This window comes from Amycolatopsis albispora (genome assembly GCF_003312875.1).
GTDB lineage: Bacteria > Actinomycetota > Actinomycetes > Mycobacteriales > Pseudonocardiaceae > Amycolatopsis > Amycolatopsis albispora.
This window is the reverse complement of record NZ_CP015163.1, coordinates 5080783-5194359: the sequence shown is the minus strand read 5'-3', so window position 1 is coordinate 5194359 and position 113577 is coordinate 5080783. Positions and strand designations below refer to the sequence as shown.

Annotated in this window: 105 protein-coding genes, 2 tRNA genes and 1 riboswitch (2 of these 108 cut by a window edge); of the genes, 65 read left to right on the top strand and 42 right to left on the bottom strand. The window is 70.5% G+C overall.

Features of this window, described 5'->3' with window-relative positions; genetic code table 11:
• Together A4R43_RS24420 and A4R43_RS24415 are read left to right on the top strand one after the other, a co-directional pair.
• Nucleotides 1-298: the end of an MOSC domain-containing protein gene (locus tag A4R43_RS24420; protein WP_205215072.1), read on the top strand. It extends 398 nt beyond the left edge of the window; only the last 298 of its 696 coding nucleotides appear in the window; the start codon falls outside the window, past its left edge; its stop codon occupies nucleotides 296-298.
• Nucleotides 288-863, top strand: a complete 576-nt coding sequence (locus A4R43_RS24415; protein ID WP_113694470.1) for a TetR/AcrR family transcriptional regulator — start codon at nucleotides 288-290, stop codon at nucleotides 861-863. The genes A4R43_RS24420 and A4R43_RS24415 overlap by 11 nt, the downstream gene beginning before the upstream one ends.
• Before the next feature lies 1 nt (nucleotide 864).
• Here the strand turns inward: A4R43_RS24415 and A4R43_RS24410 are convergent, their stop codons facing one another.
• Nucleotides 865-2481 carry a beta-N-acetylhexosaminidase gene (locus tag A4R43_RS24410; protein WP_113694469.1) on the bottom strand — a complete coding sequence of 539 codons (1617 nt, stop codon included), beginning with the start codon at nucleotides 2479-2481 and terminating at the stop codon, nucleotides 865-867.
• A 131-nt stretch (nucleotides 2482-2612) separates the two neighbouring features.
• Nucleotides 2613-4487: a propionyl-CoA synthetase gene (locus A4R43_RS24405; protein WP_113694468.1), complete on the bottom strand. Its 1875-nt coding sequence runs from the start codon at nucleotides 4485-4487 to the stop codon at nucleotides 2613-2615.
• Between the two features lie 239 nt (nucleotides 4488-4726).
• On the opposite strand from A4R43_RS24405, the gene A4R43_RS24400 reads away from it, so the two are divergent.
• Nucleotides 4727-6469, top strand: a complete 1743-nt coding sequence (locus A4R43_RS24400) for a serine/threonine-protein kinase (RefSeq protein ID WP_113694467.1) — start codon at nucleotides 4727-4729, stop codon at nucleotides 6467-6469.
• A 69-nt stretch (nucleotides 6470-6538) separates the two neighbouring features.
• Here the strand turns inward: A4R43_RS24400 and A4R43_RS24395 are convergent, their stop codons facing one another.
• Nucleotides 6539-7516, bottom strand: a complete 978-nt coding sequence (locus tag A4R43_RS24395; RefSeq protein ID WP_113694466.1) for a chitinase — start codon at nucleotides 7514-7516, stop codon at nucleotides 6539-6541.
• 134 nt (nucleotides 7517-7650) lie between these two features.
• Here A4R43_RS24395 and A4R43_RS24390 point away from each other — a divergent pair, with 134 nt between their 5' ends.
• Nucleotides 7651-8469, top strand: coding sequence for an NmrA family NAD(P)-binding protein (locus A4R43_RS24390; protein WP_113694465.1), 819 nt, complete (start codon nucleotides 7651-7653; stop codon nucleotides 8467-8469).
• A gap of 7 nt (nucleotides 8470-8476) precedes the next feature.
• On the opposite strand, the gene A4R43_RS24385 is transcribed toward A4R43_RS24390, so the two are convergent.
• Nucleotides 8477-10054, bottom strand: a complete 1578-nt coding sequence (locus tag A4R43_RS24385; RefSeq protein WP_113694464.1) for a dolichyl-phosphate-mannose--protein mannosyltransferase — start codon at nucleotides 10052-10054, stop codon at nucleotides 8477-8479.
• Nucleotides 10055-10248: 194 nt separating this feature from the next.
• Between A4R43_RS24385 and rsmI the strand changes: the two genes are divergently transcribed.
• Nucleotides 10249-11094 (top strand): 16S rRNA (cytidine(1402)-2'-O)-methyltransferase, encoded by an 846-nt coding sequence (gene rsmI, locus A4R43_RS24380; RefSeq protein WP_113694463.1) that lies wholly within the window; start codon nucleotides 10249-10251, stop codon nucleotides 11092-11094.
• Here the strand turns inward: rsmI and A4R43_RS24375 are convergent.
• Entirely contained in the window at nucleotides 11083-11637 is a 555-nt protein-coding gene (locus tag A4R43_RS24375) for a QsdR family transcriptional regulator (RefSeq protein ID WP_236808225.1), read from the bottom strand. The genes rsmI and A4R43_RS24375 overlap by 12 nt on opposite strands.
• An 81-nt stretch (nucleotides 11638-11718) precedes the next feature.
• On the opposite strand from A4R43_RS24375, the gene A4R43_RS24370 reads away from it, so the two are divergent.
• The gene (locus A4R43_RS24370; protein WP_113694461.1) at nucleotides 11719-12678 is read left to right on the top strand and encodes a quinone oxidoreductase family protein; all 960 of its coding nucleotides are present in this window, start codon (nucleotides 11719-11721) and stop codon (nucleotides 12676-12678) included.
• Here A4R43_RS24370 and A4R43_RS24365 read toward each other — a convergent pair.
• The gene (locus tag A4R43_RS24365; RefSeq protein WP_113697852.1) at nucleotides 12662-13930 is read right to left on the bottom strand and encodes an aminodeoxychorismate synthase component I; all 1269 of its coding nucleotides are present in this window, start codon (nucleotides 13928-13930) and stop codon (nucleotides 12662-12664) included. The two genes, A4R43_RS24370 and A4R43_RS24365, sit on opposite strands and share 17 nt — an antisense overlap.
• Nucleotides 13931-13958: 28 nt before the next feature.
• On the opposite strand from A4R43_RS24365, the gene A4R43_RS24360 reads away from it, so the two are divergent.
• Nucleotides 13959-14942: a DUF4185 domain-containing protein gene (locus tag A4R43_RS24360; RefSeq protein WP_113694460.1), complete on the top strand. Its 984-nt coding sequence runs from the start codon at nucleotides 13959-13961 to the stop codon at nucleotides 14940-14942.
• Here A4R43_RS24360 and A4R43_RS24355 read toward each other — a convergent pair.
• The 4 genes from A4R43_RS24355 to A4R43_RS24340 form a co-directional block, all read right to left on the bottom strand.
• On the bottom strand, nucleotides 14931-15545 hold the full coding sequence (locus tag A4R43_RS24355) for a GH25 family lysozyme (protein WP_113694459.1): 615 nt from the start codon (nucleotides 15543-15545) through the stop codon (nucleotides 14931-14933). The genes A4R43_RS24360 and A4R43_RS24355 overlap by 12 nt on opposite strands.
• 97 nt (nucleotides 15546-15642) lie before the next feature.
• Nucleotides 15643-16410 (bottom strand): ABC transporter permease, encoded by a 768-nt coding sequence (locus A4R43_RS24350; RefSeq protein WP_113694458.1) that lies wholly within the window; start codon nucleotides 16408-16410, stop codon nucleotides 15643-15645.
• The gene (locus tag A4R43_RS24345) at nucleotides 16400-17386 is read right to left on the bottom strand and encodes an ATP-binding cassette domain-containing protein (RefSeq protein WP_113694457.1); all 987 of its coding nucleotides are present in this window, start codon (nucleotides 17384-17386) and stop codon (nucleotides 16400-16402) included. Before A4R43_RS24345 ends, A4R43_RS24350 begins: the two co-directional genes overlap by 11 nt.
• Before the next feature lie 80 nt (nucleotides 17387-17466).
• Complete coding sequence (locus tag A4R43_RS24340; protein WP_113694456.1) at nucleotides 17467-18048, bottom strand: PadR family transcriptional regulator; 582 nt, start codon at nucleotides 18046-18048, stop codon at nucleotides 17467-17469.
• A 51-nt stretch (nucleotides 18049-18099) separates the two neighbouring features.
• Here A4R43_RS24340 and metG point away from each other — a divergent pair, with 51 nt between their 5' ends.
• The 8 genes from metG to A4R43_RS24300 all read left to right on the top strand — a co-directional run bounded on the left by metG (nucleotide 18100) and on the right by A4R43_RS24300 (nucleotide 29440).
• Nucleotides 18100-19893, top strand: coding sequence for a methionine--tRNA ligase (gene metG / locus A4R43_RS24335; RefSeq protein WP_162788579.1), 1794 nt, complete (start codon nucleotides 18100-18102; stop codon nucleotides 19891-19893).
• Complete coding sequence (locus A4R43_RS24330) at nucleotides 19890-20714, top strand: TatD family hydrolase (protein ID WP_113694454.1); 825 nt, start codon at nucleotides 19890-19892, stop codon at nucleotides 20712-20714. The genes metG and A4R43_RS24330 overlap by 4 nt, the downstream gene beginning before the upstream one ends.
• A 360-nt stretch (nucleotides 20715-21074) precedes the next feature.
• Nucleotides 21075-22493 (top strand): resuscitation-promoting factor, encoded by a 1419-nt coding sequence (locus A4R43_RS24325; RefSeq protein WP_113697851.1) that lies wholly within the window; start codon nucleotides 21075-21077, stop codon nucleotides 22491-22493.
• Nucleotides 22494-22670: 177 nt separating this feature from the next.
• On the top strand, nucleotides 22671-23528 hold the full coding sequence (rsmA, locus tag A4R43_RS24320; RefSeq protein WP_113694453.1) for a 16S rRNA (adenine(1518)-N(6)/adenine(1519)-N(6))-dimethyltransferase RsmA: 858 nt from the start codon (nucleotides 22671-22673) through the stop codon (nucleotides 23526-23528).
• A 69-nt stretch (nucleotides 23529-23597) separates the two neighbouring features.
• Nucleotides 23598-23686, top strand: a riboswitch (SAM riboswitch).
• Between the two features lie 198 nt (nucleotides 23687-23884).
• Nucleotides 23885-24895 carry a methionine ABC transporter ATP-binding protein gene (locus A4R43_RS24315; RefSeq protein WP_113694452.1) on the top strand — a complete coding sequence of 337 codons (1011 nt, stop codon included), beginning with the start codon at nucleotides 23885-23887 and terminating at the stop codon, nucleotides 24893-24895.
• Between the two features lie 82 nt (nucleotides 24896-24977).
• The gene (locus A4R43_RS24310) at nucleotides 24978-25946 is read left to right on the top strand and encodes a 4-(cytidine 5'-diphospho)-2-C-methyl-D-erythritol kinase (protein ID WP_113697850.1); all 969 of its coding nucleotides are present in this window, start codon (nucleotides 24978-24980) and stop codon (nucleotides 25944-25946) included.
• Nucleotides 25946-27715 (top strand): ABC-F family ATP-binding cassette domain-containing protein, encoded by a 1770-nt coding sequence (locus A4R43_RS24305; protein WP_113694451.1) that lies wholly within the window; start codon nucleotides 25946-25948, stop codon nucleotides 27713-27715. The genes A4R43_RS24310 and A4R43_RS24305 overlap by 1 nt, the downstream gene beginning before the upstream one ends.
• A gap of 45 nt (nucleotides 27716-27760) precedes the next feature.
• Nucleotides 27761-29440 (top strand): fatty acyl-AMP ligase, encoded by a 1680-nt coding sequence (locus A4R43_RS24300; RefSeq protein ID WP_113694450.1) that lies wholly within the window; start codon nucleotides 27761-27763, stop codon nucleotides 29438-29440.
• A gap of 343 nt (nucleotides 29441-29783) precedes the next feature.
• On the opposite strand, the gene A4R43_RS24295 is transcribed toward A4R43_RS24300, so the two are convergent.
• The 4 genes from A4R43_RS24295 to A4R43_RS24280 form a co-directional block, all read right to left on the bottom strand.
• Complete coding sequence (locus tag A4R43_RS24295) at nucleotides 29784-30131, bottom strand: DivIVA domain-containing protein (protein WP_113694449.1); 348 nt, start codon at nucleotides 30129-30131, stop codon at nucleotides 29784-29786.
• Nucleotides 30131-30490, bottom strand: a complete 360-nt coding sequence (locus A4R43_RS24290; protein ID WP_113694448.1) for a DivIVA domain-containing protein — start codon at nucleotides 30488-30490, stop codon at nucleotides 30131-30133. The genes A4R43_RS24295 and A4R43_RS24290 overlap by 1 nt, the downstream gene beginning before the upstream one ends.
• Before the next feature lie 173 nt (nucleotides 30491-30663).
• Entirely contained in the window at nucleotides 30664-31257 is a 594-nt protein-coding gene (gene pth, locus A4R43_RS24285; protein ID WP_113694447.1) for an aminoacyl-tRNA hydrolase, read from the bottom strand.
• A 7-nt stretch (nucleotides 31258-31264) separates the two neighbouring features.
• Complete coding sequence (locus A4R43_RS24280; RefSeq protein WP_113694446.1) at nucleotides 31265-31885, bottom strand: 50S ribosomal protein L25/general stress protein Ctc; 621 nt, start codon at nucleotides 31883-31885, stop codon at nucleotides 31265-31267.
• A 301-nt stretch (nucleotides 31886-32186) separates the two neighbouring features.
• Between A4R43_RS24280 and A4R43_RS24275 the strand changes: the two genes are divergently transcribed.
• Nucleotides 32187-33323 carry a hypothetical protein gene (locus A4R43_RS24275; protein ID WP_162788578.1) on the top strand — a complete coding sequence of 379 codons (1137 nt, stop codon included), beginning with the start codon at nucleotides 32187-32189 and terminating at the stop codon, nucleotides 33321-33323.
• Here A4R43_RS24275 and A4R43_RS24270 read toward each other — a convergent pair.
• From A4R43_RS24270 to A4R43_RS24250, 5 genes are all read right to left on the bottom strand, one after another.
• Nucleotides 33320-34168 (bottom strand): TIGR03621 family F420-dependent LLM class oxidoreductase, encoded by an 849-nt coding sequence (locus A4R43_RS24270; protein ID WP_113694444.1) that lies wholly within the window; start codon nucleotides 34166-34168, stop codon nucleotides 33320-33322. The two genes, A4R43_RS24275 and A4R43_RS24270, sit on opposite strands and share 4 nt — an antisense overlap.
• Before the next feature lie 279 nt (nucleotides 34169-34447).
• Nucleotides 34448-35428 carry a ribose-phosphate diphosphokinase gene (locus A4R43_RS24265; protein ID WP_113694443.1) on the bottom strand — a complete coding sequence of 327 codons (981 nt, stop codon included), beginning with the start codon at nucleotides 35426-35428 and terminating at the stop codon, nucleotides 34448-34450.
• A complete protein-coding gene (gene glmU / locus A4R43_RS24260) occupies nucleotides 35425-36894 on the bottom strand; it encodes a bifunctional UDP-N-acetylglucosamine diphosphorylase/glucosamine-1-phosphate N-acetyltransferase GlmU (RefSeq protein WP_113694442.1) in 1470 nt (489 codons plus the stop codon). The genes A4R43_RS24265 and glmU overlap by 4 nt, the downstream gene beginning before the upstream one ends.
• 45 nt (nucleotides 36895-36939) lie before the next feature.
• On the bottom strand, nucleotides 36940-38658 hold the full coding sequence (locus A4R43_RS24255; RefSeq protein WP_113697849.1) for a GGDEF domain-containing protein: 1719 nt from the start codon (nucleotides 38656-38658) through the stop codon (nucleotides 36940-36942).
• 98 nt (nucleotides 38659-38756) lie between these two features.
• Nucleotides 38757-38828, bottom strand: a tRNA-Gln gene (locus A4R43_RS24250).
• Nucleotides 38829-39027: 199 nt separating this feature from the next.
• Between A4R43_RS24250 and A4R43_RS24245 the strand changes: the two genes are divergently transcribed.
• Both A4R43_RS24245 and A4R43_RS24240 read left to right on the top strand, forming a co-directional pair.
• Nucleotides 39028-39990, top strand: coding sequence for an acyl-CoA desaturase (locus tag A4R43_RS24245; protein WP_113694441.1), 963 nt, complete (start codon nucleotides 39028-39030; stop codon nucleotides 39988-39990).
• A 104-nt stretch (nucleotides 39991-40094) separates the two neighbouring features.
• A complete protein-coding gene (locus tag A4R43_RS24240; protein ID WP_113694440.1) occupies nucleotides 40095-40691 on the top strand; it encodes a TetR/AcrR family transcriptional regulator in 597 nt (198 codons plus the stop codon).
• Here the strand turns inward: A4R43_RS24240 and A4R43_RS24235 are convergent.
• Nucleotides 40674-41177 carry an isochorismatase family protein gene (locus A4R43_RS24235; protein WP_113694439.1) on the bottom strand — a complete coding sequence of 168 codons (504 nt, stop codon included), beginning with the start codon at nucleotides 41175-41177 and terminating at the stop codon, nucleotides 40674-40676. The genes A4R43_RS24240 and A4R43_RS24235 overlap by 18 nt on opposite strands.
• A gap of 88 nt (nucleotides 41178-41265) precedes the next feature.
• On the opposite strand from A4R43_RS24235, the gene A4R43_RS24230 reads away from it, so the two are divergent.
• A complete protein-coding gene (locus tag A4R43_RS24230; RefSeq protein ID WP_113694438.1) occupies nucleotides 41266-41991 on the top strand; it encodes an SDR family NAD(P)-dependent oxidoreductase in 726 nt (241 codons plus the stop codon).
• Nucleotides 41992-42142: 151 nt separating this feature from the next.
• Nucleotides 42143-43516: an IS1380 family transposase gene (locus tag A4R43_RS24225; protein WP_113694437.1), complete on the top strand. Its 1374-nt coding sequence runs from the start codon at nucleotides 42143-42145 to the stop codon at nucleotides 43514-43516.
• A gap of 170 nt (nucleotides 43517-43686) precedes the next feature.
• Here A4R43_RS24225 and A4R43_RS24220 read toward each other — a convergent pair whose 3' ends face one another.
• Nucleotides 43687-44910 carry a PQQ-dependent sugar dehydrogenase gene (locus A4R43_RS24220; RefSeq protein WP_113697848.1) on the bottom strand — a complete coding sequence of 408 codons (1224 nt, stop codon included), beginning with the start codon at nucleotides 44908-44910 and terminating at the stop codon, nucleotides 43687-43689.
• Nucleotides 44911-45001: 91 nt separating this feature from the next.
• Here A4R43_RS24220 and mfd point away from each other — a divergent pair, with 91 nt between their 5' ends.
• The 5 genes from mfd (at nucleotide 45002) to A4R43_RS24195 (ending at nucleotide 52305) form a co-directional block, all read left to right on the top strand.
• Nucleotides 45002-48574 (top strand): transcription-repair coupling factor, encoded by a 3573-nt coding sequence (mfd, locus tag A4R43_RS24215; protein ID WP_418190748.1) that lies wholly within the window; start codon nucleotides 45002-45004, stop codon nucleotides 48572-48574.
• A 53-nt stretch (nucleotides 48575-48627) separates the two neighbouring features.
• Nucleotides 48628-49590 (top strand): hypothetical protein, encoded by a 963-nt coding sequence (locus A4R43_RS24210; RefSeq protein WP_113694436.1) that lies wholly within the window; start codon nucleotides 48628-48630, stop codon nucleotides 49588-49590.
• Entirely contained in the window at nucleotides 49587-50546 is a 960-nt protein-coding gene (locus tag A4R43_RS24205) for a nucleoside triphosphate pyrophosphohydrolase (protein WP_113694435.1), read from the top strand. Before A4R43_RS24210 ends, A4R43_RS24205 begins: the two co-directional genes overlap by 4 nt.
• Before the next feature lie 314 nt (nucleotides 50547-50860).
• Complete coding sequence (locus A4R43_RS24200) at nucleotides 50861-51697, top strand: lysozyme family protein (RefSeq protein ID WP_472240943.1); 837 nt, start codon at nucleotides 50861-50863, stop codon at nucleotides 51695-51697.
• Nucleotides 51698-51708: 11 nt separating this feature from the next.
• A complete protein-coding gene (locus A4R43_RS24195) occupies nucleotides 51709-52305 on the top strand; it encodes a class I SAM-dependent methyltransferase (protein WP_113694434.1) in 597 nt (198 codons plus the stop codon).
• Here the strand turns inward: A4R43_RS24195 and A4R43_RS24190 are convergent.
• Both A4R43_RS24190 and A4R43_RS24185 read right to left on the bottom strand, forming a co-directional pair.
• Nucleotides 52287-52889, bottom strand: a complete 603-nt coding sequence (locus tag A4R43_RS24190; RefSeq protein WP_113694433.1) for a class I SAM-dependent methyltransferase — start codon at nucleotides 52887-52889, stop codon at nucleotides 52287-52289. The genes A4R43_RS24195 and A4R43_RS24190 overlap by 19 nt on opposite strands.
• Nucleotides 52886-53770: an NAD(P)/FAD-dependent oxidoreductase gene (locus tag A4R43_RS24185; protein ID WP_113694432.1), complete on the bottom strand. Its 885-nt coding sequence runs from the start codon at nucleotides 53768-53770 to the stop codon at nucleotides 52886-52888. The genes A4R43_RS24190 and A4R43_RS24185 overlap by 4 nt, the downstream gene beginning before the upstream one ends.
• A 65-nt stretch (nucleotides 53771-53835) precedes the next feature.
• Here A4R43_RS24185 and A4R43_RS24180 point away from each other — a divergent pair, with 65 nt between their 5' ends.
• A complete protein-coding gene (locus tag A4R43_RS24180) occupies nucleotides 53836-54408 on the top strand; it encodes a helix-turn-helix domain-containing protein (RefSeq protein WP_113694431.1) in 573 nt (190 codons plus the stop codon).
• Here the strand turns inward: A4R43_RS24180 and A4R43_RS24175 are convergent.
• On the bottom strand, nucleotides 54405-54806 hold the full coding sequence (locus tag A4R43_RS24175; RefSeq protein WP_113694430.1) for a tetratricopeptide repeat protein: 402 nt from the start codon (nucleotides 54804-54806) through the stop codon (nucleotides 54405-54407). The genes A4R43_RS24180 and A4R43_RS24175 overlap by 4 nt on opposite strands.
• Nucleotides 54807-54924: 118 nt before the next feature.
• On the opposite strand from A4R43_RS24175, the gene A4R43_RS24170 reads away from it, so the two are divergent.
• The 14 genes from A4R43_RS24170 to A4R43_RS24100 all read left to right on the top strand — a co-directional run bounded on the left by A4R43_RS24170 (nucleotide 54925) and on the right by A4R43_RS24100 (nucleotide 70493).
• The gene (locus A4R43_RS24170; protein WP_113697845.1) at nucleotides 54925-55386 is read left to right on the top strand and encodes a VOC family protein; all 462 of its coding nucleotides are present in this window, start codon (nucleotides 54925-54927) and stop codon (nucleotides 55384-55386) included.
• Between the two features lie 81 nt (nucleotides 55387-55467).
• A complete protein-coding gene (eno, locus tag A4R43_RS24165; protein WP_113694429.1) occupies nucleotides 55468-56754 on the top strand; it encodes a phosphopyruvate hydratase in 1287 nt (428 codons plus the stop codon).
• Between the two features lie 6 nt (nucleotides 56755-56760).
• Nucleotides 56761-57282, top strand: a complete 522-nt coding sequence (locus A4R43_RS24160) for an FtsB family cell division protein (protein WP_113694428.1) — start codon at nucleotides 56761-56763, stop codon at nucleotides 57280-57282.
• Nucleotides 57283-57296: 14 nt separating this feature from the next.
• Complete coding sequence (locus A4R43_RS24155; RefSeq protein ID WP_113694427.1) at nucleotides 57297-57824, top strand: DUF501 domain-containing protein; 528 nt, start codon at nucleotides 57297-57299, stop codon at nucleotides 57822-57824.
• Between the two features lie 64 nt (nucleotides 57825-57888).
• Nucleotides 57889-58995: a lytic transglycosylase domain-containing protein gene (locus tag A4R43_RS24150; RefSeq protein WP_236808223.1), complete on the top strand. Its 1107-nt coding sequence runs from the start codon at nucleotides 57889-57891 to the stop codon at nucleotides 58993-58995.
• 258 nt (nucleotides 58996-59253) lie between these two features.
• Complete coding sequence (locus A4R43_RS24145) at nucleotides 59254-60414, top strand: lytic transglycosylase domain-containing protein (protein WP_113694426.1); 1161 nt, start codon at nucleotides 59254-59256, stop codon at nucleotides 60412-60414.
• A 68-nt stretch (nucleotides 60415-60482) separates the two neighbouring features.
• Nucleotides 60483-61439, top strand: coding sequence for a Ppx/GppA phosphatase family protein (locus A4R43_RS24140; RefSeq protein WP_113694425.1), 957 nt, complete (start codon nucleotides 60483-60485; stop codon nucleotides 61437-61439).
• 172 nt (nucleotides 61440-61611) lie between these two features.
• Entirely contained in the window at nucleotides 61612-63237 is a 1626-nt protein-coding gene (locus A4R43_RS24135; protein WP_113694424.1) for a peptide ABC transporter substrate-binding protein, read from the top strand.
• A 1-nt stretch (nucleotide 63238) separates the two neighbouring features.
• Entirely contained in the window at nucleotides 63239-64165 is a 927-nt protein-coding gene (locus A4R43_RS24130; RefSeq protein WP_113694423.1) for an ABC transporter permease, read from the top strand.
• Nucleotides 64158-65063, top strand: a complete 906-nt coding sequence (locus A4R43_RS24125) for an ABC transporter permease (protein ID WP_113694422.1) — start codon at nucleotides 64158-64160, stop codon at nucleotides 65061-65063. Before A4R43_RS24130 ends, A4R43_RS24125 begins: the two co-directional genes overlap by 8 nt.
• A gap of 6 nt (nucleotides 65064-65069) precedes the next feature.
• Nucleotides 65070-66053, top strand: coding sequence for an ABC transporter ATP-binding protein (locus A4R43_RS24120; protein WP_113694421.1), 984 nt, complete (start codon nucleotides 65070-65072; stop codon nucleotides 66051-66053).
• A 700-nt stretch (nucleotides 66054-66753) separates the two neighbouring features.
• Complete coding sequence (locus A4R43_RS24110) at nucleotides 66754-67752, top strand: ABC transporter ATP-binding protein (RefSeq protein WP_113694419.1); 999 nt, start codon at nucleotides 66754-66756, stop codon at nucleotides 67750-67752.
• Nucleotides 67753-67822: 70 nt separating this feature from the next.
• Complete coding sequence (locus A4R43_RS24105; protein WP_236808222.1) at nucleotides 67823-69550, top strand: S8 family serine peptidase; 1728 nt, start codon at nucleotides 67823-67825, stop codon at nucleotides 69548-69550.
• A 103-nt stretch (nucleotides 69551-69653) separates the two neighbouring features.
• Nucleotides 69654-70493 (top strand): SAM-dependent methyltransferase, encoded by an 840-nt coding sequence (locus tag A4R43_RS24100; protein WP_113694417.1) that lies wholly within the window; start codon nucleotides 69654-69656, stop codon nucleotides 70491-70493.
• Nucleotides 70494-70528: 35 nt separating this feature from the next.
• On the opposite strand, the gene A4R43_RS24095 is transcribed toward A4R43_RS24100, so the two are convergent.
• The gene (locus tag A4R43_RS24095; RefSeq protein ID WP_113694416.1) at nucleotides 70529-71998 is read right to left on the bottom strand and encodes a S10 family peptidase; all 1470 of its coding nucleotides are present in this window, start codon (nucleotides 71996-71998) and stop codon (nucleotides 70529-70531) included.
• Nucleotides 71999-72025: 27 nt separating this feature from the next.
• Here A4R43_RS24095 and A4R43_RS24090 point away from each other — a divergent pair, with 27 nt between their 5' ends.
• The 5 genes from A4R43_RS24090 to A4R43_RS24070 all read left to right on the top strand — a co-directional run bounded on the left by A4R43_RS24090 (nucleotide 72026) and on the right by A4R43_RS24070 (nucleotide 75399).
• Nucleotides 72026-72718 carry a uracil-DNA glycosylase gene (locus tag A4R43_RS24090; protein WP_113694415.1) on the top strand — a complete coding sequence of 231 codons (693 nt, stop codon included), beginning with the start codon at nucleotides 72026-72028 and terminating at the stop codon, nucleotides 72716-72718.
• Nucleotides 72715-73239, top strand: coding sequence for a GNAT family N-acetyltransferase (locus A4R43_RS24085; protein WP_113694414.1), 525 nt, complete (start codon nucleotides 72715-72717; stop codon nucleotides 73237-73239). The genes A4R43_RS24090 and A4R43_RS24085 overlap by 4 nt, the downstream gene beginning before the upstream one ends.
• 205 nt (nucleotides 73240-73444) lie before the next feature.
• Nucleotides 73445-74767: an NAD(P)/FAD-dependent oxidoreductase gene (locus A4R43_RS24080; protein WP_113694413.1), complete on the top strand. Its 1323-nt coding sequence runs from the start codon at nucleotides 73445-73447 to the stop codon at nucleotides 74765-74767.
• 43 nt (nucleotides 74768-74810) lie between these two features.
• A tRNA-Leu gene (locus A4R43_RS24075) sits at nucleotides 74811-74884 on the top strand.
• A gap of 293 nt (nucleotides 74885-75177) precedes the next feature.
• Nucleotides 75178-75399 carry a hypothetical protein gene (locus A4R43_RS24070; protein ID WP_162788577.1) on the top strand — a complete coding sequence of 74 codons (222 nt, stop codon included), beginning with the start codon at nucleotides 75178-75180 and terminating at the stop codon, nucleotides 75397-75399.
• On the opposite strand, the gene A4R43_RS24065 is transcribed toward A4R43_RS24070, so the two are convergent.
• Both A4R43_RS24065 and A4R43_RS24060 read right to left on the bottom strand, forming a co-directional pair.
• Nucleotides 75396-76043: a response regulator transcription factor gene (locus tag A4R43_RS24065; protein ID WP_113694411.1), complete on the bottom strand. Its 648-nt coding sequence runs from the start codon at nucleotides 76041-76043 to the stop codon at nucleotides 75396-75398. The two genes, A4R43_RS24070 and A4R43_RS24065, sit on opposite strands and share 4 nt — an antisense overlap.
• Before the next feature lie 30 nt (nucleotides 76044-76073).
• Nucleotides 76074-77273, bottom strand: a complete 1200-nt coding sequence (locus A4R43_RS24060) for a sensor histidine kinase (protein WP_113694410.1) — start codon at nucleotides 77271-77273, stop codon at nucleotides 76074-76076.
• Nucleotides 77274-77444: 171 nt separating this feature from the next.
• Here A4R43_RS24060 and A4R43_RS24055 point away from each other — a divergent pair, with 171 nt between their 5' ends.
• The gene (locus A4R43_RS24055) at nucleotides 77445-78053 is read left to right on the top strand and encodes an MmpS family transport accessory protein (protein WP_236808221.1); all 609 of its coding nucleotides are present in this window, start codon (nucleotides 77445-77447) and stop codon (nucleotides 78051-78053) included.
• A gap of 89 nt (nucleotides 78054-78142) precedes the next feature.
• On the opposite strand, the gene A4R43_RS24050 is transcribed toward A4R43_RS24055, so the two are convergent.
• Nucleotides 78143-78574, bottom strand: a complete 432-nt coding sequence (locus A4R43_RS24050) for a winged helix-turn-helix transcriptional regulator (RefSeq protein WP_113694409.1) — start codon at nucleotides 78572-78574, stop codon at nucleotides 78143-78145.
• 96 nt (nucleotides 78575-78670) lie between these two features.
• Between A4R43_RS24050 and A4R43_RS24045 the strand changes: the two genes are divergently transcribed.
• Together A4R43_RS24045 and A4R43_RS24040 are read left to right on the top strand one after the other, a co-directional pair.
• Complete coding sequence (locus tag A4R43_RS24045; RefSeq protein ID WP_236808219.1) at nucleotides 78671-80092, top strand: MFS transporter; 1422 nt, start codon at nucleotides 78671-78673, stop codon at nucleotides 80090-80092.
• The gene (locus tag A4R43_RS24040; protein ID WP_236808217.1) at nucleotides 80089-80568 is read left to right on the top strand and encodes a pyridoxamine 5'-phosphate oxidase family protein; all 480 of its coding nucleotides are present in this window, start codon (nucleotides 80089-80091) and stop codon (nucleotides 80566-80568) included. Before A4R43_RS24045 ends, A4R43_RS24040 begins: the two co-directional genes overlap by 4 nt.
• Here the strand turns inward: A4R43_RS24040 and A4R43_RS24035 are convergent.
• Nucleotides 80565-81275, bottom strand: a complete 711-nt coding sequence (locus A4R43_RS24035) for an aspartate/glutamate racemase family protein (RefSeq protein ID WP_113694408.1) — start codon at nucleotides 81273-81275, stop codon at nucleotides 80565-80567. The two genes, A4R43_RS24040 and A4R43_RS24035, sit on opposite strands and share 4 nt — an antisense overlap.
• Nucleotides 81272-82684 carry an NCS1 family nucleobase:cation symporter-1 gene (locus A4R43_RS24030; RefSeq protein WP_113694407.1) on the bottom strand — a complete coding sequence of 471 codons (1413 nt, stop codon included), beginning with the start codon at nucleotides 82682-82684 and terminating at the stop codon, nucleotides 81272-81274. The genes A4R43_RS24035 and A4R43_RS24030 overlap by 4 nt, the downstream gene beginning before the upstream one ends.
• A gap of 149 nt (nucleotides 82685-82833) precedes the next feature.
• Here A4R43_RS24030 and A4R43_RS24025 point away from each other — a divergent pair, with 149 nt between their 5' ends.
• A complete protein-coding gene (locus tag A4R43_RS24025) occupies nucleotides 82834-83490 on the top strand; it encodes a GntR family transcriptional regulator (protein ID WP_113694406.1) in 657 nt (218 codons plus the stop codon).
• On the opposite strand, the gene soxR is transcribed toward A4R43_RS24025, so the two are convergent.
• Complete coding sequence (gene soxR / locus A4R43_RS24020) at nucleotides 83487-83921, bottom strand: redox-sensitive transcriptional activator SoxR (protein ID WP_113694405.1); 435 nt, start codon at nucleotides 83919-83921, stop codon at nucleotides 83487-83489. The genes A4R43_RS24025 and soxR overlap by 4 nt on opposite strands.
• 14 nt (nucleotides 83922-83935) lie before the next feature.
• Nucleotides 83936-84349: a MerR family transcriptional regulator gene (locus A4R43_RS24015; RefSeq protein ID WP_113694404.1), complete on the bottom strand. Its 414-nt coding sequence runs from the start codon at nucleotides 84347-84349 to the stop codon at nucleotides 83936-83938.
• 52 nt (nucleotides 84350-84401) lie between these two features.
• Here A4R43_RS24015 and A4R43_RS24010 point away from each other — a divergent pair, with 52 nt between their 5' ends.
• Nucleotides 84402-85487, top strand: coding sequence for an alkene reductase (locus A4R43_RS24010; protein WP_113694403.1), 1086 nt, complete (start codon nucleotides 84402-84404; stop codon nucleotides 85485-85487).
• Here the strand turns inward: A4R43_RS24010 and A4R43_RS24005 are convergent.
• Together A4R43_RS24005 and A4R43_RS24000 are read right to left on the bottom strand one after the other, a co-directional pair.
• Nucleotides 85450-86529, bottom strand: a complete 1080-nt coding sequence (locus tag A4R43_RS24005; RefSeq protein WP_162788576.1) for a coiled-coil domain-containing protein — start codon at nucleotides 86527-86529, stop codon at nucleotides 85450-85452. The two genes, A4R43_RS24010 and A4R43_RS24005, sit on opposite strands and share 38 nt — an antisense overlap.
• A 48-nt stretch (nucleotides 86530-86577) precedes the next feature.
• Nucleotides 86578-88572, bottom strand: a complete 1995-nt coding sequence (locus tag A4R43_RS24000) for an SDR family oxidoreductase (RefSeq protein ID WP_113694401.1) — start codon at nucleotides 88570-88572, stop codon at nucleotides 86578-86580.
• Nucleotides 88573-88763: 191 nt separating this feature from the next.
• Between A4R43_RS24000 and A4R43_RS23995 the strand changes: the two genes are divergently transcribed.
• Nucleotides 88764-89582, top strand: coding sequence for a Bax inhibitor-1/YccA family protein (locus A4R43_RS23995; protein WP_113694400.1), 819 nt, complete (start codon nucleotides 88764-88766; stop codon nucleotides 89580-89582).
• Between the two features lie 660 nt (nucleotides 89583-90242).
• Nucleotides 90243-91520 (top strand): YeeE/YedE family protein, encoded by a 1278-nt coding sequence (locus A4R43_RS23990; protein ID WP_113694399.1) that lies wholly within the window; start codon nucleotides 90243-90245, stop codon nucleotides 91518-91520.
• A 40-nt stretch (nucleotides 91521-91560) separates the two neighbouring features.
• Here the strand turns inward: A4R43_RS23990 and A4R43_RS23985 are convergent, their stop codons facing one another.
• Nucleotides 91561-92781: an acetyl-CoA C-acetyltransferase gene (locus A4R43_RS23985; protein WP_113694398.1), complete on the bottom strand. Its 1221-nt coding sequence runs from the start codon at nucleotides 92779-92781 to the stop codon at nucleotides 91561-91563.
• Between the two features lie 136 nt (nucleotides 92782-92917).
• Between A4R43_RS23985 and A4R43_RS23980 the strand changes: the two genes are divergently transcribed.
• The 6 genes from A4R43_RS23980 to A4R43_RS23950 all read left to right on the top strand — a co-directional run bounded on the left by A4R43_RS23980 (nucleotide 92918) and on the right by A4R43_RS23950 (nucleotide 98729).
• Nucleotides 92918-94288, top strand: coding sequence for a cystathionine beta-synthase (locus A4R43_RS23980; protein ID WP_113694397.1), 1371 nt, complete (start codon nucleotides 92918-92920; stop codon nucleotides 94286-94288).
• 118 nt (nucleotides 94289-94406) lie between these two features.
• Nucleotides 94407-95732: a hypothetical protein gene (locus A4R43_RS42870; RefSeq protein ID WP_162788575.1), complete on the top strand. Its 1326-nt coding sequence runs from the start codon at nucleotides 94407-94409 to the stop codon at nucleotides 95730-95732.
• Between the two features lie 114 nt (nucleotides 95733-95846).
• On the top strand, nucleotides 95847-96416 hold the full coding sequence (locus A4R43_RS23965) for a hypothetical protein (RefSeq protein WP_113694394.1): 570 nt from the start codon (nucleotides 95847-95849) through the stop codon (nucleotides 96414-96416).
• Between the two features lies 1 nt (nucleotide 96417).
• Nucleotides 96418-96891, top strand: a complete 474-nt coding sequence (locus A4R43_RS23960; protein WP_113694393.1) for a hypothetical protein — start codon at nucleotides 96418-96420, stop codon at nucleotides 96889-96891.
• Nucleotides 96892-96907: 16 nt separating this feature from the next.
• Nucleotides 96908-97468 carry a hypothetical protein gene (locus tag A4R43_RS23955; protein ID WP_113694392.1) on the top strand — a complete coding sequence of 187 codons (561 nt, stop codon included), beginning with the start codon at nucleotides 96908-96910 and terminating at the stop codon, nucleotides 97466-97468.
• Nucleotides 97469-97571: 103 nt separating this feature from the next.
• On the top strand, nucleotides 97572-98729 hold the full coding sequence (locus A4R43_RS23950; protein ID WP_113694391.1) for a cystathionine gamma-synthase: 1158 nt from the start codon (nucleotides 97572-97574) through the stop codon (nucleotides 98727-98729).
• On the opposite strand, the gene A4R43_RS23945 is transcribed toward A4R43_RS23950, so the two are convergent.
• The gene (locus A4R43_RS23945; protein ID WP_113694390.1) at nucleotides 98726-98974 is read right to left on the bottom strand and encodes a hypothetical protein; all 249 of its coding nucleotides are present in this window, start codon (nucleotides 98972-98974) and stop codon (nucleotides 98726-98728) included. The genes A4R43_RS23950 and A4R43_RS23945 overlap by 4 nt on opposite strands.
• 97 nt (nucleotides 98975-99071) lie before the next feature.
• Here A4R43_RS23945 and ilvA point away from each other — a divergent pair, with 97 nt between their 5' ends.
• Nucleotides 99072-100274: a threonine ammonia-lyase gene (gene ilvA, locus A4R43_RS23940; RefSeq protein WP_113694389.1), complete on the top strand. Its 1203-nt coding sequence runs from the start codon at nucleotides 99072-99074 to the stop codon at nucleotides 100272-100274.
• A gap of 54 nt (nucleotides 100275-100328) precedes the next feature.
• Here ilvA and hppD read toward each other — a convergent pair whose 3' ends face one another.
• On the bottom strand, nucleotides 100329-101528 hold the full coding sequence (gene hppD / locus A4R43_RS23935; protein ID WP_113694388.1) for a 4-hydroxyphenylpyruvate dioxygenase: 1200 nt from the start codon (nucleotides 101526-101528) through the stop codon (nucleotides 100329-100331).
• A gap of 119 nt (nucleotides 101529-101647) precedes the next feature.
• Here hppD and A4R43_RS23930 point away from each other — a divergent pair, with 119 nt between their 5' ends.
• The gene (locus A4R43_RS23930) at nucleotides 101648-102127 is read left to right on the top strand and encodes an Lrp/AsnC family transcriptional regulator (RefSeq protein WP_113694387.1); all 480 of its coding nucleotides are present in this window, start codon (nucleotides 101648-101650) and stop codon (nucleotides 102125-102127) included.
• 94 nt (nucleotides 102128-102221) lie between these two features.
• On the opposite strand, the gene A4R43_RS23925 is transcribed toward A4R43_RS23930, so the two are convergent.
• From A4R43_RS23925 to A4R43_RS23915, 3 genes are all read right to left on the bottom strand, one after another.
• Nucleotides 102222-103028, bottom strand: a complete 807-nt coding sequence (locus A4R43_RS23925; RefSeq protein WP_113694386.1) for an MBL fold metallo-hydrolase — start codon at nucleotides 103026-103028, stop codon at nucleotides 102222-102224.
• 124 nt (nucleotides 103029-103152) lie between these two features.
• Nucleotides 103153-103650 (bottom strand): transcription elongation factor GreA, encoded by a 498-nt coding sequence (greA, locus tag A4R43_RS23920; protein WP_113694385.1) that lies wholly within the window; start codon nucleotides 103648-103650, stop codon nucleotides 103153-103155.
• Between the two features lie 200 nt (nucleotides 103651-103850).
• Entirely contained in the window at nucleotides 103851-104282 is a 432-nt protein-coding gene (locus tag A4R43_RS23915) for a DUF4307 domain-containing protein (protein ID WP_113694384.1), read from the bottom strand.
• 117 nt (nucleotides 104283-104399) lie between these two features.
• On the opposite strand from A4R43_RS23915, the gene mca reads away from it, so the two are divergent.
• Both mca and A4R43_RS23905 read left to right on the top strand, forming a co-directional pair.
• On the top strand, nucleotides 104400-105299 hold the full coding sequence (mca, locus tag A4R43_RS23910) for a mycothiol conjugate amidase Mca (RefSeq protein ID WP_113694383.1): 900 nt from the start codon (nucleotides 104400-104402) through the stop codon (nucleotides 105297-105299).
• A gap of 12 nt (nucleotides 105300-105311) precedes the next feature.
• Nucleotides 105312-105641, top strand: coding sequence for a hypothetical protein (locus A4R43_RS23905; protein WP_113694382.1), 330 nt, complete (start codon nucleotides 105312-105314; stop codon nucleotides 105639-105641).
• On the opposite strand, the gene A4R43_RS23900 is transcribed toward A4R43_RS23905, so the two are convergent.
• Entirely contained in the window at nucleotides 105638-108127 is a 2490-nt protein-coding gene (locus tag A4R43_RS23900) for a polynucleotide kinase-phosphatase (RefSeq protein WP_113694381.1), read from the bottom strand. The genes A4R43_RS23905 and A4R43_RS23900 overlap by 4 nt on opposite strands.
• The gene (locus A4R43_RS23895) at nucleotides 108124-109494 is read right to left on the bottom strand and encodes a 3' terminal RNA ribose 2'-O-methyltransferase Hen1 (protein WP_113697840.1); all 1371 of its coding nucleotides are present in this window, start codon (nucleotides 109492-109494) and stop codon (nucleotides 108124-108126) included. Before A4R43_RS23895 ends, A4R43_RS23900 begins: the two co-directional genes overlap by 4 nt.
• Before the next feature lie 117 nt (nucleotides 109495-109611).
• Between A4R43_RS23895 and A4R43_RS23890 the strand changes: the two genes are divergently transcribed.
• From A4R43_RS23890 to A4R43_RS23880, 3 genes are all read left to right on the top strand, one after another.
• Complete coding sequence (locus A4R43_RS23890; protein WP_113694380.1) at nucleotides 109612-111618, top strand: thioredoxin domain-containing protein; 2007 nt, start codon at nucleotides 109612-109614, stop codon at nucleotides 111616-111618.
• Nucleotides 111619-111711: 93 nt separating this feature from the next.
• Nucleotides 111712-112269: a hypothetical protein gene (locus tag A4R43_RS23885; RefSeq protein WP_113694379.1), complete on the top strand. Its 558-nt coding sequence runs from the start codon at nucleotides 111712-111714 to the stop codon at nucleotides 112267-112269.
• Nucleotides 112270-112353: 84 nt separating this feature from the next.
• On the top strand, nucleotides 112354-113577 hold the 5' portion of the coding sequence (locus tag A4R43_RS23880) for an acyl-CoA dehydrogenase family protein (RefSeq protein ID WP_113694378.1). The gene runs 657 nt beyond the window's last position; 1224 of the gene's 1881 nt are visible here — the first part of the coding sequence; it begins with the start codon at nucleotides 112354-112356; the stop codon falls past the right edge of the window.

Sequence of the window (113577 nt, the reverse complement as noted above, 5' to 3'; positions counted from 1 at the left end):
CGACCTCATCCCGGCGATGATCGACTCCGGCCGCAGCGGCTGGTACCTGCGGGTCCGGCAGCCGGGCACGGTGCCCACCAACGGCTCGCTCACCCTGGTCGAGCGCGACGAAGCGAGTCCGACGATCACCGAGCTGTACCTGATCTCGTTCGCCAATCCGTCGAATCTCGACGCCGGGCAGCGGGCCGCGTACCTGGACCTGGCGCGCCGAGCGGTGAAGGCACCCGCGCTGGCCGAGCAGTTCCGGCACGGCCTGCTCGGCAAGCTGCAGCGGGTGGAGGCGCGCGATGCCGGTTGACGGCAGGCTGGCGCGGGGTGACGCGACCCGGCGCGAGGTGCTGCGGCGGGCGGTCGACCTCGCTTCGGTGGAGGGGCTCGACGGGCTGTCCATCGGCAGGCTCGCCGGTGAACTGGGCCTGAGCAAGAGCGGGGTCTTCGCGGTTTTCGGCTCGAAGGAGGAGTTGCAGCTCGCCGCGATCGAAGCCGCGAACGCGATCTTCACCGAGCACGTGGTGGACCCGGTGCCCGCCTCGCTGACCGGTCCGGACCGGTGCCGGGAGCTGTGCGAACGCTGGCTCGACTACTCGGAGGCCCGGATCTTTCCCGGCGGCTGCTTCTTCTTCCACACGTGCGCCGAATTCGACGCACGGGACGGCCGGGTGCACGACGCACTGGTCGCGCGGAGCCGGAACTGGACCCGGCTGCTGGTGGAATCGCTCGACGGGGTGGCCGACGCCGAGCAGGTGGTCTTCGAAATCGAGGCGCTCGCCCGCGCGGCGAACGCGTTTTCCGTGCTGTACGGGGATGCTGACGCGTACCGGCGGGCGCGGACCGGAATCCGCGCCCGCCTGGCTCAGCTGTGACCTACTTCCACTCGATCTGCGGCGACCGGTAGAAGTCGATGCCCTGCAGCGTCCACCGCGGACCCTGCTTGGCGACCCGGTCGCGGTAGTTCTCCCAGTTGTGCTTGGCCCGCGGCGACCAGCCGAGCTCGGCGATCGCGGTCAGCCGCGGGAACGCCATGAACTCGATGTCGTTGATGTTCCGCAGGGTTTCCGACCACAGCGGGGCTTCCACGCCGAGCACCGACGACTCCGGCACACCCGGGACGAACGTGCCCGGGTCCCAGTCGTAGGCGGTCTTGGCCTCGATGTAGCCGGCCCACTTGAGGCCCAGCTTGGTGTTCTCGTCGTACTTCATGTCCAGGTACGCCTTGTTGGCCGGCGAAACCAGGACCTTGCTGCCGCGCTTGACCGCCTCGGCGACCGCGGCGTCCCCGTCCGGCGTGCTCCACCAGTACTGCGGGGTGGTGGTGGCCGGCGAGTTCGCCTTGGCGATTTCGTGCCAGCCGAACGGCTTCTTGCCGTACTTCGCCGCCATCGGGATGACGCGCTCCATGAACTTCTTGAAGTCCTCGTCGGTGGTCGCGTGCGCCTCGTCGCCACCGATGTGGATGTACGGGCCGGGCGTCATGGCCGCCACTTCGCGGATGACGTCCTCGACGAACTTGTAGGTCAGCTCGCTGTCGATGCACAGCGAGGAGTAGCCGACCTCGATGTCCGTGCGCGGCGGCGGGGCGATCCCGTCGCAGTTCAGCTCCGCGTAGGTGGACTGCGCGGCGTTGGTGTGCCCCGGCATGTCGATCTCGGGCACGATGGTGATCTGCCGCTCGGCCGCGTACTTGTTCAGCGCGGCGTAGTCGGCCTTGGTCAGGTAACCGGCGCCGACGCCGTCCACGCCGGTGCCCGGGCCGCCGCCGACCGTGGTCAGCTTGGGCCAGCTGTCGATCTGGATGCGCCAGCCCTGGTCGTCGGTCAGGTGCAGGTGCAGGTAGTTGATCTTGTACTGGGCCACGTGGTCGATGTAGGCGCGGATCTCGTCCGGCGTGTGGAAGTGCCGGGCCAGGTCCAGGAACGCACCGCGGTAGCCGAAGCGCGGGTAGTCCACGATCCGCCCGCCGGGCACCGACCAGGCGGTGCGCTGCGGGGTGTCGGCCTCGATCTTGGTGCCGAACAGCTGGCGCAGCGACTGGGCGCCGTTGAACAGCCCGGCGGCCGAGTTGGCCCGGATGGTCACGCCGGCGAGGTTCGAGTCGAGCTGGTAGCCCTGGTCACCGATGCGCGGGTCGGCACCGCCGAGCAGCAGCGAGATGCCGGGCGCCCACGACGGCGCCGAGCTGACCTTGAGCGGGTACCCGGTGGCCGGGCGCAGCAGGCCGGCCAGGTAGTCGCCGACCTGCTTGGCCTCCTTCGAGCCCGGCTGGGTGCGGATGCGGCTGAGCGGGGTGAGCCAGAACCGGGACCGCTCGTCCGGCTTGACTTCGACCGGTGCGGGCAGCACGTCGGTCAGCTGGGTTCCGCCGTGGTTCGACGGGGCCGCCGCTTCCTCGGGTGCCGCGGCGGCGGCCCCGGTGGAAGCCACCGTCGACACGGCCAGCACGGCCGCACCGAGCAAGGCGGACAAGGACAAACGCTTCCTCACGGAGCACCTCCGGCAGGGAGACTTAAGAGTGCATAAAGGTATAGACCAATAAACCGGGCAGCACAACGGCCGTTGGTGGGGTTGAGGAATTTCGCGGGCGTCGCCCGGACAGGGAATCCGTAACCGCGCGATCACTCGCCGCGCAGGACGGACCGCAGCGCGTCGAGCACCTGCGGGTCCTCGATGGTCGACGGCACCGGCTCGTCGCGGCCGTCGGCGATCCCGCGCATGGTCTTGCGCAGAATCTTGCCGGACCGGGTTTTCGGCAGAGCGTCCACCACGGACACGTCGCGGAATGCCGCCACCGGGCCGATATCGCGGCGCACCGCGGCCACCAGCTCCTCGCGCAGCCGCGCTTCGTCAATGTCCACACCGGACTTGAGCACGACGAATCCCCTGGGCAGCTGCCCTTTCAGGGGGTCGCGCACGCCGATCACCGCGCATTCGGCGACCGCCGGGTGCGCGGCCAGCACGGCCTCCATCGAACCGGTGGACAGCCGGTGCCCGGCCACGTTGATGACGTCGTCGGTACGGCCCATCACGAACAGATAACCGTCTTCGTCGAGAAAACCGGAATCGCCGGTGAGGTAATGGCCTTCGTACCGCGAAAGGTACGCCTCGACGTAACGGTCGTCGTCACCCCAGAGCGTGGGCAGGGTGCCCGGCGGCAACGGCAGCCTGATGGCGATGGCGCCCTCCTTCCCGGCGGGCAGGTCGTTGCCTTCCTGGTCCAGGATGCGCACGTCGTACCCGGGCACCGGCACGGTCGCCGAACCGGGTTTCACCGGCATCGGCTCGATGCCGCGGAGGTTCGCCGAAATCGGCCAGCCCGTTTCGGTCTGCCACCAGTGGTCGATCACCGGGGTGCCGAGCTTTTCCCGCGCCCAGTGGTAGGTCTCCGGATCGAGGCGTTCCCCCGCGAGGAACAGCGTGCCGAACTTCGACAGGTCGTACTTGGCCAGCTCGGTGGCGTCCGGATCGACCTTCTTGATCGCGCGCAACGCGGTCGGCGCGGTGAACAACGCCTTCACCCCGTGCTCGGCGATCACCCGCCAGAACGCGCCCGCGTCCGGCGTGCCGACCGGTTTTCCTTCGTACAGCACGGAAGTGGCCCCGATCAGCAGGGGCGCGTAGACGATGTAGGAGTGCCCGACCACCCAGCCGACGTCGGAGGCGGTCCACCAGACGTCCCCGGGGTGGATGTCGTAGATCGCGCCCATCGACCACGCCAGCGCGACCGCGTGCCCGCCGGTGTCCCGCACCACGCCCTTGGGCTTCCCGGTGGTGCCCGAGGTGTAGAGGATGTACAGCGGATCGGTCGCGGCGACCGGCACCGCGTCCGCCGGTTGCGCGTCCTCGACCAGCTCGGTCCAGTCGATGTCGCGCTCGCCGAGTTCGGCACGGGCCGCGTCGCGCTGCAGCACGACCACGCTGTCCGGCTGGTGCTCGGTGCCGCGCAGCGCCTCCTCGATGATCGGCTTGTACTCGACCACCCTGGTCGGCTCGATGCCGCAGGACGCGGCCACGATCACCTTCGGCTTGGCGTCCTCGACGCGGGCCGCCAGCTCCTTCGGCGCGAAGCCGCCGAACACCACCGAGTGCACCGCGCCCAGCCGCGCGCACCCGAGCATGGCGATCACCGCCTCGGGCACCATCGGCATGTAGATGATCACCCGGTCGCCGCGGTCCACGCCGAGCGAGCGCAGCGCGCCGGCGAAGCGGGCGACGGCCTCGTGCAGCTCGCGGTAGGTGTAGCGGCTGGTGGTGCCGGTGACGGGGGAGTCGTGGATGAGCGCGACCTGCGCACCGCGGTCGGCGAGGTGCCGGTCGAGCGCGTTGTACGACGTGTTCAGCTCGCCGTCCGGGAACCAGCGGTACAGCGGCGCGGCCGAGTCGTCGAGCGCACGGGACGGCTTCCGGGTCCAGTCGATCCCCTCGGCGGCGGCCAGCCAGAAACCCTCGGGATCCGACATGCTCCGCTGATAGGTTTCGGCGTACTGGGCCATGGGGACCTCCTCGTCGACGAGCCGGCACGCCCATCTTGTACCGGCTGCCCGGCGTGAGCGAAACGAACCCGCTTGACCAGGGGAAACACCCCTGGTGGCAGGTAGCATTGCCGGTTCGGCGGTGACGCGACCGACGCGGTCGAGTCCGCACCGTGATGAACCTGCCGGGCGACGCCCGCGTCCAACGACAGACCCGACATACTGGAGCCGGGTAGCAAGGCAACGACAAGGAGCGGGGAGTGGATTCATTCGCGAGCTCGTTGCTGTCGTTCGCATACGAGGTGTTCGGGCCTGGTTTCTGCCCGGGTGGCGCGGTGTGGGCGACCAGCATGGCGGGCGCGCTGATCGCGTTGTTCCCGGTGGCGGGCGCGGTGATCGTGGCGCTGATCCGGAAGTTCACCGGGAACCGGTACGACCCGACGATGATGGCCGTGATCGGCCTGGTCGCCGGCTTCTTCACGCTGATCATGCCGTGGCTGCTGTTCATCGGGGTGTCGAGCAACTTCAGCGCGGTGCGCGCGGGGGAGAGCGCCGACCTGTCCGCCGGGCTGATGGAGGAGCTGGGCAACAACCGCTGCGACTTCATCGGCAAGCAGAGCGACTACCTCGGCGGTGGGCAGAACGTCTACGAGGCGCTGTTCTACCCGTCGGGCGGGCTGGCCTACGGCTACTACCTCGGTGCGCTGATCGGTCTTCCCGCGCTCACCCTGCTGTTTGTCATGCTGCTGGCCCGCACCGCGCTGCGCCGCGGTCCGAAGTGGCCTGCCCGGTTCTTCTGGATCCCGTTCGTGCTGATGTTCTTCTTCAGCATCGGGGTCTCCGCGAACACCGCGGTGCACCTGTGGCTGGGCTTCCTGCCGGTGATCGTGCTGGGCATCATGCCGGTGGCGCTGGTCGGCCCGCCTGCCTGGTCGACGCTGCAACGCTCGGAACGGCCGCCGGAGCGGCGGCCGGTGGAGCCGCCGCGGCAACCGCCGCCATACGTGCCGCCGCCTTCGCAGCAGCGTCAGCTGCCGCCGCCCGCGCCGCCGAAGGAGTACCCGAAGACCGCGCTGGCGCAGGCACCCGAACCGCAGCCGGCGGAGAGCCCCGGGCTGGCGAACACGCCGGGGCCGATGCCCGTTCCGCCCGGTTCGAGCGGTTCCGCGGGCAGCAGCCGGTACCGCCGGGTCCGGCGGCTCGGGCACGGCGGGTTCGGCACCGTCTGGGAGGCCGTGGACAACCAGCTCGGCCGCACCATCGCGCTGAAGATCGCGCACGCGCCGGACCGGGACACCGTCGAGCGCATGCAGCGTGAGGCGCGGGCGCTGGCCGTGGTCAACCACCCGAACTGCGTGAAGGTGTACGACCTGGTCGAGGAGCCGGACGGGCTCGCGCTGGTGATGGAGTACCTGGAGGGGCAGCCGCTGGGCGCCGCGGTGGACACCGGCGGCCCGCTGGACGACGTGGCCGCGGGCCGGTTGTGGGCGACGATGGCGGGCGCGCTGTCGGCGGCGCACGAGAAGGGTGTGCTGCACCGGGACGTGAAGCCGTCGAACGTGATCCTGGACCCGGCGGGCATCGCGCACCTGATCGACTTCGGCATCGCCCGCAGCAAGGGCGACTCGCAGCTGACCGCGACCGGCATGATGATCGGCACGCCGGACTTCACCGCGCCGGAGACCGCGGCGGGCGCGCCCGCGTCGCCGGCGTCGGACGCCTGGCAACTGGCCGCGACGGTGAGCTACGCCCTGTCCGGCCAGCCGCCGCGGGGCACACGGGAGACGCCGATGGCCGCGCTGATGGCGGCGGCGCGGGCGGAACCGGCGAACAAGCTGCCGCAGCGGAGTGTGCACTCGCGCCTGCTGATCGCCTCGCTGGACCCGGAACCACGCCGTCGTCCGACGCTGGCTTCGGTGCGGAAGGAAGTCGAGGGGTGGCTGTCGCGGGCGGGCAAGTCCCCGGATGGCCCAGTCACCCGAGTGGTACCGCGCGCCCACTGACCCGCTCGCATGTCACGAATGTGGCTTTCGAGACGTTCCGCGTCTCGAAAGCCACATTCGTGACGTCGGTCAGCGCAGCGAGTTCAGGTGCGCCCGGACCGGCGTGGAGAAGGCGCCGCCGCTGGTGGCGTCCCAGTTGGTCGACCAGGTCATCACGCCCCCGATCGCCGGGAACGCTGTCGCGGGCACGTACGAACCGCAGTTCGTGCGCTTGGCCAGGCAGCTCAGCGCGTTGTTCACCACGGTCGGGTTGACGTACCCGCTACCCGCCGCCGACGGCGAAGCGGGCAGGCCGAGCGAGACCTGGTCCGGCCGCAGCGTGCGCAGCAGGAAGCAGGCCTGCGCGGTGATGAAGTCGACGTTGCCCTGGTGCACCACCTGGTCGTTGCAGCCGAGCATGCTGCCCGAGTTGTAGTACTGCGTGTGCACCGCGGTGATCAGGTCCTTCGTCTGCTCGATCAGCTGCAGGTACCGGCCGCCGGGCTGCACGTCGATCGTCTGCGGCGCCATGGTCAGCAGGAACCCGTCGCCGAGCCGCGAGCGCAGCTGCTTGATCGCGCTGGCCGTGTTCGCGACGTTGAGCCCGTGTTCGAGGTCCACGTCGAGGCCCTGGATGCCGAAGTTCTGCGCGATCGCGGCGAAGCTGTCGACGAACCTGGTCACGTTCGCCGGTGAGCTGAGGTCGACGTTGCCCTTCTCCCCGCCGATGGACAGCAGGATCGACTTGCCAGCCGCCTTCTTCGCGGCGATGTCGGCCTTGAGGTCGGCATCGGTGTACCCGCCGACCGCACTGGCCAGTCCGGGGTCCACGCCGAAGGTCACCGCGCCGGGGCGGGCCGGGTCGGAGTTGGCGAAGGCCAGCACGATCACGTCGTAGGCGGCCGGGACGTCGGCGAGCTTCTGCGGCTTCGCGCCGTTGACGAAGTTCTGCCAGTAACCGGTGAGGTGCTTGTTCGGCACCGCCGCGCCCGCGGTGGCGGGCAACCCGGCGAGCAGCAGGAACACCGTCGCGACCAGTGCGGCGAGCGGGGACTTGCGCGGGGACATGTCGGCTCCTTCGGCGACTTGTGGTCTAAACCAATACGGCCATGGTCTGGTCCAATGCGCCGAAAAGCAACAGCTTGACCTCGAGTCAACTGGAGCCTCTAGCGTCGCGACCAGCCAACGAGGAGGGAATTCCGATGACGATTCTGGTGACCGGCGCGACCGGCAACGTGGGTGGCCACGTGCTCCGCCAGCTGCGGGAACGCGGGGTGCCGGTGCGGGCGCTGACCAGGAACCCGGCGGCGGCGAAGCTGCCGGACGACGTCGAGGTGGTGGCCGGTGACCTGGCCGCGCCCGAGACGCTCGACGCCGCGTTCGAGGGGGTGAGCGCCGCCTACCTGATCACCTTCGACGGTTCCGACGGCTCGGCGCTGACCACCGGACCCGAGATCGCCAAGCGCGCCCTCGCGGCGGGCGTCCGGCACGTGACCATGCTCTGGAGCGGGCAACCCGGCCCGCTGGAGGCGGACATCGCGGCCAGCGGGCTGTCCTGGACCACGCTGCAGCCGGTCGAGTTCATGTCCAACACGCTGCTGTGGGCGGACTCCATCCGCACCGAGGGCGTCGCCAGGGATCCGTTCGCCGGGTTGCGCAGCGCGATGGTGCACGAAGCCGACATCGCCGCCGTCGCGGTGGAGACGCTGCTGAACCCCGGGCACAACGGCCGCGAATACGTGCTCAGCGGGCTGGAGGTGCTGACCGTGCCGGACAAGATAGCGCAGCTCAGCGCGGCCACCGGGCGTGACATCCGGTTCGTCGAGCTGACCGAGGAGCAGGCCAGGGCCCGCCTGCGGGACATGGGTGCCTCACCGGAGGCCGTCGACCACGTCATCGGCTGGTACGCCGATCCGCCGGTCGAGGGCTACACCGTGGTGGACACCGTCGAGCGGGTCACCGGCCGCCCGGCACGCACCTTCGCGCAGTGGGCGCGCGAGAACGCCGACGCCTTCCGCTGAGCGCGGGTCACCGCCACGACGGCAGCCACAACTCGGCCTGCCAGTGCGTGTTGGTGATCGAATCGCCGTTCAGGATCGGCCACAGCCAGGCGAAGTTGGCCACCACCAGCCCGACGTACAACGACACCACGAGCAGTCCGGTGCCCCGCCGTTCGAACCCCTGCTGCACCGCGCCGAGCACCTGGCCGAGCACCAGGGTCAGGCCGAGCACCAGGAACGGCGCCATCGGCGTGGCGTAGAAGAAGTACATCTGGCGGTCGAGGTTGACGAACCACGGCAGCAGGCCGGCCAGGTAGGCGACCAGCACGGAGGCGTAGCGCCAGTCCGCGCGGAACAGCCAGCGCCACAGGCCCCACGCGAGCACCGGCACGGCCAGCCACCACATCGCCGGGGTGCCGATCAGCATGGTGGCGCGCACGCAGTCGGCTTCACCGCAGCCGGCCGCGGCGGGCCCGGACTCGTAGGCGTAGAGCATCGGGCGCAGCCCCATCGGCCACGTCCACGGCTTGGATTCCCACGGGTGCGGGTCGTTCTCCGGGGTTTTCAGCCCGGAGTGGAAGTCGAGCACGTGCAGCGAGTAGTGCACGAGCGAGGCGAGCGCGTCGGGCACCCAGCCGAAGATCCACCACGGCTGGATGTTGTCCAGTTCGACCAGGTGCCGGTCGGTGGCTGTTTCGCTGGCGAACCAGAAGGTCCAGGTGCCCAGGTAGACCAGCACCGGGATGGCGACCAGGCCCCACAGCGCCGGGGCGACGTCGCGCCGCAGCGTGCCCACCCACGGCCGGGGCACGCCGGCGGCGCGGCGGGCCGCCACGTCGAAGGCCACGCAGAGCAGGCCGAACGCGATGATGTAGTACAGCCCGGACCACTTGACGCCGAGCGAAAGCCCGATCATCACCCCGCCGGTGAACCGCCACCAGCGGAACCCGAGCCGCGGCCCGTACGGTGATTCGTCGGCCCAGCCTTCGCGCACGGCCAGCGCCATGCGTTCACGCACCTGGTCGCGGTCGATCAGCAGACAGCCGAACGCGGCGACGACGAAGAGCGCGGTGAAGATGTCCAGCATGCCCATGCGCGACTGCAGGTGGAGCACGCCGTCGCAGATGACCAGCACCCCGGCGACACCGCCGAGAAAGGTGGACCTGGTCAGCCGGCGGGCGATGCGGATGACCAGCAGGATGAGCACGGTCCCGGCGAGCGCGGCGGAGAAGCGCCAGCCCCAGCCGTTGTACCCGAAGAGCCACTCGCCGATGGCGATCAGCTGCTTGGCGACCGGCGGGTGCACGATCAGCTCGTAGCCGTAGTTGTCCTCGTAGCCGCCGTTGCGCAGCATCTGCCACGCCTGCGGGACGTAGTGCTTCTCGTCGAAGACCGGCGTGCCCTTGTCGGTCGGGACGCCGAGGTTCTGGAAGCGGATCACGCCGCCGATGACCACCAGTACCAGCGTGACCAGCCAGCCGCGGAGCCGGTCGACCGGCATCGGACGGCCGAGCAGGACGGCTTCGCGGTCGGTGGGCGGGGCGTGCTCGTCAACCGGATCCGGGCGCGGGCCGTCACCGAACGGGCGCGTCAGGAGTGCGGTCACGGGACCCGATCCTAGGCGCCGAGGTGTGAGGACGCCGCGAGCGCCCAGCCCGGGCCGCTCCGCCAGTCCGCCGATCCGGCTGTGCCCGGCCGTGTCCCGGCTGCCCAGCCCGGCTGGTCCGACTGGTCCCGCCCGCCCCAACCCCCGGGGTGGCGACCGCCGGCTTCAAGCAACCGCTCATCTAGGCTCTCGCCATGGCCGAAACCGGGCGGCTGGTGCTCGCCGCGACACCGCTGGGGGACGTGGGTGACGCGTCCCGGCGGTTGGTGGAGGCGCTGGCCGCGGCTGACGTGATTGCCGCCGAGGACACGCGCCGCCTGCGCAATCTCGCCGCCGCGCTGGAGGTCGCGCCTGCCGGCCGGGTGATCAGCTTCTACGAGGACGTCGAAACCGCGCGCCTGCCGAAGCTGCTCGAGTCGATCCGTTCGGGCGAGACCGTGCTGCTGGTCACCGACGCGGGCATGCCCAGCGTGTCCGATCCCGGCTACCGCCTGGTCGCGGTCTGCGTCGAGGAGGAGCTGCCGGTCACCTGCCTGCCCGGCCCGTCCGCCGTGACCACCGCGCTGGCGTTGTCCGGCCTGCCGTCGGACCGGTTCTGCTTCGACGGCTTCGCCCCGCGCAAAAGTGGCGAAAAGGCTAGGTGGCTGAGTGGCCTGGCCACTGAGCCACGCACCACCGTGTTCTTCGAATCACCGCACCGGCTGGCCAGCACCCTGCGTGACGCGGTCGAGGTGCTCGGCCCCGATCGGCGGGCCGCCGTGTGCCGCGAGCTGACCAAAACGTACGAAGAGGTCAAGCGCGGTTCCCTCGGCGAGCTGGCCGACTGGGCCGACCAGGGCGTGCGCGGGGAGATCACCGTGGTGGTCGAGCCCGCGCCCCCGCGCTCGGCCAGCGTCGAGGACCTGGTCGGCGAGGTCGCGGACCGCGTGGCCGCCGGGGAGCGCCTCAAGACGGCAGCCGCCGAGGTGGCCGAAGCGACCGGCGTGTCGAAGAAGGAGCTGTACGACGCGGTACTGGCCGCGCGCAAGTCAGCGAAGTAACGCGGCGACGGCCTCTCGCGCCTTGTCGGCGTCGGGTTCCTCGCCGGAGATGATGTCGGTGTAGATGAACGACTCGGCGATCCGCACGATCAGGTAGGCCAGGTCGTGCACCGGCAGCGGCGGTTCCAGCGCGCCCCGGTCGATCTCCTCGGTCAGCATCGACTCGACCGCCGCGATGGTGCGGCGCTGCACCAGGCTGGCCTTCGTGGTGAGCAGCCGCAGCGCGCGTTCCGGCTCGCGGCGCAGGAACGCGCGGAACGGCCCGTCGTTGTTGACCGTGCGCACGTAGGTGCCGACGACCTCGGCGATCCGCGCCCCGCCCGAGCCGCCGACCGCGCGGTTGTGCCGGTCGAAGGTGCGCTCGGTGATCGACCAGATGACCTCGCCGAGCAGCTGCTCCCGGTTGCCGACCCACCGGAACAGCGTGGCCCGCCCGACCTTCAGCTCGGCGGCCAGCTCCTGCATGTCGATCCGCCGCCCGGCCAGGAACCACTGCCGCGCCAGCTGGAACGCGTCCGTCACGTCCGGTTTGGTGGAGACCACGTATGGAACATAACACGACATTGTCTCACCATGAGACGATCGGTAGGATCGTCTCATTCGACGAGGGAAAGGCTGGCTGGAATGCGTGCTGTGCAGGTGACCGAGTTCGGCGGACCCGAGGTCCTGAAGCTGGTGGAGCTGCCCGATCCGGAGCCCGGCCCCGGTGAGGTGCTGATCGAGGTCGACCACGCCGGCGTCAACTACGCCGACACGCACCAGGCCGAGAACAGCTATCTCGCGCCGACCGAGCTGCCGCTGGTGCCCGGTGGTGAGGTGGTCGGCCGCACGCCGGACGGCAGGCGCGTGGTGGCGTTGCTCCACAAGGCGGGCGGTTACGCGGAGAAGGCCATCGCGCCGGAAGCGACCACCTACGAGGTGCCGGACGGCGTCGACGACACCGCGGCGCTCGCGTTCATCGCGCAGGGCATGACCGCGTGGCTGCTGCTCCGCAAGAACGCGCACCTGGAGGCCGGTGAGTCGGTGGTCGTGCACGCGGCCGCCGGTGGCGTCGGCTCGCTCGCCGTGCAGCTGGCGAAGGCGTGGGGCGCGGGCCGCGTGATCGCGACCGCCAGTTCCGAGGACAAGCGCGAGCTGGCCGTCGACCTCGGCGCCGACGTGGCGGTGGACTCGCGGGCCGAGAACATGACCGACGTGCTGCGCGAGGCCAACGGTGGCAAGCGGGTGGACATCGTGCTCGACATGACCGGCGGTCGCATCACCGACGAGAGCATCGCCGCGCTCGCGCCGTTCGGCCGCCTCGCCTTCTACGGCATGGCCAGCCGCGAGCAGCCGAAGCCGGTCGAGCTGCGCAACCTGCTCGGCCATTCGACCACCATCTCCGGCATCTGGCTGCCGCACGCGCTGCGCCTGCCGGGCGGCGTGTTCGAGCGCGGCCTCGCCGAGCTGTTCGACCTGGCGAAGAGCGGTCAGGTCAAGGCGATCAACGGCGGCGAGTACGCGCTGGCCGACGCCCGCCGGGCGCACGAGGACATCCGATCCCGCGCGACCACCGGCAAGCTGCTGCTCAACCCCAGGGCGTAGCCAGCAGCCGGTCCAGCGGTGCCGCCTTGTGCAGGCACTCCTGCCATTCGCGGGCCGGGTCGGAGTCGGCGGTGATGCCGCCGCCGACCCCCAGCCACAGCCGGCCCGCGTGCAGTTCGAAGGTGCGGATCGCGACGTTCAGCTCGAGCCCGGCGACCGGGGAGACCAGCCCCATCGCGCCGGTGTACACCCCGCGCGGCACGGGCTCGAGTTCCGCGATCAGGTCGAGCGCGCGGATCTTCGGCGCGCCGGTCACCGAGCCGGGCGGGAAGGTGGCTTCGAGCAGCGCGGCGTCCCCGGTGACCACCCGACCCTCCACAGTGGACTCCAGATGCCAGACGCCGGGCGCCGGGCGCACGGCGAGCAGCTCGGGCACCCGGACACTGCCGACCGCGCAGACCCGGCCGAGGTCGTTGCGCACCAGGTCGGTGATCATCACATTCTCCGCGACGTCCTTTTCGGACTGCCGCAGCAGCCCGGCCAGGTGGTCGTCGTCCGGGCCGCGGCGGGGGAGCGTGCCCTTGATCGGCGTGGAGCGGACCAGATCGCCGTGCCGGGCGAGGAACAGCTCCGGCGACAGGGAAACCACCGAACCCCAGTCGCCGGTGAGGAACGCGGCTCGCCGCGGCCGCAGCCGCCGGGTGCCTTCGCCGAACAGCTCGGCGGCGTTGCCGTCGAAGGCGGCCGAGAAGCGCGTGCAGATGTTCGCCTGGAACAGTTCGCCCGCTTCGATCGCGTGCACGCAAGCCTTCACCGCGTCGTGGTGCTCGGCGGGCAGTGGCCGGTGCAGTTCGGTGGGCGTCCAGCCGTGCCGGGGCGGCACCCCGCGCAACACGGCTTCGAGTTCCTGCCGGAGTTCGTGCGGCTCGTCGCCGTCGACCAGCGCTTCGAACCACCACGTGCCGTCACTGTCCAATCGCAACACGTGATCCGCCCAGCCCCAGGCGGCTCGGGGAAGTGGCGTGCGCCGCCCGCTGGGATCGGTCAGGTCGTAGGACAGGTAACCGAACCAGCCGCCGCCGATCGCGCCGGGCACCACGCCGTCCACCGGGAGCATCGGCAGCGAATACGCCGAATCGGGCGCCACCTCGCCGATCGCCACGCTGGGCGCGAGCACCGCGCGCGAGCCGAACCACTCGCCCGACAACGCGGCCGGTGGCGGCAGGCCGCGGGCGCGGGCGCGCGCGTCGAGCAGCGACAGCGCCACCTCGGGCGCCACCGTCGAGTGCATCGCCGCGCGCACCAACCGCATGGCGGCCATTGTGACCTACCGTCGGGGCATGGTCCGAGTACTGGAAACCACGCGAGTGGCACAGGTCACCGGGGCCGGCACGGGCACCGACGAGCGGTTCGGCATCCACGCCACCGATCTCGGCGTGCTCTGGGACGCCGGGGACGGCCGGGTGCTGGTGCTGTTCGGCGACACCTACGGCGCGGGCTGGGGTGGTGACGGGGCCGGGCCGCCGGAGGCGGACTGGCGGTGCAACGTGCTCGCCCATTCGTCCCAGCGAGACCTGTCGCACGGGCTGGTGCTGGACGGCGTGGTCACCAGGGAGGACGGGCTGGCCGCGCAGGTGCTCGCCTCGGCCGACCCGCGTGACGAGTGGACGATCATTCCCAACGCCGGTATCGCGATCGACGGCAGGCAGTACGTGCACTACATGTCGGTCCGCAGTTGGGGACCGCCCGGCCAGTGGCACACCAACTACGGCGGCATCGCGGTGTCCGACGACGGCGGCGAGACCTGGGCGCAGCCGGCCCGCGCCCGCTGGATCAACCGCGCCGAGCGCGACCACCCGTTCCAGATCGGCTCGTTCGCGCGCGACGACCACCACGTCTACCTGTTCGGCACCACCAACGGCCGTTTCGGACCGGCCTACCTGGCCCGCGTCGACCCGGCGTCCGTGCTCGAACCGGCGGCCTACCGGTACTGGACCGGCGACGGCTGGGGCCGCGACGAGTTCGCCGCCGCGCCGGTGCTGCCGGGCCCGGTCGGCGAGCTGTCCGTGGAGTACAGCGTCCACTTCGGATGCTGGCTGGCGATGCACCTCGACGAGCACCGCGCGGCGATCGTGCTGCGCACCGCGGACCGGCTCGAAGGGCCGTGGTCCGACGGCGAGGTGGTGGTGTCCGGACAGGACTGGCCCGCGCTCTACGGCGGTTACCTGCACCCGTGGGCGCTCGACGGCGACGAGATCTACTACCTGATCTCGCAGTGGGGGCCGTACAACGTGTTCCTGATGAGGAGCAAGTTAGAGAAGTAGGTCCGCCAGTACGAACGGGTACACCACGGCGTCGTAACCGATCTCGCCGTGGAAGCCGGGTGCGTCGTCGCCGCTGCCGTGCTGGTGCACGCCGAGTCGCGAGTGGAACCAGCCGGGACGGCCGGGGATCCCGTTGTGCCGGGCAAGCCACAGCACCACTTCGGAATCGGCCCACTTGTCCGGGTGCAACTCGTGCAGCCACTGCTCGTAGCCCGCGTACACCAGTACCCGCTTGATGTTCGCCGCGTGCCGCAGCCCGCGGATCCAGGACTTGATGAAGCGGTCGCTGATGCCGGGCGCGCGCACGTCCAGCGACGGGGCCAGCGAACCCGGCGCGAACACCCCGAGCGGGCTCGCCGTGCGCAGGAAGTGCGTGACCTGCTCGTGCACCGAACCGGGCCGGGCGAAGTGGCGTGCGCCGGTGTGCAGCCCGGCCGACTGCGCGGCCCGGACGTTGCGGATCGCCGCTGTATCGCTCCAGTTCGTGCTCTCGGTGATCGTCACGCTGGAGAACAGCACCCCGTTGGCACGCACGGTTTTCCAGTCGTCCACCGTTTCGTGGTGGGACAGGTTGATCCCGCGCTCGGGCTCGGGTTCGCGCATTCGCCTCCTCCCCCCGAGGTAAGTGAAAGGCCACCATACGTGCGATCAGCACATATGGTGGCCTCACCGGTCCAGCGTGTCCGAAAATGTCAGCCGCTCACGCGTTTTCCTTCTGGAACGTCCGCACGCCCCAGAACAGGGAGAGCACCGCCATCACCAGCAGCGCCACGCAACCGGTGAACAACGCGTCCATCGTGATGTCCCCGCGGAACGCCGCGCGCTCGGCGTCGACCACGTGCGAGAACGGGTTGATCCGCGACAGGTTGTACAACCACGCCGGGGCCAGCCCGGTGGTGATCGGCACCAGGATCCCGGACAGCAGCAGCAACGGCATCAGCACCGCGTTCAGCAGCGCCGGGAAAGCGGTCTCGCTCTTGATCAGCAGCGCCACCGAATAGGACGCCGAGCCGAGCGTGATCGCCAGCAGCGCCACGATCACCAGGCTCATCAGCACCCCGGTCACCGGCGCGTCCAGCGGGAACACCAGGAACGCCACCACGATGATCAGCAGCGCCTGCACGATCGCCTGGAAGCTGGCCGCGAGCAGCTTGCCGAGCAGCAGGGCCGCCCGGCTGATCGGCGTCACGCGGAACCGCTCGGTGACGCCCGCGCGGTATTCGGCGAGCAGGCCGAACCCGGCGAACGAGGTGCCGAACAACGCGGTCTGCACCATGATCGCCGGGGTGAGCACCGCCCACGAGTTGCCCGGCGGGAAGCCCGGTGTGTTCTCCACGACCTTCTCCATCAGCGGCCCGAAGAAGAACAGGTAGAGCAGCGGCTGCATGATGCCGATCAGCACCCAGGCCGGGTTGCGCAGGGACAGCGTCATGTCCCGCTTGAAGATCAGCCAGATGTCACGGAACATTCGCGGCCTCCGGAGCGGGCGTGGCGGCCTCGGCGTCGCGCAGGGAACGACCGGTCAGGGTGAGGAAAACGTCATCCAGCGTCGGCCGGTGCACCTGCATGGACTCCATCGTGATGCCCGCGGTGTCCAGCGCGCGCAGCAGTTCGGGCATCGCCACGTCACCGCGCGGCACCCGGAAGCGCACCGTGTCCTCCACAATGGACACCTCGTGCGCGCCGGTCAGCCGCCCGGCGATCTCGGCCGCGGCGGCGGCCGACTCGGCGGGCACGCCGACGGTCACGCCGTCACCGGAGACGCGCGCCTTGAGCGAGTCGGGCGTGCCCTCGGCGACGATCTCGCCGTTGTCGATGACCAGCACACGGTCGCACAGCGAGTCGGCCTCGTCCAGGTAGTGCGTGGTCAGGAAGACCGTGACGCCGTGCTGCGTGCGCAGCGCGCGGATGTGCTCCCACAGGTTGGCGCGGCTCTGCGGGTCCAGCGCGGTGGTCGGCTCGTCCAGGAAAACCAGGCCGGGCCGGTGGATCAGGCCGAGCACGATGTCGAGGCGGCGGCGCTGGCCGCCGGAGAGCGTTTTGGTCTGGCGCTGGTCCAGGCTGGCCAGGTCCAGCTGCTCGGCCAGTTCGGCGCCGCGGGCCAGCGAGTCGGCCTTGGACAGTCCGTACAGCCTGCCCTGGATCTCGATCTCCTCGATCACCTTGCAGTCCTGCCAGGTGCCGCCGGCCTGCGCGACGTACCCGATGCGGCGGCGCACCCCGACCGGGTCGGCCAGCAGATCGCAACCGCCGACGGTGGCCTGCCCCGAAGTCGGCTTGAGCAGCGTGGTGAGCATCCGGAGCGTGGTGGTCTTGCCTGCCCCGTTGGGCCCCAGGAAGCCGACCAGTTCCCCCTCGGCCACATCGATGTCGACGCCCTTGACGGCGTCGACCGTGCGGCCACGGGCGGTGAACCGCCTGGCGAGGCCGCGTGCGGTGATCATGCCTTCCCCTCTCGGTAATCAAATTTGACTAGTGAAGCGACCGGTATGTTCCCTGGCTATCGCGATCGGGTCAACCGGGATTACCGGTGCACGGGAAAGGTGGGCGGCTCGTCGTCGGCCATCTGGTACTCGCCCGCCTCCAGCGCGGTGACCAGGTCGTGCACCCAGGAGCGCACGGTTTCGGTGAGCCCGCCCCAGAGCCCGTACATCCGCACCACGTGCGGCGGGTGCCCCCACTCGCGTGCGTGCTCGGCGGTGTGCGCGGTCTCCGCGGTCGCGCCGTCGAGCCGGACCTCCAGCAGTTTCAGCAGCTCGATGGCGCGCGAGCGCTCCAGCATCGGCATCAGCACGATGCCGGCGGACAGCTCGTGCCCGGTGATGTCGGCGTCGGTGAGCGCGCCGGTCAGCAGCCGGAAGAACTCGCGCTCACCGGCTTCGGTGAGCTGGTAGGCCACGCGGTCCGGGCCGCGCCCCGACTCGGTCTCGACCTCTTCCAGGAGTTCTTCGCGCGCCATCTTCTTCAGCGCGTGGTAGATCGAGCCGGGCTGCACGCTGGCCCAGCTGTCCGCACGCCAGTTGAGCAGCTCCCGCCGCACCTGGTAGCCGTGGGCGCGGCCGCTGATCCGCACCACGCCGAGCACCAGCAAGCGGGTCGCGGACAACGGGCCTCCCAGGACAGAACGCGAGTGACGGCTTCCGTAGGCTAATCCGGTATGAGCACCCCTGTGTTGACCGCGGTGGCCTGGCCCTACGCCAACGGCCCCCGCCACATCGGCCACGTGTCCGGCTTCGGCGTTCCGTCCGACGTCTTCTCCCGCTACCAGCGAATGGCCGGCCACCGGGTGCTCATGGTCTCCGGCACCGACGAGCACGGCACGCCGATCACCGTGCAGGCCGACAAGGAGGGCCTGACCGCGCAGCAGACGGCGGACAAGTACACCCGCCAGATCGGTGAGGACCTGCGTGGCCTCGGCCTGACCTACGACCTGTTCACCCGCACCAGCACCGGCAACCACGCCGCGGTCACCCAGCAGATCTTCCTGGCGCTGCACCGCAACGGGTACGTGGTGCCGAAGACCACGCGGGGGGCGATCAGCCCGTCCACCGGGCGCACCCTGCCCGACCGCTACGTCGAGGGCACCTGCCCGATCTGCGGGTACGACGGCGCCCGCGGCGACCAGTGCGACAACTGCGGCAACCAGCTCGACGCCGCCGAGCTGATCAACCCGAAGTCCCGGATCAACGGCGAGACCCCGAAGTTCGTCGAGACCGAGCACTACTTCCTCGACCTGCCCGCGTTCACCCAGACCCTGGGCAAGTGGCTGTCCACCAAGACCGACTGGCGGCCGAACGTCCTCAACTTCACCAAGAACCTGGTCGACGACATGCGGCCGAGGGCGATCACCCGCGACCTCGACTGGGGCGTGAAGATCCCGCTCGACGGCTGGCGCGATCAGGGCATGAAGCGGTTCTACGTGTGGTTCGACGCGGTCATCGGCTACTTCTCGGCCAGCGTGGAGTGGGCGCGCCGCTCCGGCGACCCCGACGCCTGGCAGCAGTGGTGGAACAACCCGGACGCCCGGTCGTACTACTTCATGGGCAAGGACAACATCACCTTCCACGCGCAGATCTGGCCCGCGCTGCTGATGGGGCACAACGGCCAGGGCGACCGCGGTGGTGAGCCGGGCCCGTACGGCGAGCTGAACCTGCCCAGCGAGATCGTCTCCAGCGAGTTCCTCACCATGAGCGGCTCGAAGTTCTCCACCTCGCGCGGCACGGTCATCTACGTCAACGACTTCCTGCGCGAGTACGGCCCGGACACGCTGCGGTACTTCATCGCCGCGGCCGGGCCGGAAACCCAGGACACCGCGTTCACCTGGGACGAGTTCGTCCGGCGCACCAACTTCGAGCTGGCCAACGAGTGGGGCAACCTGGTCAACCGGTCGATCTCGATGGCGCACAAGAACAACGGCGGCGTGCCCGCGCCGTCCGCGCCCGCGCCGGCCGACGAGGAGCTGAAGGCGCTGTCGCGGCAGGCGTTCGACACCGTCGGCGGGCACCTCGCGCGCTCGCGGTTCAAGCTGGCGCTCGGCGAGGCGATGAAGGTGGTCTCGGCGGCGAACAAGTACCTGTCCGACCAGGAGCCGTGGAAGCTCAAGGAGAACCCCGAGCGGCGCGACAGCGTGCTGCACACCGCGCTGCAGGTGGTTTCCGACGCGAACACCATGCTGACGCCGTTCCTGCCGCACTCGGCGCAGAAGGTGCACGAGGCGCTCGGCGGCACGGGTGTCTGGGCGGCGCAGCCGGAGCTGCAGGACGTCGAGGACCTCGACATCGACGGTCGCGTGAACCCGATCCTCACCGGGGACTACGCGGCCGAGCAGGCTTCGTGGGCGTCCACCCCGATCGAGGTGGGGCGTCCGCTGGCCAAGCCGTCGCCGCTGTTCGCCAAGCTCGACGCGAAGCTGGGCGAGACCGGGCCGGACTGGGCGCCGATCGAGCCGTGAGCAAGAAAGAACTCCCACCGGTGCCGGACAGGCTGCCGGCACCGGTGGTCGACGCGCACACGCACATGGACGCCTGCGGCGCGGTTACCGCGGCCGACGTGACCGCCATGGCCGACCGCGCCGAGGCGGCCGGCGTGGCCCGCGTGGTCACCGTCGCGGACGACCTCGCCGCCGCCCGCTGGGCCGCCGAAGCGTCCACTTGGGACAGCCGAGTGTTCGCCGCGGTGGCAGTGCATCCCACGCGCACCAAGGATTTCGGCGAGGCGGAACGGTCCGAAGTGGAGCGACTGGCCCGCGGTGAGCGGGTGGTGGCGGTCGGCGAGACCGGGCTGGACTACTACTGGGACTACGCCCCGCACGACGCCCAGCAGGAGGCCTTCCGCTGGCACATCGACCTGGCCAAGCGGCTCGGCAAGACGCTGATGATCCACGACCGCGACGCGCACGACGACGTGTTCCGCATCCTGGCCGAGGAGGGCGCCCCCGACACGGTGGTCTTCCACTGCTTCTCCGGTGACGGAGAGTTCGCCCGGAAGTGTCTCGACGCCGGTTACGTGCTTTCGTTCGCGGGCACGGTGACCTTCAAGAACGCACGCGGACTGCACGAAGCGGCGCGGATTTCGCCCCTCGGTCAATTCGTGGTCGAGACCGACGCGCCCTTCCTCACCCCGCACCCGTACCGGGGACGGCCCAACGAGCCCTACTGCACGGCCTACACCGTGCGTAACCTCGCTGAGCTGCGGGAAGAGCCGGTCGAAACGATCGCGGACGCGGTGCGCGAGACCGCCGAACGGGTTTTCCGACTCCCCACCGTTACTTAGGGTTTGACGCATTGCGACAAAAGATCCGGCCCACTGGTCCATCTGAGGAGTGACGCACATCACGACACTGCGAGGGGTGTTTGCGTTGCCCCCGAGTCTTCGTTACTGTCCCGTGATCGTGCCGGTCGGTTGCCCGCAGAGGGGCGGCGGCCGGGACACCCACAGTCACGTCAGTGCACGTCGGGGAAGTGAGGCCGGGACCCCGAATCCCGGGAGCACTTGGATGGCGCTGGCTGCGGGAGCCGGATAACCGGCGCATGGCGCCGAAATGAAGGCAACGGCCTTTTGCTGAAAGGGATCGACCCAGTGACTGGTGGTTACGGGCGCGGCGGTTACGCGCGCCAGGACAACCCGACGAGCATGTTCGCCTCCTCCGGTGGGGGCGTCGGCACGCTCGACTGGCCCAACCCCGAGGGCGAACTCGACTTCGCGGACTTCTCCGACGACCTGAACGTCACCCAGCACGACGTGCTGACCGTGCTCGGCCCCGACGCCGACGCGCTGATGGCCGAGGCCAACGTCGACGTCGACGAGCTGATCCGGCTGATCAACGCCGAGACCACGATGCTCCCGCCGATCGTCATCCCCGACGAGATCAGCGAGGACCGGGTCGCGCAGGGCCAGCCGCTGCCGGTCGAGGACGGCGTGGTCAAGGCCGCCAAGACCTGGAAGAAGCGCTTCCTCAAGGGCGCCGTGCTGGCCGTGCTGATCACCCTGACCGGTGGTGGCGCCGCCGCGATGGCGATGAACAAGAGCGTCACGGTCGACGTCGACGGCGCGCAGCAGACGGTGAACACCTTCGGCGGCACGGTCGGCGAGGTGCTCAAGGACGCCGGGTACGAGATCGGCGCGCACGACGCGATCTCCCCGTCGCCGGACGCCAAGGTCGCCGACGACACGGTCATCACCCTGGAGCGCGGCCGCCAGCTGAACCTGATCGTCGACGGCAGCCCGCGTGAGGCGTGGGTGCGCGCGACCACGGTTTCCGAGGCGCTGACCCAGCTCGGCCTTGCCGAAGCGGCCAAGCCCGGCACCTGGATGTCGGTCGGCGGCGACGGGCAGATCCCGCTCGAGGGGATGACCCTCGAGGTCAAGACCCTGAAGAACATCACGCTGTACGACGGTGGCAACGAGCCCCGCCAGGTGCAGACGAACGCGGTGACCGCCAAGGAATTCTTCGGCGAGCTGCAGCTGACGATCGGTCCGGAGGACAAGGTCGACGGCGGCATGGACTACAAGCTGACCGACGGCGCCGAGGTGCACATCAGCCGCACCGGCGTGTCCGTGGTGAACGAGGACGAAGAGATCCCGCCGCCGGTCGAGGAGATCAAGGACGACACGCTCGACAAGGGCAAGACCGTTGTCGAGGAAGAGGGCGAAGCCGGTTCGAAGAACGTCACCTACCGGGTGACGAAGGAGAACGACAAGGAAGTCGCCCGCGAGAAGATCTCCGAGGAGATCACCAAGGAAGCCAAGCCGAAGAAGGTCCGGGTCGGCACCAAGAAGGCGCCCACGCCCGCGATCTCGGACGGTTCGGTGTGGGACCGGCTCGCGCAGTGCGAGTCCACCGGCAACTGGGCCGCCAACACCGGCAACGGCTACTACGGCGGCCTGCAGTTCAACGCCAGCACCTGGAAGGCCTACGGCGGTGCGCAGTACGCGGCGCTGCCGCACCAGGCCAGCCGGGAGCAGCAGATCGCCGTCGCCACCAAGCTGCGCGACTCCCGCGGCGGCTACGGTGCCTGGCCGCACTGCTCGAAGAAGCTCGGCCTCTCTTGACGCACTGACTCTCTCGAACGTGGCCTCCCGCGCCCAGTCGCGCGGGAGGCCACTTTTCGTTTCCGCTCCGCTCCCATGTCACGAATGTGGCTTTCGAGACGTTTGGCGTCTCGAAAGCCACATTCGTGACGTCGGGCAGCGGGGTGGGCCCGAACCCGGGCGCCTAAACTCCCGGACGTGACCAAACCCGCCGGGCTGCTCGGCCCCGCCGAGATCCGCGGCCTGGCCGCCGAGCTGGACGTGCGGCCGACCAAGAAGCTCGGCCAGAACTTCGTCCACGACCCCAACACCGTGCGCCGGATCGCCGAGCTCGGCCGGGTCACCGCGGACGACGTCGTGCTCGAGGTGGGTCCCGGGCTCGGCTCGCTGACGCTGGGTCTGCTCGCCACCGGCGCCCGCGTGGTCGCCGTCGAGATCGACCCCGTCCTCGCCCAGCGCCTCCCCGCGACCGTCGCCGAGCACGCGCCCGGCGCGGCCGGGAACCTGACCGTCGTCCCCGCCGACGCGCTCAAGGTCCGCCAAGCCGACGTCGGCGAACCCACCGCGCTCGTCGCGAACCTGCCCTACAACGTCGCCGTGCCGGTCGTGCTGCACCTGCTCGCCGAGCTGCCGTCCCTCAGCCGCGGCCTGGTGATGGTCCAGACCGAGGTGGCCGACCGCATGGCCGCGGGCCCCGGCAGCCGGACCTACGGCGTGCCCAGCGTCAAGCTCGCCTGGTACGGCCGCGCCAAGAAGGTGGCCGCGGTGCCGCGCGCGGTGTTCTGGCCGGTGCCCAACGTCGATTCCGCGCTGGTCGCCTTCGAGCGCGTCGAGGCCACTTATCCAGCTGAGCGGAAGACCGTGTTCGCCGTGGTCGACGCGGCCTTCGCGCAGCGGCGCAAGACCCTGCGCGCGGCACTGGCGGGCTGGGCGGGGTCCGCCGAGCGCGCCGGCGAGCTGCTGACCTCGGCCGGTATCGATCCACGGACCCGGGGTGAGCAGCTCACGGTCGAGCAGTTCGCCCGCATCGCGGCGGCGGCGGAAAACGAGGGATAACGCCGCTGTTCGTGTGATCTGCGACCACGGGCTTGCGTTCGGAGAACCGGATCGGGTGTACTCCTTGTGCATCCATCCCGAGCGACTGAGAGGCCTGGCTCGCCGAAGTCGCAGCAACCACCCGAGAGGGCAGGTGCTAACGCCAGGACCGATGGAGGAATCCTGTGTACCGGTCGCGAATGCTGACTCGACGCCGAGTAGTGGATGAAGGTCGCCGCACGGTAAGTGCGTGTCGTCGCTCCAACGACTGACCCCAGTACCCACTCTCGCCGCTTTCCGGTTTACGCCTCACCGTCGTCTCGGCGGTGCTTCCTTGTGGTCGGCGCGCGCCCGCGCCCAGCTGTTGGAGCATTCACGTGATCACGCTCGAAAACCTGACCAAGTCCTTCCCCGGCGACTCCGCGCCCGTGCTGGCGCTGCGGGACGTCAACTTCGACATCAACGCAGGCTCGCTCTACGGCGTGGTCGGCGCGGCGGGCTCCGGCAAGTCCACCCTGGCGCGGTGCGTCGCGCTGCAGGAACGTCCCGACCGCGGCGTGGTCCGCCTCGACGGGCTCAACACCGGCACGCTCGACGGCCGCCGCCTCCGCGAGATCCGCCGCCAGGTCGGCATCGTCGACTCCCGCGTCGCGTTGCAGCCCGAGCGCACCGTCGCCGGGAACGTGGCCTCGCCGCTGGAACAGCTCGGCGTCGAGGGCCCGCGCCGCCGCACCCGCGTCGGCAACCTGCTCGACCTGGTCGGCCTGACCCAGCGCGGCGGCCAGCACCCGGCCGAGCTGAACCCGGGGCAGCGCCGCCGGGTGGCCGTGGCCAAGGCGCTCGCCACCTCGCCCGCCGTGCTGCTCGCCGACGACCCGACCGCCGGGCTCCAGAACGAGGAGGCCGCCGGTGTGCTCACCGCGCTCGACCGGGCCCGCGCCGAGCTGGGCCTGACCGTGCTGGTCACCACCCCGGACGCCGGCGTGGTCCGCCGCATCTGCGACGACGTCGCGGTGCTCGAAGACGGCCGCGTGGTGGAGAACGGCAACGTGCTCTCGCTGCTGGTCGACCCGTCGAGCCGCACCGCGCAGGCGCTGCTGCCCGCGATCGAGACCACCCGCGCGCAGTCGGCCCGCTACGACCGCGCGGTCGACGTGGTGCTGATCGGCTTCGCCTCGGTCGGCGCGCTGCTGCCGGAGGCCGCCACCCGCTTCGGCATCGACATCGCCACCATCGGCGGTGGCCTGACCCGGATCGGGGACACCCCGGTCGGCCGGTTCCGCATCGGCCTGCGTGGTGAGCAGGCCGACGGCGCGCTGGCCTGGATCGCTGAGCGCGGTGCGCACGTGACGCACCCGGTCAGCGGCCCGCAGGGCGTCGCCGCCTGATCGTCCACCCGCCGTGGGTGCCGGGGCCGTCAGAACGGCCCTGAGCACCCACGGCCTTTTTTCGGCCACGTAGGCTGTGCTCGTGCTCGCTGTCGTTCCGCCACCAGTCACCGTCCGGGTGCCCTCGAAGATCAACCTGCACCTGGCCGTCGGTGACCTGCGCGAGGACGGTTACCACGAGCTGGTGACCGTGTTCCAGGCGTTGTCGCTGGCCGACGAGGTGACCGTGGCGGTGACCGACGACCCGGGCGTCGAGGTCTACGGCGAGGGCGAGAAGTCCGTGCCGACCGGGGCGAACAACCTGGCCTGGCGGGCGGTGCAGGCGCTGGCCGCGCACGTCGGGCGCGCGGAGAGCGAGCCGAAGATCCGGGTGGTGCTGCGCAAGGGCATCCCGGTGGCCGGCGGCATGGCCGGTGGCAGCGCCGACGCGGCGGCCACCCTGGTCGGGCTGGCCTCGTTGTGGAAGCTGGAGATCTCCCGCGACGAACTCGCCGAGGTCGCCGCGAAGCTCGGCAGCGACGTGCCGTTCGCGCTCTACGGCGGCACCGCGCTCGGCACCGGCCGCGGTGAGCGACTGGTGCCGGTGCTTTCGCGGCACACCTTCCACTGGGTGCTGGCCTTCGACCAGAAGGGCCTGTCCACGCCGCGGGTGTTCGCCGAACTCGACCGGCTGCGCGAGGAGGGCGATCCACCGCGGATCGGCTCGCACGCGCCGGTGGTCGAAGCGCTCGCGTCCGGCGACCCGAGACAGCTGGCCCTGTTGCTGGGCAACGATCTTCAAGCCGCCGCCGTCTCGCTGCGCCCCGGCCTGCGCCGCACGCTGCGCGCCGGGGTGAACGCCGGTGCGCTGGCCGGCACGGTCTCCGGCTCCGGCCCGACCTGCGCTTTCCTCTGCGAGGACGCCGAATCCGCGCTCGAAGTGGCGGCCGAGCTGTCCGGCGCCGGGGTGTGCCGCACGGTCCGGGTCGCGCACGGGCCGGTGCCCGGCGCCCGGATGGTCGGCGGCGGCGACAACGACCCCCGTCCGGCTCCCCCGCAGGTGCACGCGTAATGGTCAACCTGGTCAACCTCGAATCCGTGTCCAAGTCCTACGGCGTCCGGCCGTTGCTGGACAACGTCTCGCTCGGTGTCGGCGAGGGCGAGCGCATCGGCGTCGTCGGCCTCAACGGCGGTGGCAAGACCACCCTGCTCGAGGTGCTCACCGGCATCGCGGAACCGGACAGCGGCCGGGTCAGCCAGGTGCGCGGGCTGCGCATGGCCGTGGTCACCCAGCGCACCGAGCTGATCGGCGAGACCGTGCGCGACGCCGCGCTGGCCGCCTACGACGCCGAGCACGAATGGGCCGCCGACGCCCGCGTCCGGTCCATTGTGGAGGGTCTGGGGATCACCGCGCTGGGCCTGGACAACCCGACCGCCACGCTGTCCGGTGGCGAACGGCGCCGGGTGGCACTGGCCGCCGCGCTGGTCGGCGAACTGGACCTGGTGGTGCTCGACGAGCCGACCAACCACCTCGACGTGGAGGGGGTGCGCTGGCTGGCCGACCACCTGCTGGCGCGCAAGGTCGCGCTGGTGGTGGTCACGCACGACCGCTGGTTCCTCGACACCGTGTGCGGGCGGACCTGGGAGGTCGTCGGCGGGCGCGTGGAGCAGTACGAAGGTGGTTACGCCGACTGGGTTTTCGCGCGGGCCGAACGCGCGCGGCTGGCCGCGACGCTGGAGGAGAAGCGGCAGAACCTGGCGCGCAAGGAACTCGCCTGGTTGCAACGAGGCGCGAAGGCACGCACGTCGAAGCCGCGGTACCGGATCGAAGCCGCCGAAGCGCTGATCGCCGACGTGCCGCCGCCGCGCGATTCCGTCGAGCTGATGAGCTTCGCCAGGCGGCGGCTGGGGAAAACGGTCGTCGAGCTGGAGGACGTGACCCTGGTCGCCGGAGAGAAACCCTTGCTGGACAAGGTGACCTGGCGCATCGGCCCGGGTGACCGGATCGGCCTGGTCGGGGTGAACGGCTCCGGCAAGACCACGTTGCTCAAGGCGCTGGCGGGGGAGACCGAGCTGGCCGGTGGCCGCCGGATCCAGGGCAAGACCGTTCGCCTGGCGCACCTGACCCAGGAACTCGAGGACCTGCCGGGGCACCTGCGGGTGCTGGAGGCGGTCGAAGAGGTCGCCGGCCGGGTGGTGCTCGGCAAGCAGGAGCTGTCCGCGTCGCAGTTGGCCGAGAAGCTGGGCTTCCCGCCGGCGCGGCAGTGGACGCCGGTCGAGGATCTGTCCGGTGGTGAGCGGCGGCGGTTGCAGCTGGTGCGCCTGCTGATGGCCGAGCCGAACGTGCTGCTGCTCGACGAGCCGACGAACGACCTGGACATCGACACCCTGCAGCAGCTGGAGGACCTGCTCGATTCGTGGCCGGGCACGATGGTGGTGGTCTCGCACGACCGGTACCTGACCGAACGGGTCTGCGACGCGGTCTACGCGTTGTTCGGCGACGGGCGCATCACGCACCTGCCCGGCGGCATCGAGGAGTACCTGCGGCGTCGCCTGACCGCGACGCAGGACCGGCCCGCGGCGAAGAAGGCCCCGGAACCCGCCGACGCCGGGCCGAAGCTGTCCTCGGCCGAGGTGCGCGCGCTCGGCAAGGAGCTGTCGCGGCTGGAGCGCAAGCTGGACCAGTTGCACGACAAGGAGCAGAAGCTGCACGCGCAACTGCTCGAAGCGGCCACCGATCCGGCGAAGCTGATGGAGCTGAACGCTCAGCTGAAGACCGTGCAGGCGGAGAAGGACGAGGTCGAGCAGCGCTGGCTGGAGACCTCCGAAGCCATCGAGTGACCCAGCCCGCACAGGGCTTCCGGCGGCGCCCTCTAAAGTGAGCCCATGAGTCGGTTCGTGGACACCCTGGTCGCCACCGCGGCCGCGGGCGGTCAGCAGCGGGGCATGGTCACTGGGGAGCCGAAGGAACCGGTTCGCCGCACCTGGGCGGAGGTCCACGAGCAAGCCAGGCGGTTCGCCGGCGAGCTGATCCACCGCGGGCTGGAGCGCGGCAGCGCGGTCGCCGTGCTGGCCGCCGCGCCGTCGCTGATCGCGCCCACCGTGCAGGCCGTGTGGCTGGCCGGTGGAAGCGTGACCATGCTGCACCAGCCGACCCCGCGCACCGACCTGGCCGAGTGGGCCGAGGACACGCTGCGCGTGCTGCGGATGATCGGCTCGGAGCTGGTGCTGCTCGGCGAGCCGTTCGACCAGCTGGCGCCGGTGCTCACCGAGCACGGCATCGCCTTCCACTCGATCATCGACCTGGACGCGGGCGAGCCGATCGCCGAGCCGGTGCCGGTCGGTGAGGACGACCTCGCGCTCCTGCAGCTGACCAGTGGTTCCACCGCCGAGCCGAAGGCCGTGCGGATCACCCACGGCAACCTGTACACCAACGTCAAGGCGATGGTCGAGCGCGCCGAGTTCGACTTCGAGACCGACGTGATGGTGTCGTGGCTGCCCACCTTCCACGACATGGGCATGGTCGGCTTCCTCACCGTGCCGATGACCTTCGGCGTCGAGCTGATCAAGATCACCCCGGTCGAGTTCCTCACCGGGCCGCTGATCTGGCCGCGGCTGATCACCAAGTACGGCGGCACCACCACCGCCGCGCCGAACTTCGCCTACGCGGTGGTCGGCAAGCGGATGGCGCGGGCCGACGAGGACTTCGACCTGTCGAAGCTGCGGATCGCGCTGAACGGCGCCGAGCCGATCGACGAGACCGCCGTGCAGACCTTTGTGGACGCCGGGGCGCGGTTCAAGATGCCGCCGGAGTGCGTTTTCCCGGCCTACGGCATGGCGGAGGCGACGCTGGCGGTGTCGTTCGCGCCGCTGTTCACCGGGCTGACCCTGGACGTGGTGGAGGCCGAGGCGCTGGAGGCGCACAACCGCGCGGTGCCGGTGCCCGAAGGCGATCCGCGCCGGGGGACCGAGGAGGTCCGTTCGTTCGCGGTGCTCGGCCGTCCGCTCGACGGTCTCGAAGCGCAGATCGCCGACGACTCCGGCAAGGTGCTCGGCGAGCGCGAGGTCGGCGAAATCCGGCTGCGCGGGCCGGCCGTCACCCCCGGATACTTCACTGTGGACGGTCCACTGGAGACACAGGACGCCGACGGCTGGATCGACACCGGCGATCTCGGCTACCTGGTGGACGGGCAGATCGTGATCTGCGGCCGCCGCAAGGACGTGATCATCATGGGCGGCCGGAACATCTACCCGACCGACATCGAGCGCGCCGCCACCTCGGTGGAGGGGGTGCGGCTGGGCAACGCGGTCGCGGTCCGGATCGACGCGGGCAGCAGGCGCGAGCGGTTCGCCGTGGTGCTGGAGTCCAAACTGGCCGGTGACGAGGCCGAGGAACGACGGCTGGCCAAGGAGGTCGCCGCCCGCGTGCGCGACGCGGTGGACGTGCGGCCGTTCGCCGTGGTGGTGCTGCCGGCGGGCAGCCTGCCCAAGACGCCGTCGGGCAAAGTCAAACGCGCCGCCACCGCGACGCGGTACGCCGAGCAGATCGAGCAAGCAGCGCGGTAAGCACGGGCTACCCGAACACGAATGTGGCTTTCGGGGCGGATTTCGCCCCGAAAGCCACATTCGTGTCCAACTTGGTGGCCAGTGGACGCGGCGGCGGCCGCAGCGCAAAGTCCTCAGCAGTCGACGAGTACCTGCCCCCCACGCGTTGCCCGGTGTCACGAATGTGGCTTTCGGGACGCCGAACGTCTCGAAAGCCACATTCGTGACACCCCGGCCACCCCCGCACCCTCGAGCGCAGCGCCCCCACCGGAGCAGGGGGCAAGCCGTGCAATGAATGTGGCTTTCATTGCGCCAGACGCTATGAAAGCCACATTCATTGCACGTGAGGGCAGGTGAACGGCCCCTAGCTGCGCACCCGCCGCCACAGGGACTTGCGTGAGTGGGTGTGTTCCAGCGCCGGCGCGATGTAGGCGTTCGTCGAGTGCGGGGTCCAGCCTTCGCGCTCGGCGAGCGTGCTTTCCACCTGGCGCAGGAACGCGTCGACCTCCTGCTGGTCGTATCCCCGCTTCCCGAGCGCGGGCCTGCCGAACGACACCTCGTGCACCTGGGCGGCGGTCAGGTGCTCCTCGCCGTCGAGGGTTTTGGCGATCCGGTCGAGGAACTTGTCCACGTCCGCCTCGTTGTACCCGCGCGTGCCGATCGGCGCGCGGTGGAACTGGATGGTCAGCACATCGGCGGCGGAGACGGCCATCACCGCTCCAGGTACTCGTCGGCCGGGGCCGAGCGGGCCCTGGCGTCGGTGGCCTGCGACGCCGCCCTGGCCGCGGGCACCTGGTGTGCCCGCCAGTCGGCGCCGAGATGGGACAGCAGCGCCTCCTCGGCGGCGTCGAGGAACTCGTCGACCTCGCGCTCGTCGTACCCCCGCTTGCCGATCAGCGGCTTGCCGAACAGCACGTGGTGCACCTCGGCCGCGGTCAGGTCGTCCTGCCCGTCGAGGGTCGCGGCGATCCGCTGAACGAAGTCGTCCACCTCGTTCTTGGCGTAACCGCGCCTGCCGATCGGGGCGTTCCCGAAGGCGGTGCTCCGGGCGTCATCGGCGGTCATGGACATGAGGGGTCTCCCTAGGGTTTCGGTTACGTCCCCTGTCCGTCCTAGTGCGCGCGAGGCGGCGCGCGGAAGACCCGCTACTCGAACAGGGGCGGGACCGCACGCCTTCGGGTGAGCATCCGGGCACTCAGGGTGTCGATCGTCACCCTTGTCGCCGAGGCACAGGTCACCGCCGATCAGCCGGCGTGGAAGGCGTTCTGGGCCGCCAGCAGCCCCTTCTCGACGAGCGCTTCGACGGCGTCGGCGCAGCGGTCGAGGTTGAGCGCGAGCTCCTTGCGCTCCACGGTGGAGAAGTCCTTGAGCACGTAGTCGGCCGGATCCATCCGGCCGGGCGGGCGGCCGACGCCGAACCGCACCCGGAAGTAGTCCTTGGTGCCGAGCGACTTGGTGATCGAGCGCAGCCCGTTGTGCCCGTTGTCGCCGCCGCCGAACTTGAGCTTCAGCGCGCCGTAGGGCAGGTCCAGCTCGTCGTGCACGACGACTACACCATCCGGCCCGACCTTGAAGAAGCGCGCGGCCCCGGCGACCGGGCCGCCGGAGAGGTTCATGAACGACCGGGGCTTGACCAGCGCCACCTTGCGCCCGGCGAGGCGCCCTTCGAGCACCTCACCGCCGCTCTTGTGCGACTTGAACTTGCCGCCCATGCGGGCGGCCAGCTCGTCCAGCACGAGGAAACCGGCGTTGTGCCGGTTGCCCGCGTACCGGGGCCCCGGATTGCCGAGGCCGGCGAGCACGATCTGCTCGCCGGCCCCAGGCAGGTCGGTTTCCACGGGGGAATTACTCCTCGGTGGACTCGGGCTGGTCCTCGACCACACCGGCGCCCTCGGCGTCGACCTGGCCCTCCATGGCCGCCTCGTTCGGGGCCTCGTTCACCGCGACGACCAGGTACTCGCCGTCGGTCACCAGCTCGGCGCCCTTGGGCAGCTGGACCTGCGACGCGTTGATCTGCGTGCCGGCCTCGAGGCCCTCGACGGAGACCTCGACCTGCTCCGGGATTTGCAGCGCCTCGACCTCGACCTGCAGCGCGTCCAGGTCCTGCGAGACCAGGGTGCCCGGGGCGGCGTCGCCGGTGATGACCACCGGCACGTCCACGGTGACCTTCTCGCCGCGCTTGACGACCAGCAGGTCGACGTGCTCGATGTAGTTCTTCAGCGGGTGGACCACGATGGTCTTGGTCAGCGCCAGCTCGCTGGAGTTCTCCACGTCCAGCGTGATGACGGCGTTGCTGCCGTTCTCACGGACGACGCGGGCGAACTCGATGGCCGGCAGCGACAGGTGCCGCGGGTCCGAGCCGTGACCATAGAGAACCGCGGGGATCTTGCCGGCGCGCCGCGTGCGACGCGCGGCGCCCTTGCCGAACTCGGTGCGCGGTTCGACGGACAGACGTACCTCGGACACGGTGAAGCACTCCTTACAAATCTTCTTCGGCAAACTCAGGTGGTGAGGTCTGGGGGAGACCCATCTCGGCTGCGCCGGCGGCGAATTCCACGACGTGACCTGGACGCGTGGCGACTCAAGCCGCCGCGTCGATCACGTCGGACACCACCTGGTGCGTGCGTGGAGTCCGCCTCGCCGAGACAACCCGCACAGTGTAGAGCAAGGCGGTCCAGCGGCTTTGCGGCGGGGCGGCGGGAACCGTTATCCAACGGTGGCGTCGGATGAGTACATTTCGTCAGGCGAAACGAAAGCGAGGGCCGTCATGGGGAGGAGCCGGGTGCGGGGGTTCGCCGCGCTCGCCGCCGGGGCAGCGCTGGTGCTGGCCGGCTGCGAGGTGTCCACCATCGGCGCGGCCGGGCCCGCGGCGGCCGACCAGGCGAAGGCCGACGCACGCGCCGCGCAGCGCGACGCGGTCAAGGCCGCCGTCGACGACCTCGCCGGGCAGGAGGCCATCGCCTACCGCAGCCAGCTGCGCAACGACGCCGGTGAGCTGGTCGACCTCGCGCTGAACGTGACCAAGAACGGCACCACCTACGGCGCGGTCGGCGTCGGCGGGCAGGTGGTGAACGTGGTCGAGGCGGATGGCAAGCCGTACCTGTCCGCGCCGCCCGCCTACTGGAAGACCCAAGGCGTGAACGACGGCCAGGCCGAGGAGTACGGCAAGCGCTGGATGTTCGTCGAGCAGTCCGACCTGCCGCTGCGGGCCAGCCAGGTGCTCACCCCGCGCGAGATCCGCAACGCGCTCTACGACGCGTCGCTCGGCATCGACCAGCTCGCCGACCCGGTGAAGACGCGGCTCGCGGACGGCTCCGAGGCCTACGAGCTGACGCTGCCGAAGGGCAAGCTGGTGATCAGCGCGGCCCAGCCGCACCGGGTGGTCTCGTTCGACGCCGGGCTCGTCGAGGGCGTCGGCAAGGCGTTCGGCGCGGGCACCACGGTCACCCCCGGCGGGCTCACCGGGGACGCGCTGGCCCAGTTCAAGAACGGTCTCGGCGGCGCGGTGGACGCGTTCGCGCAGGCCTTCGACTACGCCGCCGAGCTGGTGGTGCTGGTCGACGGCAACGACCTGCAGTGCCAGACCAGCGGGTCGTGCACCTCGACCATCAAGGTGCGCAACTCGGTCACCGGCGACGCGGCGCGCGTCTCGTCGGTGCGCGTGGTGGCGAAGGCGGACGTGAGCGCGCCGGAGCTGGGCAGCCAGACCTGCACCGCGGAGGCCACCGCGGCGCCCAACTCGGTGGTGGACGTGCCGTGCACGGTCCGGTTCAACGTGCCCAACCGGACCGCGTCCTACCAGGTGACCTCGATGCCGTCGGCCACCGGCGAGGCGATCGCCGCGGTGGACGTCGGCGCGATCAAGCAGAAGATCGAGGCGGAGTTCGCGACGCTCGGCGGTTAAGCCCTGAGCGCGCGGATGATCGGCGCGAACGTCTCCATCGCGGGTTCGAAGACGGTGAAGTAGGTGAAGCCGTAGCGCTCGCGGAGTTCGTGGACGCGGGCGACGATCTCGGCCTCGGTGCCGATCAGCAGCTGCGGCGCGGCGAGTATTTCGTCCACTGTGGACTCGGCTTGCTCGGCCCAGGTTTTCGCGGCGGCTTGCTTTTCGCCGGTGACCACGACGTCCTGGAGGAGCATGTTGCGCTCGGCCTGGTCGTCGAGGCTCGCGTAGAAGGTGACGCTTTCGGTGAGTTCGGGCTCGGTGGCGAGGCGCCAGATGCCCGGCTCGGCGCCGGGTTTTGGCTTGAGCCCGGCAAAGCCGACGATCTGGGCGTGTTCGGCGGCGATCCACAGCACGCCCTTGCTGCCGCCCGCGACGAGCAGCGGCGGTACTTCCACGTCTTCGGCTTCGAGGCGGCGGCGGAGTTCGGTGATGGTGGTGGTGAGGTGGTCGAGGCGGGTGCGGAGGTCCTGCCACGGCAGGCCGGCGTCGTCGAACTCGGCCTTCATGTGGCCCGCGCCGAGGCCCAGCTCGAAGCGGCCGCCGGAGAGCCGGACGGTGGCGGCCACGTCGCGGGCGAGCAGGGCCGGGTTGTAGAACGGCACGTTGAGCACGAGGGTGCCGACCTTGATGCGCCGCGTCACCGCGGCGGCGGCCGCCATGGCGGGAAACGGCGCGAGGGCGCCGATGTGGTCGGGAATGGTGATTACGTCGTAGCCCAGCTCCTCGGCGGACTGGCATTTCGCCGCCCACTGCTGGGGATCGCCGATGGACCGGAGGGAGACGCCGAACCTGAATTCGCGCATACCGCGGACGTTAGCGGCGGCGAGCTGGGCATGGTGAAGATTTCGCGGTGGGCTGAGCGGGAGCCGGCGCGCGAGCCGAATGCTATGAATGTGGCTTTCATAGCGTCTGGCGCAATGAAAGCCACATTCATAGCGTGGCGACGGGTGACCGGGAGGCTGGGCGCTCCCTCGGAAAAGCGCCTGGCTCGCCTCGGGGAGGTGCTCCGCTGGGGTGTCACGAATGTGGCTTTCGGGACGTTATTTGCCCCGAAAGCCACATTCGTGACATCGGAGGAACGGTCAGGCTTGGCCGTCGAAGAGGCTGGTGACCGAGCCGTCTTCGAAGACCTGCTGGATGGCGCGCGCCAGCAGCGGGGCGATCGACAGCACGGTCAGCCCCGGGAAGCGCTTCTCCTCGGGAATGGGCAGCGTGTTGGTCAGGATGACCTCGCGCGCCTTGCAGTTCGACAGCCGCTCGGTGGCCGGGTCCGAGAGGATGCCGTGCGTCGAGGCGATGACCACGTCCGAAGCGCCCTCGTTGAGCAGCGCCTCGGTGGCCTTCACGATCGTGCCACCGGTGTCGATCATGTCGTCGATCAGCACGCACAGCCTGCCCTCGACCTTGCCGACCACGCGGTTGGCCACCGCCTGGTTGGGCTTGTCCGGGTCCCGGGTCTTGTGGATGAACGCGATCGGCTTGTTGCCGAGCTGCTCGGCCCACTTCTCCGCCAGCCGCACGCGACCGGAGTCCGGGGACACCACGGTGATCTCGTGCTCGGCGTAGGTGTTGTTGATGTGGTCGGCCAGCACGTTCTGCGCCAGCAGGTGGTCCACCGGCCCGTCGAAGAAGCCCTGGATCTGCGCGGTGTGCAGGTCGACCGTCATGATCCGGTCGGCGCCGGCGGTCTTGAACAGGTCCGCGATCAGCCGCGCCGAGATCGGCTCGCGGCCCTTGTGCTTCTTGTCCTGCCTGGCGTACGGGTAGAACGGCATGATCACGGTGATCCGCTTGGCGCTGGCGCGCTTGAGCGCGTCCACCATGATCAGCTGCTCCATCACCCACTCGTTGATCGGCTGCGGGTGGCTCTGCAGCACGAAGGCGTCACACCCGCGCACCGACTCCTGGAACCGGACGAAGATCTCGCCGTTGGCGAAGTTGTGCGCGGTCTGGGGAGTGATGGTGATGTTGAGGTGCTTGGCCACCTCTTCGGCCAGTTCTGGGTGGGCGCGGCCGGAGAAGAGCATCAGGTTCTTCTTCGGCGTACCGGACTTCGGGCTCATTTCTGCGACTCCCCGTCGTTTTCCACTTCGTTTCGGGCGAGTGCCGCCTCGGCCGCCTCCGCCGCGGGAGTGCCCGGTCGCTTCCGGGCCACCCAGCCTTCGATGTTGCGCTGCGGTCCCCCGGAAACCGCCAGCGCGCCCGGCGGCACGTCCCGCCGGATCACCGCACCGGCGCCGCTGGCGGCACCGTCGCCGACGGTCACCGGAGCGACGTACATGTTGTCCGAGCCCATCCGGACGTGGGAGCCGATGGTGGTGTGGTGCTTGTTGACGCCGTCGTAGTTGACAAAAACGCTGGCCGCGCCGATGTTGCTGTGCTCGCCGATGGTGGCGTCGCCGACGTAGCTCAGGTGCGGCACCTTGGTGCCCCGCCCGATGTCGGCGTTCTTGGTCTCGACGAAGGTGCCGATCTTGCCCTTGTCCCCGAGCCGGGTGCCCGGCCGCAGGTAGGCGAACGGCCCGACGGTGACGTTCTCGCCGAGGACCGCGCCCGAACCGTGCGTGCGGACGACCGTCGCGCCCGCGCCGACCTCGACGTCGGTGAGCGTGGTGTCCGGCCCGACGGTGGCGCCCTCGCCGACCGTGGTGGCGCCCTTGAGCTGCACGCCCGGCTCGATGCGCACGTCACGCGCGAGCGTCACGCCCGCGTCCAGCCAGGTGGTGGCCGGGTCGACCACGGTCACCCCGGCCTGCTGCCAGCGGCGCACGATCCGGCGGTTCAGCTCGGCGCCCAGCACGGACAGCTGCACCCGGTCGTTCACGCCCTCGGTCAGCCACGGGTCACCGGCCACCAGCGCGCCGACCGGCTTGCCGTCACCGCGCGCGATGCCCAGCACGTCGGTCAGGTACAGCTCGCCCTGCGCGTTGTCGGTGGACAGCCGGGACAGGCCGTCGGCCAGCACCTCGGCGTCGAAGGCGTACACGCCCGAGTTGATCTCGGTGATCGCCAGCTGCGTCTCGTCGGCGTCCTTCTGCTCGACGATCGCGGTCACCGCGCCGCCGGCGTCCCGCACGATCCGGCCGTAACCGGTCGGGTCGGTGACCACCGCGGTCAGCACGGTCACCGCGTTGCCGGTGCCGTGGTGCTCGGCGAGCAGCGCGGCCAGCGTTTCGGTGTCCAGCAGCGGCACGTCGCCGTAGCTGACCACCACGGTGCCGGTGAGCCGCGGCGGCAGCGTGGCCAGCGCGCACGACACCGCGTGCCCGGTGCCGTTCTGCGCCTCCTGCACGGCGGTGCCGACCGGGCGGCCGAGCAGCTTGGCGACCTCGTCCAGGTGCCCGGTGACCGCGTCCCGGCCGTGTCCGACCACCACCACCAGGTGCTCCGGGTCCAGCCCGGCCGCCGCGCGCACCGCGTGCTCGACGAGCGGCCGCCCGGCGATCGGGTGCAGCACCTTCGGGGTGGACGACCGCATGCGGGTGCCCTCGCCCGCGGCGAGGATCAGGGTTGTCAAAGGCCCGGTCACAACGCTCCTAGCGCTCCTCGTGTGCGTTTCCGCCGGGAGCCGATCCTACGTGTGCTCTCGCAGACCCCACGCCGGGTCGGTGTCGGCGGGCTCGCCCGGCCAGTCCGCCGCGGACTCGCCGGCTTCCAGATAGGCCGAGGCGACCTGGTTCCCGCCCCGGCGTTTTGCCTGGTACATGGCGGCATCCGCGCGCGAGAGCACCTGCTCGGCGCGTTCCTGCGCGCGGATCGAAACAAGACCGACCGAAAGGGTCACCCCGTGCGAGAGGTGGTGCGGCAGCGACGCGACGGCCGTCACAGCGCGGCTGAGCGCCTGCGTGGCCGCCGACACCGGCGCGCCGGGCAGCAGCACGATGAACTCGTCACCGCCGTAGCGGGCGACGATGTCGTCCCCGCGCAGCGCGTCCCGCAGCGTGCTGGCCACGACGCGCAGCACGTCGTCACCCTCCGCGTGCGAATGCCGGTCGTTGACGCCCTTGAACCCGTCCAGGTCGACCAGCGCGACCGCGAGCGGGTGTGACGTCGCCGACGAAGCCAGCGCCCGCAGCCGCTCGTCGAGCGCGCGGCGGTTGGGCAGGCCGGTCAGCGGGTCCTGGAGCGCCTGCTGGGTCATCTCGCCGTGCTCGGCGGTCAGCCGCTCGTGCTCGCGGCGCGCGGTGAGCGTGGCGATCTGCGACTCGCGCAGCGTCCACAGCTCGGCTTCCAGCGCGCCGGCGTAGTTCAGCAGCAGCGTGGGCGCCGCGGCCGGGCCGTCCGACTCCTTGGCCAGGTCCTCGTTCTGGTGCGTCTCCAGCTTCGCCAGCTCACGCACCAGGTTGAGCCGCATCGACGGCTGCGAGGTGTCCTCGGCGGCGTTCGCGCGGGCCGCGTTGAGCACCTCGAGCGCCTCGTCGCGGCGGCCGATGTGGTCGAGGCACCTGGCCAGCGCGATGGTCACGATGACCTGCTCGTGCGGGTAACCCGGCTCGGTGAGCAGGCCGCGCAGGCGGTCCAGGTGGGCGGCGTCGGGCGCGGCCAGCGCGAGCGCGGCGGCCAGCACGCCGACCTGGTCAATCGCCGGGACCCCGGTCTTGCGCGGGAACAGCGACTCGGCGAACGGCGCCTCGGCGGCCACCGCCATCGAGGCCGCGGTCCGGAACTTCTCCACCGCCTCGTCGTAGCGGCCGACGCGTTCGAGCCGCAGGCCCCAGCCGAGCATCATCTTGACCCGGTTGATCAGCTGCAGGGTGATCTCGTGCGGCCCGGCGCTGTCGCGGATGGCCTGGTGCGCGCGGGAGATCACCTCTTCGGCGGCTTCGTAGACACCGAGCTGGTTGAGCACCAGCCAGCAGTCGATCAGCGCGCTGGCCAGCAGCTTGTCCCAGGCGCGGCGGCCGAGCTGCACGTCGGGGGTGGCGGAGTCGTCGAGAATGGCCAGCGCCCTGGCGATCTCGGTGAGCGCCGCGTCCTCCTGCTCGGCCAGCACCAGGCGCCGCCCGCGCAGCGCGTGCGCGTCGGCCCGCAGCAGGGCCAAGCCGTGGCGCCGGGTGTGCGCCAGCATCTCGTCGAGCGTGGGCTCGGCGTCGGCGGCCATGCCCTTGGTGACCAGCCTGGCCAGGCACACCGACCGGAGCAGCTGGGCGACCAGGATCGGCTCGCCGCGGCGCTGGGTCTCCTCCAGCAGCTCGTCGAGGGTCTCGATGATGCCGATCTGCTCGGCGTACTCGCTGCGCTGCACGACGGCGATGAGTTCGCGGGCACGGCCGACCAGCCAGGCGTCCGACATTTCGATCAGCGCCGGGCGCCGGGCCTGCTGCTTGGGCTCACTCACGTCGTCGTGCAGTGGATTCAACCCCCTCGGCCGTCTCCGATCGGGCGCGCGTGCTCCGCCGCCAGGATTCGAACCTGAACTGTCAGAACCAAAATCTGAAGTGCTGCCAATTACACTACGGCGGATCGTGCCTGGTCAGGATAGCCAGCCCGGTGCGAGCCGGGCCACACGGGTTGGCCTCGCGCGCGATCATGCCTGGTGGCGTATGCCCCCGCGAGGTTTGACTCTCCCCATGCCGGGGAACTTCCGGTACCGTAACTTACGGCATCGTAGGTAAGGACACCCTTGGTGATGAGGGGTCCACCGTAGGAAGAAGTGACGTGTATGACGGCCACCCTTGACCGTTCCGCCTCCGGAGATTCCCCAGCAGCCAAAGGCCCCAAACCGGTCCTCAGCGGTCAGCGGTCCTTTCCCATCCAGTTCTCGGTCTACCTGGGGGTCATCGCACCCCTGCTGGCGCTGCTGGTCGCGGTTCCCTTCGCCTGGGGGTGGGGCCTGAGCTGGGTGGACGTCGGGCTCTTCGTGTTCTTCTACTGCGTGAGCGGGCTGGGCATCACGGTCGCCTTCCACCGCTACTTCACGCACGGCTCGTTCAAGGCCAAGCCGTGGCTGCGGGTGGTGCTGGCCATCTCCGGCAGCCTGGCGCTGCAGGGCCCGGTGATCACCTGGGTCGCCGACCACCGCCGCCACCACGCGTTCTCCGACCGCGACGGCGACCCGCACTCGCCGTGGGCCTTCGGCACCACCCCGGTGGCGGTGGCCAAGGGCTTCTGGCACGCGCACATGGGCTGGCTGTTCGAGCGCGACCAGACCAACGCCGAGCGGTTCGCCCCCGACCTGGTCAAGGACCCGGCGATCGCCAGGGTGAACAGCCTGTTCGGGCTGTGGGCCGCGGTCAGCCTGTTCGCCCCCGCCCTGCTCGGCGGGCTGATCACCTGGTCGTGGTGGGGCGCGGTGACCGCGTTCTTCTGGGCCGGGCTGGTCCGGATCTGCGTGCTGCACCACGTGACCTGGTCGGTCAACTCGATCTGCCACATGATCGGCGAGCGCCCGTTCACCGCGCGCGACCGGTCGGCGAACTTCTGGCCGCTGGCCATCTTCAGCTTCGGCGAGTCGTGGCACAACCTGCACCACGCGGACCCGACCTCGGCGCGGCACGGCGTGCAGCGCGGGCAGATCGACATCTCCGCGCGGCTGATCTGGATCTTCGAAAAGCTCGGCTGGGTGCACAGCGTGCGGTGGCCGACGCCGCAGCGGCTGGCCCGGCTTTCGACGGAGAGCCACTAGGGCTCGCGCCCGGGCGCTAGGCTGCCCCGGTGGCGGCCAAACGTCGGGGGAAACGTGAGGGGATCACCGGGGTGCGTCCCAGCACCCCGGTGACCCGTGTCCGGATGACCGGGGCCGAACGCCGCCAGCAGCTGCTGGACGTGGCGCGGGCCCTGTTCGCCGAAAAGGGGTTCGAGGGCGCGTCGATCGAGGAGATCGCGCATCGCGCCAACGTCTCGAAACCCGTGGTGTACGAGCACTTCGGCGGCAAAGAGGGCATCTACGCGGTGGTGGTGGACCGCGAGACCCAGCTGCTGCTGGACCGCATGGTGTCCACTTTGCACGGTGGGCACCCGAGGGTGATGCTGGAGCAGGCGGCGATCGCGCTGCTGTCCTACGTCGAGGACTCCCACGACGGCTTCCGCATCCTGGTCCGCGATTCGCCGGTGGCCAGTTCCACGGGCACCTTTTCCACCCTGCTCAACGACATCGCCAGCCAGGTCGAGCACATCCTGGCCCAGCAGTTCGCCGCGCGCGGGTACGACGAGAAGCTCGCCGCGCTGTACGCGCAGTCGCTGGTGGGCATGGTGGCGCTGACCGGGCAGTGGTGGCTCGACGCCCGCAAGCCGAAGCGGGACGAAGTGGCCGCGCACCTGGTCAACCTGGCCTGGAACGGCCTGTCCCACCTGGAGCACAAGCCGAAGCTACGGCTCAGCCCGTAGCAGTTCCGCGGCGGTGACCACGCGGCCGAGCCGCGGGAAGATCTTCGACACGGCCAGGTGGTGGCTTTCGGCGTCGATCGAGGTCATCGCGTCGGACACGGCGACCACTTCGTAACCGAGGTCGAGCGCGGCACGCAGGCTCGATTCCACCCCGAAATTCGTGGCTATTCCGGCAAATACGACAGTTTCCACGTTCGCCGCGCGCAGTCCCTGGTCGAGGCCGGTGCCCTGGAAGGCGCCGACCGTCCGCTTGGTGACCAGCGTTTCGCGGTCGTCGAGGCTGAAGACCAGCTCGGCGCCTTCGCCGTCCGGGTAGTGGTGCCGCACCACAAAAACCGGCGCGTTCGCGGCGTGGAAGGCGGCTCGCAGCTCGAGCGCGACCGACGCCACGCGCTCCCCGGTGTACGGCTCCCACGGCAGCATGCCCAGGGTGCGCGGCTGCAGGTCGACGAGTACCAGTGCGGTGGTGGCCGGGGAAAAGATCATGGGCGCAGGGTAGGGGGCGATCGGGTATGGTCGGTTTCCCGCCGCCGTCGACAACGCTGAAAGCGCTTACCGTAGCAAGGGGAACACGATGGGGCAGAGCAGGGAAGTCGTCGTCACCGGTGGGGGCACCGGGATCGGCTACGCCGTGGCCGCGAAGTTCGCGGCGGCGGGGGAGAGCGTCACCATCACCGGGCGCCGCGAGGGCGTGCTGGCCGAGTCGGCCGCGTTGCTCGGCGCGAAGTACGTGGCCTTCGACGCGGCGGACCCGGCCGCGGTCGAGCGGGCGCTCGCGGAGTTGCCGGAACGCGTCGACGTGCTGGTGAACAACGCGGGCGGCAACACCGACCGCGTCCGCGAGAAGGCCACCGACCTGGCCGGGGTGGCCGACGCGTGGCGCGCGAACTACGAGGCGAACGTGCTGACCACGGTCCTGATCACCACCGCGCTGCAGCCGCGGCTGGCCGAGCGGGCGCGGGTGGTGACCATCGGCTCGATCGCGGCGAAGGCCGGTTCCGGTTCGTACGGCGCGGCCAAGGCGGCGCTGGAGTCGTGGAACGTCAACCTGGCCAAGCAACTGGGCACCTCGGGCGCCACGGCGAACGTCGTCGCGCCGGGCGTGGTGCTGGAAACCGAGTTCTTCCAGGGCACACTGGACGAGAAGTGGCTGGAGAGCAGGCTGTCCGCGGCGATCAACAAGCGCGCGGGGCAGCCGGACGAGATCGCCGACGCGGTGGTCTTCCTGGCCGGTGAGGGCGCCGGGCACATCACCGGCCAGGTCCTCCACGTCAACGGCGGCGCCCACCTGGGCTCCTGAGTGTCACGAATGTGGCTTTCGGGACGAAAAACCTGGATCCACCGGTGTTTGTGGTGGTGGAGTGGTGTCGTTGAGGGGCAGATGCCCTCTGACTTGGGATGATTGTTCTTGCGAGGGAACAAAGTCCACTGAGTGAGAGGGCATCTGCTGGATGCGATCGTCTCATAGCGCCGGGTCGGTGTCGGTGAGGTTCGACGAGGAGAGTCTCGTGTCGTGCGCGGGGCTGGTGCCGATGCTGCGGCTGGCCGAGGGCATCGGCCTGGGTGTGTTGATCGATGAGCGGGTCGATCTGGGGATGGCGGTCGGGGCGAACACGGACGCGAAAGCCCTCTCGGTCGTGGCCGGGATGGTGGCTGGTGCTGATTCGATCGATGACCTGGATGTGATCCGGCACGGCGGGATGGGGCGGTTGTTCGATCGGGTGCGGGCGCCTTCGACCTGCGGTTCGTGGCTGCGCGGGTTCACCCACGGCCACGCCCGCCAGCTCGCCTCCGCTGCCGGGGAGGCCCTGGTCCGGCTGGCCGGGCGGGTGCCGTCACTGCTGGCCGGGGTCGACCGGCTGGCGTTTGTCGATATCGACGCCAAAATCAAGCGAACCTATGGTCACCGCAAACAGGGCAGCGGATTCGGCTACACCGGGGTCCGGGGCCTGAACCACCTGATCGCCACGCTGTCGAGCCCGGTCTGCGCGCCGGTGATCCTGACCGCCCGGCTGCGCGGCGGGACCTGCGATTCCCGCCGCGGGGCGGCCTCGATGATCACCGAAGCGATCGGGCTGGCCCGCCGGGCCGGGGCGACCGGCATGATCGTGGTCCGCGCCGACTCGGCGTTCTTCACCGGCCCGATCATCGCCGCGATCCGCGCAGCGGGCGCGTCCTTCTCGGTCACCGCCCAGAAAAACGTGGCCACCCAGGCTGTGATCGACCGGATCGGCGAGGACGACTGGACCGAGATCGCCTACCGTCACCCGATCCCCGACCCCGACACCGGCGAGTTGATCACGCACGCGCAGATCGCCGAAACCACCCTGACCGCGTTCGTCAACACCACCCAGAACCCCGGCCGCCAGGTCACCGCACGGCTGCTGGTCCGCCGCACCCCGAGAAACAAGCGCAACGACCAGGGCGAGTTGTTCCGCGCCTGGAACTACCACGCGATCTTCACCGACACCGGCTTCGACCTGCCCACCGCCGACCAGCACCACCGCGAGCACGCGATCATCGAGCAGGTCTTCGCCGACCTCAACGATTCCGCCCTGGCACATTTCCCCTCAGGCCGCTTCCCGGCCAACCACGCCTGGCTGATCCTGGCCTGCCTCACCCACAACCTGCTCCGCGCCGCCGGCTGCCTGGCCAGCGTCTTTCACGCCAAAGCCCGCACCGGCACCCTCCGCCGGCACCTGATCACCATCCCAGCCCGCATCATCCGCACCGCCCGCCGCATCACCCTGCGACTGCCCACCAACTGGCCCTGGCAAGCCAGCTACCAGGGCCTATTCACCGCCACCCACACCCGGACACCCTGACCCCCAACCCCACAACCAAGCCACAGTGGACACACCGGATGCGAGACCGGTCAATCCCACACGCCCAACCACCACCACAAGATCAACAACCACCACCTGGATCCACCGACAAAACACATCGGTGGATCCAGGAAAAACGTCTCGAAAGCCACATTCGTGACGTTGCCCGCTCAGGCCAGGGTGACCCGCAGCAGCTTGTCGTCGGTGCCGGTCGAGGTGGTGACGTAGAGAGCGCCATCCGGGCCGGTGCGCACCCCGCGCAGCCTGCCGAACTCGGCGTTGAACTCCGGCGGCAGGTACACGTCGGTCACCGCGCCCGGACCGTCCATGGTGAACACCAGCAGCTTCTGCCCGCGCAGCGCCGCCAGCACCATCCGCCCGTCGAGGTCGCCCCACTGCGGGCCGGTCAGGAAGGTCGCGCCGGACGGGGCTTCGGTGGTCTTGCCCGAGGTCCACGCCTGCGGCACGGCGTCGGGGAACCGCTCCAGGTCGGTCATCGGCACGCTCTCGTCGTACTCGTCGACCGTGCCGCCCTGCGACGGGTCCCACCCGTAGTTGCCGCCCGCCTTGACCAGGCTCAGCTCGTCGAAGTTCGTCGGCCCGTGCTCGGAGACAAAAACCTGCCCGGTTCCGGTGCGCACGGCCACGCCCTGCACGTTCCGGTGGCCGTAGGTGTAGACGCGCCGTTCGTTCGCGTTCGCCGAGGACGCGAACGGGTTGTCCGGCAGGCCTTCCCCGGTGTTCAGGTCGATCCGCAGCACCTTGCCGCCGAGATTGGTGCGGTCCTGCGGCACGTCCGGGTTGTCGGCCGCGTCCCCGGTGCCGACCAGCAGCGCGCCGTCCTCGGCCAGCGTCGGCCGGCAGCCGCTGTGCCTGCCGTTCGGGTTCACCGGCATGCCGGTCAGCAGCGTCTGCACGCGCTGCGCGGAGGTGCCGTCGGCGGACAGCGTCCAGGTGATCAGCCGGACGTCGGTCGGCGTCTCGCCCTGTTTGTAGTTCTGACAGGTGGTGAACCTGCGCGATTGGGCGAAATCGGGGTGCACGACCAGGCCGAGCAGCCCGCTTTCGTGCTCCACGAACAGGTCGGAGAAGTCGGCCTTCACCTCGGTCGCGGTTGCCCCCGGCTGCAGCCCGGAGACCAGCGCGATCTTGCCGGGCCGCTGCGTGACGAGCGCCTTGCCGTCGGGCAGGAAGCCGATGTCCCAGCCGTGCGTGAGCCCGCCGGTGACCTCCTCGACCTGGAGCGCGAGGCTGCCCGGTTTCCCGGCGGGCGCGGCGTTCGACGGGGCAGGCGCCGGCGTGGCGGCGTCCGGCGCGGGGGGCGTGTCGCTGCAGGCCGAGGTGAGCGCGACCAGCGCGGCGATCATCGCGAATCCGGCTTTTCGTGCGGGCATGGAGCACAGCATGCACCGTGGTGACCGGCCGCGAAAGTGTCGTCCGCTCCACGTAGGCTTGGCGGGACGCACCAGGTGAGGGGAAGTTTCGGTGACTGACGCCGTCCTGTCCGGTCTCGTGGGCTCAGCCCTGTCCGGCGCCACGCTGCGCCCCGTGCTCGACCGCGCGGGTGCCCCGCTGCTCGAACTCCAGGGGCCGACCGCCGCCCGGCAGCTGGTCGCGGCCGCGCTCGCCGCGCCGGACGGCGCCGATCGCCCGGTGCTCGCGGTCACCGCCACCGGCCGCGAGGCTGACGAGCTGACGTCGGCGTTGTCCGCGCTGCTCGGCCCGGACGCGGTCGCCGACTTCCCGTCGTGGGAAACGCTGCCGCACGAGCGCCTCTCGCCGCGCGCGGACACCGTCGGCCGCCGCCTCGACGTGCTGCACCGGCTCAACGGCCCGGATCGCGGCGGCCTGCGGGTGGTGGTGGCCACCGTCCGCAGCCTGATCCAGCCGATGGCGCCGGGCCTGGGCACGCTGGCGCCGGTCGAGCTGCGGGTCGGCGCCGAGCAGGAGTTCGAGGGCGTGCTCTCGCGCCTGGTCGAGCTGGCCTACACGCGCGTCGACATGGTGGAGAAGCGCGGTGAGTTCGCCGTGCGCGGCGGCATCCTGGACGTCTTCCCGCCGACCGCCGAGCACCCGCACCGCGTCGAGTTCTGGGGCGACGAGGTCAGCGAGATCCGCGCGTTCGCGGTGTCGGACCAGCGGTCGCTGCCGGGCGAGATCGACGCCGTGGTCGCGCCGCCGTGCCGCGAGCTGCTGCTCACGCCGGAGGTCAAGGCCCGCGCCGCCGAACTCGCGCAGACCCACGCCGCGGACGCCCAGCTGGCCGAGATGCTGACCAAGCTCGCGGACGGAATCCCTTGCGAGGGCATGGAAGCGCTCATCCCGGTGCTGTGCGAGGGCGAGCTGGAGCTGCTCACCGACGCGATGCCGGCGGGTGCGCACGTGCTGCTCGCCGACCCGGAGAAGATCCGCGCGCGGGCACACGACCTGGTCCGCACCGGGCAGGAGTTCCTTGAAGCCTCGTGGACCACGGCCGCGGGCGGGGGTTCGGCGCCGATCGACCTCGGCGCGTCGGCCTACCGCGACCTGAGCGAGGTGGCCGCGCACGCGCAGGACACCAAGCGCGCGTGGTGGACGCTGTCGCAGCTGACCACCGAGGGCGAGGACGTGGTGCACGTCGCGGTCGAGGCCGCGCCCGCCTACCGCGGCGAGTTCGAGCGCGCGATCACCGACCTGCGTGCGCACACCGCGTCCGGTGGCGCGGCGGTGATCGTGGTCGCCGGGCACGGCACGGCCAGCCGGGTCGCCGAGCAGCTCGGCGCGGCCGAAGTGCCCGCGCGCCAGGTGGACCGGCTGGACAAGGCACCGGAAACCGGCGTCGTGACGATCACCTGCGGTGGCCTCGTCGACGGTTTCGCGCTGCCGGACCAGGCGCTGGTGGTGCTCAGCGAAGCGGACCTCACCGGCCGCGGCGCGGGCGCCGGAACGTCCACAAGGGACCTGAACACCAAGATGCCGTCGCGGCGCCGGAACGCGGTCGATCCGATCGCGCTCAAGGCGGGCGACTACGTGGTGCACGACCAGCACGGCATCGGCCGGTTCGTGGAGATGGTGCAGCGCACGGTCGCCGGGGCCACCCGCGAGTACCTGCTGCTGGAGTACGCCTCGTCCAAGCGCGGCCAGCCGGGCGACCGGCTGTTCGTGCCGACCGACCAGCTCGACGAGGTCTCCCGCTACGTCGGTGGCGAGCTGCCCACGCTGAACAAGCTTGGCGGCTCCGACTGGAAGAACACCAAGGCCAAGGCGCGCAAGGCGGTCAAGGAGATCGCCGCCGAGCTGGTGCAGCTCTACGCCGCCCGCCAGGCCGCGCCCGGCCACGCCTTCGGCCCGGACACGCCGTGGCAGAGCGAGCTGGAGGACGCCTTCCCGTTCACCGAGACCGGCGACCAGCTCGCCGCCATCGACGAGGTCAAGACCGACATGGAACGCGGGGTCCCGATGGACCGCGTGATCTGCGGTGATGTCGGTTACGGCAAAACGGAGATCGCCGTGCGCGCGGCGTTCAAGGCGGTGCAGGACGGCAAGCAGGTGGCCGTGCTGGTGCCGACCACGCTGCTCGCGCAACAGCACCTGAGCACCTTCACCGAGCGCATGCAGTCGTTCCCGGTGACCATCAAGGGCCTGTCGCGGTTCACCTCGAAGACCGAGTCGGACCTGGTGCTCGAGGGGCTGGCCGCCGGTGAGGTGGACATCGTCATCGGCACGCACCGCCTGCTGCAGACCGGGATCCGCTACCAGGACCTCGGCCTGGTGATCGTGGACGAGGAGCAGCGGTTCGGCGTCGAGCACAAGGAGCACATCAAGGCGCTGCGCACGCACGTGGACGTGCTGACCATGTCGGCGACGCCGATCCCGCGCACGCTGGAGATGTCGCTGGCGGGCATTCGCGAGATGTCCACCATTCTCACCCCGCCCGAGGACAGGCACCCGATCCTGACCTACGTCGGCGCCTACGACGACAAGCAGGTCGGCGCCGCCATCCGCCGCGAACTGCTGCGCGACGGCCAGGTTTTCTACGTGCACAACCGGGTTTCGTCGATCGAGAAGGCGGCGAAGCGCATCCGCGAGCTGGTGCCGGACGCACGGGTGGTCACCGCGCACGGCCAGATGAACGAGGACAAGCTCGAGAAGATCATCGAGGGGTTCTGGGCGCGCGAGTTCGACGTGCTGGTGTGCACGACGATCGTGGAGACCGGGCTCGACATCTCCAACGCGAACACGCTCATCGTCGAGCGCGGTGACCTGCTCGGCCTGGCCCAGCTGCACCAGCTGCGCGGGCGCGTCGGCCGCGGCCGCGAGCGCGGGTACGCGTACTTCCTGTACCCGGCGGAGGCGCCGCTCACCGAGACCGCGCACGACCGGCTGGCCACCATCGCGCAGAACACCGAGCTGGGCGCGGGCATGGCGGTCGCGATGAAGGACCTGGAGATCCGCGGCGCGGGCAACATCCTGGGCGCGGAGCAGTCCGGGCACATCGCCGGCGTCGGCTTCGACCTGTACGTGCGGCTGGTCGGCGAGGCGGTGGACGTGTTCCGCCGCAGCGCGGGCGCCGAGCCGCTGGAGGACGAGGCACCCGCCGAGGTCAGGGTGGACCTGCCGGTGGACGCGCACATCCCGCACGACTACGTGCCCGGGGAGAGGCTGCGCCTGGAGGCGTACCGCAAGATCGCCGCGGCCACCGACGGCGCCGCGCTGGACGCGGTGCGCGAGGAACTGGTCGACCGGTACGGCCAGCCGCCGGCTTCGGTGGGCAGGCTGCTGGCGGTGGCGCGGTTCCGGCAGGCGTGCCGGGCGGCTGGCGTGACCGAGGTGTCCACCCAGGGCAACAGCATCCGGTTCGCGCCGCTGCCGCTGGCGGATTCGCAGCTGGTGCGCCTGAAGCGCTTGTACCCCAAGGCCGTCTACAAGGCGGTGACGCACACGGTGTCGGTGCCGAAGCCGACCGAGGGCCCGGCCGGTGGCCGGATGGGCGCGCCGCAGCTGCGTGACGAGCCGCTGCTCGACTGGTGCACCAAGCTGCTGGAGTCGCTGTCGAAGGCGCCGGCCGCGGTCGGCTGAGTCAACCCGGTCGTTCCCCCGCGGGGAACTGATGTGAGAGGGTAGGCGCTGTGATGCGGATCATGGGTCGCCCGCGGGCGCTGGTTGCCGTTCTGACCACCGGTCTTCTGCTCGCCGGCTGCGGGGCCGGGCCGAGCCAGGTGGACTCCGCCGTGATCATCGGCGACCGGTCCGTGCCGCTGGAGTCGGTGCAGCAGGAAGTCAGCTGGCTGCTGAAGAACTCGCCCGACGCCCAGCAGGCGCAGCAGCAGCGCAAGCTCGACCTGAACGCGCGGGTGGTGGTCGACGGCCGCATCATGCACGAGCTGATCTCGATCGCGGCGCAGCGCGAAGGCCTGCGCGCGGATCCGATGCAGGTCAACGAACTCATCGAGCGCAGCGGTGGCGCCGCGGCCATCGCGCCGCGCGTGAACACCTCGGTGGAGCGCGTGCCCGAGTTCGTCTCCGACTTCCTGCTGACCCAGGAGCTGGGCGCCAAGTACGCGTCTTCGCTGTCGGTGGACGTGGTCGGCACGGTGATCACCGAGGAGGCGCCGGGATCGACCGCGAAGGACCAGGCGCTCGCACTGGCCAAGAAGATCGCCGACCAGCCCGCGCGGGCTGGTGAGGTGATCAGCGAGTCGAGCTACCGGGTGCTGGAGCAGCCGCTGAACGTGGCCGCGACGCAGGGTGAGCAGAGCGGTGCGGAAGCGCTGCCGGGCAGCGCGTTGTTCGGCGCGAAGCCGGGCACGGTGGTGGTCGTGCAGCCGAGCCAGCAGCAGGCGGGCTGGTTCGTCGCGCTGGTGAAGAACCGGACGACGGCGTCCTCGGCGCCGCAGACGCCGATCGCACCGGATTCGGAGGCGGTCTACCAGCTCGGCAAGCGCCTGCTGCAGCCGATCGCGGAGGAACTCGGGATCAAGGTCAACCCGCGGTACGGGGTGTGGGACGTGGCGAGCATGGCGGTGCTGCCGAACGCCGACGAGGCGACGGGCTACCAGTTCCCGGCCAAGGCCGTGCAACCATTGCGTCCATGAGCCTTTCGCGCGCGACGGTCGTCCTGGCACCCGCGGCGCTGCCCGCTGTCCTGCCCGCCGCCGCGTGGCCCGCGCTGCGGGCGGCCGACGTGGTCTACGCGGCCGGTGACCTGCCCGAGGTGACCAGGGTGGCGCTGGACGCGAAACCAGCGCCCGAGCCCGAGGAACTGCTGCGCGCCACCGGTTCCGTGGTGCTGGTCGCGGCGGACCGCGGCGAGCCGGGCGCGGCGGCGCTGCTCCGGGCCGGGGCGGCGCTGGTCTCGGTGCCGGTGCCCGCGGTGGTGGACGCGGTGGCCGTGATGGACAGGCTGCGCTCGCCGGGTGGTTGCCCGTGGGACGCCGCGCAGACGCACGACTCGCTGCGGCAGTACCTGGTCGAGGAGACCTACGAGCTGCTGGAGGCCATCGAAGACGGGGACAGGGCGGCGTTGCGCGAGGAACTGGGCGACGTGCTGCTCCAGGTGCTGTTCCACGCGCGCGTGGCGGCGGAGTCTTCGGAGGACCCGTTCGACATCGAGGACGTCGCGGGGGAGCTGGTGGCGAAGCTCGTCGGGCGGCACCCGCACGTGTTCGCCGGTGACGAGGTGGTCCACACGGCCGAGCACCAGCAGGTGCGCTGGGAAGAGCTGAAGCAGACCGAAAAGCAGCGGGAGTCCATTGTGGACGGCGTGGCGCTCGGGCAGCCGGCGGTGGCGCTGGCGGGCAAGCTGGGGCAGCGCACGGGCCGGGCCGGGCTGCCGTACGACCTGTTCCCGTCGGGCGATTCCGAAGCTGAGCGGCTCTTCCGCCTGGCCGCGGGCGCGCGTCGTGGCGGGCTGGACCCGGAAGGCGAACTGAGGGCCGTCGCGAAGCGCTTCGCCGCCGACGTGCGAGCCGCCGAAGCCGCCGCGAGGGCTGCCGGGATCAACCCGCAAACCCTGGAAGCTGAGGCCTGGCGCCGCTTCTGGCCGCGTTGAGGTGGGTTGACCTGGTGCATTCCGGGGTCCCACCCCGGCTTTTCATTGTTTTTGGCTGTGGGCCGGGATGGGGAAGGGGGAGTCTGGGTGGGTTCCTGGGGTGTGGTGCCCGGCTCTCGGTTTGGGCCCGGTCTCGGGTTTGCGCCCCGGCTCTCGGTTTGGATGGGCTCTCGGTTTGGATGGTGGTGGGCACCTTTGTGAGGTGGGCTGCGGGTGGGGCACAGTCGTTAGGGCGTGGCTGCTGGGTGCATCGCCGCGGTACTACTCGCAGCATTGCTGGGCGCCAGGCGGGGCCGGGCACGTAACCTGAACGGGTGGTCGAACCCTCGTCTTCGCCTGTTGAGGCGTTGCCTCGTCCGCCGCGGCCGCGCCGGTCCGGGTTGGTGGCCCGGCTCGCGCTGGTGGCGACGCTGATCGTGGCCGGGCTCGTGCTCATCCTCACCATCGGCGTGACCCGCGACGACCAGCGCGAATCCCGGACCGCCCCGCTCCCGGTGCCCGACCAGCGCCCCCAGCCGGGCGCCGCGGTGCCGAAGGCCGCGTTGCCCGCGCCCGAGGACCGCCTCAACGCCTCCGACCAGGCCGAGCTCGACGCCTGGGCGCAGCGCGTCGGCCGCGCGACCTCGGTGCCCGAGCGCGTCCTGGCCGGGTACGGCAAGGCCGAGATGTGGATGCGCTCGCAGCAACCGGGCTGCCACATCTCGTGGTCCACGCTCGCCGGGATCGGCCGTGTCGAATCGCAGCACGGCGGGTTCGGCGGCGCCGAGGTGGGCGCCGACGGCCGCGTGACCAAGCCGATCATCGGCATCCCGCTCGACGGTTCTCCCGGCGTCAAGGCCGTGCCCGACACCGACGGCGGAAAGCTCGACGGCGACACCCAATGGGACCGCGCGGTCGGCCCCATGCAGTTCCTGCCCGCTACCTGGCAGCGGCACGCGGCCCGCGCCGCGGGTGACGGCGGCACCCCCGACCCCCAGAACATCGACGACGCCGCGCTCACCGCCGCCCGCTACCTCTGCTCCTCCGGCGGCGACCTGAGCCAGCCGGAAGGCTGGTGGAAGGCCGTGCTCACCTACAACGAATCGGTGCCCTACGGCCAGGACGTGTTCAGCGGCGCCGATGCCTACGCCACCGCCGTTCCCGCGCAGTAGGATCGGCGATCATGGGGCCCGCATTCCTGTTCGACGAGCAAGCACCCGCCTACGACGCCAACGGATTCCACGAGCTGGTCGCCACCGAGCTGGTCGCGGGCCTCGACGCGCCGGCGGCGAACGTGCTCGACGTGGCCACCGGCACCGGAGCCGCCGCGTTCGCCGCGCTGCGCCTGCTCGAGCCCGCGCGCGTCACCGCGATCGACCTCTCCAGCGGCATGATCGAGCGCGCGAAGCAACGCGCCGCCGAACTCGACCCGGACGGGCGGATCGACTGGCTGACCGCGCCCGCCGTGCCCGCGCCGATGTCCGAAAAGGACCCGGTGGACCTGGTGCTGTGCGCCTCCTCCCTGCACTTCCTCGGCATGGCCGCGCTGGCGGACTGGCGGCGCGTGCTCCGGCCCGGCGGGCAGGTCGCCTTCACGCTGCCGTTCGCGGGGACCTTCAACCCGTCCGGGCCGATCGCCGAGCACGTCGCCACCGACCTGCCCATTCCGTCCGATGTGGACGAAGCGGCCGCGGTCGCGGCCGGGTTCGCCGGCGTGCGGGCCCGCCGCTTCGAATCCGGTGACCGCGTGGTCTTCCTGGTCTACGGCCGCAAACCCTGACGCCGCAGGCGGAGCACGTTGTCCAGGCCGGTGCCCGCCTTGCTCTCCGGGTGTTCGACCACCTCGTCGGTGTCGATCACCCACTCCGGCCCGAGCGCGAGACCGGACAGCACCTCCTCGGTGGTCGGCAGCGGCCCGTGCTCCGGGTGCTCACCGGCGTGCCCGATGATCACCAGCGACCCGCCCGGCGCGACCGCCGCTTTCGCCGCCAGGCCGAGGATGTGGTTGCGCTCGTGGTCACCGGCCACCGGCGAGTGCAGGAACGAGGCGCAGACCAGGTCGAACTCACCGTCCGGAAAGGACACCGACAGGTCGTGCCGCTGCCACTCGACGCGGTCGGCGACCCCGGCTTCAGCGGCGTGCGCGGCGGCGCGCTTCAACGCGGTGGCCGACACGTCGACCCCGGTGACGCGCCAGCCCTGCGACGCCAGCCAGACCACGTCGGCGCCCTCACCGCAGCCGAGGTCCAGCGCGGTACCCGGCCGCAGCTCGGCCACCTCCCGCACCAGCAGCGCGTTCGGCTTGCCCGACCACACCTCGCGCTCGGCGTAGAAACCCTCCCAGAACTCGGTCGCCTCGCTCATTCGCCCGCTCCGATCAGGTCCGCGTGCATCGCGATGGCCGCTCGCGCACCGTCACCGGCGGCGGTGATCACCTGCGCCCGCAGGTCGATCACGTTGCCCGCCGCCCACACCCACGGCACGCTCGTCCGCCCCGTCCGGTCCACTTGCACCAGTCCATCGTCGCCGTGGGCGCAGCCGAGCCCGGTCAGGATGCGGTCCTTCGGCACGAACTTCGGCGCGACGAACAACGCGTCCCGCTCGACCACCGTGCCGTCGGCCAGCTCCACCCCGCGCAGCCGGTGCTCCGCGGTGGCCAGGCGGGCGACCGGCCCGGACACCACCTTCACCCCGCGCGCGCTCAGCCGGGCCAGCGCGTCGGCGTCCGGCGGGCTCTGGTGCCCGAAGAACACCACGTCGTCACTCCATTCGCGCAGCAACTCGGCCTGGTGCACCGAGTTCGGCGAGCTGCCGAGCACGCCGATCCGCTGGTCGCGGACCTCCCAGCCGTGGCAGTACGGGCAGTGGTGCACGTCGATCGCCCACAGCTCGGGCACCCCGGGCAGTTCGGGCAGCTCGTCGGTCAGCCCGGTCGCCACCAGCAGCCGCTTGGCGCTGAGCAGCTGCCCGTCGGCCAGTTCGACCGTGCGGTCGTGCCGCACCCGGCGCACCACGCCGTCCACGATCTCGCCGCCGTAACCCTCCACTTCGGACCGTCCGATGGCGAGCAGGTCGCCGGGCGGCATGCCGTCGCGGGAAACGAACCCGTGCACGCCGTCGGCCGGGGCGTTGCGCGGGTTGCCCCCGTCGACCACCGCCACCCGCCTTCGCGCCCTGGCCAGCACCTGAGCCGCGTTCAGCCCGGCCGGCCCGCCTCCGATGATCACCACGTCGTATTCGCTCATGCCTCGAGCATCCGCAGCCGCGGGCGATCTGGCAAACATGTTTGCCAATCTGGCAAAATCGGGGCATGTCCGAGATCGAGCGGGTACTGAGCGGAGTCGGGCCGCGGCTGAAAGCGCTGCGCCGGGAGCGGCGGATGACGCTCGGGGCGCTTGCCGAAGCCACCGGGATCTCGTCGAGCACGTTGTCCAGGCTGGAGTCGGGGCAGCGCCGCGCCACCCTGGAACTGCTGCTGCCGCTGGCCCGCGCGTACCAGGTGCCGCTGGACGACCTGGTCGGCGCGCCCGCGACCGGCGATCCGCGGGTGCGCATCGAGGCGAAGCGGGCCAACGGCATGACCACCATGGCGCTGAGCAACCGCCCCGGCCAGCCGCAGGCGTACAAGCTGATCGTGCCGCCGCGCGGCGAGGTGGAGCTCAAGGTCCACGAGGGCTACGAGTGGATGTACGTGCTCGACGGCAAGCTGCGGCTGGTCCTCGGCGACCGCGACATGGTGCTCGGGCCGGGGGAGGCCGCCGAGTTCGACACGCGCGTGCCGCACTGGTTCGGCGCGGCGGGCGACTACCCGGTCGAGGTGCTGTCCCTGTTCGGCAAGCAGGGCGAACGCGCCCACCTGCGCGCGAAAGCCGGGCGGCGCTAGGGCTTGTCCTCGCGCAGGGCCAGTCGCGCGGTCAGCTCGGACACGCCGTCCTGGTAGTCGGCCACCGGGTACATCGCGTTCGCCATGCGCATCTGGCCGAGCGCCTCGGCGAGCCTGCCCATCCGCTGCAGCGTGCGCCCGAGCACGAACCGTGCGTAGTGGTCGGTGGGGTCCAGTTCGACCACCCGGGTCAGCGCGGCTTCGGCGTGCCGCAGCTGGGCGGACAGGAAGTAGGCGCGCCCGGCGAGCAACTGCACGCTGGGCTTGTCCGGCTCGGCCGCGAGCACGGGCTCGAGCAGCTTCAGCGCCTCGAGCGGGCGGCGGGCCCCGACCAGGTGCTCCGCCTCGCGGAACGCCGCGAACCGGTCCTCTGCGGGATCCTGTTCATGAGCAACCATGGTCCTTTCGACGGTACCCGCGCACGTGGTCCCACGCGACGGTTGGATTGGTGATCAACCCGGCATCCGGGAGGGGGCGTGCCGCGCGTCCGGCTTTCACATGGTGGACTTGCCCGTCATGAGCGATGAGCACGAACAAGGGCCGCGGTACCTCGGGCTGGCTCCGTACCTCTACTACACCGACGCCACCGAGGCGCTGGACTGGCTGGTCAGGGTGTTCGGCTTCACCGAGAAGGTGCGGTTCGTCGACGCCTCCGGGGTGGTGTTCCAGGCCACCCTCCAGGCCGGCGACGCCGAGGTGCAGCTGGCGGGCGCCGGCTCCGACTACTGGGAGTCCAAGGGCGTCGAAGGACCGGTCGGCCAGCTCAACATCGTCTACGTGGACGACGTCGACGCGCAGTACACCCGGGTCTGCGCGGCGCTGGGCGAGGACGCCGACCTCGCGCCGCCGCAGGACCAGCCCTACGGCGCGCGGGTGTTCACCGTGCCCGACTGCGGTGGCAACAGCTGGACCTTCTGGCAGCAGGTGTCCGACCAGGTCGAGCTGCCGGCCGGCTGGCAGGTCATCCGCAACGAGTGACGTGAGCCTCCAACGGGTGACACCCGGCAACGGCTACGCTGGGCGGCGTCGTGGCTGGGACAACCGGACGAGGAGCAAGGCGTGGCGGTAATCGAGCAGGTAGGCGCGCGCGAGATTCTGGATTCGCGCGGCAACCCGACGGTCGAGGTGGAGGTGGCCCTCGACGACGGCACGCTGGCGCGGGCCGCGGTCCCGTCGGGTGCGTCGACCGGTGAGTACGAAGCCGTCGAGCTGCGTGACGGCGACACCGCCCGCTACGGCGGCAAGGGCGTGGAGCGCGCGGTCGCCGCGGTGCTCGACGAGATCGGCCCCGACCTGGCCGGCGTGGACGCGGTCGACCAGCGCATCGTCGACCAGAAGCTGGTGGACCTCGACGGCACGCCGGACAAGTCCCGCCTCGGCGCGAACGCCATTCTCGGTGTCTCGCTGGCGGTCGCCAAGGCCGCCGCGGACTCGGCCGAGCTGGAGCTGTTCCGCTACCTCGGCGGGCCGAACGCGCACGTGCTGCCGGTGCCGATGCTGAACATCCTCAACGGTGGCGCACACGCCGACACCGACGTGGACATCCAGGAGTTCATGATCGCGCCGATCGGCGCGGAGTCCTTCCGCGAGGCGCTGCGCTGGGGCACCGAGGTCTACCACTCGCTCAAGTCGGTGCTCAAGGGCCGCGGCCTGGCCACCGGCCTCGGTGACGAGGGCGGGTTCGCGCCCAGCCTGAAGAACAACCGCGAGGCGCTGGACCTGATCATCACCGCCATCGAGAAGGCCGGCTACGTGCCGGGGCGTGACGTCGCGCTCGCGCTCGACGTGGCGGCCACCGAGTTCTTCGCCGACGGCGCCTACACCTTCGAGGGCGCGAAGAAGAGCGCCGAGCAGCTGATCGGCTACTACACCGAGCTGGTCGACGCGTACCCGCTGGTGTCCATCGAGGACCCGCTGGGCGAGGACGACTGGGACGGCTGGGTGCGGCTGACCGCCGAGCTGGGCGAGCGCGTCCAGCTGGTCGGTGACGACCTGTTCGTGACCAACCCGGAGCGACTCGAGGACGGCATCACCCGCCGCGCGGCGAACGCGCTGCTGGTGAAGGTCAACCAGATCGGCACGCTGTCCGAGACGCTGGACGCGGTTTCGCTGGCCACCTCCTACGGCTACAAGTCGATGATGAGCCACCGCTCCGGCGAGACCGAGGACACCTTCATCGCGGACCTGGCGGTCGCCACCGGCGTCGGCCAGATCAAGACCGGCGCGCCTGCCCGCGGTGAGCGCATCGCCAAGTACAACCAGCTGCTCCGCATCGAGGAGACGCTGGCCGACGCCGCCAGGTACGCCGGTGACCTGGCCTTCCCGAGGTTCACCCCGGAGTCCTGATCCAGCATGGCCGAGCGCGGCGGAAGAAGCCGGGAGCGCACCGGCGGGCGGGCGAGGAAAACCTACGCCCGCCGGCCGGCGCGTGTGCACCGCGAGGGCAGGCGTGCCCGGCTGCGGCGGGGCTGGAGCGCGAAACGCGCTTCCGGGGCCGCCCGCGTGCTCGGCCTGTCGAACACCCGGCGCGCGGCGGTGGTGGCGATCGTGGTCTGCGCGCTCGCCTTCACCATCGCCGTGCCGCTGCGCACCTACCTCACCCAGCGCTCGGAGGTTTCCGAGCAGCAGCAGCAACGCGAGCGCCTGCGTGACGAGGTCGCCCAGCTGGAGGCCCGCAAGGCCGAGCTGGCCGACCCGGCCCAGGTGCAGGCGGAGGCACGGCGGCGGCTGCGGTACGTGATGCCCGGCGAGACCCCGTACATGGTGCAGCTGCCGGAGGACAAGCAGCAGGCGCCGAACCAGGGCCCGGCCGAGCAGGCACCGCCCCCGTCGGGGCCGTGGTACGAGCGCCTGTGGGACCAGGCGACGGGGTAGTTACGCTGACCGCCGTGAGCAGCACCGAAACCCCCCAGTTCGAACCCGTCACCGAGCAGGACAGGGCGGTGATCGCCGAGCAGCTCGGCCGTCCGCCGCGTGCCCTGCGCGCGGTGGCGGCGCGCTGCCCGAGCGGGCACCCGTCGGTGGTGCAGACCAGCCCGAAACTGGAGAACGGCACGCCGTTCCCCACGCTGTACTACCTGACCTGCCCGCGCCTGGCCTCGATGGTCGGGCGGCTGGAGGCGTCCGGGCTGATGAAGGAGATGACCGACCGCCTGGCCGAGGACGAGGAGCTGGCGGCGGCCTACCTGCGCGCGCACCGGTCGTACCTGGCGCAGCGCGACGCGATCGAGCCGCTCGGGCACGAGGTCACCGCGGGTGGCATGCCGGGCCGGGTCAAGTGCCTGCACGTCCACCTCGCGCACACGCTGGCCTGCGGGCCCGGCGTGAACCCGTTCGGCGACGAGACGCTGGAGCTGCTGCGCGCCGAAGGCTGGCCGTCCGGCGACTGCGCGCCGACTGTCGCAAAAGGACAGTAACGTTCCCGCCGCCGCCGGAGATAGCTCAACCGGGTAGGCATCTGCGGGGAAAGGCGTTCTCGGCGTGCGGTTGTTCGCGGTCTCCGGCGCGGCCGGTGGAGTGTCCCAGGAATTCGGCCTGCGCCACCGGACGGCCATCGCGGTGTTCGGCGCGCTGCTCGCGGTCGCGCCCACCTTCGGGCTCACCGGCGGAACCGAGGGCTGGCTGGACAAAACGGGCCAGTTGGTGCCGCCGTCCGGCGGCGGTGAGCCGGGCTTCGGCATCGTCGGCGTGGACGGCAGCCTGCCGCAGCCGCCCGATCCCGAGGCGCTGCTGGTGGACGTGCCACCGCCCGGTCCGCTCGGCATTCCCGGCTCCGCCCTGCGCGCGTACCAGAACGCGGCCAATCTCCTGGGCTCCGAGCAGCCCGGCTGCCACATCGACTGGGCGCTGATCGCGAGCATCGGCCGCATCGAGTCGAACCACGCACGCGGCGGGTACCTGGACGAGAAGGGCAACACGCTCGAACCGATCCTGGGCCCGGTGCTCGACGGTGTCGGCCCGGTGGCCGCGATCCGAGACACCGACGGCGGCCGCTACGACGGCGACCCGGTGTGGGACAGGGCGGTCGGTCCCACCCAGTTCATCCCGTCGACCTGGCAGGGCTACGCCTCGGACGGCAACGCCGACGGCGTGACCGACCCGAACAACATCTACGACGCCACCCTCGGCTCCGGCCGCTACCTGTGCTCGGGTGGTCTGGACCTGGCCAATCCGGAGCAGTTGCGCACGGCGGTCTTCCGCTACAACAACTCCGACAGCTACGTGACCACGGTGCTCGCCTGGGCGGAGGCCTACCGCACCGGGGTGACCCCGCTGCCGGACAGCGAAGTGCCGGTGGGCGCGCCGAATCCGGTCGCCACGCCCGCGCCGGCGCCGGTCGCGCCGCCGCCCGCGCCGGTGGATCCCGGGCCGGACCCCGTGAACCCGCCGAACCCGCCTGCTCCAGGTGAGCCGGGGTCGTCGCTGCCGCCGTCGCTGAGCGAGCCGCCGCCGACCTGCGAATCCACGCCGCCGAGTTCCTCGGCGCCGCCTTCGTCGAGCACACCGCCGTCGTCCTCGCTGCCGCCGTGCGAGCCGAGCACGCCGCCGTCGTCGTCCGCGGTGCTTTCGGGGGCATCGGCACCCTAAGTACCCGCCGACGTTCTGTACAACGAAAGAACTAGGCCGTTCGGCCGCCGTTTGTTGCCGTTCGATGAACAGATCCGCCCCGGTTGTGGAAATCTGACAGAGCTGCGGGCTTTTGCGTGTTGCCGGTGTTTTCGCCCACTTCACATCCGGCATGCTGAGCTACGCAGTGCGGTAACGGCGCGACGTGGAGGTCACCGGGTGCGGGTGTGGCAGAGGCGCGGTACACGCGCGGGACAGAGCAGACGGCGGACGCGGGCCATGGCTTGGGGGGCGCCGCTGCTGGCGCTACCGCTCATGGTGCCCGCCAGCGGCATCGGCGGGTTCTCCCTGCTGGCCCAGGATTCCGGGCCCAGCCGCTACCTCGACGCACAGGGGCAACCGGTGGACGCGCAGGGCAATCCGCTCAGCGTGGACGGCAGCCTGCCCAACGGCGACTCCATCGGTGAGCAGCTGCTCGCCGACGCGGCCAACGCGGACGCGCTCAACGGCAACGCGGGCCTGCCGTCGGGGCCGCTGGGCATTCCCGGCTCCGCACTGAAGGCGTACACGCGCGCGGCCGACCACCTCGCCGCCAGCCAGCCGGGTTGCAACCTGCACTGGTCGCTGGTGGCCAGCATCGGCCGGATCGAGTCGAACCACGCGCGCGGCGGCAACGTCGACGCCGCCGGGTACACGCGTGCGCCGATCCTCGGCCCGGTGCTGAACGGCGCCGGCCCGGTGGCCGCGATCAGCGACACCGACGGCGGCGCCTACGACGGCGACACGGTCTGGGACCGCGCGGTCGGCCCGATGCAGTTCATCCCGTCCACCTGGCAGGGCTACGCCTCCGACGGCAACGGGGACGGCGATCGCAACCCGAACAACATCTACGACGCCACCCTCGGCGCCGGGCGGTACCTGTGCTCCGGCGGGCTGAACACCGCCGACCCGGCCCAGCGCGCCACCGCGGTCTTCCGCTACAACCACTCCGACTCGTACGTGCGCACGGTGCTGGCCTGGGCCGAGGCGTACGCGAAGGGCGTGCACCCGACCACGGACCAGCACGGTCCGGTCCTCGCCGCCCCGCAGGCCCCGACCGGCGGCGGCGCGCCGGGTGAGGTGCCGGTCCCGTCGGTTCCGCCGACCACCCCGGGCAACCCGCCGTCCACCTCGAACCCGCCGAGTTCGTCGAACCCGCCTTCGTCGTCGATCCCGAGCACCACGAACCCGCCTTCCTCGACCAAGCCGCCGAGCTCGTCGAACCCACCCAGCTCGTCGAACCCGCCGTCGTCGTCGAACCCGCCCTCGAGCAGCAACCCGCCCAGCTCGTCGACGCCGCCGGACTGCGTGGAGCCGGAGCCCGGCACCACGCCGGAGCCGCCTGCCGAGGGCGAGCCGCCGTTGTGCGAGGACACCTCCTCGACCACGCCTGCTCCCTGATCGCACGCCAGGCGCGAACGCCCACCAGCCCGCACGGGCCGGTGGGCGTTCGCCGTTAGGGTGGCGGTATGCCTCGTGTAGCCGCCATCGACTGTGGGACCAACTCCATCCGCCTGCTCGTCGCCGAGCTGACCGAACGCCATGACGGCACGTTCGACCTCCGCGACCTGCACCGCGAGATGCGCATCGTGCGGCTGGGGCAGGGGGTGGACGCCACCGGCAGGCTCGCGCCGGAGGCGCTCGAGCGCACCCGCGCCGCGCTGGCCGACTACACCATCGCCGCGCGTCGCAAGGGCGTGGAGAAGGTGCGCATGGTGGCCACCTCCGCCACCCGCGACGCGAGCAACCGCGACGAGTTCTTCGCGATGACCCGCGAGGTGCTGGGCACCGAGGCCGAGGTCATCAGCGGTGACGAGGAGGCCCGCCTGTCCTTCACCGGCGCGGTCGGCGAGCAGGACCCCGAAGACGGCCCGTTCCTGGTGGTCGACGTCGGTGGCGGCTCGACCGAGCTGGTGCTGGGCACCTGGGACGGCAAGCGCGCCGACGTGCTGGCCGCGCGCTCGGTGGACATCGGCTGCGTGCGGATCACCGAGCGCACGCTGAAGTCGGACCCGCCGACCGCCGACGAGATCACCGCCGCGCACAAGCTGGCCACCGAGGTGCTCACCGAGGCGTTCGAGGCGGTGGACGTTTCGCGGGCGAACTCGTGGATCGGGGTCGCGGGCACGGTCACCACGCTGTCCGCGGTGGCGCAGGAACTGCCGCAGTACGACACCGAGCGCGTGCACCTGTCGAAGCTGTCCCGCGCCGACATCGACCGGCTCGCCGAGAGCCTGCTCGGCGTGGACCACGCCGCCCGCGCCGCGAACCCGGTGATCCACCCCGGCCGGGTGGACGTGATCGGCGGTGGCGCGGTGATCGTGCGCGCGCTGGCCGAGCAGTTCGCCGCGCGCGGCGGCCCGGCCGAGCTGATCGTGAGCGAGCACGACATTCTCGACGGGATCGCGCTTTCCCTGGTGTCGTGACAAACGCGGTGCGGGGTTTACGGCATTCAGCGGATTCACGTTGCTCCGCCGGTGTAAGTCTGACGGAGTAATGTGGATCATCGTGATTCTTTCGCAATGATTTGCGTCTGTGGTCTGGCTCACCCCGCCGGATAGCGTGCCTGCAGTCTTTCTCCCTTCGATGGAGGCAAGAATGCGGACCACGCGGCTCATGGTGATCTCGATGTCGGCGGCACTCGTGCTGAGTTCGTGCGGGGGCGGTGGGGAGGACCCGGGCACCGGCGACGCCGACGCGGCCATCTCGGTGTTCAACACCGAACCGGAGAACCCGCTGGTGCCGGGCAACACCACCGAGTTCGGCGGTGGCCAGGTGCTGGACGCGATGTTCACCGGCCTGATCGCCTACGACCCGCAGACCACCGAGGTGAAGAACGCGGTCGCCGACTCGATCACCGACGTCGACTCGAAGGTCTACACCTTCAAGCTGAAGCCGGGCTGGAAGTTCCACGACGGCACCGACGTCAAGGCGAAGAACTTCGTCGACGCCTGGAACTGGACCGCGTACGGGCCCAACGCCACACAGGGCGCGCCGTTCTTCTCCGACATCCAGGGCTACGACGAGGTCAACCCGGCCGACCCGGACGGCAAGAGCGGGCCGCAGTCCGCGCCGCAGCCGACCACGGACAAGATGTCCGGGCTGAAGGTGATCGACGACCACACCTTCGAGGTGACGCTGAAGAACTCGTCGCCGGTGTTCAAGGTCAAGCTCGGGTACACCGTCTACGCGCCGCTGCCGGATTCGTTCTTCGCCGACAAGGCCGCCTTCGAGGCCAAGCCGATCGGCAACGGGCCGTTCAAGTTCGTCTCGCGCCAGGTCGGCACCGACGTCAGGCTGACCAGGTTCGACGAGTACGCGGGCCTGGACAAGCCGAAGTTCAAGGACCTGACCTTCAAGGTCTACCAGAGCCGCGAGGCCGCCTACCCGGACCTGGTCGGCAACCAGCTCGACTTCATCGAGGAGCTGCCGCCGAGCGCGCTGGCCGGGCAGCAGCACAAGACCGATCTCGGCGACCGCGTGGTGGAACGCGATTCGCTGATCAACCAGACGCTGGCCTTCCCGCTGTACGAGGAGAAGTACCAGAACCCCGACCTGCGCAAGGCGATCTCGATGGCGATCAACCGCGAGGAGATCACCACCCGCATCTACGAGGGCAGCAGGCAGCCGGCCGACGGCCTGGTGCACCCGCTGCTCAAGGGCTACCAGAAGGGGCAGTGCGGCGAGCTGTGCACGTACAACCCGGAGAAGGCGCGCGAGCACCTGGCGAAGTCCGGGTTCACCGGCACGCTGAAGATCATCAGCAACGCCGACGGCGGGCACAGCGAATGGGCCACCGCGGCGGCGAACAGCATCAAGAACACGCTCGGCATCGAGTGCGTCTTCGAGCCCGCCACCAGCCTCGGCGAGTTCCGCCAGAAGATCAACGCCCGCGAGATGACCGACATGTACCGCGCGGGCTGGGTCGCCGACTACCCGTCGATCGAGAACTTCCTCAACCCGATCTACCGCACCGGCGCGTCCTCGAACGACGGTGAGTACTCGAACCCCGAGGTGGACGCGAAACTGGCCGCCGCGGACACCGCGCCGTCGGAGGAGGAGAGCATCAAGCTCTACCTCGAAGCCGAGAAGATGATCCTGAACGACCTGCCGTTCGTTCCACTGTGGACGCAGAACACCATCGGCGGCAAGAGCGACCGGCTGGCCTCGGCGAAGCTCAGCGCGTTCCGGCAGCTCGACCTGACCAGCGTCGAAGTGGCCTGAGTTGGGCCGGTATGTGCTGCGGCGGCTGCTGCAGATGGTGCCGGTGTTCCTCGGCACCACCTTCGGCATCTACCTGCTGGTGTGGGCGCTGCCGGGGGACCCGTTCGCCGGGAAGTGCGGTGAGCGGGACTGCCCGGACGAGTTCGTCGCGGCGATGAACGAGAAGTACAACCTGGACGACTCGATCTTCGTGCAGTACGGGAAGTACCTGTGGAACCTGCTGCGGGGTGACTTCGGCGAGACGTTCTCCCAGGTGCCGGTGAGCGAGCTGATCGCGAACTCGTACCCGGTCACGCTGCGGCTGGCGCTGGTGGCGCTGGCCATCGAGGCGCTCATCGGGGTCACCGCGGGCGTGGTCACCGGGCTGCGGCGGCGGGGGTTCCTGGACAGCCTGGTGCTGGTGTCCACGCTGTTCCTGATCTCCATCCCGGTTTTTGTCACCGGGTACGTGCTGCAGCTGGTGCTCGGGCTGGAGTGGGGGATCATCAATCCCACGGTTTCGTCGAAGGCGGGCTTCGGTGAGCTGATCGTGCCGGGGTTCGTGCTGGCCAGCCTGTCCATGGCGTACGTGGCCCGGCTGACCAGGGCCAGCATCGCCGAAACGCGGCGTGCGGACTACGTGCGCACGGCGGTGGCGAAGGGGCTGCCGCAGTCGCGGGTGGTCGGTGTACACATGCTGCGCAACGCGGCGCTGCCGGTGATCACCTTTCTCGGCACCGATCTCGGCGCGTTCATGGGCGGCGCGATCGTCACCGAGGGCATCTTCAACATTCCCGGCATCGGCGGGCTGATCTTCAAGTCCATCCAGGCCAAGGAAGGCGCCACGGTGACCGGGCTGGTGGTCCTGCTGGTGCTGGTCTACCTGGTGATGAACCTGCTCGTCGACCTGCTGTACGGCGTGCTCGACCCGAGGATCCGCTATGACTGACCCGGCAACCGCGGCGACCGGGGTGTCCGCGCGGCCCCGAGGCCTGTTCAGCGACGCGTGGCGCGACCTGCGGCGACGGCCGATGTTCTGGATCTCGTCGTCGATCATTCTGGTGATCGTGGTGATGGCGCTGTTCCCGTCGCTGTTCACCTCGGCGGACCCGAACCTCGGCGACCTGACGCGGCAGCGGCAGCCACCGTCCGCCGAGGCGTGGTTCGGCTACGACAACCAGGGTTACGACATCTACGCGCGGGTCATCCACGGCGCGCGAGCGTCCATTGTGGTCGGTGTGCTGGCGACGCTGGGCGTGGTGCTGCTCGGCGGGGTGTTCGGCATTCTCGCCGGGTACTACGGCGGCTGGCTGGACACGGTGATCTCGCGGATCGCGGACGTGTTCTTCGGGCTGCCGTTCGTGCTCGGCGCGATCGTCATCCTGACCACGCTGAACTCGGCGGGTGACGCCGGTGCGGTGCGGATCGTGGTGCAGGTGGTGCTGTCGATCGCTCTGCTGTCGTGGCCGGTTTCGCTGCGGATCATGCGCTCGGCGGCGATTTCGGCGAAGCAGCAGGACTACGTGAAGGCGGCGCGGGCGCTCGGTGCCGGCGGGCGGCGGATCATCTTCCGCCACCTGCTGCCGAACTGCCTGGCGCCGGTGCTGGTCTACGCGACCATCGCGCTCGGCGCGTTCATCGGGGTGGAGGCGACGCTGTCCTACCTGGGCATCGGGCTGCGGCCGCCGGTGGTCTCGTGGGGCGTGATGATCAACGACGCGCGGACGTACGTGCGGGCTGCCCCGCATTTGCTGTTGTTCCCGGCGGGTTTCCTGGTCACCACGGTGCTGGCGTTCGTCATGCTCGGTGACGCGGTCCGCGAAGCACTCGACCCGCGGGCCCGGTGATCCACAATGGACAGACTGCTGGAGATCGACGACCTGCGGGTGGAGTTCCGCACGCCGGACGGGGTGGCCACGGTGCTCAACGGGGTGAGCTACCACGTGGACGCGGGGGAAACGCTGGCCGTGCTGGGGGAGTCGGGGTCGGGCAAGAGCGTGACCGCGCAGGCGGTGCTGGGCATCCTGGACACGCCGCCGGCCGTGGTCACCGGTGGCTCGATCCGGTTCCGGGGTGAGGACCTGCTTAGTGTTGGTGCCCGCCGTCGCCGCGAGGTGCGCGGTGGCGGCATCGCAATGATCTTCCAGGACGCGCTTTCGGCGTTGAACCCGGTGTTCACGGTGGGGTTCCAGATCGAGGAGCAGCTGCGGTTGCGGAAGGGAATGAGCCGCCGGGCGGCGCGGGCGCGGGCGGTGGAACTGCTCGATCTGGTGCACATCCCGAACGCGGCTTCGCGGGTGCGGGAGTACCCGCACCAGTTCTCGGGCGGGATGCGGCAGCGGGCGATGATCGCGATGGCGCTGGCGCTGGACCCGGAGCTGCTGATCGCCGACGAGCCGACGACCGCGCTGGATGTGACGGTGCAGGCGCAGATCATGGACCTGCTGGCGGAAATCCAGGCTGAGCGGCGGATGGGCCTCGTGTTGATCACGCACGATCTGGGGGTTGTCGCCGAAGTGGCCGATCGGATTGCCGTAATGTACGCCGGTAGGATTGTTGAACAATCCGACGTCCATACGTTGTTCCAATCCCCCGCGCACCCCTATACGGCGGCGCTGATGAACTCGCTGCCGCGTCTGGACCAGAAGGGGCAAAGCCTGGAGACGATCAGGGGCCTACCGCCCAGCCTGCTGAACATCCCCGGGGGCTGCCCTTTTCACCCACGGTGCAAGCGAGCCGAGCGCGTCTGCTCCACGGACCGCCCGCCCCTGCTGGAACCAGCACCGGGCCGGTACAGCGCCTGCCACTTCGCCGCCGAGGTAATGCACAATGCCTAACCCGCACCGGGCTCCCGCCACTCCCTTCGGCCACCCACCCACGCCACCCGGCCTCAGCCTCGGTCTCGGCCTTCGCCTCCGCCCCGGCCCCGGCCTCCGCCCCGGCCTCCGCCTCCGCCCCGGCCCCGGCCTCCGCCCCGGCCTCCGCCTCCGCCCCGGCCTCCGCCTCGGTCTCGGTCTCCGCCTCCGCCTCCGCCTGCCTCACGCCCCGCCCCCACTCCGGCGCACGTCCCAAACACCCCCACTCCCAGCCCCGGCGAACCCACAAACGCCCCCGCTCCGGCGCGTGCCACGAACGCTCTCACCTCCGCTTCGGCGAGCCTCACCAACGCCGAGCCTCCGCCCGGCGAGCGTCACGAATGGCTCCGCCCTCGGCGAGTGCCACGAACGCGCCCGTCCCCACTCCGGCGCCCGTCCCCACTCCGGCGCGCGTCACGAATGTGGCTTTCGAGACGTTGGGCGTCCCGAATGTGGCTTTCGTGACACCGACCGGCGCCCCCTCGCGCCCCTGCCGCTCGCCCCGACTCACGCTTCGAATCCCAATTCGCCCCGCCGGGCCCCAACCCGCCCCTCCGCGCCGAACACGAAAGCCACATTCGTGTCCTCCGCCCACCGCGACTTCGGCCGCCGAGCCAAAGGCAAAGCCCTCGGTCACCAAAAGCTCCCAACTCCACCGAGCGAAGCGACGGGGTGAGGCACCGTGAATGAGCCGATTCTCCGGGTCTCCGGCCTGGTCAAGTACTTCCCCGTCCGTACCGGCGTCCTCTTCAAGCGGACCGTAGGGCAGGTCAAGGCCGTAGACGGGGTCTCCTTCGACCTCGCCGCCGGGGAGACGCTCGGCATCGTGGGCGAGTCGGGGTGTGGCAAGTCCACGCTGGCCCAGGTCCTCCTCCGGCTCGAAGAACCCACCGCCGGCCGCGCGTACTTCGAGGGTCGCGACATCTTCGCCATGCGCGGGGCCGAACTCCGCCGTCTCCGTCGCGACATCCAGATCGTGCTCCAGGACCCGTACACCTCGCTCAACCCGCGGATGACCGTCGGCGACATCGTCGGCGAGCCGTTCGAGATCCATCCCGAAGTCGCCCCGAAAGGTGACCGGGCGGGCAAGGTGCGCGAACTGCTCGAGGTCGTCGGCCTCAACCCCGAGCATCTCAACCGCTACCCCCATCAGTTCTCCGGCGGCCAGCGCCAGCGCATCGGCATCGCCCGCGCGCTCGCCCTGCGCCCGAAGGTCATCGTCTGCGACGAACCCGTTTCCGCACTCGACGTGTCCATTCAGGCACAGGTGATGAACCTCCTGGAGGATTTGCGCGCCGAATTCGGTTTGTCCTATGTGTTCATCGCGCACGACCTTTCCGTGGTCCGGCACCTGTCCACCAGGGTCGCGGTGATGTACCTCGGCCGCATCGTGGAGATCGGCACCGAGGACGAGATCTACCATCGACCGTCCCACCCGTACACCCAGGCGCTGTTGTCCGCCGTTCCGGTAGCCGACCCGTCACTGCGCGGCAACCGCCAGATAATCCGGCTCGAAGGCGACGTGCCGAGCCCGGTGGACCCGCCGTCCGGCTGTCCATTCCGGACACGCTGCTGGAAGGCGCGGGACCGCTGCGCCGAGGAGACCCCGGCGCTCGAACCGCGGGCGGGCGGGCATTCCAGCGCCTGTCATTTCGCCGAAGAACGCCACGTTGTTCCCTAACTTTCGTCGGTGTTCCGTTCTTGGTGCGCATCGGTAGATTCCGCCCGTTGCTTTCATGGGAGGAATCAGCGTGAAGAGAAGCAAGCTCCTGTTCGCGGTGCTCGCCGTGCCGCTGGCCGGCGGGGTGCTGGCCGCGCCCGCGGTCTCCGCGCGGCCGGACCTGTCCGGCGCCGCCACCGAGTTCACCGTGCTGGCCGCGCCCGGGCAGAGCGTCGCCGACGCCGAGCGGGCGGTCCGCGACGCGGGCGGCACCGTGGTGAAGTCCAACGCCGCGATCGGGCTGGTCACCGCGAGCGCGCCGGCGAACGGTTTCAGCGAGCGGGTTTCCGCCGACCACGCGATCTACGGCGCCGCCAAGGCGCAGGCGATCGGCCACGCGCCGGTGCGGGACACCGCGCCCAAGGCCGACGTGGTGGAGAAGGAGTCGCGGCAGGCCCCGGCGGCCAAGAAGGGCAAGCCGAACGCGTCCGCCCCGGTCGGCACCGACCCGCTGGACGAGCAGCTGTGGGGCCTCAAGTCGGTCCGCTCCGACCTCGCGCGCACCGTCCAGCCCGGTGACCACCGGGTGAAGGTCGGCGTGCTCGACACCGGCGTCGACGGCACCCACCCGGACATCGCGCCGAACTTCGACGCGGCGCTCTCCCGCAACTTCGTCCGCGACATCCCGGCCGACGAGGCGGGCAACGAGGTCGACGGGCCGTGCGAGTTCCGCGGCTGCGTGGACCCGGTCAACCACGACGACGGCGGGCACGGCACCCACGTCGCGGGCACCATCGGCGCCGCGGCCAACGGCTTCGGCCTGTCCGGCGTCGCCCCGAACGTCAGCATCGTGAACGTGCGTGCCGGCCAGGACTCGGGCAGCTTCTTCCTGCAACCCGTGGTCGACGCCATCACCTACGCCGGCGACGCGCGGCTCGACGTGATCAACATGAGCTTCTTCGTGGACCCGTGGTTGTACAACTGCCAGGCCAACCCGGCCGACTCGCCGGAGCGCCAGCGCGAGCAGCGCACCATCACCGAGGCGGTCAACCGCGCGCTCGACTACGCGCACGGCAAGGGCGTCACGCAGGTGGTTTCGCTCGGCAACCAGCACAGCGACCTCGGTGCGCCGCAGCCGGACACGGTCAGCCCGAACTTCCCGGTGGACACCAACTACCAGCGCGACATCGACAACGCGTCGTGCGTGACGCTGCCGGTCGAGGGCAACCACACCATCGGCGTCTCCGCGTTCGGCCCGTCGCAGGCGAAGGCGGACTACTCGAACTACGGCGTCGAGCAGATCTCGGTGTCCGCGCCGGGTGGTTACTACCGCGACTACTTCGGCACGCCGTGGTTCTCCACCGTGGAAAACCAGATCCTGTCGACCTATCCGCGCAACGTCGGCGTCGCCGAGGGCATGATCGACGCGGACGGCAACATCACCCCGGACGGCGTCGAGGCCGGGGTCCAGAAGGCCACCGCGCCCGACGGCCGCGTCGGCTACTACCAGTGGCTGCAGGGCACTTCGATGGCTTCGCCGCACGCCACCGGCGTGGCCGCGCTGATCGTCGCCCAGTACGGCAAGCCGGGCCGGGGCGGCTTCGGCATGGACCCGGACGCCGTGCAGCGCGTGCTGGAGGGCACCGCGGCGAAGATCGCCTGCCCGGTGCCGCGGACCGTGGACTACCTGGACGAGGGCCGCGACGCCAGTTACACCGCCACCTGCACCGGTGACACGGCGTTCAACGGCTTCTACGGCCACGGCGCCGTCGACGCCTACGCCGCGGTGACCCGCGGCAAGGAGCACCTGCGCGGGTAAGGATTCGCGAGAAGTCGTGGGCGCCGGGGAAACCTTGGCGCCCACGACTTTTGCCCGGTTGTGGGGTAGAACTGTGGCACACCGCGTCCAGGATGGGAGCCCGATGACCACGAGCGATGCCAGCCGCCTCGGTGACTCGATCGACAAGGTCTCCGTCGGCCGGGTCTACGACTACCTGCTCGGCGGCACGCACAACTACGCCGCGGACCGCGCGTTCGCCGACGAGCAGATGAAGGCACTACCCGACATCAAGCGCTTCGCCAGGTCCAACCGCGCGTTCCTGGGCCGCGCGGTGCGGTACGCGGTGGAGTCGGGCATCCGGCAGTTCGTCGACATCGGCTCCGGCCTGCCCACGCAGGGCAACGTGCACGAGGTCGCCGAGGAAGCGGCGCCGGGCGAATGCCGCGTGGTCTACATCGACAACGAGCCGATCGCCCGCGCGCACGCGGAAATCCTGCTCGAACGCACCGCCGACCCGACGCGCCACCGCGCCATCGACGCGGACTTCTTCGACGGCCCGCAGCTGTGGCGCCGCGTGCGGAACACCGGGCTGATCGACGAGACGCAGCCGGTCGCGCTGCTGCTGGTGGCGTTGCTGCACTTCATGCCGGACGACACCAAGCCGCACGAGACGCTGCGCTACTACCTCGACCGCCTGCCCGCGGGCAGCATGGTCGCCATTTCCCACATCCACGTGGACCCGAAGGACCTCGCGACGATCGCCGCGGGTGACAAGGTCGCCGCCGCGTACCGCAAGCAGACCAACAACCCGGCCGTCCCGCGGCCGAGGCCGGCCATCGAGGCCTTCTTCGAAGGGCTCGAACTCGCCGACCCCGGCCTCGTCTGGCTGCCGCAGTGGCAGCCGGACGGGGACGAGCTGTTCGCCGACCAGCCGGAGAAGTCCCGCGGCCTGGCGGGCGTCGGCTGGAAGACGACCACTTAGGACGTCCGTTCAGGACGGCCTTTTAGGACGGCCTTTTAGGACGGAACGGCCGAGCGGATGAACGCCGCCAGGTCGGCCGCCTGCTGGACCCGTGAGGGTTCGTGCACGTACATCATGTGGCCGGCCGGGTAGTAGGCGCGGTCGATGTTGCCGTGCAGTTCCTCGGGGATCTCCAGGTGCGCCAGCACGTTTTCCGAGCCGTAGTACGGGGTCGCGCCGTCGTAGTGGCCGAAGGCGACGTGCACCTTCAGGTGCGGGTTCGCCCGCATCGCCGAGCTCAGCGAGCGCACCGCGGACACCGCGCGGCCCTCGAAGTCGCTGTAGGACCACTGCTGGAACACGTCCATCGACAGGATCTCGTAGGGCAGATCGCTCTGGTAACCCAGTTCGGCGCGCACGTAGTGGTTGAACGCGGCCGAGTAGGCGCCGATGATCCGGGAGATCGAGGCGTCGTCGCTCATCTGCTCGCGGCCGCCGTCCGGCTCCCAGGTGGTGAACCGCCCGTCCATCCGGCCGACGGTCAGCCCGCGGTCCCGCAGCAGCTCGGTGAAGAACCGCACGTGCTCGATGCGCAGGTTGACGCGGTCCACATAGGACTCGCTGAGCCCGGTCAGCCGGGCCACCTCGCGCACCGCCGCCGCCCGCTCGTCGGCGGTCAGCCGGGAACCGCGCTGCAGCGCCCACGGCAGGTCGCGGGCGGCGAACGCTTCGGCTTCGGCGAGCACCTCGTCGAGCGGCCGGTCGCCGTGGAACCCGTGGTAGTGCGCGATCGCCGCGTAGGTGGGCAGGTAGCTGACGTAGGCCTGCTCGTTGCCCTCGGTGAACCGGATCGAGCCCATGTCCAGAACGGACGAGATCAGCAGCAGCCCGTTGAGGTACATGCTGTGGCGTTCCTGCAGGTGCGCCGCCAGTGCCGCCGCGCGCAGCGTGCCGTAGGACTCCCCGGCCAGGAACTTCGGCGAGAGCCAGCGCCCGTTGCGTGAGGTCCACAGCCGGATGATCTCGCCGACCGACTCCACGTCCGGGGTGAAACCGAGGTAGTCCTTCGGCTTCTCGCCGGTCACCGCGCGCGAGAAACCGGTGGACACCGGGTCGATGAACACCAGGTCGCTGTGCGCCAGCAGGCTTTCCGGGTTGTCCGCCAGCCCGTACGGCGGCGGGGCGGGGGAGTCGACGTCCCCGGACACCACGCGCCGCGGCCCCAGCACCCCCAGGTGCAGCCAGACGCTCGACGAACCGGGTCCGCCGTTGAACGCGAAGGTCACCGGGCGGGTCGCCGGGTCGGCGTCGTCCAGCGTGTAGGCGGTGAGGAAGACCTCGGCCTTGGCCAGGTGCCCGTCGAACTTGCCGTCAGTGAGCACTTCCTTCTTGAGCACGATCCGCCCGGTCTGGGCGGTGTAGGCGAGGTCGCGGCCGTCGATCGCCAGCGTGTGCGTGCTGGTGACCAGGTCGTCGCTGGGTTCGGGCGGCTTGGTTTCCCCGTCGGTCTTAGCTGTTTCCGGCATGCCCCGAATCTAGATCACAATGGTGGGATGACCCTGGCCGAGATGGACGCCGAGCTGATCGACTGCCGGGCCTGCCCGCGGTTGGTGGCCTGGCGCGAGCAGGTGGCCGAGACCAAGCGCGCGGCCTTCGCCGGCGAGACGTACTGGGGCCGCCCGGTGCCGGGCTTCGGGCCCGCCGACGCGTCGCTGGGCATCGTCGGCCTGGCGCCCGCCGCGCACGGCGCGAACCGCACGGGCCGCATGTTCACCGGCGACCGGTCCGGTGACGTGCTGTATCGCGCGATGTACGACGTCGGCCTGGCCACGAAGCCGGAAGCGCACCACATCGGCGACGGGCTGGAGCTGATCGGCACCCGGATCACCTCGCCGGTGCACTGCGCGCCGCCCGCGAACAAGCCGACCCCGGCCGAGCGCGACACCTGTGGCCGGTGGCTGGCCAGGGAACTGGAACTGCTGCGGCCCACGCTGCGCGCGATCGTGGTGCTCGGCGGTTTCGGCTGGCAGGCGCTGCTGCCGGTGCTCGCTGCCGCCGGCTGGGAGGTGCCGCGGCCACGCCCGAAGTTCGGCCACGGCGTGCAGTACGTGCTCGACGGGCCGACGGAGCTGCGGTTGTTCGGCTGCTTCCACGTTTCGCAGCAGAACACCTTCACCGGGCGCCTCACCCCGGCGATGGTGCGCGAGGTGCTGACCACCGCCAAAACCGCGGCGGGCATCCCGTGAAGCCGCCGGAAGAGGTCGTCGGGCGGCGCGTGCGGTTGACGCGGTGGTCTTCGGCGGATGCCGCCGAGTTGCAGCGGGTGGTCGAGGAAGCGCAGGAGTACCTGAAGCCGTGGTTGTTCTGGGCTTACGGCGAGTACCGCGCGGCCGACTTCCTCCACCTGGCCGACGAGCAGTGGGAATCGGGCAAGGCCTATCCCTACGCCCTGCGCACCGAGGGCCGGATCGCGGGTGCGGTCGGGCTGGAGCGGCGCATCGGCCCCGGCGGCATCGAGATCGGTTACTGGCTGCACCCGTCCTGGGCCGGGCGCGGGCTGATGACCGAAGCCGTCGCGGCGCTGGTGCCGGTCGCGTTCGCGCTGCCCGACGTCGACCGGATCCAGATCTGGCACGACGCGGCCAACGAAGCCAGCGCGGGCGTGCCCCGGCGGCTGGGCTTCACCGAGGTCGCGCGGCACGACCCTGGACGGGAGGAAGCGCGGCCCGGGATGGCCGGGGTGGACGTGGTCTGGCAGCTGGAGTGAGTTCGCTCACCGGTTGCGGAGAGTGGCGAAATTGGCTGAATTCACCCGCTATGGGTTTATTCTGGCCTTACTCGCTCTACGCTCCGCAATCGCCCGACTACCCGGCGGTGCGGCCCGCTGAATCGTTCAATCTTCGGTGGCGACGCTGGTCACAGCAGCGCGGGGTACACGAGCGAGGGCCCTGGATGGGTGCGACCATGGACGCATGGCAGCGAAGTCGGAACCGACACGGATCCTCGTCCTCGGTGGCGGATATGTCGGTCTGTACACGGCGTTCGGGCTCCAGAAGATGCTGCGGGCCAACGAAGCGTCCGTCACCGTTGTGGACCCCCAGCCGCACATGACGTACCAGCCGTTCCTCCCCGAGGCGGCGGCGGGCGCGATCGAGCCGCGGCACGTGGTGGTCCCGTTGCGGCGCGTGCTCAAGCGGTGCCACGTGCTGACCGCGCGGGTCACCAAGATCGAGCACGAACGCAAGTCCGTCACCGTCGAGGCGGCCGACGGCCACATCGAGCAGCTGTCCTATGACGTGCTGGTGGTCGCCCTGGGCGCGGTGGCGCGCATCCTGCCCATTCCCGGACTCGCCGAGCAGGGCATCGCCTTCAAGACCATCGGCGAGGCCATCTACCTCCGCAACCACGTGCTGACCAAGCTCGACCAGGCGGCCAGCACCCTGGATCCCGAGCTGCGCAAGCGCCTGCTGACCTTCACCGTGGTCGGCGGCGGCTTCGCGGGCATCGAAGCGCTCGCCGAGCTCGAGGACATGACCCGCTTCGCGACCAGGTACTACGAGAACATCGAGCCCTCGGACATCCGCTGGGTGCTCGTCGAGGCCGCGGGCCGGATCCTGCCCGAGGTCCGCGAGACGCTCGGGGTGTGGACCGTGGAGCAGCTGGAGAAGCGCGGCATCGAGGTCTACCTGTCGACCGCGGCGAAGTCGTTCGAGAACGGGCACGTGGTGCTCTCGGACGGCACCGAGTTCGACAGCGACACGATCATCTGGACCGCCGGCGTGAAGGCCAACCCGGTGCTGGCCGACTCCGACCTGCCGCTGGACAAGCGCGGCAGGCTCGAGGCGACCGCGGCGCTGCAGGTCGTCGGGCATCCCGACGTGTGGACCGCGGGTGACAACGCCGCGGTGCCGGACCTGTCGCGCACCGAGGAGGACCCGTCGGCCACCTGCCCGCCCAACGCACAGCACGCGGTGCGGCAGGCGCGGCACCTGGCGAAGAACATCATCAAGGTGCTGCGCGGCGGTCAGCCGAAGGACTACTACCACAAGAACCTGGGCGCGGTCGCCGGTCTCGGCCTGCACAAGGGCGTGGCCGACGCGCTGAACCTGAAGATCAAGGGCTTCCCGGCCTGGGTGTTCCACCGGGCGTACCACGTCAAGGCGATGCCGACGTGGAACCGGAAGATCCGGATCTTCTTCGACTGGGTCTTCGGCGGCCTGCTGCGGCGCGAGGTGGTCTCGCTCGGGCAGATCAACAACCCGAAGGAAGAGTTCACCAGGGCCACGAAGTCCTGACCTGAGCTGCGGGAGCGGGGCCCGGCCGCATAGGCTGGGCCGTGCCCCCGTAGCCCAACCGGCAGAGGCAGTCGACTTAAAATCGACCCAGTGCGGGTTCGAACCCCGTCGGGGGCACTGCGGCGCTGATCAGCGGGTTGCCCGAAGGCGGTTCTAGATCACCTCCCCGGTCTACCCCCGGAATAGGGTTCTAGGCCCCTTCGGACCACGCTGACCAGCGCGTCCGCCGCTCGAGGCGAGGCACCAAGCGGCAGTGAGCGTCGACGGTTCCAGACCGGTGACGTCGGCTGCGAGCAGCCGCGCAAACAACAAGCACTGCCGCCTCGAAATCGAATCGGCCCAGTGCGGGTTCGAACCCCGTCGGGGGCACCATTGACCCGGGGCGCCGCCGCTCGGGAGAATGCGGCGCCATGGTGGGTTTTCGCTGTTTTGCCGCCGCCGTGCTCGGTCTGGGATTCCTGGGCGCCGGGGTGCTGCTGGTGACCCAGGGCGCGTCGGGCTCCTACCGCTGGGGCGGTGAGGCCGCGATCTCCGCCGGGGTCGCCTGCCTGGCGGTAATGGTGATCGGCCTGCAGGACCGCGCCGTTCCGGCGCCGCGTGTTCCGGCGCAGCGGACGAAGGACCCCGACTAGGGCACCACGAGCCCGGCTTCGTAGGCGAAGATGGTCATCTGCACGCGGTTCGCCGCGTTGATCTTGGCGAAGATGCGGGTGATGTGCGTTTTCACCGTCGCCTCGCTCAGGTGCAGTTCGGCGGCGATCTCCGAGTTCGGCTTGCCCTGGGCGACCGCCGTGACGATCTCGCGTTCCCGTTCGGTGAGCGTGCTCAGCCCGTGCAGCGCGCGGTTGCGCCGCGGGTTCGACCGCGCCGAGACGAAGTGCCCGATCAGTTTTTTGGTGGCACGCGGGGAAAGCATCGCCTCACCGGCACCGACCACGCGCACCGCGTCGATGATCTCCTGCGGTGAGCACTCCTTGAGCAGGAACCCGCTCGCGCCGGCGCCGAGCGCGTCGAACACGTACTGGTCCAGGTCGAAGGTGGTCAGCACGAGCACCTTCGGCGGCCGGGCGAGCGCGGTCACCGCGGCGGTCGCGGCCAGCCCGTCCATGCGGCGCATCCGGATGTCCATCAGCACCACGTCCGGCGCGTGCGCGGTCACCTTCGCCACCGCTTCGTCCCCGTCCCCGGCTTCGCCGACCACGGTGATGTCCCCCGTGCTGCCCAGGATCATGGACAGCCCGGTCCGGACCATCGCGTCGTCGTCCACGAGCAGCACACGTAAGGGGCGCTGGGTCACCCGGTCATGCTAGTGCGGCTCCCACGGCAGCCACGCCCGGAGGGCGAAAACGCGGTCGTCGGTCGGTCCGGCGCTGACGTTCCCGCCCAGCAACGACACTCGTTCGCTGACGCCGGTCAGCCCGGTGCCCGAGCCCGGTGACGGCTCGGGTGTGGTCGCGGGCAGCGGGTTCACCACCTCGATCGACAGGCCGACCCCCGGTTCACCACGGACGGTCACGTCGGCGGGGGAGCCCGGCGCGTGGCGGAGAACGTTGGTCAGGGCCTCCTGCACGATCCGGTACACCGTGGTGCCCAGCTGCATCGGCGCGGCCGCCGCCTGGTCGAGCATGATCGTGGCGCTCGCCGGGAGGCCGGACTGCCGCGCGCCGGCGATCAGCTCCGGCAGGTCGTTGAGTGTCGGTTGTGGACGTTCGGGAGCCTGGGGCCCGGCCTCGCTTTCGCCGAAACCCTGGCCGTCGCGCAACACCCCGATCACCTGGCGGAGGTCCTCAAGGGACTGTCGTGCGGTGGTGCGGACGGTGCGCGCCACCTCGGTCGAGCCTTCGGTGCCGGAACTGACTTCCAGCGCACCGGCCTGCAGCGACAGCAGCGAAAGCCGGTGCCCCAGCACGTCGTGCATTTCGCGGGCGATGCGGGTGCGCTCGGCGCGCCGGGTCATTTCCGCGCGCAGTTCCTGTTCCTGCGCCTCACGGCGGGCGAGGTCACCGCGGACGCCGCGCACGATGCCGACGGCGAGCGCGATCGCGGTCATGAACGAGGCCAGCACGAGGATGCCGATGATCTGGCCGAGGCTGTGCCGCGTGCCGACGATCGCGCCGGCGATGGACACCTCCTCGTGCCGGTTGGCGTCCCTGGCCAGCGCGAGCGCGGTGGCCGCGTAGACGGCGGCGGCACCGGCCCAGAGCCAGAGGTCGCGGCGTGCGGCGGCCAGCGCGGCGAGCGCGATCAGCGCGGCGAGGGCGTCCGCGCCGAGCAGGAGCGACGGCACCAGCGCGATCCCGGTGACCACCAGCGGCCACTGGTGGCGCCAGCACAGCATGACGGCGGCGGCGATGGCGGTCAGGAAGCTCAGCGTCGACCACACGTCGGGCACGAAGGTGTCGGCCTCGGGCAGGTAACCGGTGGACGCGAAGACGAAGATGCTGCTGAGCACGCTCGCGGTCACCGCGAGCACGGTGATCAGCACGCCAAGTACACGCCGGGCCATGAAACAGAGCCTACGCAGGGTGAGCACGGGTCCTCATCAGCGAAAGGGCTTACCCGGAACGGGGAAGTGACGACTTTTGTCGTAACGCGGCGAGGCTATTGGAGGACGCGAAGGAACCCGTTCGGGTGATTGCATCCCCGTCGCCAGTTCATTCGGAAAGGAAACATCCCCGTGACCCAGCAGACGCCCTACCCGCCGGCCATGCCCTACCAGGCGCCGCCCCAGCAGCAGCCGCCCCGCAACGGCATCGGCATCACCGGCTTCGTGCTCGGCCTGGTGGGGCTGATCTTCTCGCCGATCCCGTTCATCGGCGTGATCGCCTGGCCGCTGGTCATCCTCGGCCTGATCTTCTCGATCTTCGGTTTGGTGCGGGTCAACAAGGGCGTCGCCACCAACAAGGTGCTGTCCATTGTGGGCATCGTGGCCTCGGTGCTCGGCCTCGGCGTGTGCATCGCCTGGATCTTCATCTTCAACTCGGCGGTCAACGAGGTGCAGGACGAGTACAACCGCACCGCCGCGGTGACCTACGAGGTGACCGGTACCGGGTCCAATGTGGAGGTCACCTACGGCGAGGCGCTGAACCCGCAGAGCGAGACCGTTTCCACGCTGCCGTGGACCAAGCAGACGGAGAACAAGGGCATCATCAAGGGCGGCATGCTCACCGTGATGGCCGACGAGAACGGCGGTGACATCACCTGCAAGATCACCGTCGACGGCGTCGAGGTGGCGACGAACACCGCCTCCGGCCCGTTCGCGGTGGCCGTCTGCACCGGAGCCTGATCGGCTTTCCGCGGAACCGCTTTCCCCCCAGGGCGTTGCTCGCACCCCCCGCGAGCAACGCCCTTTTTCCTTTGCCGCCAGGCGGAAGATCAGGGCGCGGACTGCGCCGCGGCGGCGTCGTAGGCGGCGCGCGCGGCGGCGATCTCCGGCTGGTGGTGCTCCGTCCAGTCGACCAGCGCCTGGATCGTGGTGTGCAGGGTCGCACCGAGCGGGGTGAGCGCGTAGTCCACCCGCGGCGGCACCACCGGGTGCACGGTCCGCCGCACCAGGCCGTCGCGTTCGAGGTGCCGCAGCGTGGTGGTGAGCATGCGCTGCGAGATCCCGTCGATCTCCTGCTTCAGCTGGGTGAACCGCAGCGTCTGCCGGTCGAGCAGCGAGATCACCAGCAGCGACCACTTGTCGGCGATCCGGTCGAGGATCTGCCGTACCTCGCAGTCCTCCCGCACGTGCCACTGCATGACGCCGTAGTCGTCCTCGGTGCGGCAGGAGTAACTCGGTGAGTTCGAAGTGCCTTCTTCCACGTCAACCGATGGTGCCGCAGGATGCCAATGGTTACAAGAAGGAACCGACCGGCCGTGGAGTAACCGGCCGGTCCGCTCGCTCGAAGGGGCTCATCCGTGTCCACACCGCAGACCTCGCCGCCCGAACGGCTGACCCGGCGCGCCTGGGGCGTGTTGTTCGTGCTGTGCGGGTCGATCTTCCTGGAGGGGATCGACATCGCCATGCTGAACGTCGCCCTCCCGTCCATCCGCGCCGACCTCGGGCTGTCCACCGCGATGCTGAGCGGCGTGGTGAGCGCGTACGTGCTCGGCTACGCCGGGTTCATGCTGCTCGGCGGCCGCGCCGCGGACATGTTCGGCCGCCGCCGGATGTTCATCGCCTGGCTGGTGGTCTTCCTGCTCTTCTCCGGTCTCGGCGGGCTCGCCACCGAAGGCTGGATGCTGCTGCTCGCGCGCTTTGTCACCGGCGTCGCGGCCGCGTTCATGACCCCGGCCGGGCTGTCGATCATCACCACCAGCTTCGCCGAAGGGCCGCAGCGCAATCGCGCGCTGCTCGTCTACGCCGGAACTGCGGCGGCCGGGTTCTCGCTCGGCCTGGTGGCCGGCGGGCTGCTCGCCGCGCTGGGCTGGCGGTGGGTGTTCTTCGCGCCGGTGTTCCTCTCGGCGATCCTGCTGGCCGCCGCGTTCCCGCTGATCAAGAAGGACACCGCGCGGCCGGAGCGGCAGCGCACCGACTTCGCGGGCGCCGTCGCGGTGACCGGTTCGATGCTGCTGCTGGTCTACGGGGTGGTGCGGCTGGAACACCCCGCGCAGGGCTGGGGCTGGACGGTTGCCGCGTTCGCCGGTGGGGTCGCGTTGCTGGCGGCATTTGTGGTGATCGAACGGCGCTCGCCCGCGCCGCTGGTCCGGCTGGGCATTCTCCGCTCGGCACCGCTGGTGCGGACGAACCTCAGCGCCGCGTTGTTCGCCGGTTCGTTCTTCGGCTTCCAGTTCCTGGTGACGCTGTACCTGCAGGAACTACGCGGCTGGTCCACGCTCGAAACCGGCCTAGCAATGCTAGCGATCGGCATCGACGCAGTGCTAGCACCGCTAGCAACCCCCTGGCTGGTCAACCGGTTCGGCAACGTGCGGGCCATTTTCATCGGCCTGGTGCTGGCGGCCGCGGGGTACGCGTTGTTCCTGCCGGTGGGCATGGACTGGACCTATGCGGCGATGTTCCCGACGATGCTGTTGCTGGGCGTGGCGTTTTCGCTGACCTACGGCCCGTTCACGATCGCCGCCACCGAGAAGGTCGCGGCGGAGGAACAAGGGCTGGCGAGCGGGCTGTTCAACACGGCGTTCCAGTTCGGCGCGGCGCTGGGGCTTTCGGTGGTCACCGCGGTGAACGTCGCCGCGCTCGACGCCGCCGCGCCGCTGGAGGCGTTCCGCACCGCTTTGCTGGTGCCGTTGATCGGCGCCGCGCTGGCGGCGGTGGTGATCGCCTTCGGCATGCGCACCCGGGTGGCCGAGGCCGCGCCCGCGCTGGCGGTGACCCGGTGAAGGTCGAGTCGTTCGCCGAGATCCAGCCCGCCTTCTTCGAGTACGTCGCCGACATCGGCTACGCCACGATGACCACAGTGGACAGTCGTAACCGGCCGCGGGCGCGGGTGATGCTGGCCGTGTGGGAGGTGGTCGAGGGCAAGCCGCGGGGCTGGCTGGCGGCGTACCGGACGCCGGTGAAGGTCGCGCACCTGGCGAAGAACCCGCACACCACGTTCTCGTACTGGAGCCCGCGGCAGAACGCCGTCGCGATCGACTGCGTGGCCCGCTGGGACGACGATCCCGCGGTGCGGCGGCAGGTGTGGGAGCTGTACCGCAAGGGCAGCCCGCCGGGCGTCGGCTACGACCCCATCCGCTTCTGGCGAGGCGGCCCCGATGACCCGGAATACCACGTCCTGCGCTTGGACCCGTGGCGCGTCCAAGTGGTGCGGGGCCGCGACCTGACCAGCCGAATCTGGGTCGGTGACACGCTCTAGCGGTGCCAGCGGCGGGTTTTCGGGAGTGGTGGTGCGTAGGAGCCGATCTGGCTGGTGCGCAAAGACAAACCCGCCAGTGTCTCGGCCAGGCGGACCGCCGCCGCCACTCCGTCGACCACGGGCACGCCGAGTTCCGTGCTGATCCGCCGGTCCATGCCGGTCATGCCGGCGCAGCCGAGCACCACCACCTCCGCGCCCCGGTCACGCAACCGCCGCGCGGCGGTGACCAGGGCCGAGGCGGTGCGCTGCTCGTCGCCCAGTTCCAGGACGCCGAGGCCGGTGCCGACCACGCCGACGCAGTTCGGCAACACGCCCGCGGTGTGCAAGCTGTCCTCGATCATGCCGCTCGTTCTGTCCAAAGTGGTCACCACGCCGTACCGCCTGCCGAGCAGGCAGGCCAGGTGCGCGGCGGCTTCGGTGATGTCGACCACCGGGATGCGCAACAACTCCCGCGCGCCCTCGCGGCCGTGTTCACCGAAGCCCGCCAGCACCACGGCGTCGAACGAGTTTTCGTCGATGCCGCGCAGCAGATCCAGCACCGCCGCCGCGCTCAGGAAGCTGTCCAGCCAGCCTTCCGCCGACTCCGGCCCCCAGGCCGGCGTCATCGCCACGATCTCCGTGCCGGGGCTCGCGGCGGCGCGTGCCCCGGCTTCGATCTCCTTCGTCATGCGTTCCGTGGTGTTGCAGTTCGTCACCAGGATCCTCATGCGGCCAGCCGATACAGCAGGCCCGCCGCGGCGGTGCCGATGAACCACGAATACGGCGCCGCCGGGGCGAAGAACGGCACCAGCGCGATCACCGCGCTCAACGCCGCCGTCGGCACAAAAACCCACAGCGCCACCGGGTTCACGCCCCGGCGGTAGTGGTACGGCGCGTCCGGCGAACCGTCGAACAACCGGGAAACGTCCACCTTGTCGCGCTTGATCAGGTAGTAGTCCACGATCATGATGCCGAACAGCGGCCCGAGAAAGGCGCCCAGCCCGCCGAGGAAGTAGTTCACCACCGCGGGCGTCGAGTACAGCTTCCACGGCAGCACGCACAACGCGGCAACCGCGCTGATCATGCCGCCCACCTTGAAACTGATCCGCCGCGGCCAGATGTTCGCCAGGTCGTAGGCCGGCGAAACGAAGTTCGCCACGATGTTCACGCCCATGGTGGCGATCGCGAAGGTGAGCGCGCCGATCACCAGCACCGCCGTGTTGTCCACGCGCGCCAGCAGTTCCGCCGGGTCGGTGATCGCCTCGCCGAAGACCTCCAGGCTGCCCGCGGTGACCACCACCGACAGCAGCGCGAACGCCGTCGAGTTGATCGGCAGACCCCAGAAGTTCCCGCGCCGCACCGTTTTCTGGTCCGGGGTGAACCGCGAGAAGTCGCAGAAGTTCAGCATCAGCGTGCCGTAGATGGCCAGGATCAACCCCACCGCGCCGAACCACTGGCGGAACTGCTCGCCCGTGGACAACGGCGTCGGACTGGAGGTCAGCGAGATGTTCCAGTCGGCGGCGACCAGGATCCACACCGCCAGCGCGATCATCACCACCCAGATCGCCGGCCCGCACCAGTCCTGGAACTTGCGCACCGACTCCATGCCGCGCGTGAGCACCAGCGCCTGCGCCAGCCACAGCGCCACAAAACAGACCCAGCCGAGCGCGTGCAGGCCGAGGAAACCCACCCGCGTCCACGATTCCATCGACGGGTCGATCGCCAGCACCAGCACGGTGATCGCCACCGACGCCAGATAGGTCTGGATGCCGTACCAGAAGATCGCGATGACCGCGCGGATCAACGCGGGCAGGTTCGCGCCGAAGGTGCCGAAGCTGATCCGCGCCACCACCGGGAACGGCACGCCGGTGCGCTGCCCGATGCGGCCCATCAGGTTCATCCCGACGTAGATCAGCACGAAGCCGAACAGCAGCGCGGTGAACACCTGCCACGCCGACAGGCCGAGCACGAAGAGCCCGGCGGCGAAGGTGTAGTTGCCGAGGTTGTGCACGTCCGACATCCACAGCGCGAAGATGTCGTAGACCTTCCACTTCCGCTCGCGGGCGGGAGCCAGGTCCTCGTTGTACAGGCGGGGGTCCTGCCGGAGTTCCGGCGCGGGGGTGCCAACGGTGGTCACGGTGCCTCCTGTACTCGCGGGACGGGGGTTTGGTATCCCAAACTTTGGTATCCCAAATGTGACGCACGACAAGCCGGGCGTCAATGGGCGCCGCGATAAACTCGGGTAACGGCTGGTTACGGCCGTGTTGAGGCGGGACAGGGGAGCGAGTGGACACCGACACGGCGCGGCAGCCGCTGGCCGCGGTGCGGCAGCGCGTGCGCGACGAACTGCGCGAGCGCATCCTCAACGGCAGGCTGAAGCCGGGGGACCGGCTGGTCGAGCGTGACCTCGCCGAGGATCTCGGGGTTTCGCGCGTGCCGGTGCGCGAGGCGATCCGCAGCCTGGAGGCCGACGGCTTCGTGGTGGTGCAGTCACCGCGCCGGGTGGTGGTCCGTCAACTGTCCGAAGTGGACGTCGAGGAGCTGTTCGACGTGCGCGAGGCACTGGAGTCGATGGCCGCCGCGCGGGCCGCCGAGCGTGCCGACGCGGCCGGGTTGCGCGGGCTCAAGAAGCTGGTGGACCAGGCCGGGCGCGCCACCGCGGCGAACCGGCCCGCCCGCATCGCCGAGCTGAACAGCCGGTTCCACGAGGAGATCATCGCGCTGGCGGGCAACAGCCTGCTGTCCACCGTGATGCAGCCGCTCGCCGACCGGCTGCACTGGCTGACCAGTCAGAACGAGCACTGGTCCGACCTGTTCGACGAGCACCGCGAGCTGTACGAGGCGATCGCCTCCGGTGATCCGGAGCGGGCCAGGACCTGCGCGCTGGAACACGTGCGGACGAACCGCGCGGTGACCCTGAAGCAGCTTTTCCCCGAGGGCTAGAGCCGTCGCGGGCCGGGGCCGAGCGCGGCCAGCTTGTCCTCCGGGTTCATCAGCTGGCACTGCTCGAACGACAGGCAGCCGCAGCCGATGCACTCGGTGAACCGGTCGCGCATCCGCTCCATCTTCTCGATGCGGCTGTTCAGCTCCTTGCGCCAGCACTCCGAGGCCCGCTCCCAGAACTCCTTGGTGGGCGGGGCATCCGCGGGCAGGAAGTCCAGCACCTCGCGGATCACCGCGAGCGGGATGCCGACGCTCTGCGAAGCCCGGATGAACGCCACGCGCCGCAGCATGTGCCTGCCGTAGCGCCGCTGGTTCCCGCTGGTGCGGCGGCTCCGGATGAGCCCCTCGCGTTCGTAGAAGCGCAGTGCCGACGCGGGCACCCCGCAGCGCTCGACCATCTCCCCGATGGTCAACTCCTGGGCAACGGCCATGCGGCCAGCCTAGCTCAACTAATGTTCAGGTCCACCGCGCCGCGTGGCCCGCGCGTGACCGGCACGCAGCGCTCGGCCGAACCGTTCGACGCCGCGAGCACGCGTTCGAGAATGCCGAGCGAGGTCTCCAGCTCGGCGATCTGGCCGCGGATGCGCTGCCTGGCCACTTCGAGGTCCTTCGCCAGCCCCGGCCCCGGCACGATGTACTCCGCCGTGCCCTCCACGCACGGCAGCAGCTGCGCGATCTTGCTGCTGCACAGCCCGGCCGAGTAGAACAGCTGGATCTGCACGACCTTGGCGACGTCGCTCTCCTGGAAGCAGCGGTACCCGTTGGCGTCGCGGCCGGGCTGGAGCAGGTGCTCTTCTTCGTAGTACCGCAGAGCCCGCACACTGACCCCGGTGCGCCGGGACAGGTCACCGATCCTCATGGGGAGAGATTAGCTTGACCCTCACGCCAGTGTGAGGGTTTAGCTTCGCCGCATGCCTACCGAAAGCCCGCTGCTCCGCCCCTACCGGGACGGCTCGCTCTCGCTCCCGAACCGCGTCGCGATGGCGCCGATGACCCGCGGCCGCGCCGACGACGACACCGGCGTCCCGCACCCGCTGACCAGCCTGTACTACGCCCAGCGCGCGAGCGCCGGGCTGATCGTCACCGAGGGGATCTGGCCGGTGCGCACCGGCAAGAGCACCCCCGGCGTGCCCGGGATCGCGACCGCCGAGCAGGTCGCCGCCTGGCGTGAGGTGACCACCGCGGTGCACGCGGCGGGCGGGCGTGTCTTCGCCCAGCTGTGGCACGCCGGCCGGGTCAGCCACCCGTCGCTGATCGGCGAGCAGACCGTCGCGCCCTCGGCCGTGCGTGCCGAAGGCCGGGTCTACGTCAAGGGCGGCTGGACCGGGACGACCACTCCGCGCGCGCTGAGCACCGCCGAGCTGGAGCGGCTCGTCGAGGACTTCGCGACCGCCGCGCGCAACGCGATCGACGCCGGGTTCGACGGTGTCGAGATCCACGGCGCGAACGGTTACCTGCTGCACGAGTTCCTCGCCGACAACACGAACCTGCGCACCGACCGCTACCGCGAGAAGATCCGGTACCCGCTGGAGGTCACCGAGGCCGTGGTCGCGGCCGTCGGCGCCGACCGCGTCGGTTACCGGATCTCGCCGGGCAACCCGGAGAACGACCTGGTCGAGAAGGACTGGCCGGCGCTCTACCGCGAGCTGCTGGGCGAGTTCACCCGGCTCGGGCTCGCGTACCTGCACGTGGTCGGCACCGACGAGAAGGTGTTCCCGGAGGTGCGGCCGCACTGGCCAGGGCTGCTCGTCGGCAACCTGCACCAGGGCCCGCCGTCCGGCCGCGAGGACGCGGAACGGCTGCTCGAGGCCGGGCTGGCCGACGTGATCGCGTTCGGCCGGTTGTTCATCGGCAACCCGGACCTACCGGCCCGGTTCGCCACCGGCGCGCCACTGGTCCAGGTGGACAAGCAGCTCCACTACGGCTCGGCGCTGAAGGGTTACGTGGACTTCCCGGCGGTCACGACGACGCGCTGGCCTTCTCCGGTTCCGGCTTGACGCCGTTGCCACCGCCATTGCCGCTGCCACTGCCGCTGCCGCTGCCGCTGCCGTTTCCGTTGGGCGACGGCTTCTTGTCCTCGTCCTTCGACTCGGCAGCGGCGGCCTTCTCCGCGTCGGCCGGCGCGGTGATCGACTCGTCCGCCTCGTCCTCCAGCGGGTCGAGCGCTTCGGCGTTGCGGCTGAGCACCTCGTCCGCGGCACGCAGCCGGGCGAGCGCCTGCTGCTGGAGCTCGGAGAGCTTGTTGACCTTGGTGGTGGCGTCGGTGGTGCGGCGCTCGGCGTCCCTGGTGGCCTCGTCGACCAGGCGCTTGGCCTCGGCGGTGGCTTCGTCCACCCGGCGCTTGGCCTCCGCCGTCGCCTCGGCCAGCCGGCGCTCGGCCTGCTGCTTGCTCGCCGCGCGCTGGTCGGCGACGTGCTTCTCCAGCGCGGCGTGGTCCGCGGCGTGCTTGGCGTCGAACTCCATCTCCAGCGAACGGCGCTTGCGCTCGGCCTCGATGTCGAGCCGCTCGCGGTGGCGGGTGGCGTCCACGGTCAGGCGCTGCACCTCGGCCCGCGTGGCGTCGAGCGCGGCACGCTGCTCGCGCTGGATCGCGTCGGCCTGCTTGTCCACTTCGGCCAGCAGCTTGGTGTAGCGGTCACGCAGCTTGTCCGCGGCTTCGGTGGTCGCCGTCCAGTGGTTCTCGGCGGCCACCTTCGCGCGCTGGGTGATCTCCTCGGCCCGCATCTGGGCGAGCTTGACCGTGCGCTGCATGCGCTCGTCGAGGTCCTCGAGCCGCTCCGGCGGCTTCTTCAGCTCCTCGACCCGCGCGTGCAGGTTGCTGATCTCCCGCCGGGCGTTCTCCAGTTCCCTGGACAGCGTGCTGGCCTGCGCCATGGCCGAATCGCGATCGGCCATGATCCGGCGCACCTGGGCCTCGACGTGGTCCAGGTACTGCAGCACCTGGCTGCGATCGAACCCGTGCCACGCCTGCCCGTATTCCCGACGGAGGGGGAGGAATCCGGTTTCGCGTTCGGAGGACCGTCCAGCACTTCCAGCCATGGCCTCGACGTTACCCGCGCCCGGGACCGCGTCCGCGTTCGACCTGCCCTACCAGTGGAATCCCTTGGTCAATTTCGCGAGTGCGGTGGCCGCCTTCGACAGGTGACGTTCGCCACGGCCGATCTTGAGCCCGCCCTCGCCGCCGGCCGCCGTCGAGTCCGGGAAGATGCGGAAGCCCTGGTACGCCACGGCATCGGTGAGCCCGGGGGTGAGCGTGTAGGCCAGCCCGATGGCCTGGCCGATCGGCGTGCCGATGTGCTTCGGCCGCTCCTTGAGCGCCTTGAGCACCATCTCCGCCGCCTGATCGGGTGATTTTGTCGGGAACGCGTCGTAGATCTTGGTCGGCCGGATCATCGGCGTGCGCACCAGCGGCATGTGGATGGTGGTGAAGGTGATGCCGTCGCCGTGGGTCTCGGTGGCGGCGATGCGCGAGAAGTAGTCGAGCGCGGCCTTCGACGCGGCGTACGCGGAGAACCGCGGCGCGATGCCCTGCACGCCGATCGAGGACACGTTCACGATGTGCCCGAACTTGCGCTCCGACATGTGCGGCAGCACGGCGAGGATGAGCCGGACCGCGCCGAAGTAGTTGATCGCCATCGCGCGCTCGTAGTCGTGGAAGCGGTCGTAGGACAGCTTGATCGAGCGCCGGATCGACCGGCCCGCGTTGTTCACCAGCATGTCGATGCGGCCGTGCTCGGCGAGCATGGCGTCGACCGCCTTGTGCACCGACTCCTCGTCGGTCAGGTCCGCCGGGTACACCGAGGCGTGCCCGCCGGCGGCGATGATCTCGTCGCGGACCTCCTCGAGTTCGTGCTGCCGCCGCGCCACCAGCAGCGGCACCCCGCCCTGCTCGGCCACCTTGAGCGCGGTCGCCCGGCCGATGCCCGACGACGCGCCGGTGATGATCACGCGGCGGCCGTCCAGCTCACCGCGCGGGCCGTGCTTGCGCGCGCGGAACGGGTCGAGGTGCTCGCGCCAGTACCGCCACAGCGCGGGCGCGTAGTCGTCCAGCCGCGGCACCTCCACGCCGGACCCGGCCAGCGCCTTGCGCGTGCTCGCCGAGGAGAACACCGACGGGAAGGTCATCGTGTCCAGCAGCACCGGCGGGATGCCGAGCCGTTCCAGCACCGCGTCGCGCGCGATCGAGACCCCGGGGATGTTCTCGCTGAACCTGATCAGCTTGAGCACCCCGCGCGAGAGCCGCTCGTCCAGCTCGGTGCTGATCGTCGGCGCGCCCGCGGCCTTGGCGAAGGCGTTGTAGACGTCGGTGACCGGCTGCGGTTCCGGGTTGACCAGGTGGAAGACCTGCCCGTCCAGGCCGGGCTTGAGGCTGAGCGCGACCAGCGCGTCGGCCACGTAGTCGACCGGGACCAGGTTGGTGTCGCCGATGTCCGGGCCGACCAGCGGCAGGCTCGGCAGCGAGGTGAGCCGCGAGATGGCGGGGAAGACGTAGTACGGGCCGTCGATCTTGTCCATCTCGCCGGTGCGCGAGTGGCCGACCACCGCGGCCGGGCGGTAGATCCGGTACGGCACCTCGTGCTGCTCGCGGACCAGGCGCTCGGCCTCGAACTTGGTGCGGTGGTACGGGGTCGGCAGGCGCTGGCCCGCGTCGAACATCTCCTCGGTGAACACGCCCTGGTAGTCACCGGCCACGGCCACCGACGACACGTGGTGCAGGCGGCCCGCCCGCAGGTCGGCGGACAGGGCCAGGACCTGCGCGGTGCCCTCGACGTTGGCGCGGATGCTCTCCTCGTCGTCGGCGGTGAGGTCGTAGAGCGCGGCGAGGTGCATGACGTGGTCGACCTGGCCGCGCAGCTCGTCACGGGTGGCCTCGTCCAGGCCGAGCAGCGGTTCGGTGAGGTCGCCGGTGACCAGTTTCACCCGTTCGGGATGCGGCCAGCCGTCGACGAGGGCGGACAGCCTGGCGCGGGAGGATTCGCGGACCACCAGCGTGACCGAGTCGACTTCCTCGCGGGTGAGCAGGCGGCTCGTGAAGTGGCGGCCGATCAGCCCGGTCGCCCCGGTCACCAGGAAGGTCGCCATTTTTCCTCCAGAAGTTCGCCGGACGTGCATTGTGCCACCGCGGTGCGGGTACAACCGTGATCAACGGTCCCTAGTGTGTGGTGCACCGGCACTCGCCGGTATGAGTAAAGTTGTCTTTACCCGACGGGAACCGGCCGGCACGCGCGGTCGTTATACCCGATGCAAGGTGCCAGTAGATCCAGGAGGATCAGGTGCGTTCCAGCAGCAACCCCGCGTTCCGGCGCTTGCCCGTGGGCAACGGAACCCAGTACGGGCCGAACATGGGCTTCGGCCAGCCGCAGGGTGGCGTGCCCGGCTACGGCCCGCCGCAGGCTCCGGCCGGCTCCGCCGACCGGCCCATGACCGTCGACGACGTCGTCATCAAGACCGGGATGAGCCTCGGCGTAGCGCTCATCACCGGCATCATCGCCGCGATCTGGGCACAGGGCCAGGCCGCGGCCAACGCGATGGGCCCGATTCTCGGGGTGATGATCGGCGGCATGCTGGTCGGCCTCGTGATTTCGCTGGTCATCATCTTCAAGCAGAAGCCGAGCGGGCCGCTGACGCTGGCCTACTCGGCCGCCGAAGGTGTGTTCCTCGGTGCGATCTCCGGGCTGTTCGAGATGCTCTACCCGGGCATCGCGCTGCAGGCCATCATCGGCACCGCCGGTGTGTTCGTCACCATGCTGGTGGTCTACAAGACCGGCGCGGTGAAGGTCACCCCCAAGCTGACCAAGTGGATCATCGGGGCCGTCGTCGGCGCCGCGATCCTGATGCTGGTCAACCTGGTGACCAGCTTCTTCGGCTTCAACCCGCTGCGCGACGGCGGGCCGATCGCGATCATCTTCAGCCTGGTGGTGATCGGCATCGCGGCGTTCAGCTTCCTGCTGGACTTCGACCAGGCCGACCGGATGATCCGCGAGGGCATGCCGTCGAAGTGGGCGTGGTTCGCGGCGTTCGGCCTGATGACCACGCTGGTCTGGCTGTACCTGGAGATCCTGCGGCTGCTCTCGTACCTGCAGAGCGACTAGCGCTCCGGATTTGGTGGAAGGGGCGGCATCCGGCCTTGGGCCGGGTGCCGCCCCTTTTTGTGCGCGGAGGTGTCACGAATGTGGCTTTCGAGACGTTTGGCGTCCCGAAAGCCACATTCGTGACAGTCGGCGGCGCGGGGAGGGGCGGGGGAGTGCCCAGCCGCGGCCCACGGGCCGGGCCTCCGCCCCGCCGGACACGAATGTGGCTTTGGGGGCGCTGGCGGGACACGAATGTGGCTTTGGGGGCGGATTTCGCTCGCCCGTCGCCCACCGGCGCGCGCGACGGGGGCTGCGCCGGTCTCCTGCCGAGGGCCGTATTCGTCTCGGGGCGCGCGTCGGGATCGAGGTGCGGCGCGGGAAGGGGCATGGGTCAGCGGCGTGGGTGCGGCGAAGGGCATACGTCGGCGGTGTGGGTGCGGGGAGGGCCGTGCGTCGGCGGTGTGGGTGCGGGCGAGGGGAATGCGTCGGCGGCGGCGTGCGGCGCCGAGCGGGGCGTGCGGCGCCGAGGGGCGTGCGGCGCCGAGCGGGGCGTGCGGCGCTGCTTGCGTTCGGCGGTGCGGGTGCGGCCGTAAGGGTGCGTCGCACTCTGTGGGATGGGGTGCGACGGGGTGTGCCCGCCACCTACCTTCGGTGCGTTCCGCCCGATGATCGCCTGGAGTCATGGTGGCCGCGTCCAAGACCGAGTCCAAGTCCGAGCCGAAGTTCCTCCCCGCCTTCCCGACCTCCTGCGCCGCCCCCGCGCCGCGGCCCGAGGAGCCGGTCCGGGTGGTGCCGCTGGCCGTCGCCGGGCTGCTCGCGGTGGGGCTGACCTGGTACGTCTGGGCCTCCTACGGCGCCAAAAACGGCGTCCTCCTCGCACTCGGGCTCGGCCTCGGGCTGGCCCTGTTCCACTCCCGCTTCGGCTTCACCTCGGCCTGGCGCCAGCTGATCGCCGTCGGCAACGGCCAGGGCCTCCGCGCCCACACCCTGCTCCTCGGCACCGCGGCCACGCTGATCGCGCTCATCGTGTCCACCGGCTCCGGGCTGTTCGGCTCGGTGCCCAAGGCCACCGGCGGCCCGATCGGCCTGGCCCTGTTCGCCGGGGCGGTGCTCTTCGCGATCGGCATGCAGCTGGGCGGCGCCTGCGCGTCAGGCACGCTGTTCGCGGTCGGCTCCGGGCAGTCGACGATCGTGCTCACGCTCGGCGGCTTCATCGCCGGTTCCGTGCTCTACACCTGGGCTTTCCCGCTCTTCGACGGCTGGCCGTCGCTGCCGGGCGTGCTGCTGGCCGACCACGTCGGCTGGTTCGGCTCCTGGCTGATCACCATCGCCGTGCTGGTCGCCATCGTCTACGTGACCAAGCTCGTGCAGGCACGCCGGAACCCGCCGCCGGTGGACGTGGTGCCGACCGCCAGCGGCTTCGCCAGGATCCTGCGCGGCTCGTGGCCGATCCTGGTCGGCGCGGTGGTGCTCGGCGTGCTCGCCGGCGCGGTTTTCCTGGTGTCCGGCGGGATCTGGGGCGTCACCTTCGCCTTCGCGCTGTGGGGCGCGAAGGTGCTGCAGCTGTTCGGCCTGCACCCGGAGGCCTGGGAGTTCTGGCAGAGCACGAGCAACGCCAAGGCACTCGCGAGTCCTGTGTGGACGGACAAGACCACGCTGACCAACGTGGGCATCATGATCGGCGCCGCGATCGCCGCCGCGGCGGCCGGGGCGTGGAAGATCCACAGCCAGATCCCGTGGCGCACCGCGGTGGCCGCGGTGCTCGGCGGCGTCCTGATGGGCATCGGCGCGCGGCTGGCGGGCGGCTGCAACATCGGCGCCTATCTCGGCGGCATCTCCGTGGGCAGCCTGCACGGCTGGCTGTGGGGCCTGTTCGCGCTCGGCGGCACCTGGATCGGGCTCAAGCTGCGCCCGCTGTTCGGCCTCGGCAACCCGAAGCCGTCGGACAGCATCTGCTGACCGGACCCGGGTGCGCGGGGGCCCGCGCACCCGGTACGGCTCAGGACAGGCGCTCCAGCACCATCGCCATGCCCTGCCCGCCACCGACGCACATGGTCTCCAGGCCGAACTGCTTGTCGTGGTGCTGCAGCGAGTTGATCAGCGTCGAGGTGATGCGCGCCCCGGTCATGCCGAACGGGTGCCCGACCGCGATCGCGCCGCCGTTGACGTTCAGCTTCTCCAGATCGATCCCGAGATCCTGGTACGACGGGATGACCTGCGCGGCGAACGCCTCGTTGATCTCCACCAGGTCGATGTCCCCGATGGACAGCCCGGCCCGCGCGAGCGCCTGACGCGAAGCCTCGACCGGCCCGTAGCCCATGATTTCCGGCGACAGCCCGGAAACCCCGGTGGACACCACGCGCGCCAGCGGCGTGATCCCGAGTTCCTTGGCCTTCGTGTCGGACATCACCACCAGCGCCGCGGCACCGTCGTTGAGCGGGCAGCAGTTGCCCGCGGTGACCCGGCCGTCCGGCCGGAACACCGGCTTCAGCCCGGACACGCCCTCCAGCGTGACTCCGGCGCGCGGCCCGTCGTCCTTGGCCACCACCGTGCCGTCGGGCAGCGTCACCGGCGTGATGTCCTTGGCCCAGAACCCGTCGGCGATCGCCTTCTCCGCCAGGTTCTGCGACCGGACGCCGAACTCGTCCATCTCCTCGCGGGAGACGTTCTTCAGCCGCGCCAGGTTCTCCGCGGTCTGGCCCATCGCGATGTAGACGTCGGGCAGCTGCCCGTTCTCCCTCGGGTCGGTCCAGCTGTCCGCGCCCTGCTCGGCGGTCTCCTTCGTGCGCTGCTCGGCCTCGGCGAACAGCGGGTTGTGCGTGTCCGGCCACGAGTCCGAACTGCCCTTGGAGAACCGCGAGACGGTCTCCACCCCGGCGGAAATGAACACGTCGCCCTCGCCCGCCTTGATCGCGTGCAGCGCCATCCGGGTGGTCTGCAGGCTCGACGAGCAGTAGCGGGTGACGGTGCAGCCGGGCAGGTGGTCGTAACCCAGCTCGACGGCCACCGCGCGGCCCATGTTGAAGCCGGACTCACCGCCGGGCAGGCCGCAGCCGAGCATCAGGTCGTCGATCGCCGCGGGGTCGAGCTGCGGCACCTTGTCCAGCGCGGCACGCACCATCTGCACGGCCAGGTCGTCGGGGCGCATGCTGACCAGCGACCCCTTGTTGGCACGCCCGATCGGGGAACGCGCGGCGGACACGATCACGGCTTCGGGCATGGTGGTTCTCCTTCGAGTCAACTAAGCGGGCGCTCACCCATCCTCCACGCTCGGCGCCGCAGGGCAAGCCCCGCGGCCGGTTAGGGTGTAAGCGCGCCCCGACCGGGCGCGCCTTTTCGCGGAACAGGGAGCCGGAGTGGAGTACGCCGAACACATCGTCGATCTGGTGGGCAACACGCCGCTGGTGAAGCTGAACGCGCTGGCCGACGGCCTCAAGCCGCTGGTGCTGGCGAAGGTCGAGTACGTCAACCCCGGCGGGAGCGTGAAGGACCGCATCGCGCTGCGCATGGTGGAGGCGGCCGAGCGCTCGGGCGAGCTGAAGCCCGGCGGCACGATCGTCGAGCCGACCTCGGGCAACACCGGCGTCGGGCTGGCCATGGTCGCCCAGCGCAAGGGCTACAAGTGCGTGTTCGTCTGCCCGGACAAGGTCAGCGAGGACAAGCGCAACGTGCTCAAGGCCTACGGCGCCGAGGTGGTGGTCTGCCCGACCGCCGTCGCGCCGGAGCACCCCGAGTCCTACTACAACGTCTCGGACCGCCTGGTCGGCGAGATCGAGGGCGCCTGGAAGCCGAACCAGTACGCCAACCCGGAGAACCCGGCCAGCCACTACCACTCGACCGGCCCGGAGCTGTGGCGGCAGACCGACGGCCGGATCACCCACTTCGTCGCCGGGGTCGGCACGGGCGGCACCATCTCCGGCACCGGGCGCTACCTCAAGGAGGTCAGCGACGGCAAGGTCAAGGTGGTCGGCGCGGACCCCGAGGGCTCGGTGTACTCGGGCGGCAGCGGACGGCCGTACCTGGTCGAGGGCGTCGGCGAGGACTTCTGGCCGGAAACCTATGACCGGTCGGTCGCCGACGAGATCATCCCGATCTCCGACGCCGACTCCTTCCACGTCACCCGCCGCCTGGCCCGCGAGGAGGGCCTGCTGGTCGGCGGCTCGTGCGGGATGGCCGTGGCCGCCGCGCTGAAGCTCGCCGAACGCGGCACCGAGGACGACGTGATCGTGGTGCTGCTGCCCGACAGCGGCCGCGGCTACCTGACCAAGGTGTTCAACGACTCGTGGATGGCCTCCTACGGCTTCCTGCCCCCGGACTCGACCGGCGCCACCGTCGGTGACGTGCTGCGGCGCAAGGACGGTTCGCTGCCGGACCTGGTGCACAGCCACCCCAACGAGACCGTCGGCGAGGCGGTGGCCATCCTGCGCGAGTTCGGCGTCAGCCAGATGCCGGTGGTCAGCGCGGAACCGCCGGTGATGGCGGCCGAGGTGGTGGGCGCGGTCAACGAGCGCGACCTGCTCGACGCGTTGTTCACCGGCAAGGCCGGGCTGGCCGACCGGCTGGAGACGCACATGTCCCCGCCGCTGCCCACGATGGGCGCGGGGGAGCCGGTCGGCTCGGCGATGAAGGCGCTGACCGCGGCCGACGGCGCGCTGGTGCTCGTCGACGGCAAGCCGGCCGGGGTCGTGACCAGGCAGGATCTCCTCGCGTTCCTCGCCGGGAGGTAGAAGAATTCCATCGTGTGGCGGGGCCGGGGCGTTACGCGCACTCCACCCCACCATCAGATAGCGTGTGCGCGAGTTGAGTGAATAGCCCAGGTCCTCGTCAAGGGGGTTCAAGACCCACATGAGTGCTCCGCAGCCACCGGACCAGCCTTGGGGCGGCGGGCAGCCGTCTCAAGGCCCGCCGAGTGGTCCCAACCCGCAACAGGAAAACCCGTTCGGCCAGGCCGAGCCGACCCAGGTCGTGCAGCCGGGCCAGCCCCCGGCCGGGGGCGGCCAGTTCGGCGACACCCCCGAGCCGACGCAGGTGGTCCAGCCGGCCAAGCCCGGTGACGCCGGTGCCACCCAGGTGGTGAACCCGGTGCAGGGTGGCGGTGAGCCCGGTGCGGACTCCACCCAGCTGGTGCCCCCCGGTTCGCAGCCGCCGCCCGCCATTCCGTACGCCCCGCCGCCCAGCGCGGCGGACAACCCGAACGCCACCTTCGGCCAGCCCGGCGGCGGCTTCGGCGGGCCCGGCGGGTTCGACCCCGGCCAGGGCCAGCAGCCCGGCGGCCCCGGTGGTCCCGGCGGCTTCGGCCAGCCCCAGGGCGGGCCCGGTGGGCCCGGCGGACCTGGTGGACCCGGTGGGTTCGGCCCGCCGCCCGGTGGTGGCTTCGGGCCGCCGCCCGGCCAGCCCGGTGGCTTCGGCCAGCCCGGGTACGGCCCGCCGCCCAGCGGGGGCAGTGACAACAACAAGATGATCTCGATGATCATCGCCGGCGCCATCGCCGGTCTCGCCGGCCTGTCGCTGATCTTGTGCTTGATCGTTGTCATCACCTGGGCTGATTCGCCGCTCTACGACGCGGTGGATGTCATCATGGCGGTGCTCGTGCTTATCGCACTCGCCGGTGCGGTGGCCGGTGCGGCTCTGATCTTCATGCGCAAGCCGATCTCGAGGTACGTGCTGGCCGCATCCGGTGGTGCGTTGATCCTCTTCACCATCATCACGGCCGTGATGGCCGCTTTCGCCGGCGGCATGATTTTCAGCCTCTTCGTCGGCCTGCTCACGGCTGGTGCCGGTGTGCTCGGCTTCTTCCCGCAGACCCAGCCGTGGGTCGGCATCGAGAGCGGGTCCGCCTTCGGTGGTCCCGGTCAGGGTGGCCCCGGTGGTCCCGGTGGCTTCGGTGGCCCGCCTCCCGGTGGTGCCTTCGGCCCGCCTCCGGGTGGTCCGGGTGGCTTCCCGCCCCAGGGCCCGCCGAGTGGCGGGTTCGGCCAGCCGCCGCAGGGTCCGCCGAGCGGTGGCTTCGGCCAGCCGCAGGGGCCGCCCAGCGGTGGGTTCCCGCAGCAGGGCCAGCCGGGGCAGCAGGGCCAGCACGGCCAGCCGCCCGCGTTCGGGCAGCCGGGGCAGCAGCCCCCGCCGCCCGGTGGTTTCCCGCCGCCGCCGGGGCAGCAGCCCCCGCAGCAGTGGTGACCGGATAACAGCTCGATGAGGGTGCCCTCGGCCGTTGCGCCGAGGGCACCTTTTTTCGGGTCCGGCCCGCTAGGGTGGCTGCCTGAGGACTCGCGAGCCACCTGGGAGAAGCCCGTGACGAACCCGTACGGATATCAGGCACAGCCGGGCCCCGGTTACCCCGCGCAGCAGGGCTATCCCGCGCCGCAACGCCGTCCGAGCGGGGCCACCGCGATCATCGCGGCGGTGCTCGGCTTGGTGCTCGCCGGGACGGCGGGTTACCTCACCATCGCCGAGCTGTTCATCGACATGCCGGTCGCGATCGGCCTCGACGACCTGCCCGGCGGGGTGCTCACCTACTACGGCATGCTCGCCGCCTGCGCGTTGTTCGGCCTGGTCGGCGCGCTGATCACGTTCTTCCGCGCCACCGCGGGCGCGATCCTGCTGCTGTTCTCCTCGCTGCTCGGCGCGGTGGCGGTGTTCATCGAGCCGACGCTCTGGGACCGCCTCTACGGCCGCCACTACGAGGCGGTGTTCGAATTCGCGCAGTCCGAGGCCATCCTGCGGTTCATGATCATGGTGCTCGCGCCGCTCACGCTGATCCTCGCCGTGCTGCCGGCCACCTTCCGGTACCTCGGCCACAAACCGCAGGCGCAGCCGATCTACGGCCCGCCGCAGGGATACCCGCCGCAACAGGGCTGGTGAGGTGAAGACCGCGGTCGCCGCCGGGGTGCTGGCGCTGCTCGGCGGCCTGTGGCACCTGTTCGGCCTGGTCGCGGCGGCAACCTCGCTGGTCACCACCGAGGCGGGCTGGTTCCAGGTGGTGGTCGGGGTCGGGTTCAACCTGGCGGTGGCCGCGTTGCTGCTGCCGGGCTCGGTGAAGCTGCTGCGGCGGCGTCCGTACGGGCGGCTGATGGTGATCGCCGGGGTGTGCGCGGCCCTGCTGAGTTACCTGCTGGTCATCCTGGGCGGGCTCACCGGGCTGACCGACAGCGCCGCGGGCGCCGGTTTCGCCATGGCCGGGGCGGTGCTGATCATCACCATCGTGCCCGCGATCGTGACGTTGGGCCTGGTCATGGTGCCCGCGACCGAACGATGGGTGCACGAGGACGCCGATTCGCCGGATTCTGTCCGACCGGCCAGCTACGCTGACCGACCGATGGAGCCACCCGCCCGGTGAATGGGGAGTTAGACAAGTGACACAACCGAACCAACCGCAGTACCAGCAGTACCCCGGCACCGGCGGGCAACCGGCGCAGTACCCGAACTCGGGCGGCTACCCCGCGCAGCCGTACCCGGCCGCGCCGCCCGCGTACCCGGGTGCCATGCAGCCGAAGCCCAGCGGCGGCACCGCGATCACCGCGGGCGTGCTGGCCGTGCTCGGCGCGCTGTGGGGACTGTTCTCCGCCATCAGCACCATCGTCGTGCTGGCCGACTTCGGCGGTGAGCTCCCGGTGATCAGCATGATCGGCATCGGGCTGATCGGCGTCGAGGCCGTGCTGCTGCTCGTCGGCGGCATCCTGATCTTCGTGAAGAAGCCGGCCGGCCGGTGGATGGTGATCGCCGGGTGCGCGCTGGCGCTGGTGTCCAGCGTGCTGGCCATCGTGAACACCTCGATCGTCGCCTCCGAGGTCGGGGCCAGTGGCGCGGTGGTCGGCGGCACCATGGGCATGGCGGTCATCGTGGCCCTGCCCGCGATCGCCACGCTGGTGCTCGCCGCCGTTCCGCCGACCGGACGGTACCTGCGGCAGGGCTGAGCCACCGGGCGCGGCAGTATCCGGCTCGGGTGCTGCCGCGTCCAGTCCCGTGAGGTCCGTCCCACCTGACGGGACGGTCGCCCGTTCGTCGTACCCTGGGATCATGGTTGACGACGTCTTCAGGTTCGGGTTCGAAACGCGCGCGATCCACGCGGGCCAGGAACCCGATCCGCGAACCGGTGCGGTCATCGTGCCGATTTACCAGACCTCGACCTACGCCCAGGACGGCGTGGGCGGTACCCGCGAGGGCGACTACGAGTACTCGCGTACCGCCAACCCCACGCGCACCGCGCTCGAGCAGGCGCTGGCCTCCCTGGAAGGCGGCCGTCACGGCCTCGCCTTCGCCTCCGGCATGGCCGCCACCGACGCCGTGCTGCGCACCCTGCTCCGCCCCGGCGACCACCTGGTCCTCGGTGACGACGCCTACGGCGGCACCTTCCGGCTGATCGACAAGGTGCTCGCGCACTGGGGCGTGGAGTACTCGGTGGCCCACCTGTCCGACCTGGACGAGGTGCGGGCCGCGATCCGCCCCGAGACCAAGCTGATCTGGTGCGAGTCGCCGACCAACCCGCTGCTCGGCATCGCCGACATCGCCGCGCTGTCCGGCCTGGCGCACTCGGCGGGCGCGCGGCTGGCGGTGGACAACACCTTCGCCACCCCGTACCTGCAGAACCCGCTGTCGCTCGGCGCCGACGTGGTGCTGCACTCGACGACGAAGTACCTGGGCGGCCATTCGGATGTGGTCGGCGGCGCGGTCATCACCAGCGAGGACGAGCTGCGCGAGCAGCTCTTTTTCTTGCGGAACACCGCGGGCGCGGTGCCCGGCCCGTTCGACGCCTTCCTCACCCTGCGCGGCCTGAAGACGCTCGCGGTGCGGATGGAGCGGCACTGCGACAACGCCGAGCTGATCGCGAACGCGCTGGTCGCGCACCCGAAGGTGGCCAAGGTCTACTACCCGGGCCTGCCCGGGCACCCTGGCCACGAGATCGCGGCGAAGCAGATGCGCCGGTTCGGCGGCATGGTTTCGTTCACCCACGCCGACGGTGAGCAGGCCGCGCTGGACACCGCCGCGCGGACCGAGCTGTTCATCCTCGCCGAGTCCCTCGGCGGCATCGAGTCGCTGATCGAGCACCCCGGCCGCATGACGCACGCCAGCGTGGCCGGTTCGACCCTGCAGGTACCGGCCGAGCTGCTGCGCCTGTCGGTCGGCATCGAAGACAGCCGCGACCTGCTGGACGACCTGCTGAAGGCGCTCGGCTAGGGGCGGTAGTTCTGCGGGACGGCCTCGTTGCCCGTTTTCTCCGGGGAGTGCGGCAGCGAGCTGCCGTCCACGCAGCCACCGACCAGCTCGAGGTGGTCGTCGTGGCGGATGTACTGGCCGGGATCCCCGCAGCTGGCCGCCTCCACGGTGTAGAAGGCCGCGCCGGTGAGCGCGATGGCCGAGGCGACGCCGGCGATCAGGGGCAGCACGCCGACCGACCGGCCCGCGGTGGACACCCGTGACATGCTTTCACTCCCTGTGGAAAACCGGTGACGAGTTCAGGGTACCTGGTCCGGCCCGCGTACTCCGCCGAAGCCGCTGAAGCTGGCATGATCCCCAGGCATGCAACTGGTCAGTCTCGACCGGATCCAGGCGGCCCGAACCCTGTTGGCCGGCGTGGTCCGCAAGACCCCGATGGAGCACGCGCGTGACCTGCGCCGGCTCCACGGCGGTCCCGTCCACCTCAAGTGCGAGAACCTCCAGCGCACCGGGTCGTTCAAGATCCGCGGCGCGTACACCCGGATCCACGGGCTGAGCGAGGAGGAACGCGCCCGCGGTGTCGTCGCGGCGAGCGCGGGCAACCACGCGCAGGGCGTGGCGCTGGCCGCCGCGCTGCTCGGCGCGAAGTCCACCGTGTTCATGCCCGAACGCGTCCCGCTGCCGAAACTGGCCGCGACCAGGGGATACGGCGCCGACGTGCACCTGCACGGCGCGGTGCTGGAGGAAACACTGGCCGAGGCCATCGCGTTCGCCGAGCAGACCGGCGCGGTGTTCATCCACCCGTTCGACCACCCGGACGTCATCGCCGGGCAGGGCACCGTCGGGCTGGAGGTGCTCGAACAGGTGCCCGGCGTGGCCACCATCCTGGTCGCCACCGGCGGCGGGGGACTGGTCGGCGGCGTCGCCTCGGCGGTGAAGGCCCTGCGCCCGGAGGTCAAGGTGGTCGGCGTGCAGGCCGAGAACGCGGCCGCGTACCCGCCTTCGCTCGCGGCGGGCGCGCCGGTGCGGCTGACCGAGCTGAGCACGATGGCCGACGGGATCGCGGTCGGTGAGCCGGGGCCGGTCAGCTACGCGCACGTGTCCCAGATGGTGGACGACGTGGTGACGGTGACCGAGGAGTCGCTGTCGCGCGCGGTGCTGCTGTGCCTGGAACGCCGGAAGCTGGTGGTCGAGCCGGCCGGTGCGGCGGCGGTGGCCGCGTTGTTGCAGCACCCGGGTGTCTTCGAACCGCCGATCGTGGCCGTGCTGTCCGGCGGGAACGTCGATCCGCTGCTGTTGCTGCAGATCATCCAGCACGGCATGACCGCGGGCGGGCGGTACCTGAAGCTGCGGCTGCGGGTGCCGGACCGGCCGGGTTCACTGGCCGGCGTGCTGTCGAAGGTGAGCGGGCTGGGCGCGAACGTGGTGGACGTGGAGCACTCGCGCATCTCGGGCGCGCTGCGGCTGGGCGAGGTCGAGGTCTCGCTGAACCTGGAGACGCGGGGGCCGGAGCACTGCACCGAGGTCGCCACCGAACTGCAGCGCGCGGGCTACACCGTGATGTAGCACGGAAAAGGGGCACCGCCGAGTACCGGCGGTGCCCCTTTTCGCGAGGGTGGGTCAGAGGTTGCCGCGGCGTTCCTGCTCCCGCTCGATGGCTTCGAACAGGGCCTTGAAGTTGCCCTTGCCGAAGCCCAGCGAGCCGTGGCGCTCGATCAGCTCGTAGAACACCGTCGGCCGGTCGCCGATCGGCTTGGTGAAGATCTGCAGCAGGTAGCCGTCCTCGTCGCGGTCGACCAGGATCCGGTGCTCCTTCAGCGTTTCGATGGGCACGCGCACCTCACCGATCCGCGCCCGCAGCTCCGGGTCGTCGTAGTACGAGTCCGGCGTGTCCAGGAACTCCACGCCCGCCGCGCGCATGGCCACCACGGTGCCGACGATGTCGTTGGTGGCCAGCGCGATGTGCTGGCAGCCCGCGCCGCCGTAGAACTCCAGGTACTCGTCGATCTGCGACTTCTTCTTCGCGATCGCCGGCTCGTTGAGCGGGAACTTGACCCGGTGGTTGCCGTTGGAGACCACCTTGCTCATCAGCGCCGAGTACTCGGTGGCGATGTCGTCGCCGACGAACTCCGCCATGTTCACGAAGCCCATCACGCGGTGGTACCAGTCCACCCAGTAGTCCATCTTGCCCAGCTCGACGTTGCCGACGCAGTGGTCGATCGCCTGGAACAGCCGCTTCGGCGCGCCTTCCGGCCGCTTGACGGTGCTTTCGCGCGCCACGTACCCGGGCAGGTAGGGCCCGGTGTAGCGGGAGCGGTCGATCAGCGAGTGGCGGGTCTCGCCGTAGGTCGCGATCGACGCGATGCGCACGGTGCCGTGCTCGTCGGAGATCTCGTAGGGCTCCTCGAGCACCGTCGCGCCCTGCGCGCGGGCGTGCTCCACGCACTTGTCCACGTCGGTGACCTCGAGCGCGAGGTCGGTGACGCCGTCGCCGTGGCGGCGGTGGTGGTCGAGCAGCGGCGAGTCCGGCTTGACCCCGCCGTTGATGACGAACCGCGCCGAACCGGACTTCAGCACGAACGACTTGCGCTCGGGGTGCCCGGTCTCGGGACCCGAGTAGGCGACCAGCCGCATGCCGAAGGCCACCTGGTAGAACCACGCGGTCTGCGTGGCGTTGCCGGAGATGAAGACCACGGCGTCCATGGCCTTCACCGGGAACGGGTCGGCCGACGCGTCGTGGTCGACGAGGCCGACGAGCTGACGCAGCTGGTCATAGCTGACGTCGTCGAGTGCGCCTTGTGGGTCGAGTGTGTGCGTCATGCCTTGAGGATCGGCCTGCCGGGCAAGATGAGCAACAGTCCTCGAATTCACTGGGCAGTATGCTCAAGGAACCCGGGAACTCGCCGGTCAGAGTGGACAACCTGTGCAGGAGATCACGTATGTCCGAAGAAGCTGTCGACGAGCTGGACGCGCGCCTGCTCCTGCTGCTCACCGACGCGCCGCGGCTGGGTGTGCTCGAATGCGCGCGGCGGCTGGGGGTGGCCCGCGGCACCGTGCAGGCCCGGCTGGACCGCCTGGCCGCGAAGGGCGTGCTCGGCGGCTTCCCGCCGGAACTGGACCTGGCCGCGATGGGCTACGGGCTGACCGCGTTCGCCTGGCTGGAGATCGCGCAGGGCCGCCGCGCCGAGGTGGCGGCGGCGCTGGCCGCGATCGACGAGGTGTGCGAGGTGCACGCCACCACCGGCCAGGGCGACCTGTTCGTGCGCATGGTGGCCAGGGACAACGACGACCTGCAGCGCGTGATCGACGAGGTGGTCGGCGTGCCGGACGTGCTGCGGACCTCCACCTCGATCGCGCTGTCCACGCCGGTGCCGCCGCGGGTGCGCCCCCTGCTGGAACGCACCGCGCGGCAGGCCTGAGATCGCCCCCGGGGATGTCACGAATGTGGCTTTCGAGACGCCAGACGTCTCGAAAGCCACATTCGTGACAGTTGCCGGGGTCGCAACCGGGGAATCAGTCGCGGGCGTGCTCGAGGTAGCGCTTCGCGGAGCGCTGCACGATGCCGTGCGCGTCGGCGTTGATGGAGGAGTTCCACCAGGCGCCGTGCAGCTTGTCGAACCGGTACGGCTCCAGGATCTCGGCGGCGTGCTTGACGATGCTCGGCCGCTCCGGGATCAGGTTCGGGTAGCTGTACATGAAGCCGACGAACTTGCGGTCCGGGATGACCTGCACGATGTCGCCGGTGAGCAGCGCGCCCTGGCCGGCGGCGCCGTCGCGCCAGTGGAGCACGGTGCTGCCGGGGAAGTGCACGCCGAGGTTGATCAGCGTCAGGTCGTCGGCGAGCTGCTTGGACTCACCGCTCCACAGCTCGATCGCGTCGTCGGTGCGGCCGATCCACTCCTTGTCCTTCTCGTGCAGGTGGATCGGCACGTTGAAGGCCTTCGCCCACTCGACCATGGTGCCGTAGTAGTGCGGGTGGCTGATGGCGATGCCGGTGATGCCACCGGCCGCCTCGACCGCCGCGACGATTTCGTCGTCGAGATAGGTGACGCAGTCCCAGAGCAGGTTGCCCGAGGCGGCCTGGACCAGCAGCGCCCGCTGGCCGATGCCGAACCGGGGCTCGGTGCCGATTTCGATCAGGCCTTCGCCCGGGTGTTCGATGCGTGCCGAATAGTCACCGCTGGCGCGCATCTTGGCGAGGCTGGTCCAGGTCTGGCCGGATTGGGGGACGTACTGGCGCTCGTCCTCGCAGATCTGGCATTCCGTCTGTGGCGTCGCGTACTGGGTCCCGCAGGTCCCGCAAATAGGTAAGTCGCTCAAAACTGCCTCCCAAAGCTTTGGCTTTCAGCTAACCGGATACATGCGCGCCCGGCCATGGGCAAAGCTCACGGCCGGGCGTGCATTCTTCAGGTCGGCATAGCCCACTCGGGAAGACAGCGGCGGATCAGCCGGTGTAGGGGACCGCCTTGATCAGGGTGACCTTCTGGGTGTTGCCGTTGGGCAGCTCGTACTCGCGAGCCTCGCCCTCCTTCGCGCCGAGCAGGGCGCGGCCGAGCGGTGACTCCGGGGAGTACACGTCGAGGTCGCCCTCGGCGCCCTCCTCACGGGTGGCGAGCAGGAACTTCTCGTCCTCGTCATCGCCCTCGTAACGCACGGTGAGAATCTTGCCGGGCTCCGCGAGTCCGTCGTTCGCCGGTGCCTCGCCCACCTTGGCCGCGCGCAGCAGCTCCTGGAGGTGGCGGATGCGGGACTCCTGGTGGGCCTGTTCCTCGCGGGCGGCGTGGTAGCCACCGTTCTCCTTGAGGTCGCCCTCTTCCCGGCTGTCGTTGATCTTCGCGGCGATGACCGGACGATTCTCGATCAGTTCGTCGAGCTCGTTCTTGAGCCTGTCGTAGGCATCCTGGGTCAGCCAGGTCACCTGGGTGTCGCTCACGGTCACCATCTCCTCGTCGGGCCTGCCGGTCTTGGGTATACAAGCCGGCTACCTCGCCGGCGTGGCTCGCCGGCGAGGCAGAGATATAAGGAAAAACACGGCCCGCCTGGGGCCGTGCCGGTAGATCAGCATAACACGGCGAGCGGCCCCGAGGCCGCTGTTTCCGACCGTTCAACGGACGTTGACCGCCCTGTTCACCCCGTTGGCCGCTACGGGCTTGACAAATATTCCGGTACTTCGTATGAGCAGCCGAATACGTCGGCGGTCACCGGCCGTCCCGCGCTTTTGATCACCGCCGTCACCGCGGTGCTGCTTTCGCCGGGCGGTACCAGCACCTCGCGCCTGCCGCTCTCGGCGCCGGTGATGTCGCGCACGCGCACGATGCAGACGCCGGGCAGCTCGGGCTCGTCCCTGGTCACGTCGACCGTGATCTCCATCGCGTTCCCCGGCAGCTCGGTGAACAACCGGCGCTGGCCCTCGATCGGCGCGGTGCCGAGATTGGCGTAGGCCAGGACCGCCACGGCGCCGCCGACCAGCAGGCCTGCCACGCTCAGCGCCCACACGCGCCACCGCTTCGGCGCGGGCCGGGACGGCTTGCCGTAGCGGCCTTCCGGCAGGCGAGCGGGCGTTTCGGTGGGCAAACCGGGCCTCCGGGCCGTCTTGTCGGGGTCACGGGGACAATGGGAGCGGAATAGCTGACCTGAGTATCCGCGTTGGCTGTCTGGGGGCTTGACGTGGGGTCTGCGCAGAGAAGGGACATGCCGGTTATGGGGCTTCGGCTGATGGCGGTGCACGCCCACCCGGACGACGAGTCCAGCAAGGGTGCGGCCACCATGGCGCGTTACGTCGCCGAAGGGCACGAGGTCATGGTGGTGACCTGCACCGGGGGTGAGGCGGGCAGCATCCTCAACCCGGCGATGGACCGGCCGGAGGTGCTGGAGAACATGACCGAGATCCGCCGCGAGGAGATGGCTCGCGCGGCGAAGATCCTCGGCGTGCAGCACCGGTGGCTGGGCTTCGTCGACTCCGGCCTGCCCGAGGGCGACCCGCTGCCCCCGCTGCCGGAGGGCTCGTTCGCCACCGTGCCGATCGAGGAGTCCACCGGCCCGCTGGTCGAGGCCATCCGCGACTTCCGCCCGCACGTGATCGTCACCTACGACGAGAACGGCGGTTACCCGCACCCGGACCACATCCGCACGCACGAGATCTCGATGGCCGCCTTCGACGCGGCAGGCGACCCGGACAAGTACCCGGAGGCCGGCGAGCCGTGGCAGCCGCTGAAGCTGTACTACGTGCACGGCTTCTCCCGCGCGCGGATGACCGCGATGCACGAGGCCCTGCTCAAGGCCGGGCTGGAGTCGCCGTACGAGGAGTGGCTCAAGCGCTGGAGCGAAGACAAGCCGGACGTGATGGAGCGCGTGACCACCCGCGTCGAGTGCGGTGACTACTTCGAGGTGCGTGACGAGGCGCTCAAGGCGCACGCCACCCAGATCGACCCGGACAGCCGCTGGTTCGCCACCCCGCTGGAGATCCAGCGCGAGCTGTGGCCCACCGAGGAGTACGAACTGGTCCGCTCCCTGGTGGACAGCACGGTTCCGGAGGACGATTTGTTCGCGGGCATCGCGGGGGCGGCCGAAGGACGTCCCGCCAAGCTCTGAGAAGGTGAGCCCATGAGTTTTGTACTGCCGGACCTGGCCGCGGTGCCGGTCACCGCGACAGCGGTGCTGGCCCAGCAGCCCGGCAACGGCGACAACGGCGGCCAGGGCGAGGACTTCGGCAAGTCCTCGCCGGTCGGCCTGCTGGTGCTGATCCTGTTCCTGATCGCGGTGGTGCTGCTGGTCCGCTCGATGACCAAACACCTCAAGCGGGTGCCGGACAGCTTCGACGAACCGGCCCCGGCGGGCGAAGACAAGCCCGCCGAGGCCGGGACCGAACCCAAGCCCGAAACCGCCGAGGCCCCCGAGACCGCCAAGGCCGAGGACGTCAAGCCCTCCAGTTAGAGCCGCGGGTCCACCGGCTCCGACTCCAGCGCGAGCACCGCGAAAACGCATTCGTGCACGCGCCAGAGCGGCTCGCCCCGCGCGACCCGGTCGAGCGCTTCCAGGCCCAGCGCGTACTCGCGCAGCGCCAGCGCCCGCTTCCGGCCCAGTCCCCGGCTCTGCAGTTCCGGCAGGTGGTCGAGGTACTCGGGGCCGTAGATGATCCGCAGGTACTCCCGCCCGCGCACCTTGACGCCGGGCTGCACCAGCCCGCGCGCGCCTCGCGTGAGGTTCCCCGCGGGCTTGACCACCATGCCCTCCCCGCCGGCCTCGGTGAGGTCGAGCCACCACCGCGTGGCCGCGGCCAGTTCATCGGCGTCCGTGGTGTCGACGAACCTCGTCGCGGTCGTGGCGAACAGGTCCGGATCGGCCGCGGCCAGCCGGGCCGCCAGGTCGAGGTGCCACGCGTGCGGTTTCGTGTGGTGCGCCGCGCCCGCGGAGGCCAGCACCTGGAACGGCGCCAGCCGCACCCCGCTCAGCCCGTCCGTCGGCCAGCAGTAGCGCCGGTAGGCGGTCCGGTACGCGTCGACCGCCGAAGCCCGTGACCGCGTGCGCTCCAGCAGCGGCCCCACGTCGATTCCGCGTGCGGCCGCCGCGTCCAGTTCGGCGACCGCGGCGGGCAGCACGGCCTGCGCGGCCGCGCCCACCGACGCGTACTGGTCGGCGATGAGCGACCCGGCCTTCAGGCTCCACGGCATCAGCTCGGCGTCCAGCAGGAGCCAGTCGGTGTCGAGCAGTTCCCACAGCCCGGCCCCGGTCACCGCCTCCCGCACGCGCCCGAGGAACTCGCCGTCGCGGAAGAACGGACGGCCGGTGCGCGTGTACACCGCGCCGTCGCCCTCGATGCCGAAGCGCGCGGGCGCGACCCCGGAATCACGGCAGACCAGCACCACGGCCCGCGAGCCCATGTGCTTCTCCTCGCACACCACGGACTGCACACCGGCCGCGCGGAACTCGGCGAAGGCCTGCTCGGGGTATTCGAGGAAGCCCTCCCGGTCCGAAGTGGCGCTCGGCGCCATGGTCGGCGGCAGGTAGAGCAGCCACCGCGGGTCCACGGCGAACCGGCTCATCACCTCCAGCGCGGCCGCCGACTGCTCGGCCGAGACCCCGATCCGCCCGTGGTGGCGCGTTTCGAGGATGCGCTTGCCGGTGACGTCGGCGAGTTCGAGCACGGTCGGCTCGCGCTTGGCCGGGCCCAGCGGGCGCACGGGCTCGTACCAGACCTTCTTCGCGGGCACCGAAACCACTTCGCGTTCCGGGTACCGCAGCGCGGTCAGCTTGCCGCCGAACACGCATCCGGTGTCCAGGCACATGGTGCCGTTGACCCACTCGGCGTCCGGGGTCGGCGTGTGTCCATAGAGGACTGTTGCCCGGCCGCGGTAGTCGCGGGCCCACGGATACCGCACGGGCAGGCCGAATTCGTCGGTCTCCCCGGTGGTTTCGCCGAACAACGCGGTGCTGCGCACGCGCCCGGACGCCCGCCCGTGGAACCGTTCGGGCAGCCCGGCGTGCGCGACCACCAGCTTGCCGCCGTCGAGCACGTAGTGCGCGATCAGCCCGTCGCAGAACTCCAGCGACTTGGCGCGGAAGGCCTCGTCCCGCTTGCCCAGCTGCTCGAGCGACTCGCCGAGGCCGTGCGTGACCTGCACCTTCTTGCCCTGCAGGGCGCGCACCAGCTTCTGCTCGTGGTTGCCGCACACCGACATCGCGCTGCCGCGCTCGACCATGGCCATCACCAGTTCGAGCACCCCGGGCGTGTCCGGCCCGCGGTCCACCAGGTCGCCGACGAACAACGCGGTCCGGCCTTCGGGGTGGTGGTACGCGCCGTCGTGCAGGTAACCGAGTTCGCCGAGCAGTTCCTCCAGTTCCTCGCGGCAGCCGTGCACGTCACCGATCACGTCGAACGGCCCGGTCAGGTCGCGCCGGTCGTTCATCAGCGGCTCGACCACGATCTCGGCGGCTTCGACCTCTTCGACCGAGCGCAGCACGTGCACCCGCCGGAAGCCCTCCTTCTGCAGGAACTTCAGCGACCGCTTGAGCTCGCCGCGCTGGCGCCGGACCACGTGCGCGCCGAAGTCCCGGTCGGGCCTGGCCTCGTTGCGCGCCACGCACAGCGACTCGGGGAGGTCGAACACGATGGCCGTGGGCAGCACGTCGTGCTCCTTGGCCAGCTTGACCAGGTCGGCGCGCGAACCACGCTGGACGTTGGTCGCGTCGACCACGGTCAGCCGTCCGGCCGCGAGCCGCTTGCCCGCGACGAAGTGCAGCGCGGCGAAGGCGTCGGCGCTGGCCGGCTGGTTGTTCTCGTCGTCGGAGACCAGGCCACGGAAGTAGTCGCTCGACAGCACCTGCGTCGGCGCGAAGTGGGTGCGCGCGAAGGTCGACTTGCCGGAACCGGACACGCCGACCAGCGCGACCAGCGACATGTCGGGAATGGTCAGCTTCATGCCGCCACCTCCGTGAACACCGCGAGCTGCGTCGGCGCGCCGACTTCCGGGTCCTCGGCGCCCACCGGCAGCCGTCGCACGGTGTAGCCGTGGCGTTCGGCGACCCCGTCCGCCCACCGGCCGAACTGCTCGCGAGTCCACTCGAAACGGTGGTCGGAGTGCCGGAAGGTGTTGGCGGGCAAGGTTTCGAATCGCACGTTGTACTCCGAGTTGGGGGTGGTCACGATGACCGCGCGTGGCCGGGCGACCCCGAACACGGCGTGTTCCAGCGCGGGCAGCCGCTCCTCGTCGAGGTGCTCGATCACCTCCATCAGCACGGCGGCGTCGTAGCCGGTGAGCGACGGGTCGGCGTAGGTCAGCGAGGACTGGCGCAGCCTGATCCGGTCCTTCTGCCGGTCCGGCAGCCGGTCCAGCTTGAGCCGCCGTTCGGCCAGGTCCAGCGCCTTCGCCGAGACGTCGAGCCCGACGATCTCGGTGAACGACGGCTCCTGCATCAGCACGCGCAGCAGCGCGCCACCACCGCAGCCGAGGTCGAGCACCCGCTGCGCCCCGGCCGCGCGCAACGCCGCGAGCACGCTGCCCTGGCGCTGCTTGGCCAGCGACTCGGGTTGCTCGGGCGCCTCGGTGACGCGCGGCTCCTCGGGCTCGTCGTCGATGCCGAGTCGTTCCAGCGCGTAGTTCACGTACGTACGGCGATGTTCCAGGTAGCGCTTGGTGATCGCCTCACGTTCGGGGTGCGCGGCGAGCCAGCCGTCGCCGGCGCGCAGCAGCTTGTCGGCCTCGTCCTGGCCGACCCAGTAGTGCTTGGTGCCGTCGAGCGCGGGCAGCAGCACGTACAGCTGGCGCAGGGCGTCCGCGAGCCGCAGCTCACCGGTCAGCGTCACGTCGACATACCGCGACTCGGCCCAGCCGGGAATCTCGGCGTCCAGCGGCACGGGCTCGCCGTCGACCTGCCAGCCCAGCGGCTCGAAGAACCGCCTGACCAGCTCGATCCCGCCACGCGAGCACAACGACGGCACCCGGATCGACAGCGGGATCGGCTGCTGGGCCAGCTCGGGACGCGCGTCGCAGCGGCCGGTCATCGCGGTGGTGAACACCGTGCGCAGGGCCACCGCGAGCTGCGAGCCCGCCGCGTACGGGCGGTCGTTGACGTACTGGGTCAGCGTGGTGGCACCCCCGCGGACCAGGGCGATCGGGTCGATCTCCGCCAGCAGCGCCACGGTGCAGGCGTCCTCGGTGGCGCGCGGGTAGAACACGTGGGCCGTGCCGGCCGAGATCGGGAACGACTGCGCGCGCTCCGGATGCTTGTGCAGCAGGAAGCCGAGGTCGGTGGCCGGCCGGTGGGTGGTGGAGATCGTCAGCAACACCGGAACAGTGTGCAGGGCGACCGAGTTCGGCACACGCGCTTTTCCCTCCCGCCAGCCCACCACCGCCCTCAACCGAGCCGCTGCGCGGCGCCCCCCTTTCTCTGGAACGCTAGAGGAATGCCGAACCGACTCGCCGCAGCGACCAGCCCGTACCTGCTCCAGCACGCGGACAACCCGGTCGACTGGTGGCCTTGGGGCCCCGAAGCGCTCGCCGAGGCCCAGCGCCGCAACGTGCCGATCCTGCTGTCGGTCGGGTACGCCGCCTGCCACTGGTGCCACGTGATGGCCCACGAGTCCTTCGAAGACGAGGGCACCGCTTCACTGATGAACGCGAACTTCGTCAACATCAAGGTGGACCGCGAGGAGCGCCCGGACATCGACGCCGTCTACATGACCGCCACCCAGGCGATGACCGGTCAGGGCGGCTGGCCGATGACCTGCTTCCTGACCCCGGACGGGCAGCCGTTCCACTGCGGCACCTACTACCCGCCGCGGCCGCGGCCCGGCATGCCGTCGTTCCCGCAGCTGCTGGTCGCCGTCGCCGAGGCGTGGCAGGAGCGGCCGGACGAGCTGCGCGACGGCGCCGGGCAGATGATGGCGCACCTGGCCGAGCGGACCGGCCCGCTGCAGGAGTCCGTTGTGGACGATGAGGCGCTGGCCGGTGCGGTGGCGAAGCTGGCCGAGGACGAGGACGAGGTCAACGGCGGGTTCGGCGGTGCGCCGAAGTTCCCGCCGTCCATGGTGCTGGAGTTCCTGCTCCGCCACCACGAACGCACCGGTTCCGCCGCAGCTTTGTCCATTGTGGAGCGTGTGGCGCACGCGATGGGCCGCGGTGGCCTGTACGACCAGCTGGCCGGTGGCTTCGCGCGGTACTCGGTGGACGCGGGCTGGGTGGTGCCGCACTTCGAGAAGATGTTGTACGACAACGCCTTGCTGCTCCGGTTCTACGCGCACCTCGCCCGCCGCACCGACTCGGACTTCGCCGAGCGGATCGCCGTCGAGACCGCCGAGTTCCTGCTCCGCGACCTCCGTACCGGTGAGGGTGGCTTCGCGGCGTCACTGGACGCGGACACCCAGGGCATCGAGGGCCTGACCTACGTCTGGACGCCCGGCCAGCTCGTCGAAGTGCTGGACGAGGAGGACGGCGAATGGGCGGCCGAGCTGTTCGGCGTCACCAAGGAGGGCACCTTCGAAGGCGGGGCGTCCACGCTGCAGTTGCAACTCGACCCGGACGACGACGAGCGCTTGGCGCGCATCCGCGCGGCACTGCTGCGCGCGCGGGCCGACCGCCCGCAGCCGGGCCTGGACGACAAGGTGATCGCCGCCTGGAACGGCCTGGCCATCACCGCGCTGGCCGAAGCGGGCCAGGCGCTCGGCAAGCCGCAGTGGATCGACGCCGCCGCCGAGGCCGCGCGGTTCCTGGTGGACCACCACGTGATCGACGGCAGGCTGCGCCGGAGTTCGCGGCACGGTGTGGTCGGTGAAGCAGCCGGCGTGCTGGAGGACTACGCCTGCCTGGCGGACGGGCTGCTCGCGGTGCACCAGGCGACCGGGGAGGCGCGCTGGCTGACCGACGCGACCGAACTGCTGGAGGTCGCGCTGACCAGGTTCGCCGATCCCGAGGTGCCCGGTGCCTTCCACGACACCGCGGACGACGCCGAGCAACTGGTCCACCGGCCGTCCGATCCCGGTGACAACGCGAGCCCGTCGGGCGCGTCGGCGCTGGCCGGTGCGCTGGTGGCGGCTTCGGCGCTGGCCGGTTCGGCGGCGGCCGGCCGGTACCGCGACGCGGCCGAGCAGGCGGTCAGCCGCACGGGTGCGCTGTCGTCGCAGATCCCGCGGTTCGCCGGGCACTGGCTGAGCGTGGCCGAGGCGTTGCGTGCCGGTCCGGTGCAGGTCGCGGTGGTCGGGGCGGACGCCGCGGCGCGTGCCGAGCTGGTCGCCGAGGCCGCGTGCCGGGTGCACGGCGGCGGCATCGTGCTCGGCGGGGCGCCCGACGCCGAGGGGGTGCCGCTGCTCGCCGACCGGCCGCTGGTCGACGGCCAGGCGGCGGCCTACGTGTGCCGCGGTTACGTCTGCGATCGCCCGGTGACCAGCGTGGAGGACCTCCGCGCGGCACTTTGACCCGGCTGTCCGCCGACAGTGAACGGACCTCGCCTTGCCTGATTACCGGCGTAACGTGAGTTGCAACGTAATCATGTAATCAAGGAGGCGGTCATGGGACGAGGATGGCGCGGCCGTGGTGGCTGGCAGCAGACCGAGGTACCACCCGCGGACGACGCGGCGGCCTGGTTTGCCGGCCGGCTGCCCGACGGCTGGTTCACCGAGGCACCCACGGTCACCGTGGATCGGGAGGAAATCCTGCTGGTCGGCGAGCTGCCGCCGCTGGAAGGCGAGTTCGCCGACGACGCCGCGCGCAGTGCCGCCGAGTCGGGCCGGATCAGCCGGTTCCGCGAGGAGACGCGCGACGAGCGCATCGAGATCGCGCGCCAGGCCGAGCACCGCTACCAGCGGAAGGTCTCGTGGGGCGCGCGGCTCGGCGGCACGCAGGAGCTGTTCACCACGGTCTCGGCGCCGGTGATGACGCGCCTGCGGCAGCCGGAGCGGCTGGTGCTCGACACGCTGGTGGACTCCGGCGTGGCGCGGTCGCGGTCGGAGGCGCTGGCGTGGGCGGTCCGGCTGGTCGGCGAGCACGCGGACACCTGGCTCGGCGAGCTGCGTGATGCCATGTCGAAGGTGGACGACCTGCGGGCGAAGGGCCCCGACCTCGGTTGAGTGACTCGGGTCGCGTTCGGTTTGGCTCTGCGGCAGGCTGGTTACTAACCAGTAGCCAGCCTGCCAGCCGACCCAGGAGGAGCCGTGCCCGACCTCGAAGTCGAAGCCGAAGCGCTGACCGCGGTACTCGACGGCCGGTGGGCCGGGCTCAAGCGCGAGGTCCGGGCGCAGATCGCCGAGGAGAAGTTCCGCGACCCGACCGAGCTGGACACCGAGGCCCATCGCGCGCAGGTGCTGGAGCAGTTGCAAGCGCTTGCGCGCACGGATCGGCCCGGTCTCGGCTACGACCCGGCGTACGGCGGTGGCGGTGACGTCGGCGGCTCGCTGACCTCGTTCGAAATGCTCGGCTTCGGCGACCTGTCGCTGATGGTCAAGGCCGGTGTGCAGTGGGGCCTGTTCGGCGGTGCCGTGCAGTTGCTGGGCACCGAGCGGCACCACGAGAAGTACCTGCGGCGCATCACCGGCCTCGACCTGCTCGGCTGCTTCGCGATGACCGAGCACGGGCACGGTTCGGACGTGCAGCACCTGCGGACCACGGCGACCTTCGACCACGGCGAGTTCGTGATCAACACGCCGGACGAGTCGGCGGTCAAGGAGTACATCGGCAACGCGGCGCGTGACGGTGAGCTGGCCGTGGTGTTCGCGCAGCTGATCACTGGCGGCGAAACCCGTGGTGTGCATGCCTTCCTGGTGCCGATCCGGATCGACGGCAGGCCCGCGCCCGGCGTGACCATCAGCGACTGCGGGCTCAAGGCCGGTCTCAACGGTGTCGACAATGGACGGTTGTCGTTCGACCACGTGCGCGTGCCGCGTGAAGCCCTGCTGAACCGTTTCGCCGACGTGGCCGAGGACGGCACGTATTCGAGCCCGATCGAAAGCGACAACCGGCGGTTCTTCACCATGCTGGGCACGTTGATCCGCGGCCGGATCAGCGTGGCGGGCAGCGCGGGCAACGCCACCAAGCGCGCGCTCGCGGTCGCCGTGCGGTACGGCGAGCGGCGGCGGCAGTTCTTCAAGCCCGGCGGTGACGAGGTCGTGCTGCTGGATTACCTGGCGCACCAACGGAAACTGCTGCCCGCGATCGCGAAAACCTACGCGCTGCACTTCGCGCAGGAGGAGCTGGTCGGCAAGCTGCACGACCTCGGCACCGAGCCGCCGGAGCAGGAGCAGCGCGAACTGGAGTCGCGCGCGGCGGGTGTCAAGGCCATCACCACCTGGCACGCGACGGAAACCATCCAGATGGCGCGGGAAGCCTGTGGTGGCGCGGGCTATCTCTCGGAGAACCTGCTGCCCGCGCTGAAGGCGGAC

Coding starts and splice junctions, on each gene's coding strand:
- A4R43_RS24415 (WP_113694470.1), top strand. CDS start 288: ATGCCGGTTGACGGCAGGCTGGCGCGGGGTGACGCGACCCGGCGCGAG.
- A4R43_RS24405 (WP_113694468.1), bottom strand. CDS start 4,487: ATGGCCCAGTACGCCGAAACCTATCAGCGGAGCATGTCGGATCCCGAG.
- A4R43_RS24395 (WP_113694466.1), bottom strand. CDS start 7,516: ATGTCCCCGCGCAAGTCCCCGCTCGCCGCACTGGTCGCGACGGTGTTC.
- A4R43_RS24390 (WP_113694465.1), top strand. CDS start 7,651: ATGACGATTCTGGTGACCGGCGCGACCGGCAACGTGGGTGGCCACGTG.
- rsmI (WP_113694463.1), top strand. CDS start 10,249: ATGGCCGAAACCGGGCGGCTGGTGCTCGCCGCGACACCGCTGGGGGAC.
- A4R43_RS24370 (WP_113694461.1), top strand. CDS start 11,719: ATGCGTGCTGTGCAGGTGACCGAGTTCGGCGGACCCGAGGTCCTGAAG.
- A4R43_RS24365 (WP_113697852.1), bottom strand. CDS start 13,930: ATGCGGTTGGTGCGCGCGGCGATGCACTCGACGGTGGCGCCCGAGGTG.
- A4R43_RS24360 (WP_113694460.1), top strand. CDS start 13,959: ATGGTCCGAGTACTGGAAACCACGCGAGTGGCACAGGTCACCGGGGCC.
- A4R43_RS24355 (WP_113694459.1), bottom strand. CDS start 15,545: ATGCGCGAACCCGAGCCCGAGCGCGGGATCAACCTGTCCCACCACGAA.
- A4R43_RS24350 (WP_113694458.1), bottom strand. CDS start 16,410: ATGTTCCGTGACATCTGGCTGATCTTCAAGCGGGACATGACGCTGTCC.
- A4R43_RS24345 (WP_113694457.1), bottom strand. CDS start 17,386: ATGATCACCGCACGCGGCCTCGCCAGGCGGTTCACCGCCCGTGGCCGC.
- metG (WP_162788579.1), top strand. CDS start 18,100: ATGAGCACCCCTGTGTTGACCGCGGTGGCCTGGCCCTACGCCAACGGC.
- A4R43_RS24325 (WP_113697851.1), top strand. CDS start 21,075: ATGTTCGCCTCCTCCGGTGGGGGCGTCGGCACGCTCGACTGGCCCAAC.
- A4R43_RS24305 (WP_113694451.1), top strand. CDS start 25,946: ATGGTCAACCTGGTCAACCTCGAATCCGTGTCCAAGTCCTACGGCGTC.
- A4R43_RS24300 (WP_113694450.1), top strand. CDS start 27,761: ATGAGTCGGTTCGTGGACACCCTGGTCGCCACCGCGGCCGCGGGCGGT.
- A4R43_RS24295 (WP_113694449.1), bottom strand. CDS start 30,131: ATGGCCGTCTCCGCCGCCGATGTGCTGACCATCCAGTTCCACCGCGCG.
- A4R43_RS24290 (WP_113694448.1), bottom strand. CDS start 30,490: ATGTCCATGACCGCCGATGACGCCCGGAGCACCGCCTTCGGGAACGCC.
- A4R43_RS24275 (WP_162788578.1), top strand. CDS start 32,187: ATGGGGAGGAGCCGGGTGCGGGGGTTCGCCGCGCTCGCCGCCGGGGCA.
- A4R43_RS24270 (WP_113694444.1), bottom strand. CDS start 34,168: ATGCGCGAATTCAGGTTCGGCGTCTCCCTCCGGTCCATCGGCGATCCC.
- A4R43_RS24265 (WP_113694443.1), bottom strand. CDS start 35,428: ATGAGCCCGAAGTCCGGTACGCCGAAGAAGAACCTGATGCTCTTCTCC.
- A4R43_RS24255 (WP_113697849.1), bottom strand. CDS start 38,658: ATGTCGGACGCCTGGCTGGTCGGCCGTGCCCGCGAACTCATCGCCGTC.
- A4R43_RS24245 (WP_113694441.1), top strand. CDS start 39,028: ATGACGGCCACCCTTGACCGTTCCGCCTCCGGAGATTCCCCAGCAGCC.
- A4R43_RS24240 (WP_113694440.1), top strand. CDS start 40,095: ATGACCGGGGCCGAACGCCGCCAGCAGCTGCTGGACGTGGCGCGGGCC.
- A4R43_RS24235 (WP_113694439.1), bottom strand. CDS start 41,177: ATGATCTTTTCCCCGGCCACCACCGCACTGGTACTCGTCGACCTGCAG.
- A4R43_RS24230 (WP_113694438.1), top strand. CDS start 41,266: ATGGGGCAGAGCAGGGAAGTCGTCGTCACCGGTGGGGGCACCGGGATC.
- A4R43_RS24225 (WP_113694437.1), top strand. CDS start 42,143: ATGCGATCGTCTCATAGCGCCGGGTCGGTGTCGGTGAGGTTCGACGAG.
- A4R43_RS24220 (WP_113697848.1), bottom strand. CDS start 44,910: ATGCCCGCACGAAAAGCCGGATTCGCGATGATCGCCGCGCTGGTCGCG.
- A4R43_RS24210 (WP_113694436.1), top strand. CDS start 48,628: ATGCGGATCATGGGTCGCCCGCGGGCGCTGGTTGCCGTTCTGACCACC.
- A4R43_RS24205 (WP_113694435.1), top strand. CDS start 49,587: ATGAGCCTTTCGCGCGCGACGGTCGTCCTGGCACCCGCGGCGCTGCCC.
- A4R43_RS24195 (WP_113694434.1), top strand. CDS start 51,709: ATGGGGCCCGCATTCCTGTTCGACGAGCAAGCACCCGCCTACGACGCC.
- A4R43_RS24190 (WP_113694433.1), bottom strand. CDS start 52,889: ATGAGCGAGGCGACCGAGTTCTGGGAGGGTTTCTACGCCGAGCGCGAG.
- A4R43_RS24185 (WP_113694432.1), bottom strand. CDS start 53,770: ATGAGCGAATACGACGTGGTGATCATCGGAGGCGGGCCGGCCGGGCTG.
- A4R43_RS24180 (WP_113694431.1), top strand. CDS start 53,836: ATGTCCGAGATCGAGCGGGTACTGAGCGGAGTCGGGCCGCGGCTGAAA.
- A4R43_RS24175 (WP_113694430.1), bottom strand. CDS start 54,806: ATGGTTGCTCATGAACAGGATCCCGCAGAGGACCGGTTCGCGGCGTTC.
- A4R43_RS24170 (WP_113697845.1), top strand. CDS start 54,925: ATGAGCGATGAGCACGAACAAGGGCCGCGGTACCTCGGGCTGGCTCCG.
- A4R43_RS24160 (WP_113694428.1), top strand. CDS start 56,761: ATGGCCGAGCGCGGCGGAAGAAGCCGGGAGCGCACCGGCGGGCGGGCG.
- A4R43_RS24145 (WP_113694426.1), top strand. CDS start 59,254: ATGGCTTGGGGGGCGCCGCTGCTGGCGCTACCGCTCATGGTGCCCGCC.
- A4R43_RS24140 (WP_113694425.1), top strand. CDS start 60,483: ATGCCTCGTGTAGCCGCCATCGACTGTGGGACCAACTCCATCCGCCTG.
- A4R43_RS24135 (WP_113694424.1), top strand. CDS start 61,612: ATGCGGACCACGCGGCTCATGGTGATCTCGATGTCGGCGGCACTCGTG.
- A4R43_RS24125 (WP_113694422.1), top strand. CDS start 64,158: ATGACTGACCCGGCAACCGCGGCGACCGGGGTGTCCGCGCGGCCCCGA.
- A4R43_RS24120 (WP_113694421.1), top strand. CDS start 65,070: ATGGACAGACTGCTGGAGATCGACGACCTGCGGGTGGAGTTCCGCACG.
- A4R43_RS24100 (WP_113694417.1), top strand. CDS start 69,654: ATGACCACGAGCGATGCCAGCCGCCTCGGTGACTCGATCGACAAGGTC.
- A4R43_RS24095 (WP_113694416.1), bottom strand. CDS start 71,998: ATGCCGGAAACAGCTAAGACCGACGGGGAAACCAAGCCGCCCGAACCC.
- A4R43_RS24090 (WP_113694415.1), top strand. CDS start 72,026: ATGACCCTGGCCGAGATGGACGCCGAGCTGATCGACTGCCGGGCCTGC.
- A4R43_RS24080 (WP_113694413.1), top strand. CDS start 73,445: ATGGCAGCGAAGTCGGAACCGACACGGATCCTCGTCCTCGGTGGCGGA.
- A4R43_RS24070 (WP_162788577.1), top strand. CDS start 75,178: ATGGTGGGTTTTCGCTGTTTTGCCGCCGCCGTGCTCGGTCTGGGATTC.
- A4R43_RS24060 (WP_113694410.1), bottom strand. CDS start 77,273: ATGGCCCGGCGTGTACTTGGCGTGCTGATCACCGTGCTCGCGGTGACC.
- A4R43_RS24035 (WP_113694408.1), bottom strand. CDS start 81,275: ATGAGGATCCTGGTGACGAACTGCAACACCACGGAACGCATGACGAAG.
- soxR (WP_113694405.1), bottom strand. CDS start 83,921: ATGGCCGTTGCCCAGGAGTTGACCATCGGGGAGATGGTCGAGCGCTGC.
- A4R43_RS24015 (WP_113694404.1), bottom strand. CDS start 84,349: ATGAGGATCGGTGACCTGTCCCGGCGCACCGGGGTCAGTGTGCGGGCT.
- A4R43_RS24010 (WP_113694403.1), top strand. CDS start 84,402: ATGCCTACCGAAAGCCCGCTGCTCCGCCCCTACCGGGACGGCTCGCTC.
- A4R43_RS24005 (WP_162788576.1), bottom strand. CDS start 86,529: ATGGCTGGAAGTGCTGGACGGTCCTCCGAACGCGAAACCGGATTCCTC.
- A4R43_RS24000 (WP_113694401.1), bottom strand. CDS start 88,572: ATGGCGACCTTCCTGGTGACCGGGGCGACCGGGCTGATCGGCCGCCAC.
- A4R43_RS23990 (WP_113694399.1), top strand. CDS start 90,243: ATGGTGGCCGCGTCCAAGACCGAGTCCAAGTCCGAGCCGAAGTTCCTC.
- A4R43_RS23985 (WP_113694398.1), bottom strand. CDS start 92,781: ATGCCCGAAGCCGTGATCGTGTCCGCCGCGCGTTCCCCGATCGGGCGT.
- A4R43_RS42870 (WP_162788575.1), top strand. CDS start 94,407: ATGAGTGCTCCGCAGCCACCGGACCAGCCTTGGGGCGGCGGGCAGCCG.
- A4R43_RS23950 (WP_113694391.1), top strand. CDS start 97,572: ATGGTTGACGACGTCTTCAGGTTCGGGTTCGAAACGCGCGCGATCCAC.
- A4R43_RS23945 (WP_113694390.1), bottom strand. CDS start 98,974: ATGTCACGGGTGTCCACCGCGGGCCGGTCGGTCGGCGTGCTGCCCCTG.
- ilvA (WP_113694389.1), top strand. CDS start 99,072: ATGCAACTGGTCAGTCTCGACCGGATCCAGGCGGCCCGAACCCTGTTG.
- hppD (WP_113694388.1), bottom strand. CDS start 101,528: ATGACGCACACACTCGACCCACAAGGCGCACTCGACGACGTCAGCTAT.
- A4R43_RS23930 (WP_113694387.1), top strand. CDS start 101,648: ATGTCCGAAGAAGCTGTCGACGAGCTGGACGCGCGCCTGCTCCTGCTG.
- greA (WP_113694385.1), bottom strand. CDS start 103,650: ATGGTGACCGTGAGCGACACCCAGGTGACCTGGCTGACCCAGGATGCC.
- mca (WP_113694383.1), top strand. CDS start 104,400: ATGCCGGTTATGGGGCTTCGGCTGATGGCGGTGCACGCCCACCCGGAC.
- A4R43_RS23905 (WP_113694382.1), top strand. CDS start 105,312: ATGAGTTTTGTACTGCCGGACCTGGCCGCGGTGCCGGTCACCGCGACA.
- A4R43_RS23900 (WP_113694381.1), bottom strand. CDS start 108,127: ATGAAGCTGACCATTCCCGACATGTCGCTGGTCGCGCTGGTCGGCGTG.
- A4R43_RS23890 (WP_113694380.1), top strand. CDS start 109,612: ATGCCGAACCGACTCGCCGCAGCGACCAGCCCGTACCTGCTCCAGCAC.
- A4R43_RS23885 (WP_113694379.1), top strand. CDS start 111,712: ATGGGACGAGGATGGCGCGGCCGTGGTGGCTGGCAGCAGACCGAGGTA.